Annotated in this window: 103 protein-coding genes; 54 read left to right on the top strand and 49 right to left on the bottom strand. The window is 72.9% G+C overall.

Features of this window, described 5'->3' with window-relative positions; genetic code table 11:
- Positions 1-272: 272 nt before the first annotated feature.
- Genes ACZ52J_RS31365 through ACZ52J_RS31335 form a run of 7 tightly spaced genes read left to right on the top strand, consistent with a single transcriptional unit; the run spans position 273 to position 9787 of the window.
- Positions 273-1070, top strand: a complete 798-nt coding sequence (locus tag ACZ52J_RS31365; RefSeq protein WP_465623550.1) for a phytanoyl-CoA dioxygenase family protein — start codon at positions 273-275, stop codon at positions 1068-1070.
- Between the two features lie 13 nt (positions 1071-1083).
- Positions 1084-1653, top strand: coding sequence for a DUF6309 family protein (locus ACZ52J_RS31360; protein WP_465623549.1), 570 nt, complete (start codon positions 1084-1086; stop codon positions 1651-1653).
- Complete coding sequence (locus tag ACZ52J_RS31355; RefSeq protein WP_465623548.1) at positions 1650-6017, top strand: amino acid adenylation domain-containing protein; 4368 nt, start codon at positions 1650-1652, stop codon at positions 6015-6017. The genes ACZ52J_RS31360 and ACZ52J_RS31355 overlap by 4 nt, the downstream gene beginning before the upstream one ends.
- Before the next feature lie 29 nt (positions 6018-6046).
- Entirely contained in the window at positions 6047-7339 is a 1293-nt protein-coding gene (locus tag ACZ52J_RS31350) for an aspartate aminotransferase family protein (RefSeq protein ID WP_465623565.1), read from the top strand.
- A 13-nt stretch (positions 7340-7352) separates the two neighbouring features.
- Positions 7353-8216, top strand: a complete 864-nt coding sequence (locus ACZ52J_RS31345; RefSeq protein WP_465623546.1) for a TauD/TfdA family dioxygenase — start codon at positions 7353-7355, stop codon at positions 8214-8216.
- Complete coding sequence (locus ACZ52J_RS31340; RefSeq protein WP_465623545.1) at positions 8204-9034, top strand: SDR family oxidoreductase; 831 nt, start codon at positions 8204-8206, stop codon at positions 9032-9034. The genes ACZ52J_RS31345 and ACZ52J_RS31340 overlap by 13 nt, the downstream gene beginning before the upstream one ends.
- 3 nt (positions 9035-9037) lie before the next feature.
- Positions 9038-9787 (top strand): methyltransferase domain-containing protein, encoded by a 750-nt coding sequence (locus ACZ52J_RS31335; protein WP_465623543.1) that lies wholly within the window; start codon positions 9038-9040, stop codon positions 9785-9787.
- An 80-nt stretch (positions 9788-9867) separates the two neighbouring features.
- Here ACZ52J_RS31335 and ACZ52J_RS31330 read toward each other — a convergent pair whose 3' ends face one another.
- On the bottom strand, positions 9868-10566 hold the full coding sequence (locus ACZ52J_RS31330) for a Tat pathway signal sequence domain protein (RefSeq protein WP_465623542.1): 699 nt from the start codon (positions 10564-10566) through the stop codon (positions 9868-9870).
- Between the two features lie 254 nt (positions 10567-10820).
- Between ACZ52J_RS31330 and ACZ52J_RS31325 the strand changes: the two genes are divergently transcribed.
- Positions 10821-11183, top strand: coding sequence for an MmcQ/YjbR family DNA-binding protein (locus ACZ52J_RS31325; protein ID WP_465623540.1), 363 nt, complete (start codon positions 10821-10823; stop codon positions 11181-11183).
- A 30-nt stretch (positions 11184-11213) separates the two neighbouring features.
- Here the strand turns inward: ACZ52J_RS31325 and ACZ52J_RS31320 are convergent, their stop codons facing one another.
- The 4 genes from ACZ52J_RS31320 to ACZ52J_RS31305 all read right to left on the bottom strand — a co-directional run bounded on the left by ACZ52J_RS31320 (position 11214) and on the right by ACZ52J_RS31305 (position 15095).
- Positions 11214-11855 (bottom strand): O-methyltransferase, encoded by a 642-nt coding sequence (locus tag ACZ52J_RS31320; RefSeq protein WP_465623539.1) that lies wholly within the window; start codon positions 11853-11855, stop codon positions 11214-11216.
- Positions 11856-11895: 40 nt separating this feature from the next.
- Positions 11896-13095 carry an FAD-dependent monooxygenase gene (locus ACZ52J_RS31315; protein ID WP_465623538.1) on the bottom strand — a complete coding sequence of 400 codons (1200 nt, stop codon included), beginning with the start codon at positions 13093-13095 and terminating at the stop codon, positions 11896-11898.
- Positions 13096-13156: 61 nt separating this feature from the next.
- Positions 13157-13834 (bottom strand): ArsR/SmtB family transcription factor, encoded by a 678-nt coding sequence (locus ACZ52J_RS31310; RefSeq protein ID WP_465623536.1) that lies wholly within the window; start codon positions 13832-13834, stop codon positions 13157-13159.
- A 7-nt stretch (positions 13835-13841) separates the two neighbouring features.
- Positions 13842-15095: an MFS transporter gene (locus tag ACZ52J_RS31305; protein ID WP_465623535.1), complete on the bottom strand. Its 1254-nt coding sequence runs from the start codon at positions 15093-15095 to the stop codon at positions 13842-13844.
- A 246-nt stretch (positions 15096-15341) separates the two neighbouring features.
- On the opposite strand from ACZ52J_RS31305, the gene ACZ52J_RS31300 reads away from it, so the two are divergent.
- Positions 15342-16016, top strand: coding sequence for a response regulator transcription factor (locus tag ACZ52J_RS31300; protein ID WP_360502084.1), 675 nt, complete (start codon positions 15342-15344; stop codon positions 16014-16016).
- Between the two features lie 57 nt (positions 16017-16073).
- Here ACZ52J_RS31300 and ACZ52J_RS31295 read toward each other — a convergent pair whose 3' ends face one another.
- From ACZ52J_RS31295 to asnB, 6 genes are all read right to left on the bottom strand, one after another.
- Positions 16074-16808, bottom strand: a complete 735-nt coding sequence (locus ACZ52J_RS31295; RefSeq protein ID WP_360502081.1) for a class I SAM-dependent methyltransferase — start codon at positions 16806-16808, stop codon at positions 16074-16076.
- Positions 16809-16922: 114 nt separating this feature from the next.
- The gene (locus ACZ52J_RS31290) at positions 16923-18080 is read right to left on the bottom strand and encodes an FAD-dependent monooxygenase (RefSeq protein ID WP_360502080.1); all 1158 of its coding nucleotides are present in this window, start codon (positions 18078-18080) and stop codon (positions 16923-16925) included.
- Positions 18073-19464, bottom strand: a complete 1392-nt coding sequence (locus tag ACZ52J_RS31285; protein WP_465623532.1) for a dihydroorotase — start codon at positions 19462-19464, stop codon at positions 18073-18075. Before ACZ52J_RS31285 ends, ACZ52J_RS31290 begins: the two co-directional genes overlap by 8 nt.
- Positions 19452-20582, bottom strand: coding sequence for an acyl-CoA dehydrogenase family protein (locus ACZ52J_RS31280; RefSeq protein WP_465623530.1), 1131 nt, complete (start codon positions 20580-20582; stop codon positions 19452-19454). The genes ACZ52J_RS31285 and ACZ52J_RS31280 overlap by 13 nt, the downstream gene beginning before the upstream one ends.
- On the bottom strand, positions 20561-21607 hold the full coding sequence (locus ACZ52J_RS31275; RefSeq protein ID WP_465623528.1) for a PrpF domain-containing protein: 1047 nt from the start codon (positions 21605-21607) through the stop codon (positions 20561-20563). Before ACZ52J_RS31275 ends, ACZ52J_RS31280 begins: the two co-directional genes overlap by 22 nt.
- Complete coding sequence (gene asnB / locus ACZ52J_RS31270) at positions 21604-23412, bottom strand: asparagine synthase (glutamine-hydrolyzing) (RefSeq protein ID WP_465623527.1); 1809 nt, start codon at positions 23410-23412, stop codon at positions 21604-21606. Before asnB ends, ACZ52J_RS31275 begins: the two co-directional genes overlap by 4 nt.
- Positions 23413-23847: 435 nt before the next feature.
- Here asnB and ACZ52J_RS31265 point away from each other — a divergent pair, with 435 nt between their 5' ends.
- The 3 genes from ACZ52J_RS31265 (at position 23848) to ACZ52J_RS31255 (ending at position 26525) form a co-directional block, all read left to right on the top strand.
- Complete coding sequence (locus tag ACZ52J_RS31265; protein WP_465623525.1) at positions 23848-24870, top strand: ParB/RepB/Spo0J family partition protein; 1023 nt, start codon at positions 23848-23850, stop codon at positions 24868-24870.
- A gap of 264 nt (positions 24871-25134) precedes the next feature.
- A complete protein-coding gene (locus ACZ52J_RS31260; protein ID WP_360502064.1) occupies positions 25135-25320 on the top strand; it encodes a tautomerase family protein in 186 nt (61 codons plus the stop codon).
- A 347-nt stretch (positions 25321-25667) separates the two neighbouring features.
- The gene (locus ACZ52J_RS31255; protein WP_465623523.1) at positions 25668-26525 is read left to right on the top strand and encodes a class I SAM-dependent methyltransferase; all 858 of its coding nucleotides are present in this window, start codon (positions 25668-25670) and stop codon (positions 26523-26525) included.
- Between the two features lie 34 nt (positions 26526-26559).
- On the opposite strand, the gene ACZ52J_RS31250 is transcribed toward ACZ52J_RS31255, so the two are convergent.
- Positions 26560-27417 (bottom strand): class I SAM-dependent methyltransferase, encoded by an 858-nt coding sequence (locus ACZ52J_RS31250; RefSeq protein WP_465623522.1) that lies wholly within the window; start codon positions 27415-27417, stop codon positions 26560-26562.
- A gap of 328 nt (positions 27418-27745) precedes the next feature.
- Between ACZ52J_RS31250 and ACZ52J_RS31245 the strand changes: the two genes are divergently transcribed.
- The gene (locus ACZ52J_RS31245) at positions 27746-28951 is read left to right on the top strand and encodes a cytochrome P450 (RefSeq protein ID WP_465623521.1); all 1206 of its coding nucleotides are present in this window, start codon (positions 27746-27748) and stop codon (positions 28949-28951) included.
- Positions 28952-29077: 126 nt separating this feature from the next.
- Here ACZ52J_RS31245 and ACZ52J_RS31240 read toward each other — a convergent pair whose 3' ends face one another.
- Positions 29078-30109 carry a class I SAM-dependent methyltransferase gene (locus tag ACZ52J_RS31240; protein ID WP_465623519.1) on the bottom strand — a complete coding sequence of 344 codons (1032 nt, stop codon included), beginning with the start codon at positions 30107-30109 and terminating at the stop codon, positions 29078-29080.
- A gap of 313 nt (positions 30110-30422) precedes the next feature.
- Here ACZ52J_RS31240 and ACZ52J_RS31235 point away from each other — a divergent pair, with 313 nt between their 5' ends.
- From ACZ52J_RS31235 to ACZ52J_RS31205, 7 genes are all read left to right on the top strand, one after another.
- Positions 30423-30593, top strand: coding sequence for a ribbon-helix-helix domain-containing protein (locus tag ACZ52J_RS31235; protein ID WP_360502052.1), 171 nt, complete (start codon positions 30423-30425; stop codon positions 30591-30593).
- A 13-nt stretch (positions 30594-30606) separates the two neighbouring features.
- Complete coding sequence (locus ACZ52J_RS31230) at positions 30607-30951, top strand: VOC family protein (RefSeq protein WP_360502050.1); 345 nt, start codon at positions 30607-30609, stop codon at positions 30949-30951.
- Positions 30952-31328: 377 nt separating this feature from the next.
- Positions 31329-32720, top strand: coding sequence for an MFS transporter (locus ACZ52J_RS31225; RefSeq protein ID WP_465623518.1), 1392 nt, complete (start codon positions 31329-31331; stop codon positions 32718-32720).
- 108 nt (positions 32721-32828) lie between these two features.
- A complete protein-coding gene (locus ACZ52J_RS31220; protein WP_360502044.1) occupies positions 32829-33449 on the top strand; it encodes a response regulator in 621 nt (206 codons plus the stop codon).
- Positions 33450-33647: 198 nt separating this feature from the next.
- Positions 33648-34445 carry an FAD-binding oxidoreductase gene (locus ACZ52J_RS31215; protein ID WP_465623517.1) on the top strand — a complete coding sequence of 266 codons (798 nt, stop codon included), beginning with the start codon at positions 33648-33650 and terminating at the stop codon, positions 34443-34445.
- Positions 34446-34524: 79 nt separating this feature from the next.
- Positions 34525-35295: an O-methyltransferase gene (locus ACZ52J_RS31210; protein ID WP_465623515.1), complete on the top strand. Its 771-nt coding sequence runs from the start codon at positions 34525-34527 to the stop codon at positions 35293-35295.
- Between the two features lie 76 nt (positions 35296-35371).
- Positions 35372-36217, top strand: coding sequence for a class I SAM-dependent methyltransferase (locus ACZ52J_RS31205; protein WP_465623514.1), 846 nt, complete (start codon positions 35372-35374; stop codon positions 36215-36217).
- Positions 36218-36384: 167 nt separating this feature from the next.
- Here ACZ52J_RS31205 and ACZ52J_RS31200 read toward each other — a convergent pair whose 3' ends face one another.
- The 8 genes from ACZ52J_RS31200 to ACZ52J_RS31165 form a co-directional block, all read right to left on the bottom strand.
- Complete coding sequence (locus ACZ52J_RS31200) at positions 36385-36849, bottom strand: VOC family protein (RefSeq protein WP_465623512.1); 465 nt, start codon at positions 36847-36849, stop codon at positions 36385-36387.
- Between the two features lie 37 nt (positions 36850-36886).
- The gene (locus tag ACZ52J_RS31195) at positions 36887-37927 is read right to left on the bottom strand and encodes a pyridoxal phosphate-dependent aminotransferase (RefSeq protein WP_465623511.1); all 1041 of its coding nucleotides are present in this window, start codon (positions 37925-37927) and stop codon (positions 36887-36889) included.
- Positions 37924-38319, bottom strand: coding sequence for a cupin domain-containing protein (locus ACZ52J_RS31190; protein ID WP_360502028.1), 396 nt, complete (start codon positions 38317-38319; stop codon positions 37924-37926). The genes ACZ52J_RS31195 and ACZ52J_RS31190 overlap by 4 nt, the downstream gene beginning before the upstream one ends.
- Positions 38316-39305, bottom strand: a complete 990-nt coding sequence (locus ACZ52J_RS31185) for a methyltransferase domain-containing protein (RefSeq protein ID WP_465623510.1) — start codon at positions 39303-39305, stop codon at positions 38316-38318. The genes ACZ52J_RS31190 and ACZ52J_RS31185 overlap by 4 nt, the downstream gene beginning before the upstream one ends.
- Positions 39306-39487: 182 nt before the next feature.
- Positions 39488-40606, bottom strand: a complete 1119-nt coding sequence (locus ACZ52J_RS31180; protein ID WP_465623508.1) for an NAD(P)/FAD-dependent oxidoreductase — start codon at positions 40604-40606, stop codon at positions 39488-39490.
- On the bottom strand, positions 40599-41561 hold the full coding sequence (locus tag ACZ52J_RS31175) for a cucumopine synthase-related protein (RefSeq protein ID WP_465623507.1): 963 nt from the start codon (positions 41559-41561) through the stop codon (positions 40599-40601). Before ACZ52J_RS31175 ends, ACZ52J_RS31180 begins: the two co-directional genes overlap by 8 nt.
- A 237-nt stretch (positions 41562-41798) precedes the next feature.
- Positions 41799-42956 carry an NAD(P)/FAD-dependent oxidoreductase gene (locus ACZ52J_RS31170; RefSeq protein ID WP_465623506.1) on the bottom strand — a complete coding sequence of 386 codons (1158 nt, stop codon included), beginning with the start codon at positions 42954-42956 and terminating at the stop codon, positions 41799-41801.
- A gap of 157 nt (positions 42957-43113) precedes the next feature.
- Positions 43114-45090, bottom strand: coding sequence for an IS701 family transposase (locus ACZ52J_RS31165; RefSeq protein ID WP_465623504.1), 1977 nt, complete (start codon positions 45088-45090; stop codon positions 43114-43116).
- A gap of 527 nt (positions 45091-45617) precedes the next feature.
- On the opposite strand from ACZ52J_RS31165, the gene ACZ52J_RS31160 reads away from it, so the two are divergent.
- The 4 genes from ACZ52J_RS31160 to ACZ52J_RS31145 all read left to right on the top strand — a co-directional run bounded on the left by ACZ52J_RS31160 (position 45618) and on the right by ACZ52J_RS31145 (position 50333).
- Entirely contained in the window at positions 45618-46820 is a 1203-nt protein-coding gene (locus ACZ52J_RS31160; protein ID WP_465623503.1) for a 3-deoxy-7-phosphoheptulonate synthase, read from the top strand.
- Positions 46821-46902: 82 nt separating this feature from the next.
- Positions 46903-47673 (top strand): 2,3-dihydro-2,3-dihydroxybenzoate dehydrogenase, encoded by a 771-nt coding sequence (locus ACZ52J_RS31155; RefSeq protein WP_465623502.1) that lies wholly within the window; start codon positions 46903-46905, stop codon positions 47671-47673.
- A 27-nt stretch (positions 47674-47700) separates the two neighbouring features.
- Positions 47701-48324 (top strand): isochorismatase family protein, encoded by a 624-nt coding sequence (locus ACZ52J_RS31150; RefSeq protein WP_465623500.1) that lies wholly within the window; start codon positions 47701-47703, stop codon positions 48322-48324.
- A 92-nt stretch (positions 48325-48416) separates the two neighbouring features.
- On the top strand, positions 48417-50333 hold the full coding sequence (locus ACZ52J_RS31145) for an anthranilate synthase family protein (protein ID WP_465623563.1): 1917 nt from the start codon (positions 48417-48419) through the stop codon (positions 50331-50333).
- Between the two features lie 52 nt (positions 50334-50385).
- On the opposite strand, the gene ACZ52J_RS31140 is transcribed toward ACZ52J_RS31145, so the two are convergent.
- Genes ACZ52J_RS31140 through ACZ52J_RS31120 form a run of 5 tightly spaced genes read right to left on the bottom strand, consistent with a single transcriptional unit; the run spans position 50386 to position 57151 of the window.
- Positions 50386-51831 carry a nitrosuccinate lyase gene (locus ACZ52J_RS31140; RefSeq protein WP_465623498.1) on the bottom strand — a complete coding sequence of 482 codons (1446 nt, stop codon included), beginning with the start codon at positions 51829-51831 and terminating at the stop codon, positions 50386-50388.
- A complete protein-coding gene (locus ACZ52J_RS31135) occupies positions 51828-53807 on the bottom strand; it encodes an FAD/NAD(P)-binding protein (protein WP_465623497.1) in 1980 nt (659 codons plus the stop codon). The genes ACZ52J_RS31140 and ACZ52J_RS31135 overlap by 4 nt, the downstream gene beginning before the upstream one ends.
- Entirely contained in the window at positions 53804-55018 is a 1215-nt protein-coding gene (locus tag ACZ52J_RS31130) for an FAD-dependent monooxygenase (RefSeq protein WP_465623496.1), read from the bottom strand. The genes ACZ52J_RS31135 and ACZ52J_RS31130 overlap by 4 nt, the downstream gene beginning before the upstream one ends.
- A gap of 2 nt (positions 55019-55020) precedes the next feature.
- Positions 55021-56589 carry a class I adenylate-forming enzyme family protein gene (locus tag ACZ52J_RS31125; protein ID WP_465623494.1) on the bottom strand — a complete coding sequence of 523 codons (1569 nt, stop codon included), beginning with the start codon at positions 56587-56589 and terminating at the stop codon, positions 55021-55023.
- Positions 56590-56608: 19 nt separating this feature from the next.
- Positions 56609-57151, bottom strand: coding sequence for an SRPBCC family protein (locus ACZ52J_RS31120; protein WP_465623493.1), 543 nt, complete (start codon positions 57149-57151; stop codon positions 56609-56611).
- Between the two features lie 146 nt (positions 57152-57297).
- Here ACZ52J_RS31120 and ACZ52J_RS31115 point away from each other — a divergent pair, with 146 nt between their 5' ends.
- Positions 57298-58290: an NADPH:quinone reductase gene (locus ACZ52J_RS31115; protein WP_465623491.1), complete on the top strand. Its 993-nt coding sequence runs from the start codon at positions 57298-57300 to the stop codon at positions 58288-58290.
- Between the two features lie 63 nt (positions 58291-58353).
- The gene (locus tag ACZ52J_RS31110) at positions 58354-60000 is read left to right on the top strand and encodes an MFS transporter (RefSeq protein ID WP_465623489.1); all 1647 of its coding nucleotides are present in this window, start codon (positions 58354-58356) and stop codon (positions 59998-60000) included.
- On the opposite strand, the gene ACZ52J_RS31105 is transcribed toward ACZ52J_RS31110, so the two are convergent.
- The 4 genes from ACZ52J_RS31105 to ACZ52J_RS31090 all read right to left on the bottom strand — a co-directional run bounded on the left by ACZ52J_RS31105 (position 59928) and on the right by ACZ52J_RS31090 (position 64005).
- Positions 59928-60761 carry a class I SAM-dependent methyltransferase gene (locus ACZ52J_RS31105; RefSeq protein WP_465623487.1) on the bottom strand — a complete coding sequence of 278 codons (834 nt, stop codon included), beginning with the start codon at positions 60759-60761 and terminating at the stop codon, positions 59928-59930. The genes ACZ52J_RS31110 and ACZ52J_RS31105 overlap by 73 nt on opposite strands.
- Positions 60762-60983: 222 nt before the next feature.
- The gene (locus ACZ52J_RS31100) at positions 60984-61475 is read right to left on the bottom strand and encodes a DoxX family protein (RefSeq protein ID WP_465623486.1); all 492 of its coding nucleotides are present in this window, start codon (positions 61473-61475) and stop codon (positions 60984-60986) included.
- A 266-nt stretch (positions 61476-61741) separates the two neighbouring features.
- Positions 61742-63304 (bottom strand): 4-hydroxyphenylacetate 3-hydroxylase family protein, encoded by a 1563-nt coding sequence (locus ACZ52J_RS31095; RefSeq protein ID WP_465623484.1) that lies wholly within the window; start codon positions 63302-63304, stop codon positions 61742-61744.
- Positions 63305-63342: 38 nt separating this feature from the next.
- Positions 63343-64005 (bottom strand): FMN-dependent NADH-azoreductase, encoded by a 663-nt coding sequence (locus ACZ52J_RS31090; protein ID WP_465623483.1) that lies wholly within the window; start codon positions 64003-64005, stop codon positions 63343-63345.
- 322 nt (positions 64006-64327) lie between these two features.
- On the opposite strand from ACZ52J_RS31090, the gene ACZ52J_RS31085 reads away from it, so the two are divergent.
- The 3 genes from ACZ52J_RS31085 to ACZ52J_RS31075 are packed head-to-tail and all read left to right on the top strand — an operon-like array spanning position 64328 to position 66449.
- The gene (locus ACZ52J_RS31085) at positions 64328-65611 is read left to right on the top strand and encodes an aromatic ring-hydroxylating oxygenase subunit alpha (protein ID WP_465623481.1); all 1284 of its coding nucleotides are present in this window, start codon (positions 64328-64330) and stop codon (positions 65609-65611) included.
- 35 nt (positions 65612-65646) lie between these two features.
- Positions 65647-66132, top strand: a complete 486-nt coding sequence (locus tag ACZ52J_RS31080) for an aromatic-ring-hydroxylating dioxygenase subunit beta (RefSeq protein ID WP_465623479.1) — start codon at positions 65647-65649, stop codon at positions 66130-66132.
- Positions 66132-66449: a ferredoxin gene (locus ACZ52J_RS31075; RefSeq protein ID WP_465623478.1), complete on the top strand. Its 318-nt coding sequence runs from the start codon at positions 66132-66134 to the stop codon at positions 66447-66449. The genes ACZ52J_RS31080 and ACZ52J_RS31075 overlap by 1 nt, the downstream gene beginning before the upstream one ends.
- A gap of 62 nt (positions 66450-66511) precedes the next feature.
- On the opposite strand, the gene ACZ52J_RS31070 is transcribed toward ACZ52J_RS31075, so the two are convergent.
- Positions 66512-67567, bottom strand: a complete 1056-nt coding sequence (locus ACZ52J_RS31070; protein WP_465623476.1) for an alpha/beta hydrolase — start codon at positions 67565-67567, stop codon at positions 66512-66514.
- A gap of 461 nt (positions 67568-68028) precedes the next feature.
- On the opposite strand from ACZ52J_RS31070, the gene ACZ52J_RS31065 reads away from it, so the two are divergent.
- The 3 genes from ACZ52J_RS31065 (at position 68029) to ACZ52J_RS31055 (ending at position 70624) form a co-directional block, all read left to right on the top strand.
- Entirely contained in the window at positions 68029-68778 is a 750-nt protein-coding gene (locus ACZ52J_RS31065) for a maleylpyruvate isomerase family mycothiol-dependent enzyme (protein WP_465623474.1), read from the top strand.
- A gap of 292 nt (positions 68779-69070) precedes the next feature.
- Positions 69071-69667, top strand: a complete 597-nt coding sequence (locus tag ACZ52J_RS31060) for a P-loop nucleotide/nucleoside kinase family protein (RefSeq protein WP_465623472.1) — start codon at positions 69071-69073, stop codon at positions 69665-69667.
- Positions 69668-69712: 45 nt separating this feature from the next.
- Positions 69713-70624, top strand: coding sequence for an NAD-dependent protein deacetylase (locus ACZ52J_RS31055; protein ID WP_465623471.1), 912 nt, complete (start codon positions 69713-69715; stop codon positions 70622-70624).
- 32 nt (positions 70625-70656) lie between these two features.
- Here the strand turns inward: ACZ52J_RS31055 and ACZ52J_RS31050 are convergent, their stop codons facing one another.
- Positions 70657-71352 (bottom strand): hypothetical protein, encoded by a 696-nt coding sequence (locus ACZ52J_RS31050; protein ID WP_465623469.1) that lies wholly within the window; start codon positions 71350-71352, stop codon positions 70657-70659.
- 274 nt (positions 71353-71626) lie between these two features.
- Between ACZ52J_RS31050 and ACZ52J_RS31045 the strand changes: the two genes are divergently transcribed.
- The gene (locus ACZ52J_RS31045) at positions 71627-72646 is read left to right on the top strand and encodes an NHL repeat-containing protein (protein ID WP_465623468.1); all 1020 of its coding nucleotides are present in this window, start codon (positions 71627-71629) and stop codon (positions 72644-72646) included.
- A 106-nt stretch (positions 72647-72752) separates the two neighbouring features.
- Here ACZ52J_RS31045 and ACZ52J_RS31040 read toward each other — a convergent pair whose 3' ends face one another.
- On the bottom strand, positions 72753-73169 hold the full coding sequence (locus ACZ52J_RS31040) for a DUF3291 domain-containing protein (protein ID WP_465623466.1): 417 nt from the start codon (positions 73167-73169) through the stop codon (positions 72753-72755).
- Between the two features lie 155 nt (positions 73170-73324).
- Between ACZ52J_RS31040 and ACZ52J_RS31035 the strand changes: the two genes are divergently transcribed.
- Both ACZ52J_RS31035 and ACZ52J_RS31030 read left to right on the top strand, forming a co-directional pair.
- Positions 73325-73942: a MerR family transcriptional regulator gene (locus ACZ52J_RS31035; protein ID WP_465623464.1), complete on the top strand. Its 618-nt coding sequence runs from the start codon at positions 73325-73327 to the stop codon at positions 73940-73942.
- 155 nt (positions 73943-74097) lie between these two features.
- Positions 74098-74943, top strand: a complete 846-nt coding sequence (locus tag ACZ52J_RS31030; RefSeq protein ID WP_465623463.1) for a hypothetical protein — start codon at positions 74098-74100, stop codon at positions 74941-74943.
- Positions 74944-75071: 128 nt separating this feature from the next.
- On the opposite strand, the gene ACZ52J_RS31025 is transcribed toward ACZ52J_RS31030, so the two are convergent.
- From ACZ52J_RS31025 to ACZ52J_RS31010, 4 genes are all read right to left on the bottom strand, one after another.
- On the bottom strand, positions 75072-75269 hold the full coding sequence (locus ACZ52J_RS31025; protein WP_465623461.1) for a hypothetical protein: 198 nt from the start codon (positions 75267-75269) through the stop codon (positions 75072-75074).
- Entirely contained in the window at positions 75266-75715 is a 450-nt protein-coding gene (locus ACZ52J_RS31020; RefSeq protein ID WP_465623460.1) for a hypothetical protein, read from the bottom strand. Before ACZ52J_RS31020 ends, ACZ52J_RS31025 begins: the two co-directional genes overlap by 4 nt.
- A 212-nt stretch (positions 75716-75927) precedes the next feature.
- Complete coding sequence (locus tag ACZ52J_RS31015) at positions 75928-77415, bottom strand: sensor histidine kinase (RefSeq protein WP_465623458.1); 1488 nt, start codon at positions 77413-77415, stop codon at positions 75928-75930.
- An 8-nt stretch (positions 77416-77423) separates the two neighbouring features.
- The gene (locus tag ACZ52J_RS31010) at positions 77424-78173 is read right to left on the bottom strand and encodes a response regulator transcription factor (protein WP_465623457.1); all 750 of its coding nucleotides are present in this window, start codon (positions 78171-78173) and stop codon (positions 77424-77426) included.
- Positions 78174-78359: 186 nt separating this feature from the next.
- Between ACZ52J_RS31010 and ACZ52J_RS31005 the strand changes: the two genes are divergently transcribed.
- Positions 78360-78794: an SRPBCC family protein gene (locus ACZ52J_RS31005; RefSeq protein WP_465623456.1), complete on the top strand. Its 435-nt coding sequence runs from the start codon at positions 78360-78362 to the stop codon at positions 78792-78794.
- A gap of 193 nt (positions 78795-78987) precedes the next feature.
- On the top strand, positions 78988-79383 hold the full coding sequence (locus ACZ52J_RS31000; protein WP_465623455.1) for an SsgA family sporulation/cell division regulator: 396 nt from the start codon (positions 78988-78990) through the stop codon (positions 79381-79383).
- A gap of 11 nt (positions 79384-79394) precedes the next feature.
- Here ACZ52J_RS31000 and ACZ52J_RS30995 read toward each other — a convergent pair whose 3' ends face one another.
- A complete protein-coding gene (locus ACZ52J_RS30995; RefSeq protein ID WP_465623453.1) occupies positions 79395-80279 on the bottom strand; it encodes a winged helix-turn-helix transcriptional regulator in 885 nt (294 codons plus the stop codon).
- Positions 80280-80388: 109 nt separating this feature from the next.
- Here ACZ52J_RS30995 and ACZ52J_RS30990 point away from each other — a divergent pair, with 109 nt between their 5' ends.
- A complete protein-coding gene (locus tag ACZ52J_RS30990; RefSeq protein ID WP_465623451.1) occupies positions 80389-81666 on the top strand; it encodes an MFS transporter in 1278 nt (425 codons plus the stop codon).
- A gap of 151 nt (positions 81667-81817) precedes the next feature.
- Here the strand turns inward: ACZ52J_RS30990 and ACZ52J_RS30985 are convergent, their stop codons facing one another.
- Positions 81818-82480 (bottom strand): response regulator, encoded by a 663-nt coding sequence (locus tag ACZ52J_RS30985; protein ID WP_465623449.1) that lies wholly within the window; start codon positions 82478-82480, stop codon positions 81818-81820.
- Positions 82468-83847 (bottom strand): sensor histidine kinase, encoded by a 1380-nt coding sequence (locus tag ACZ52J_RS30980; RefSeq protein WP_465623447.1) that lies wholly within the window; start codon positions 83845-83847, stop codon positions 82468-82470. The genes ACZ52J_RS30985 and ACZ52J_RS30980 overlap by 13 nt, the downstream gene beginning before the upstream one ends.
- Before the next feature lie 129 nt (positions 83848-83976).
- On the opposite strand from ACZ52J_RS30980, the gene ACZ52J_RS30975 reads away from it, so the two are divergent.
- Complete coding sequence (locus ACZ52J_RS30975) at positions 83977-84423, top strand: hypothetical protein (RefSeq protein ID WP_465623446.1); 447 nt, start codon at positions 83977-83979, stop codon at positions 84421-84423.
- A gap of 58 nt (positions 84424-84481) precedes the next feature.
- Positions 84482-86116 (top strand): hypothetical protein, encoded by a 1635-nt coding sequence (locus tag ACZ52J_RS30970; RefSeq protein ID WP_465623444.1) that lies wholly within the window; start codon positions 84482-84484, stop codon positions 86114-86116.
- Positions 86117-86284: 168 nt separating this feature from the next.
- Here ACZ52J_RS30970 and ACZ52J_RS30965 read toward each other — a convergent pair whose 3' ends face one another.
- From ACZ52J_RS30965 to ACZ52J_RS30945, 5 genes are all read right to left on the bottom strand, one after another.
- Positions 86285-86563 carry an SHOCT domain-containing protein gene (locus ACZ52J_RS30965; RefSeq protein WP_465623442.1) on the bottom strand — a complete coding sequence of 93 codons (279 nt, stop codon included), beginning with the start codon at positions 86561-86563 and terminating at the stop codon, positions 86285-86287.
- A gap of 46 nt (positions 86564-86609) precedes the next feature.
- Positions 86610-87074 (bottom strand): DUF6325 family protein, encoded by a 465-nt coding sequence (locus ACZ52J_RS30960; RefSeq protein ID WP_465623441.1) that lies wholly within the window; start codon positions 87072-87074, stop codon positions 86610-86612.
- Positions 87075-87183: 109 nt separating this feature from the next.
- On the bottom strand, positions 87184-88746 hold the full coding sequence (locus ACZ52J_RS30955) for an MFS transporter (protein ID WP_465623561.1): 1563 nt from the start codon (positions 88744-88746) through the stop codon (positions 87184-87186).
- 95 nt (positions 88747-88841) lie between these two features.
- A complete protein-coding gene (locus ACZ52J_RS30950; protein WP_465623560.1) occupies positions 88842-90179 on the bottom strand; it encodes a DUF2252 domain-containing protein in 1338 nt (445 codons plus the stop codon).
- A gap of 91 nt (positions 90180-90270) precedes the next feature.
- Complete coding sequence (locus ACZ52J_RS30945) at positions 90271-90621, bottom strand: hypothetical protein (RefSeq protein WP_465623440.1); 351 nt, start codon at positions 90619-90621, stop codon at positions 90271-90273.
- A 296-nt stretch (positions 90622-90917) separates the two neighbouring features.
- Here ACZ52J_RS30945 and ACZ52J_RS30940 point away from each other — a divergent pair, with 296 nt between their 5' ends.
- Positions 90918-91286, top strand: a complete 369-nt coding sequence (locus ACZ52J_RS30940) for an STAS domain-containing protein (RefSeq protein ID WP_465623438.1) — start codon at positions 90918-90920, stop codon at positions 91284-91286.
- A 186-nt stretch (positions 91287-91472) separates the two neighbouring features.
- Here the strand turns inward: ACZ52J_RS30940 and ACZ52J_RS30935 are convergent, their stop codons facing one another.
- Positions 91473-92360, bottom strand: coding sequence for a YhjD/YihY/BrkB family envelope integrity protein (locus ACZ52J_RS30935; RefSeq protein ID WP_465623436.1), 888 nt, complete (start codon positions 92358-92360; stop codon positions 91473-91475).
- Between the two features lie 327 nt (positions 92361-92687).
- Here ACZ52J_RS30935 and ACZ52J_RS30930 point away from each other — a divergent pair, with 327 nt between their 5' ends.
- The 7 genes from ACZ52J_RS30930 to ACZ52J_RS30900 all read left to right on the top strand — a co-directional run bounded on the left by ACZ52J_RS30930 (position 92688) and on the right by ACZ52J_RS30900 (position 99887).
- Complete coding sequence (locus tag ACZ52J_RS30930) at positions 92688-94001, top strand: hypothetical protein (protein ID WP_465623435.1); 1314 nt, start codon at positions 92688-92690, stop codon at positions 93999-94001.
- On the top strand, positions 93994-95301 hold the full coding sequence (locus ACZ52J_RS30925; RefSeq protein WP_465623433.1) for a cation:proton antiporter domain-containing protein: 1308 nt from the start codon (positions 93994-93996) through the stop codon (positions 95299-95301). The genes ACZ52J_RS30930 and ACZ52J_RS30925 overlap by 8 nt, the downstream gene beginning before the upstream one ends.
- Positions 95302-95424: 123 nt before the next feature.
- A complete protein-coding gene (locus ACZ52J_RS30920) occupies positions 95425-97035 on the top strand; it encodes a sulfatase-like hydrolase/transferase (RefSeq protein ID WP_465623431.1) in 1611 nt (536 codons plus the stop codon).
- Positions 97036-97069: 34 nt separating this feature from the next.
- The gene (locus tag ACZ52J_RS30915) at positions 97070-97525 is read left to right on the top strand and encodes an SHOCT domain-containing protein (RefSeq protein WP_465623429.1); all 456 of its coding nucleotides are present in this window, start codon (positions 97070-97072) and stop codon (positions 97523-97525) included.
- Between the two features lie 257 nt (positions 97526-97782).
- Positions 97783-98460 carry a response regulator gene (locus tag ACZ52J_RS30910; protein WP_465623428.1) on the top strand — a complete coding sequence of 226 codons (678 nt, stop codon included), beginning with the start codon at positions 97783-97785 and terminating at the stop codon, positions 98458-98460.
- 124 nt (positions 98461-98584) lie between these two features.
- Entirely contained in the window at positions 98585-98878 is a 294-nt protein-coding gene (locus ACZ52J_RS30905; RefSeq protein WP_465623426.1) for an SHOCT domain-containing protein, read from the top strand.
- A gap of 16 nt (positions 98879-98894) precedes the next feature.
- Positions 98895-99887 (top strand): Acg family FMN-binding oxidoreductase, encoded by a 993-nt coding sequence (locus tag ACZ52J_RS30900; protein WP_465623425.1) that lies wholly within the window; start codon positions 98895-98897, stop codon positions 99885-99887.
- 144 nt (positions 99888-100031) lie between these two features.
- Here ACZ52J_RS30900 and ACZ52J_RS30895 read toward each other — a convergent pair whose 3' ends face one another.
- A complete protein-coding gene (locus ACZ52J_RS30895) occupies positions 100032-101795 on the bottom strand; it encodes a sensor histidine kinase (RefSeq protein WP_465623423.1) in 1764 nt (587 codons plus the stop codon).
- Between the two features lie 193 nt (positions 101796-101988).
- Between ACZ52J_RS30895 and ACZ52J_RS30890 the strand changes: the two genes are divergently transcribed.
- Together ACZ52J_RS30890 and ACZ52J_RS30885 are read left to right on the top strand one after the other, a co-directional pair.
- Positions 101989-102915 carry an alcohol dehydrogenase catalytic domain-containing protein gene (locus tag ACZ52J_RS30890; protein WP_465623421.1) on the top strand — a complete coding sequence of 309 codons (927 nt, stop codon included), beginning with the start codon at positions 101989-101991 and terminating at the stop codon, positions 102913-102915.
- Positions 102916-103151: 236 nt separating this feature from the next.
- Positions 103152-103295: a hypothetical protein gene (locus ACZ52J_RS30885; protein WP_465623420.1), complete on the top strand. Its 144-nt coding sequence runs from the start codon at positions 103152-103154 to the stop codon at positions 103293-103295.
- A 117-nt stretch (positions 103296-103412) separates the two neighbouring features.
- On the opposite strand, the gene ACZ52J_RS30880 is transcribed toward ACZ52J_RS30885, so the two are convergent.
- Together ACZ52J_RS30880 and ACZ52J_RS30875 are read right to left on the bottom strand one after the other, a co-directional pair.
- Positions 103413-105002 carry a flavin-containing monooxygenase gene (locus ACZ52J_RS30880; protein WP_465623418.1) on the bottom strand — a complete coding sequence of 530 codons (1590 nt, stop codon included), beginning with the start codon at positions 105000-105002 and terminating at the stop codon, positions 103413-103415.
- A 410-nt stretch (positions 105003-105412) separates the two neighbouring features.
- Positions 105413-106411, bottom strand: a complete 999-nt coding sequence (locus ACZ52J_RS30875) for an alpha/beta fold hydrolase (protein ID WP_465623416.1) — start codon at positions 106409-106411, stop codon at positions 105413-105415.
- A 211-nt stretch (positions 106412-106622) separates the two neighbouring features.
- On the opposite strand from ACZ52J_RS30875, the gene ACZ52J_RS30870 reads away from it, so the two are divergent.
- The 4 genes from ACZ52J_RS30870 to ACZ52J_RS30855 all read left to right on the top strand — a co-directional run bounded on the left by ACZ52J_RS30870 (position 106623) and on the right by ACZ52J_RS30855 (position 112155).
- Entirely contained in the window at positions 106623-107384 is a 762-nt protein-coding gene (locus ACZ52J_RS30870; protein WP_465623415.1) for a helix-turn-helix domain-containing protein, read from the top strand.
- A 736-nt stretch (positions 107385-108120) separates the two neighbouring features.
- Positions 108121-109518, top strand: coding sequence for a glycoside hydrolase family 16 protein (locus ACZ52J_RS30865; protein WP_465623413.1), 1398 nt, complete (start codon positions 108121-108123; stop codon positions 109516-109518).
- 326 nt (positions 109519-109844) lie between these two features.
- Complete coding sequence (locus tag ACZ52J_RS30860) at positions 109845-110921, top strand: hypothetical protein (RefSeq protein ID WP_465623411.1); 1077 nt, start codon at positions 109845-109847, stop codon at positions 110919-110921.
- Between the two features lie 115 nt (positions 110922-111036).
- Positions 111037-112155, top strand: coding sequence for a hypothetical protein (locus ACZ52J_RS30855; protein WP_465623409.1), 1119 nt, complete (start codon positions 111037-111039; stop codon positions 112153-112155).
- The last annotated feature ends 273 nt before the right edge of the window (positions 112156-112428 follow it).

Here is a 112428-nt window from a genome sequence, read left to right as displayed (position 1 = left end):
GGCCGGAGCTGAACGGCACGGTGGCGGGAAGGTGTCCATGAGCCGGCAATGGTCTTGTCGTGGACGCGAAGACCGGTTCATACTCCTGGGGCGGACTACCTTGCGTGATCGCCGCGTGTCTCTTCGTGGTGATCGCGATTCAGTCGTGGCGGCCGTGGCGACCGTGACGGACGTTCCGTCGCCACCAGAAGTCTGGATGATCCCGTGCGCCTCCTTGCTCGTGCCACGTCCCGTTGTTCGTCCCGCAGAACGGAAGGAGGGGGTTCGGTTCGGTGACACTGTCCTACGGAGGGCGTGAGGCCCTCGACATCGAGTACCACCGGCAGTTCCTGGAGTCCGGGTACCTGGTGCTGCCCGGCCTGCTGGCGGAGTCACTGCGCGAACGGCTCGTCCCCGAGGTGGACCGGTGGGTGGACGAGGGCCTGCGGGCCCGGTCGATCGCCTCCTGCGCCGATCCCGTCCGGAACGGGCCGCCCCCGCTGCTGGAACTGGAGCTGCCGGCCCACGGCCAACTCCTCACCCACCCACCACTGATGCGGACGCTGACCCGCCTGCTCGGGCCGTCGTTCGTCTTCCACCACCTGCACAGCGACCGCCAGTCCCCCGGAATCCCGGGAAAGCCCTGGCACCACGACTGCGAGCCCAACGACCGCTCCGACCCGTCGCTGCTGATGGTCCACGCGCTGCACTACCTCGGCGGACTGGACGAGAAGGTCGGCAGTCTGGCCGTGCTGCCGGGCTCGCACCACAGCACCGTCGGCAAGTCCGCGTTCGCCCACCACGGCACCGCGGAACTGCCCGGCGAGGTGGTCATCGACCGGCTGCCGCCCGGCTCGACCGTGCTGCTCAACTCGGCGCTGTTCCACACCCGCCGGCCGGCGCCCGACGGGCCGGGCCGGGTGCGGTACTTCATCGACGCCTCCTACTGCCAGGTGGGCGCGCGCTGGCGCCCGGTGAAGCCGTACTGGCGGCAGATGCTCGCCCGCGCCCGCGAACTCGACCTGGCCGACGGCCAGTGGCCCGAGCTGTTCGCGGAACGGCACTTCACCGAGTACACCGGAACCGTCTGAGGAGAGCACTGCCGTGGAGATCGTCACCGCCGTCGCCTACCCCGAGGTCCACGACGCCTACCTGCGGGACCATCCGGTGGAGCGGGCCCACGAGGCGAACAGCAACACGTACGGCGAGGAGAACCTCGAACGCGCCGACCGCATTTCCGGCGGCTGGTGGCGGGTCCGGCTCGCGCGGACGGACGTCCTGGGCGTCGTCCTGCCCTGGCACCTCAGCGAGGGCGGGGCGCTCGAACTGGTACCGCGCTCCGGGCTGACGGTGGGCGAGGCGGCCGAGCGCGTCCGCTCCGGCGGGGCCGCCTGGGCGGCCGCCAACCCGGTCTGCGCGGCGAAGCTGCGGCTGCTGCGCCGGACCCCGTTCACGCCGGTCTTCCTCAGCACCGCCCCGGTCGACCACTCCGACTACGGGGACCTGTCGGTCCGGGCCGGGCTGATCCACCTCGACGGCCTGCACCGCATGCTGGCTTGGGAGTTGGCCGGGAGACTACCCGACCGGCCGGTCCTGGACGGGTACCTGGTGGGCGACCCCGGGGTGCCGGCCGGCCCGGCCCGCGCGCGCCTGACGGGGGACGAGTCGGCGTGACCCCCGCGACGCAGCACCTGCGGTCCACGCCGTCCGCCCGGTCCGCCCGCTCGTTACCCTCGCTGCTCGCCCACCTCGCCCGGACCCACCCGGACCGGCCCGCGCTGAGCGACGGCGTCCGCACCTTCGACTACCGCACACTGGACGCCGCGGCGGGCCGGGTCGCCGCCAGGCTGGCCGGCGGCGGCACCGGACGGGGCGACCGGGTCGCCCTGGTCGGACCCCGGGACGCCCGGATGCTGGTCCTCCTGCACGGGGTGCTGCGTTCGGGCGCGGCGGCGGTGCTGGCCGACCCGGACTGGTCGCCGGCCGACCTCGCCCGGCGGCTGGCGGCCGTCCGGGTCGCCCGGGTGCTCGGGACGGAGGGCGGGCTCGGCGGAGAGGTGGTGGACGTCGAGGCGCCGGGCGTGAGGCCCGAGGTGCCGGGCGGGAAGAGCGAGGCGCCGGGCGAGATGCCCGTGCCGCAGCACGAGGTGCTGGGCGAGGACCTCGCGTACCTCTCCTTCACCTCCGGGTCGAGCGGCGAGCCCAAGGCCGTCGCCGTCACCCACGCCAACGCCGTGCACTACGCGCAGGAGCTGGCCGGGCGGCTCGCCTACACCGAGGCCGACGCGCCGCGCACCGCGCACGTCACCACGCTGGCCGCCGACCTCGGCCACACCGCCTGGCTGCTCGCCCTCGCCACCGGCGGCTCGGTGCACGTCGTCCCGGACCGCGAGGTGCGCGACCCGGAGGCCTTCTGGGCATCGCTGGCACGCGCGGGGGTGACCGTGCTGAAGACCACCCCCTCGCACCTGACCGCCCTGCTGGAGGGCCGCCCGGTCGACTCCCCGCCGCTGCACACCGTGCTGCTCGGCGGCGAGCCGCTGCCCCGCCCGCTTGCCGCCGCCCTGCTCGACGGCGGCACCACCGCACGGCTGGCCAACCACTACGGCCCGACCGAGACCACCGTCGGCGCCACCTGCCTACTGGCCACCGACACCCGCCAACTCCCCGCCGAGGAGCCGACCGTACCGATCGGCACCGCGATCGGCGAGGTGCTGCTCACCGTGGTGGACGGCGCCGGGCGGGCGGTGCCGGACGGCGCGGTGGGGGAGCTGCTCATCGGCGGCCGCGGTGTCGCCGCCGGGTACTTCGGGCGGCCGGCCGAGACGGCCCGCGGCTTCGTCCACCGGGACGGCCGACCGATGTACCGGACAGGCGACCTGTGCCGCCGGCGGGCGGACGGGAACCTGGTCTTCCTGGGCCGGGTGGACCGTCAGGTGAAGGTGCGCGGCTACCGGGTGGACCTCGCCGAGGTCGAGCGCGCCATGGACGGGTACCCGGGCGTCGTCCGCTCGGCGGCGCTGCTGCGGGAGACCGCCGTCGGCAGTCAACTGCTGGGCGCGGTACGGCTGTCGGGCGGTTCGCAGGACGTGGAGGGCCTCGGAGCGTACCTACGGGACCGGCTGCCCGGCTACTCCGTGCCGCAGCCGATCCTGGTACTGCCGGAATTCCCCGTCGGGCCGAACGGCAAGCTCGACCGGCCGAGGCTGGGCGAGCTGGTCGCCGAACTGGTCGAGACCCGAGCGGAGTTGTCGGGCGCCACCGGATCCGGCCTGGCCGGGGAGATCGCCCGGTTCTGGGCGGGCGCGCTCGGACTGCCGGCCGTCGGGCCGCGGGCCGACGTGCTGGGCCTCGGCGGGGACTCCATCCTCGCCATGCGCACCATCGCCTTCCTGCGGCGCTCGGGCCTGCGGGTCGCCTACGAGGACTTCTACCGGCACCCGACGGCGGAGGGCCTGGCGGCCGCCGCCGTCCCGGCCGCACCCTCCGTTCCGGCACCGCGCACCGGGGACGACGCCGGTCGACTCGCCCCGGCACAGCGCTGGTTGTACCGCCAGCGCTCCGTGCGGGACGTGCGGCACTGGAACCAGTCCGTCCTGCTGCGCTGCCGTGCGGCGGTGGACCCGGCGGCGCTCTCGGGGGCGGTCGCGGCCGTCCTGGAACGCCACCCGGCGCTGCGCCGGCCGATCTCCCCGGACGGGTGCGGCGAGCCCCGGCCGGTGCCCGACCTCGATCCCGTCTCCTTCTCCCGGATCCCACGCGCGGACGGGCCGGTCGCCGACCCGATCGCCGAGCCGACGGCCGACACGATCGCCGGGGTCTGCACCGAACTCCACCGCAGCCTCGACCCGTTGGCCGGCCGACTGCTGCGCGTCCACCTGTTCTCGGGCCCGCCCGGGACGGACGACCGTCTCGCGCTGGTCGCGCACCACCTGGTGGTCGACGGGCTGTCCTGGCGGATCCTGCTGGACGACCTGGCGCACGCGTACCGGGCGGTGCTCGACCAGAAGCCGGCCGACCTGCCGCCGACGGCGGACTTCTACGCGTGGGCGGCGGCCGCCCCGGCGGCGCCCGCTCCGGACACCGCCGCGGAGTCCGTCACAGCGTCCGCCACGGCGTCCACCACAGCGTCCGCCACGGCGTCCGTCGCGGAGCCGACCGACGAACCGGCCGCGCTCAGTTGGACGCTCGACGCGGACGCCACCACCCGGCTGGTCGCGCGGCACGGCGGCGGGGCCGGGCTGGAGGCGGCGCTGCTCGCCGCCTTCGCCGGGGCCGTCACCGCCTGGAGCGGCAGTCCCCGGTTCGCGGTGGAGGTCGAGACCCACGGCCGGGACACCGCGGGCGATCCGGGCGAATTCCTGGACACCGTCGGCTGGTTCACCGCCGTCAAGCACGTCGACCTGCCGGCCGGGGCCGATCCGGAGACGGTGGCGCGGAGCCTGCGCGAGACGCCCGTCCGGCCGATGGACGCCCCCGGGGAGCGGCCCGCCGCCGGGTTCAACTTCCTCGGCACCTTCCGGCTGCCCGAGGAGCCCGCGCTGGACTGGACGGTCGCCGAGGAGCAGGCCGGGGTGGCCCGCTGCGCCGGGGGCGATCCGCTGTACGAACTGCGGCTCACCGCGCGGATCGTGGAGCAGCGACTGGTCGCCGACCTGGTGTACGGGTGGCCCGCGCTGTCGCACCGCGCCGCCGAGCGGATCACCGGCGCGTTCGCCGGGGCCGTGGCCGCCGAGGCGGGAGGTGCCGAGGCGGGGGTTCCTGGCACGACGGTGCGCCCCGCCCGCGCCCCGCTCTCCACCTCCGGCCAGCTGTTGCACCCGGGCGTCCCGCCGACCGCCGGGGCGGTGGTGCGCCAACCCGCCCGGGCGGCGGTGCGCGAACCCGCCCGGGTGCTGCTCACCGGCGCCACCGGCTATCTCGGGCGGCACCTGCTGGACGCCTTCCTCCGGCGCGGCGCCGACGTCACCTGCCTGGTGCGGGCCTCCGACGACGCCGAGGCCCTGAAACGGCTGGGGGCCCACGCGGCCCACGCGGCCCACGCCGTCGCCGCGGACGTCGACCGGGACGGCCTCGGCCTTTCCCCGGCCGGGCTGGAGCAGGCCCGGGGCGCGCGGATCGTCGTGCACGCGGCGGCGGACGTCCGACTGGTGGCCTCGCCCGACGAGCTGGAGCGCACCAACCACACGGCGGTGCGCCGCCTGCTCGGCTGGGTCGGGGAGCACGCCCCGGCCGCCCGCGTCCACCACGTCTCCACGCTCGCCGTCTCGGGCGGCGTGGACGGCCCGCCGCGCCGCTTCAGCGAGGCGGACCTGGCGATCGGCCAGCACTTCCGCACCCCGTACGAGCGGACCAAGTACCGTGCCGAGCAGGCCGTCCGGGCCTGGGCCGCCACCGGGCACGCCGCCTACCTGCACCGCAGCGGCCACATCGCGGCGCACAGCCGGACCGGCGCGTTCCAGGCCAACATCGGCGACAACCGGATCTACCAGCTGATCCGCGGCTACCTGCTGGCCGGGGCCGCGCCCAGCCGGCCGGACACCGCGTTCGCGTTCTCGCACGTGGACACGGTGGCCGCCGGGATCGCCGCGATCGCCCTCGACCCGTACGCCGCGCCCGGCGCGTACCACGTCGAGTCGCCGTACGAGGTCCCGCACGACGAACTGGTGGGCTGGCTCGCCGGGCTCGGCCACCGGGTGCGGCTCACCGACGACGAGACCTTCGCGGCCGCGATCGCCGGGGCCGAGCGGCGGCACCCGACGGCCGCCCGGCTGGCCGCCGCCTGGGCACAGCAGGAGGAACGCAACGTCCGGGTGGACAGCGCGTACACCACCGCCGTGCTCGACCGGCTCGGGGTCCGCTTCACCGCCCCGACCGCGCAGTGGTGGTCGGCCGCGCTCGCCTGGGCCGCCGAGGCCGGCTTCCTGCCGCCCGCCGACCCGTCCCGACCCGTCCCCGACCCTTCGGCCGGCCCCGCTCCCCGCCCCTCCACCGACCGTGCCCCCGAACTCTCCCCCGAAGGCAGGACTCACCCGTGAAGGCAGCATCCAGCGTGACAGCAGGTTCGGTGCCCCGGCTCTCCCCGGCGCTCAAGCAGGCCACCCCGGTCGTCGCCGTGCGCGGCGAGGGTCTCCACCTCTACGACGCCGAGGGCCGCCGCTACCTCGACTTCACCTCCGGTGTGGGGGTGACCAGTACCGGCCACTGCCACCCGCGGGTGGTCGAGGCCGTCCGCGAGCAGGCCGGCCGGCTGATCCACGGCCAGTACACCACCGTGCTGCACGACCAGCTGCTCACCCTCACCGAGCGGCTCGGCGAGGTGCTGCCGCCCGGCCTGGACTCGCTGTTCTACGCCACGGCCGGCACCGAGGCGGTGGAGGCGGCGCTGCGGCTCGCCCGGCACGCCACCGGGCGGCAGAACGTGATCGTCTTCGAGGGCTCCTTCCACGGCCGCACGATGGGCGCGGCCTCCCTCACCACGGCCGGCACCCGGTTCCGGGCGGGCATCGGCCCGCTGATGTCCGGGGTCGCGGTGGCGCCCTTCCCGGCCGCGTTCCGGCTCGGGATGTCGGAGGCCGAGGCGGTGCAACACGCGCTGCGCGGACTGGACGAGGTGCTCGCCACCGTCTCCGCGCCCGCCGAGACGGCGGCGATGTTCGTCGAGCCGGTGCTCGGCGAGGGTGGCTACGTTCCCGCCCCGCCCGGCTTCCTGGCCGGGCTGCGCGAACGTGCCGACCGGCACGGCATCCTGCTGGTCGTGGACGAGGTGCAGACCGGCTTCGGCCGCACCGGCCGGTTCTGGGCCCACCAGCACGAGGACACCCACCGGCACGAGGACGCCCACCCGCACGAGGGCGGGGTGTGCCCGGACGTCCTGATCACCGCCAAGGGCCTGGCCAGCGGCTTCCCGCTGTCCGCGATCGCCGCGCCCGCCGAGCTGATGGGCCGCGCCTGGCCCGGCTCGCAGGGCGGCACGTACGGCGGGAACCCGGTGGCCTGCGCGGCCGCCCTGGCCACCCTGGACGTGCTGCGCGAGGAGCGGCTGGTCGACAACGCCGCCGAGCAGGGCGCGCGGCTGCTGGCCGGGCTGCGGGCGGTCGCCGCCGAGGCGCCCGGGATCGCCGACGTCCGCGGGCTCGGGCTGATGGCCGCCAGTGAGTTCTGCCGCCGCGACGGCTCCCCGGACCCGGAGGCCGCCCGGCGTGCCCAGCAGGCGGCCGGTGAGCACGGCCTGCTGCTGTTGCTCTGCGGGATCCACCTCAACGTGGTCCGGATGATCCCCGCGCTGGTGGTCACGGCCGGGCAGATCGACGAGGCGCTGGAACTCTGGACGAAGGCCGTCGCGGCCGGAAGCCGGTAGGAAGGAGATGCGAATGGACGCGATGACGGAAATCGGCTGGAGCAGCCTGGAGTTGGAGGCCCGGCGGGAGCTCTGGTCGCTCCCGCTGGAGGAGGAGGAACGGTGGCTGCTGTGGGCCGACGCGCGGGCCGAACGGTGGGGCGCGGCCGAGCCGGTGCGCGCCCGGCTGCGGGACTTCGTCCGGGACGCCGTCGCCTCCGTCGGCATCACCCACGTCAGCCGCCTGGTGGACCCGGCGCACCCGGAGAAGGAGATCACCGAGGCGCTCTCCTTCCTGCTGCGGGACTACGGCCGGATCGTCCCGCAGAACGGGCGCGGCGACCTCACCTCGGTGCTGCGCGACCAGGACGGCGACGGCAACACCGAGCTCGGCTTCCATTGCGACACCTGCGACCTGCTGGTCCTGCTGTGCCTTCGGCCCGCCTTCGACGGCGGCGGTTTGACCAAGCTGGCGAGCGCGCGGCACGTCCGCGACCTGATCGAGCGGGAGCGCCCGGACGCCCTGGCCACCCTCTGTGAGGACTGGACCTTCGACCGGACCGGCCGGGCGGGCCCGCAGGTGGTGGTCACCCCGATCCTCTACCACCAGAAGGAGGGGACGGTCGGCTGCTACTACCAGACCCGCACCGTCCGCTCCTCCCCGGACCGCGGCGGGCCGGAACTGACGGACCGTCAGTGGGAGGCGCTGGGCGTGCTGGACGAGGTGCTGTACCGGCCGGAGATCGCCTTCGGGCTGCCGATGGCCGCCGGTGACCTGCTGATCATCCGCAACAGCCGGGTGCTGCACGGGCGTTCGCCGTTCATCGACGAACCCGGCGGGTACGCCCGGCGGATGCTGCGGATCTGGGTGAACGAGGGGGAGGAATGGGCGCGTTGACCGCACCGAACGACGCCGCGGACGCACCGCAGGACGCCGTGGCCGCACCGAACGACGCCGCGACCGCACCGCACGGACGGGTGGCGATCGTCACCGGCGGGGGCAGCGGCCTCGGCCGGGCCTCGGCACTGGCCCTGCTGGAGGCCGGCTGGACCGTTGCCGTCGCCGGACGGCGCAAGGACGCGCTGGAGGAGACCGCCGCGCTCGCCGGCCCGGCCGCCGCCCGGGTGCTGCCCGTCCCGACCGACATCCGCAGCCCGGAGGAGGTCGCCCGGCTCTTCGACACCGTCCACGACCGTTACGGCCGGCTGGACCTGCTGTTCAACAACGCGGGCGCCGCCGCCCCGCGCCGGCCGATCACCGAGACCCCGTTCGAGGACTGGAACCGGGTGCTCGACACCATCGTCACCGGCGGCTTCCTCTGCGCCCGCGAGGCCTTCCGGGTGATGAGCGCCCAGACCCCGCAGGGCGGGCGGATCATCAACAACGGCGCGCCCTCGGCGTACGTGCCGCGCCCCCACTCCATCGCGTACACGGCCGCCAAGCACGCCGTCCTCGGCCTCACCAAGGTGCTCGCCCTGGACGGCCGCCCGTACGGCATCTCCTGCGGGCAGATCGACGTCGGCAACGTCACCCCCGTCGACGGCGGACCGCAGCCGGCCGCGATGCAGGCCGACGGGACGATGGCGGTGGAGGCGACCATCCCGGTGGAGCGCTTCACGGAGGCGCTGGTGCTGATGGCCGCGCAGCCGCCGGACACCGTCATCCAGTCCCTGGTGATCCTGCCGACCACCATGCCGTTCGTCGGGAGGGGGTGAACCGTGCTGGTCAGCGCACGCTCCTTCGAGGAGTACCGGGCGATGTTCGCGCTCACCGAACGCGACCTGGAGCAACGGATCCTGGACTGTCCGGGCGGCGCGGCGAGCTTCGTCGCCGAGGCCGGGCGGCGGGGCATCGACGCCGTCGCCGTGGACCGCCAGTACGCCCACCACCGCGAGGAGTTGGGCCTGCTGGTGGAGCGGGAGACCGCCTTCAAGCGCGACCTGCTGGAGAAGGAGACGGCGGGCTACGCCCGGACCTGGTACGCCGACGCGGACGACATGGTCCGACAGTGGACCGCGAACGCCCGGGACTTCCGGGCCGACATCGCAGCCCGCCCGGATCGCTACGTGGCCGGCTCGCTGCCCGAACTCCCCTTCGCCGACGACTCCTTCGACCTGGTGCTCAGCTCGCACCTGATCTTCTCGTACGGCAACCGGCTCGACGAGGACTTCCACCGGGCGGCGCTGCTGGAACTCGCGCGGGTGGCCCGCCGGGAGGTCCGGCTGTTCCCACTGATGGTGTACGACACGGGAGTTCGCTACCCGGGGCTGGAACCGTTGCGCCGGGAGCTGGCGGGGCTCGGGGTCCCGAGCCGGGTCGAGCGGGTGGCGTACGAGTTCCAGCCGGGGGACAACGAGATGCTGGTGCTCGCCTGCGCGGACCACCGGCCCCCGGTGCGGGCCGAGCGGTGGGCCGCCGCCGGGGACCGGGTCCGGTGGCGGCACCAGGAGGCGCTGCCGGGGGCTTGATCAAGCGCGGCCCTGGCCGAGAGGGGCCCTGGCCGGGAGGGCCCTGGTCAAGCGGAGCTCTGGCCGAGCGGGGTGGTCGGTCAGTTGACGTCGACCGCCGGCCCGCCCGGCTGGGAGGTGTCGGCGACCGGGCCGTACGCCGCGGAGAAGTACCCGTCGGCGGGGCAGAGCCCGGAGCCGCCGCTCTTGGCGAAGTGCTCGTTGCGGAAGGCCAGGCTGTGCGCGGTGTTGTCGGCGTTGCCGGCGAACGTGCCGCTGAGCTGGTAGGTGCAGGTGATGGTGCCGAACCAGCTGTTGAGCACCGCGGTGGCCTGGATCGCCCCGGCCGACCCGCCACCGAGAGTGACCGGGAGCCCCGGGCCGTCGGAGACGGTCAGGCCGTACGGGAGGTTGCCGACGGTCAGGCTGCGCACCGAGGTGACGCCGGTGACGTTGCTGGTGCACGAGCCGAAGGTGAGCCCGGTCAGTGACTCGGTGGCCGAGCCCGGGGCCGCCGGGTTGGTCAGCACCTTCGCGGCGAGCTGCGAGACGGCGCAGGTCACACCGGTGGTGCTGGTCGCGGTCGAGTAGAAGGTGGCGGCGCCCCCGGCGAGCGGCGCGGCGAGCGTGTCGCCCGGTACGACGGCGGTGCCGCCCGCGCCGCCGACGGTGAGGACGGGGACGGCGGCGACGGGCTCGGGCGCCGCGGACGCGGGCACCGCGACCACGGCGAGCGCGGCGGTGGCGGCGAGGGCCGCGACGGCGGCGGCGGGGACGGCAAGGTGACGGCTGAAGCGCATGGGAAAGCCTCTTCCTCGGTGAGGGGCGAGAAGACGACCTTTCGCGGCTCCCGGGCCGGGGGGGACCGGGGAGCTCACTACGTTCTAGGACCGTGACCGAGTGCCGTCAAGGCGATGGACGGAACTTGCTGACTATTCGTCAACAACGGTCGGAGGTTTGGACTGTGTCGTCGCCTGCGAGAATCCCGGTAGGGCTGAGCACGACAAAGCGGGCGTCGTCTAGAGGGCCGCGGCGGAGAGGGGACGGACACGGCATGACCGAGGACGAGGTGGAGGAGCGGCTGCGCGCGCTGTGTCTGGGCCTGCCCGAGGTGGTCGAGGTGGCCAACCACCACGGTGAGCCGTCGTGGCGGATCCGGCGGCGGACGCTGGCCCAGCTCTCGGAGCACCACCCGCGCGGTCGGCGGAGCTTCTGGGTACCGGCCCCGGTCGGCGCCAAGGAGGCGATGGTCGCCGCCGAACCCGACCGGTTCTTCTCGCCGCCCTACGGTGGACGCGACTGGGTCGGGGTCTACCTCGACGTGCCGGTCGACTGGACGGAGGTGCGCGAGCTCGTCGTCGACGCGTACCGGCTCATCGCGCCCAGAAATCTGGTGGCCGGGCTGGGGGAGGCGTGACGTCCGCCACCGGTGGCCGCTCGGCGGGCCTCAGACGCGCCGGATGAGCGTGACCCCGTCCCGTACGGTGAGCATCACGACCTCGCTCCGCGGATCGGCGGCGACGGCGTCGTTGAACTGCCGGAGCGCCAGGACGTCCGGGTCGGTGGTGTCCGCGTCGATGATCTCCCCGCGCCACATCGTGTTGTCGCACGCGATCAGCCCCCGGGGGGAGAGCCTGGGCAGCGTCGCGGAGTAGTAGGCGTGGTAGCTCGGCTTGTCCGCGTCGATGAAGACCAGGTCCAGCGGCTCCTCGATCTCGGAGATCGTGTCGAGCGCGGGACCGACCCGCACGCTGATGACGTCGGCGTAGCCGGCTTCGGCGATGTGCTTGCGGGCGACCTCGGCCCGCTCCGGGTCGATCTCACAACTGATCACCCGGGCGCCCTCGGGCAGGGCGACGGCCATGGCCAGCGCCGAGTAACCGGTGAAGGTGCCGATGTCGAGGACCACCTTCGGCTGCAGCGTGTGGATGACCATGCGCAGGAGCCCGCCGACGACCTGGCCGCTGATCAGGTGGCCCATGCCCAGGTCGTTCCCGTTGACGCCGGCCAACTGGGCCGGGTCCGGGGTCGAGTGGGCCTCCGCGTAGTCGTCGATGCCGGGCAGGGTGATGGGCGGCAGGGTGAACATCTCTTCCTCCTGGGTGGGTGGTGGACGTCGTTCCTACGGGTCAGGTCGGGTCGTACGCGCTCTGCCAGCCGTGCGTGTTCGCGTGCAGCCAGGACTCGAAGTCCGCCGGAGTGAGGGCGGACCAGTCCGGGGACTCCTCGACGCGCATCCTTCCGAGGTGCCGGCCGAGTCGGGTGAGGGCGTTGCCGGCGCCGCGCCGCGCGGTGTCGAAGGCGGCCAGCGCCTCCGGCCACGTCTCGTGTTCCCGGCAGGCGAGTTCGAGGGCGCAGGCGTCCTGGATCGCCTTCACCGCGCCGGCACCGGTGTGCGGGCGGGCGATCGCCCCGGCGTCGCCGGCCAGCAGCAGGGCGCCCTTGGCGTAGCGGGAGACCGTGGTGTCGTACATCGGGTTGATGGACAGTTCGTGCCGCTCGGTGCGCCGCACCACGTCGGCCCACACGGGCGGCAGTTCGCGGGTGATGAGCTCGTCCAGGTAGCCGGCGGCGGTCTCGGTGACCTGCCCCCGGGGGACCGGGGCGGCCTCGGCCGGGTAGAGGTCGTGCGGCACGCTGCCGTACAGCGCCCAGTTCTGCCGGAAGCCGCCGGAACCGGCGTCGGGAATACGGTAGAACACGGCGTGGCCGCCGCGGAAGCCGACCGCGACGAAGTCGTCGAGCAGCGGGGACTGCGGGCCGGCCGCCCCCCGGTCGGCGGGGTGGTCGCCGCGCCAGAGGCCGTACCCGCCGTACTGCACGGCGGCCTCGGGTGCGACCGCCGGCCGCACCGTGGAACGGTGGCCGTCGGCGCCGACGACGGCGGCGAACGTCCCGGCGGGGCGGCCGTCGACCAGGAGCCGGACGCCGTCGTCCCCCTGCCGGACGTCGGTGACCGTCGCGCCCTCGTGGTAGTCGCGGTCCGGCACCCGGGCGCGCAGCCCCTGCCAGACCAGCGCCCAGCTCGCCATGATCGCCGGGTACGGCTGACGGCCGACCACGCGGCCCTCGGCCGACCGCTCCGCGCGGGTGAGCCAGATCAGCTCGGGACGCCGCAGCACCCGCATGTCGGAACCGAGGTATCCCGCGTCGAGCAACTCGCCGTAGAGCGACGCCGGGAGGGTGATCCCGGCGCCGCGGTCGCGCAGACCGCCCCGGCTGCGCTCGAACACGGTGACCTTGCAGCCTGCCCGCGCCAGGGCGACGGCCGTGGCGCAGCCGGCGATGCTGCCGCCCACGACGGCGACCCGACTTCCTCGTATGCGCATGGTTGCCCTCTCCTCAGTGGGGCCGGGCCGGGCCGGCTCGGTCTCCCGGGCCGGCCCGGTCTCACGGGCCGGTGTCGGTGTTCACGGGGTGTCCGGTGCGGTGCCAGCGGGTGAAGCCGCCCACGAGGTGACGTGCGTGCCGGTTCTGCGCCCGGAGAAGCCGGACGCTTTCGGCCGAGGTCACGCAGAAGGGCCCGTGGCAGTAGGCGATGATCTCGGCGTCGGCCGGGAGTTCGTCGAGCCTGCTCAGCAGTTGGTCGTGGGGGAGGGAGACGGCGCCGGGCACGTGCCCCATCGCGTAGTCGTCGGTCGGGCGGACGTCGATGACCAGCGCCCCGCCGCCGACCCGGCTGGTCAGCTCGTCGACGGTCACCGGTTCCAGCTCGCTCAGGTCGCCGAGCTGGTCGTTGATGACGCTGCGCAGGTCGGCCAGGCGCCGCTCGGCGAACTCCTGGAACACGCCGAGGAATCGGGCCACGTCGTCGTCGGCCAGGCGGTACCGCACGCTGGTGCCGTCCTTCCGGCTGTCGACCAGGTGGGCCGAACGGAGCTGCTGCAACTGGGCCGAGGTGTTCTTGAACGGGATCCCGGAGTCCTGGGAGAGCTGCTCGACGGTGAGTTCACGCCCGTCGAGCAGGTCGAGCAGGCGGAGCCGGAGCGGGTTGGCGAGCACCTTTCCGACCCGGGACAGCTCCGCGTAGATCGGGAGGCTCAGTTTCGGCGTGTTCAGTTCGGACATGACGGACCTATCGTGTGGTGCCGGGCCGGGGCACGGCCGGTTCGAGGACGTGACGGTTGCGCCCGGCGCCCAGGCCCGCCATCATCTCGCCGGCCGTGACGACCAGCATCAGGACGAGCGCTGCCGGGAGGCCTCCGGAGGCGGTGACCAGCATCCCGCCGGCCAGCGGCCCCAGGATGGCGATGAGGTAGCCGACGCCCTGGACCATACCCGAGAGGCCGACGGCCGTATCGGCGTCCTTGGCGCGCATCCCGATGAGGGTCAGCGCCAGGGCGAACCCGGAGCCCTGGGCCAGGCCGAGCAGCAGCGCGGCGATCCAGGCACCGAAGGAGATCGGCGCCAGCATGAGCGCGATCAACCCGCCCGCGTTGAGCACGCCGACGACGACGGCGACGATCCGCTGGTCGGGAAGCCGCCGGATCAGCAGCGGAACCCCGAGCGAGCCGGCCACCTGGATCAGGGAGGTGACCGCCTGCACGAGGCCGCCCTCGTCGAGCGTCATGCCCCGCTGGTGGCAGATCGTCGGCAGCCAGCCCAGGACGAAGTAGAAGGACAGGCCCATGAATCCGAAGAAGGCGGTGACCTGCCAGGCCAGTGCGTCCCGCCACAGCGCGGCGGGGATCCGGGCCCGCCCGACGCCCAGGGTGCGCTGCCGCAGGACGGGCAGCCAGATCACGCAGGCGACCACGGCGACCGGGACGGTGATCCAGGCGAGGGAGGCCAGCCAGTCCGTGCCCTGACTGCCGCTCAGCCGGGGGGCGAGCGCCGAGGCGCCGGCCGCGCCCACCGTGAGGGCGATCGTGTAGAGCGCCATCATCGGTGCGATCCGGCTGCTGAACTTCCGTTTGATCATGCCGGGAATGGCGCCGTTGATCGCCCCGATCGCGGCGACGACCAGCAGCGTGCCGAGGAAGAGTGCGCTCTCGCTCCGCACCGTGCGGACGAGGTCGCCGACGAGCAGCACGATCACGGAGGTCGCCACCAGGCGTTCCTCGCCCATCCGCCGGACCAGCGCGGGGCCGGTGAAGGCGAACAGGGCGAGACAGACCGTGGGCAGCACGGTCAGCAGGGTCTGGCTCGGTCCGGACAGGCCCAGCCCGGACTTGATGGGGGTCAGGAGCGCCGACACCGCCGCGATCGGGGCCCGCAGATTGAGGGAGACCACGACCAGCGCGGCCAGTAACCACCAGGTCGGCCGACGCGACGCGGATTCCTCCGACGCCGGCGGGGCGATGGTCGACGGTTGAGTTCGGGATGCCACGGCGACCCACTCCCAAGTTCCAAAGGACTTTAGAATAAGAGAATGATACCCCTCGGGTGATGTTCGAGCGCGTGGTTTCGTAGTTCCGCACTGGTGCGCTCCTGAATGCTCCCCGGACTGCTGATTGCTCCCCGGGCTGCGCCGCCTGTTTCCTGTTCGATTGCCTTGCACCTATGGGCAGTGCTGTGCGCCCTGATTTGGTACCGTGATCATTGGTATGCGAGCTGCTACCAGGGGAGGAGCGGCATGTCCGACCAAGTGGCCCTGAAGTCTGCCTGCGCAGAATCCGTCGCCGTGTTGATCGCCGCCGACCGTTTGGTATACAGATCGAGTCTGCGAAGTCTGCTCGACGGTGTCGAGGCACTGGAAGTGGTCGGGGACGTCGACACCGGGCCCGATGCCGTGAAGGCGATCCACCGCTTATGCCCTGACGTGGTGTTACTGCACGCGGCCCCGTCGAGCGCCGCCACCGTCGACCTGATCACCTCCATTACGGAACGCTTTCCCGACACGGCCGTGCTGGTCGTGAGCATCGCCCACGACCGAGAGGTCTTTCTCGCCGCCATGCGTGCCGGTGTCCGCGGCTACCTCTCCCGGGGCGCACCCTCCCAGGACCTCGTGCTGGCCATCAGGATCGTCCGGTCCGGAGGCCTGGTCTTCGACTCCAGTACGTCGGGGTGGGTGACCGACCACCTGGCCCAGCCGGCGGGGGTGGCCAAGCCCTTCCCGGAGCTGACGGACCGGGAGCTGGAAGTGCTGGAACTCGTCGCGGACGGTCTGGGCACGGCGGTGATCGCCCATCAACTCGGCCTCTCCGTCAAGACGGTGCGCAACTACCTGTCCCGGATATTCGCCAAGTTGCACCTGGTCGACCGCACCGAAGCCGCGGTCCGGGCCAGACAGGCCGGTCTCGGCCACTGACCCGGACGGCGAGTGGTGGGGTGCCCGCCGGTCACGCCCACCACCGCGCCCGGCCCGTCAGGACCTCGCGCGCGGCGCCTTCCGTGCCACGATCACCCGGTTGTAGAGCTCCTCGGGCGGGGTGGCGATGATCTCGGCCCGGTCGAAGCCCGCGTCGAGCAGGCGGTCGCGCCAGAACTCCGGCGTGGTGAGGATCTCCCCGTCCTCCCGTAGGAACCGGGGCAGCAGGTCGAGTTGGAGCAGCATGCGTTCGAAGCCGGCCTCCCGCAGGTAGTACTTGGCCTTGTCGGTCAGCAGCTCCAGGACGTCGGTGGCCCGCGCCTTGCTGCCGGCCGGCCCCATCACCCGGCAGAACTGGTCGGCGTTGATGAACACCCCGCCCGGGCGCAGCACGCGCAGCACTTCCGCCGCGGCCTTCGGGTAGGTGTCGAGTTCGAGGTGATGCAGCGCGAAGCTGCTGATGGCCACGTCGAAGCTCTCGTCGGGGATGTCCGACAGGTCCTCGGCCACCCCGGCCTGGAACGAGGTCAGCGGATCGGCGGCGAACTTGGCCGTCGCCTCCTTGACCATGGTCGGGGCGGGGTCGACCCCGAGGATCCTGGCCTGGGGCAGTGCCGTGCGGCACAGCGAGGTGAGCCGGCCGGTGCCCGAGCCGATGTCGAGGATGTCGGCGGTGTCCGCCGGCAGGCGGTCCACGGCCGCGGACAGCAGGGCCACGTTGGAGGCGTCGGTGTTCAGTACCTTGTCATAGTCGATCTTGACGTTGTTCCAGTGAGTCGTGCCCGATTCCATGACGGTCCACCCTTCGTTCGTCCGGTGCTTGTCCGTATCGATCCGTGCTGTTCCGTGCTGTTCCGTACTGATCCATTCCGATCCGTACGGATCCGGTCCGGTCCGGTCGCTGTGTCACTCGGCGGCGAGGCCGAACTCCGCGCGCCAGCCGAACAGATCGGTCAGGTCCTTGTCGTGCGTGCTGAACTCGCCCCGCTCGCCGCGGACGACGTGATCGCGTTGCCGTGACTGGTTGACGACGACGGCGGTCCGCGGTGCGCGTTGCCCGGCGTAACGGCGCAGCGCCTCGGGGATGTCGGCGGTGCGGGACAGCAGTCCGCCCAGGACGGCCGCGTCCTCCAGGGCCATGCCCGCCCCCTGCCCGGCGCCCGGTGACATCGGGTGCGCGGCGTCGCCGAGGAGACTGACCCGGCCCCGGCTCCAGTCGGCGACGGGTTCCCGGTCGTTGATGTCGGTGACCACGGCCGGCGCGTCGGGATCGGTGCGGCGCACCACGTCCACCAGCGCCGGGTGCCAACCGGCCATCAGCGCCAGGAGATCGGCCATCGCCTCCGGCGGGGCCTTGGCGGTCCAGACACCGGCCGGTGCGGCCACCTTGGCCGCCCAGTACAGCTGTCCGGGACCGACCGGGGCGGCGAAGAGGCCCATGCCGTCCGCGGTCACGATGAACCCGTTCGGGAACTCGGGCGGTGCGGGGGAGCGGCCCCGCAGGGTCGTGTATCCGCAGTAGCGGGGAGGTTCCGCGCCGAGGAGGTGCCGCCGCACCACGGAATGCAGGCCGTCGGCGCCGATCAGGGCCGCCGCCGCCGTCGTCGGGTTCCCGTCGGACAGAGCGATCTCGACCTCGTCACCGTGGTCGGTGCAGCCGGTCACGCTGATGCCGTGCCGCATCCGCACTCCGGCGTCGCCGGCGTACCGGAGCAGCAGGGACTGCAACGACGTGCGCAGGAGCGACACTTGCGGCGCGCCGAACCTGCGGCTCAGCTCGCCCACCCGGTCGGTGGCGACGACCGCGCCGTCGGTGCCGACGATCGGGCGGACCTCGTCCGCCTCCGGGACGTGCCCGGCGGCTCGCACCGCCGAGGCGAGCGAGGTGTCGATCTCCGCCAGTGCGTGCAGCGCGTTCGGATACAGCACGAGACCGGCCCCCGCGTCCCGCAGGGTCGCGGTCCGCTCGATGACCGTCACGGGAATCCCCGTGCGGCGCAGGGCGATGCCGAGAGCGAGGCCGCCGATGCCGCCGCCCGCGACGGCCACGGTCCGTTCACTCATGGCCGGTGCCCTCCCGCTCGTGGTCGAGCGGCGACAGCCAGCGGCCCACGGGGGCGCCGAACGTGCCCTGCTCCCGGTCGTAGGCGATCCGCCCGGACTTGACCGTCACCTGCACCCGGCCGGTGAAGGTCCAGCCCTCGTAGGCGGACCAGCCGCACTTGGCCTCGACGTCCGACGCCGACAGCATCCAGCGGTGGTCCGGGTCGAAGACCACCAGGTCGGCGTCGGCCCCGGCGACCAGCCGTCCCTTGCCGGTCAGCCCGAACAGGTCCGCCGGCGTCTCCCCCAGGTGGCGCACCAGCCGGCGGACCGCGGTGTCCTGGTCCTCGTCCGGCCAGCGCCGGCGCATCCCGGTCCACACCGCGGTGGCCAGCTCCTGCACGCCGGGCAGCCCCGGTGGCGCGTCGGCGACCGGACGCTCCTTCTCGTCCTTGGTGTGCGGCGCGTGGTCGCTGCCCAACGTGGCGACCTCGCCCGCCCGCAGGGCCGCCCACAGCCGGTCCTGGTCCCGGCGGCCGCGGATCGCCGGGGCCAGCCGGGTCCGCGCGCCGCCGCGCACGGTGTCGGCATCGGTGAACGACAGGTGGTGGGCGGTGAGTTCGAAGGTGACCGGCAGTCCGTCGGCGGCGGCCGCCGCGACCAGGTCGGCCTCCTCCGTACTCGACAGGTGCAGGATGTGCGCCTTGGTGCCGTGCCGGCGGACCAGTTCCAGCACCTGGACGACCGCCGAGATGGGACTGCTGCGCGGCCGCCACCGCTCGTAGTCCCGGTAGGAGCCGGGGGGACCGCCCCGCCAGGCGTCCAGCAGGTCGTGCAGCCGCTGGTTCTCGGCGTGCAGGACGAGCCGCACCCCGGAGGCGGCCGCGGCGGCGAACACCTTGTCGAGGACCTCGGGATCACTGAGGACGGTGGGCGCGGTGTGGTGCCCGGCCATGAACACCTTGGCGCTGCGGGCGATCGCCGGATCGAGGTCGACCAGGACCTCGGGGTGCAGCGGGTCCGCGCCGATGTGGAAGGCGTAGTCGACCAGCGAACGGCCGGCGATCTGCCGGGCCTTGGCGACCACGGCGTCCGGGTGGAGGGTCGGGGGCACCGTGTTCGGCATGTCCATCACGGTGGTCACGCCACCGGCGACGGCGGCGCGACTGCCGTGCTCCCAGTCCTCCTTGTGCTCCAGACCGGGGGTGCGGAAGTGGACGTGCGAGTCGATCAGCCCGGGGAGCACGTACCGGCCCGCCGCGTCCAGGACGGGGACGTGGTCGGGCGCGGAGTCGGCGAGCCCGACGATCCGTCCGTCCGCGACGAGCACCACGCCCGGGCGGACACCGGCCGGGGTCACCAGCCGCCCGTTGACCACCGCGAGCTGCACGTTCACCCGAGCCATGTGGCGCTCACCAGCTCTCGGCACAGGTCGTTGGTGGGGCCCATGTGCGCGACCGCGCGGGCGTCGGCCATCAGCCCGTTGATGCGGTTGGCGACCACGTACCCCCCGGAGCCCAGCAGGCGCGCCACCTCGACGCCCACCTGCTCGGCCGTCTCCGTGGCGAACAGCTTGCTGTGCAGGGTGGCCAGGCCCGGATCGGCCGCGTCCCGGCGGCCGGCCCGGTCGATGACGGCGCGCGTCGCCTCGATCCGGGTGGCCAGGTCGACGAGCCGGAAGCGGGTGACCGCGTCGGGTGGCTGCCGACGGCGGTGGACCTGCTCGACCGCGAGGTCCAGCAGCGCCGACGCGATGCCGAGGGAGACCGCGCCGAGCGTCGCACCCGTCCGGCGGACCGAGGCGATGATGCGGGTGGCCTCACCGACCGGGCCGAGCCGGTCCCGGTCGTCGACGACGCAGCCGTGCAGGGACACGAACCCGGTCGCCGAGCCGCGCATGCCGACCAGGTCGAGGCTCAGGTCGGGGCGTAGGCCCTCGTCCTCGGCGGGGACGAGGAAGAACGTCTGACCGGTGGAGCCGTAGCCGTCGCTCGACTCCTCCACGCTGTCGGAGGTCCGCGCGAGGATGAGGTAGAGCCCGGCCACGCCCGCACTGGTGGTGAAGGACTTGGCGCCGTCGATCCGCCAGCGGCCGTCCGGCAGCCGTTCCGCGGTGGTGTTCAGGCGCTTCTTTGCCGCGCCCACGCCGGGTTCGCTCCACCCGGACGCGGCGAGCAGATCGCCCTTGGCCAGCGCGGGCAGCAACCGGGCGTGCTGTGCCGGGTCGCCCCATTCGGCGATGCGCGCGCTGACCGCGTAGTGCTGGAACAACATGATCGCGGCGGACGGATTGGCCCGGGCCACCTGGGCGACGACGTGGTTGACGAGCCTGGCGTCCCCGTCGAACCCGCCGTACGCGGCGGGAACGGCGACGCCGAACAGGCCGGCCTGCCCGAGCTCGGCCAGCAGCGTCTCGTCGGGCCGGCCGGTGGACGCGCTGCGCGCCGCCGCCGCGTCGAGGCGCTCGACGAGAGCGGCCGGCAGCCCGCCTCCGGGGTCGATCACCTGGAGAGCGACAGACATGCGGTGATCTCCTTCGGCTGGAGGCGGGCGAGGGGTTCGATCGGGAACGACCCGAGGGTGGTGGTGCGCTTGCCGCGGACCGTGATCCAGGTGAGCTCCGGCTCGTAGGCGCCGTTGCGCACCGTGGCGCTGACGCTCGACCGCCCACCGGAGGTGACGATGTCGACCGTGCCGTCGGGCACGCCCGCCTGCTGCGCCGCGATCCAGGGCGTGGTGCCCTTGATCCGGACGGCCGCGGCGACGCAGGCGGCCCCGGTCAGCGCGATCGTCGGGTGCCAGGTGGGCACCGAGATCGCGCGGACGGCGATCCGGCCGCTCTCCGCGGCCATCACCGCGGCCACCTTGGGGAAGGCCCCGTCGACGGGCCAGCCGAGCACGGCCGCGGCCGCCCGCCGGATCCGCACCAGCCGGTCGAACAGCCGTTGGTCGTCGGCGAACAGGTCCTCCGGGCGGGACAGTCCCAGGGTGGAGGCCGCCACGAAGGCGTAGGGATTGCCCATGGACACCAGAGAGAGCGGCACCGGCTTGCCGTCCACCTCGACCGTCGTGGTGGCCGCGCCGGCCAGCAGCAGCTGGCTCAGCGGTTTCGGTGCCGGCTGGACGAAATGGATGTCGAACAGTGCGGAATCCCGGCGGGCCTCGGCGATCTCGCACACGATGTGGTCGCCGTTGTTGCGGACCATGACGCGCACCCGCATCCCCGGGGAGAGCCGGGGCAGCGACCCCGACTCGGCACTGGCGACGACGGACCCCAGGATGGAGTGCCCGCACGAGCCGCGCAGGTCGAAGGCGGTCGGCCCGGACGGAAGCGCCTGCACGAACCGGTAGTCCAGGTCGAACAGCGGGTGCTCGGCGGGCTCGACCAGCGCGATCTTCAGGATGTGCCCGGCGCCGACGTCATCGAGCCACTTGCGGGCCACGGCGAGCCGGTCGAGCAACGACCCCTCGCTGCGCGGCAGACGGCGGGAGTCGAGGACGAGGGTGGGGCACGGACTCCCGTGCGCGTAGACGACGTGCCCGATCATGACGCCACGTCCTTGGGCTCCCGGAACGGTGGGACCGACGGCGCGACGCTGAACTGCTCGCGCCAGATCTCGTAGACCAGCAGGGCCCAGAGGGCGAGGGCGGTGGCGTTGCCCGGCCGGGCGGCCTGGTCCGCGAAGAGCCGGTCCACCGCGCCGGGGTCGAGTTCGCCGGCCCGCCGCAACCGGTCGGTGGCCAGCAGATCCCTGGCGTAGTCCCAGAGCGGCCAGCCGGGCGTCAGCATGGCGGCGATCGGCAGGGTGAACGGCTGCTTCTCGCGGGCCAGTACGGCCTGGGGGAGGAGGCCGCGCGCGGCGGCGTACAGGGCGCGCTTGACCTCCCCGCCGTGGATGCGGTCCCGGTCGGGCAGCCGCACCGCGTGCCGGACGACGCTCTGCTGGCAGAACGGCAGTCGGACCTCGACGGAGCTGGCCATGCTGAGGTGGTCGACCCGCCGCAGGTGGTAGGCCGGGAGCCGGTAGCCGATCTCGAACGCGGTGATCCGGTCGAGCACGGTGCCCGGCCCGGACCGCAGCGCGTCGGTCGCCGACTCGGGCAGCGCCCGCGCGGAACCGACCGCCGCGGCGTAGTCCGCGGTGTAGAGCCGCTTGCGCCGTGCGGCCGGCAGGACGGCCAACTCGTCGAGGTACGGCTGGTACCAGGGCCTGCCCGCCTCGGCGGCCTCCGCCGCCGCGCGCATGCGCCCGTACCCGCCGAACACCTCGTCCGCGCCGTCGCCGGTCAGGGCCACGGTGAAACCGGCCTCCCGCACCGCGGCGAACAGGGCGTAGCTGCTCACGGTGATCGGATCCGCGTTGGGCTGGCCCAGGTGCCACACGACCCGCGGCAGCAGGTCGGGCAACTCCTTGGGATCCAGCTCGACCTGGTGGTAGCTGGTCCCGGCGTGGTCGGAGACCTGGCGCCCGAAGTGCCGCTCGTCGTCGGGCCATGTGCCGGTGTAGGCGATGTTGAAGGTGTGCAGCCCCGGCGCCCGGCCGGTGGCGAGCGTGGTCACCAGGCTGGAGTCCAGGCCCCCGGAGGTGATCGACGCGAGCGGCACGTCCGCGTCCAGCAGCGCCTCGACCTCTCCGTGCAGGAGCGCGCGCAGATCGCCGTTCCGGGCGCCGGCCTGCGGCGCGGGCGACGGCCGGCGCCGGACGCGCAGCCCTCCGGCGCGGTCGAGGACCGCCGTGACGGCCGGCGGCAGCACCGCGACGTCCCGGAACATGGTCTGCTCGCCGAACGGCGTCTTGGTCGCGAGGTAGGACTCCAGTCCGGGCGTCCAGACGCTGGTCGACACGTCCGGGAACGCGAGGAGCGCCGGGATCTCGGAGGAGAAGTACAGTGCGCCGCGGCGCTCGTCCCAGTGGTGGTACAGGGGCTTCATGCCCAGGTGGTCGGTGGCCAGCACCAGCCGCGGTTCGGCGCGCAGGTCCAGGACGGCGATGGCGTACATGCCGTCGAGGTGGTCGACGAACGCGTCCCCGTACTGCTCGTAGAGCGCGGGGAGCACCGATCCGTCGCAGTGGTCGGTGAACCGGTGGCCGAACGCGCCCAGTCTGGCGCGCAGTTCGGCGTGGTTGTAGATCTCGCCGTTGAGGACGACGTGAACGGCCCCGGACCCGGAGCGGTAGGGCTGGCGTCCGCCGGCGGGATCCATGACGGCGAGTCGGTTGCTGCCCAACGACCAGGTGGGGCCGACCGAGCAGCCCTGATCGTCGGGGCCGCCGTGACGTTGCAGTTCGCTGACCCGGGCGAGGTCGTCCGGCGGCACCACGGCGTTGAAATGGCCGTAGATACGGCACATTCCGCTACCTCCTATTTGGTAGGCACAGCGGTCATCGAACCCGGCGGGGCGCCGCGGTGTCGTGAGTCATCTGGCCCGGACGGCATGGGAACTCCGGGCCGGCCACGATTCCCATCCGAGACGGGAAGGGTCGGGATATCTGACTCATGCCGGTAGGACTCTCACCTGGCAGCGTGCGGGAAGGTCGGCGACGAACAGGCAGCTCGTCGCCGACCGACGGGCACCGCCGCCCGTCGGTGCACCCGGCTCTCCCGGGGCGGGCGCACCGGGCGAACCGATCGGAGAGTCGAGGCGCATCGGAGGGCGCATCAGAAGGCACATCAACAGGCACAGCACCGCTCATCGAGACAGGAAGTCCGCAGGACGAGCTGCATCAGCAGCGACGGTCGCTTCGAGCAGGAAGGTGGCATTGTGAACCCTCAGCCCGTTGGTGGCGTGATCGAGAGGACTGACGACGGGAGGTCCGCGCCTCCGGCGGCCCTGACCCGCCTGCCGCTCACCGACATCGTGCAGCCCGATTCACCCCGCCTGTCCGGGCCCAACCACGAGCACGCCCGTCTGCTGGCGAACTCCGACGCCGCGCTGCCGCCCATCCTCGTCAACCGCCGCACGATGCGCGTGGTCGACGGCGCCCACCGCCTCCTGGCGGCGAAACTGCGCGGTCAGGAGGCCATCGACGTCGACTTCTGTGACTGCGACAGCGACGAGGCGTTCGTGCTCGCGGTCGAGAAGAACGTCACGCACGGGCTGCCGCTGTCGCGGGCCGAACGGACGGCGGCCACCGAGCGGATCCTCGGCGCCTACCCGGAGTGGTCCGACCGGGCGATCGCCGCGGTCGTGGGACTCTCGCACAAGACGGTGGGGTCGATCCGCCGGCGTTCCGGCCAGGACGCCGAACCGATCACCCACCGCCGCGGCCGGGACGGCCGGATGCGGCCGGTCAACGGTGCCGCGGCCCGGGCCAGGGTCAGCAGCCTGCTCGCGGACCGGCAGGACGCGTCGCTGCGCGAGATCGCCCGGGAGGCCGGGGTCAGCCCGGACACCGTGCGCAACGTCCGGGACGACTCGCGCCGTGCCGAGGCCCTGACGGCGTCCGAACCGCGGGGCCTGCCGGACCAGGACCGCGACCAGGACCGCGACCAGGACCGCGAGCGGCGCGCGGCGTCCGGGCGGGCCACCGTCTGCGTCCGGATCCAGGCGTCCGGGCCGGCCGACCGGTCCGCGTTGATGCGCAGCCTGCGCAGCGATCCTTCGCTGCGGTTCTCCGAATCGGGGCGTCTTTTGCTGCGCTTGCTTGACATGTATGCGCTAAACGCGGATGCCTGGGCCCGGGTCAGCGGGGACGTACCCGCCCACCGGGCGGCCGACATCGTGCAACTGGCCCAGGAGTGCGGCCGGATGTGGCAGAACTTCGCGGCCGCCGTGGAGCAGCGACAGCGGGACGCGGAGAAGGAGTAGCGGAGAAGGAGGAGGGACCGACCCCGCATGTGCATCTTGGCGGTACGGACCGCCCGCGGTCCACCGCCGCGACGAAGGACTTTCCCGGGTGCGACGGTCGGCAACGGTGCGGACCGCCGCGTGAGCAGCCGAATCGCGGACGGATCCGAGAGACCCGAGAGACCCGAGAGACCCGAGAGACCCGAGAGACCCGATGGATCCGATGGATCCGATAGGCCGGACAGGTTGGACAGGCTGGACAGGTCGGACGGAGAGGAACCGGACATGCCCCTGGTACAGGTGAACTGGTGGAAGGGTGTGGGAGTGGCCGAGCGCCGCCAGCTCGTCGAGGAGGTGACGGCGACGGTCGCGCGGATCGTGAAGTGCCCCGAGGCCGCCGTCACCGTGATCATCAACGATGTCGAGACGGACCACTGGGGTCGCGGCGGGACGCTGGCCTCCGAGCTCTGAGCGAACGGCCGGGCCGCCCCCCGGCCCGGCCGTTCCACCGCCCGGCTGCCTGGCGATCTCGACGGCGGGCGCGCTACCTTCGCGTCATCGGACGGCGAGGCCGTCAGCAGCCTGACGTGCGTGGTGCTGCGCGTCGATCCACCCGCGAATTCCAGCAGGGAGAGCGCTGTCCGCACGCCCGGGACCGCGCCGCGCAGCCCCCTCGCCGATCCGCACCCCGCAGGTTGCGATCGGGAGGACACCGGACATGACCATCCCGCACACCGGAACCCCAAGCCCCGGAAAGCCATTCCCCGGAACACCAGCCCCCGGAACGCCGCACGGCCGGGCCGCCGCAAGGGGGCACCATGCCTGAGCAGACCGGCGCCGAGCCCAGCAGCACCGCGGTGCGCACTGCCCTGTGGCGCGCGCTCCACGTGCAACACGACGACCCGCCGGCGGTGTTCGACGACGAACTCGGTCTCCGTCTCGCCGATCCGGGCAGCGACTGGCGTCGGCGCCCCGACATGGACCCGGACGACAACCCGTTCGCCCGGGCCGCCGTCATCACCCGCGCCCGGTTCGCCGAGGACCTGGTCCTCGAACAACTCGGCCGCGGCGTAGGCCAGTACGTCATCCTCGGCGCCGGCCTGGACACCTTCGCCCAGCGCCGCACCGAACTCCTCCCGTCGTTGCGGGTCTTCGAAGTCGACTCGCCGGGACCGCAGTCATGGAAGCGGCGGCGGCTGTCGGAACTCGGCCTCGACACCCCCGCCGGACCGCACTTCGTGCCGTACGACCTCGAGTCGGGCGGATCCTGGTGGGAGGCCGCGGTGACGGCGGGCTTCGACGCCGGGCAGCCCGCCGTCGTCGTCTCGCTCGGTGTCACCACCTTCCTCGGCCGGGAGGCCGTCGTGGCCATGCTGCGCCAGGGCACCGCGCTGGCCCCCGGCTCGACACTGGCCACCACCTTCCAACTCCCGCTCGCCATGGTCGAACCGGGCCCCCGGGAGCTCCGCGCCCGGGTGGAGGAGGCCGCACGCGCCTTCGGCACGCCGTTCACCAGCTTCTTCGAGCCCGAGGAGATGCTGGCGCTGGCCCGCGACGCGGGTTTCCGTACGGCCGAGCACATCCCCGCCACCGCCCTGACCGCCCGCTACTTCGCCGACCGCGCGGACGGTCTGCGGCCCTCCAACGCGGAGGAACTCCTGGTCGTCACCACGTGACGGCCGACCGGCGCCCCCGTGCGCCGGGCAGCCGTCAGGTGTGCGCCAGCATGAAGGGCTCGCCGGCCGCCGGACGGAAGTCGTCGGTCCGGCCGGCGAAGTAGCGCGCGGTGATCTCCTCGGTGGAGACGTACTGGGCCTCGCGGAATCCGGCCTTCCGGGCGAGGCCCAGTATCGCGTCGGGGGTGAAGTGGCTGCGGAACTGCACCCGGGGCCCGGGCTTCGGTTTGCCCGCGGCCGCGTGCGCGGCGGGATCCTCCGGTTCGTCGAAGGCGGTGGGCAGGATGAAGGTCATCGCCAGCGTCGAGCCGGCGGCGGCCCGCGCGGCCTGGTCCAGGGTGTCCCGCACCGCCTCCTCGCTGAGGTACATGGTGACGCCCGCGCACGCCAGCACCGCGGGCCGGTCCGGGTCGAAGCCGTTCTCGACCAGCCGGTCCCACCACACCTCGCCGGTCTCGAAGTCGACCGGCACCCAGTGCTGCCACGTCGAGGAGCCGTGGCCGAGTTCGGCCAGCCGCCGCCGCTTCCACTCCTGGGTCGCGGGCTGGTCGATCTCGAACACCCGCAGCCGGTCGGCGAATTCGGGCCGGCGCTGGACGAAGGTGTCCAGTCCCGCACCGAGGATCACGTACTGGGTCACACCGGCGGCGCACTGCTCGGCCACCAGGTCCTCGACGAACCGGGCCCGGGCCACCACACCGGCCCGGAACCCGCGCATCCCGTCCCCGGCCATGTCCGGACGCCGGTGCCAGTCCTCGCCGGGGGACACCAGGCGCAGTCCGATCTCGTCCTCGACCACGTGCGGAGGCGCGTCGGTCCGCACGTGCAGGGCCCGCCAGAGGGCCACCCGCACTGCTGTCTCGTCCGGTACCTTCGATTTCTCAGTAGGCACGGTCAACCTCTCGGGTCAGTGGCGAAGGGTGCGTGCACGGGGGACCGCGTCCCCGGTTCCGAGTTTCGAGAGCCCGGATTTACGCGTCAAGCAAGGCCCGGAAACACCGCCGCCGGACGGCGGCGGGCGCATTCGCCGACAGTCGAGTGGGGAGATTCCCCACTCGGACGGCCCGGCGTCGTCCCGGTCCGCTCCGCCTTGCCAGCCGTCAACCTCACTACCTATAAACGGAACTGGTCGAATGCCCTCGTCCGACGGCATTTTCGGCCCGCCGACTTCCGACAGGACGGGATGGAATCCCATGGTCGACCGGAAAACACCACCACCCATGACGAGTGCGGCCACGAACGGGCAGCCGTACGCCTTCGATCCCTTCGCACCGGGAGTTTCTGACGACCCGTATCCGCACTTCGCGAAACTGCGCGCGACCAATCCGGTGTACCGGCACCCGGCGGGTTTCTGGATCGTCACCAGGCACGCGGACGTGGTCAACCTGTTGCGGGCCGACCACTCGGTGGAGGACGACAACGTCGCCAAGAGCCGGATCCACTCCCTGTCCATGATGGACCAGGACCCGCCGGACCACACCCGGCTCCGCAAGCTGCTCACCAAGGTGTTCACCGAGCGGGCCATCAACGCGCTCGCCCCGCTGATCACCGGCCTCGTCGACGAGGCACTGGACCGCGTCGAACAGCGGGCGGCCGAGCACGGCCAGGCCGACCTGGTCTCCGAACTCGCCTACCCGCTGCCGCTGTTGGTGATCTGCGACATGCTGGGCATGGAAGCCGACTACCACTGGCTGCGGGAGCGGGCCGAGATCCTGGCGCACTCGCTGGAGCCGGTCGCCGAGCCGACCCCGGAGCTCATCAAGGCGATCGAGACGGCCGAGACCGAACTCGTCGACCGCGTCGCCACCGTGATCGAGGCCAAGCGCCGCAACCTCGTCCGGGAGGATCCGGACCTGCTGACCCAGCTGATCCGGGCCGAGGACGACGGCGACGTGCTCAGCGACGAGGAGCTCATCGCCCAGGTCGTGCTGCTGTACCTGGCCGGCTACGCGACCACCATGAACCTGCTGGCCAACGGCCTGGTGGCGCTGCTCCGCCACCCCGCACAGCTCCGCCTGCTGCGCGAACGCCCCGACCTGGACGCGAACGCGGCCGACGAACTGCTGCGGTACGACACCTCCGTGCAGTACTCGCGCCGGATCACCCGCTCGCCCCACGAGGCGAGCGGCACGGTGATCCCCGCGGGGGCGACGGTGCTGGCCGGCCTGGCCTCGGCCAACCGCGACGAGGAGGTCTTCGGTCCGTCCGCGGCCGAGCTGCGGCTGGACCGGCCGAACGCCCGCAAGCACGTCTCCTTCGGCGGTGGGCCGCACCACTGCCTGGGAGCCGCACTGGCGCGGCTGGAGGCCCGGATCGCCGTGGGCCGCCTGGTGCGCCGGTTCGACCGGCTGGCGTTGGCCGAGGAGATCGTCTGGCAGCCGCTGATGATCACCCGGGGCCCGGTCTCCGTGCAGGTCACGGTGTGAGGCGGGCCCTGCCCACAGCCTGACGCCCACAGCCTGAGCCCGAACCCTGACGCCCACAGCCTGACGCCTGCGACATGCCCCTGGCCCGGCCTCCGTTCGCGGAGGCCGGGCCAGGGGCATGTCAGGTCAGCGGGGCTTGTGGCCCGACTGGAGGTTGAGGCCGCCGCTGGCGGGAAGCCGTACCGGCTTGGCGGGCCGGAGGCCGGCGGCGCGCTGCCAGGAGGCCATCTGCGAGGGCGACCAGGTGCCGGACTCGCTGGCCAGGGCGAAGTAGAAGTCCCGCAGCGCGGCCAGCTGCTGCGTCTTGCCCTCGCCGCTGGCGGCGGGGAACTCGGCGATGGTGTAGGTCCCGCCGGGGCGCAGCGCGCGGGCCACCTTGGCGGTGAGCTCGCGGTTCTGCGCGTCGCTGAAGTGGTGCGCGACGCCGATGATCACCACGGCGTCGTAGCACTCCTCGCCGAAGTCGTCGGTCAGCGCGTTGCCGGGCTGGTGGCGCACCCGGGTGCCCATCCGCTCCTCGGCCAGCAGCGGCGCGGCGTGCCGGACGGCGTCGGGCAGGTCGAACACGACGGCGCGCAGCGACGGGTGGCGGCGGCACAGCGCGACCGAGTAGGCCCCGTGCGAGCCGCCGATGTCGAGCAGGTCGGTGGCGCCCGCGGGGACCGGGATGGCCTTGGCCACCATGCCGGTCTGACCGGTCGTCAGGCACTTCATGCCGCGCTGGTAGGAGTCCCACACCTCGTCGCTCATGCCGGTGTGGAAGTCCAGCGGCTTTCCGCTGCGCAGGTACTCGTCGGCCCGCGCCATCAGCCCCAGCTCGTAGAACTGCAGCATCAGTTTGTCGTTCACCGCGTGCTTGCTGGTGGTGACCAGCCATTTGCGGGAGAGCGGGCTGAGTTCGTACTGGTCGCCCCGGGCGCGCAGATATCCGGATGCCGCCAGCGCGGGGAGCAGTTTCGCGGCGCCGTCGGGGTGGATACCGCAGCCGGCCGCGATCTTTTCGGCGGTGGCGGGGCCGTGGGCCATTGTGTCGAACAGGCCGACCTTGACGGCGGCCATGATGACGTGGACGTATGTGCCCGCTACCTGGGTGTCGAGGACGGGCCGCGCGATCAAATTGAACTTGACCAGCAGCCATTCAAGTGGATTGCTTGCCATTAAGCCGAATCGCATGGGCCGAGCATAACGCGGGGTGCTTGGTCGGGGAACTCGTCGGGGTGGGGAACTTGCCTTCCACGCGGGGGAGTTCGGGCCGCCTGTGCATTTCCGCTATTGGGGGGGACGGTCCGCGGATCGGCCGCCGTTCCCGGAATGCTCGGGCGCTATTCGGGCAGTCGAGTGCGGTGGAGTGCGGACGGCGCCGGCCGGGGCGCGGGGCCCGCGCGGCTGCCCGGTACACGAGGCCCTTGCGGCCGTCCGGTACTCGGTGCCACTTCTTTACGACCCACCCCGGCAGTGCTAGCATGCTAGCATGACTGCCGAAGAGGTAAAGCAGTTCAACGTCTACCTGCCGGTGGAGCTGATTCGGCAGGTGAAGCACTACGCCATCGACCGCGAGCTGTCGCTGTCGGCACTGGTTGCCGAGGCACTGCGCAACCATCTCGCCGAGCGCCAGAAGCACATACAAGACGGAACCGCGTGAGAGGAATCAACACATGACGACCCGGGGTGCCGAGGGCGTTTACGTAGAGACTCACAACTGGGGCAAGACGGCCAAGTTCCTGGAGTCTCTGGGCTTCAAGATCGAGTTCGCCACCGAGCACGGTTCCGGGATGCTCAAGAACGACGAAGGACCGTACTTCGTCGTCAGCGAGATCCCTGAGGAGCGTGCACCGCAGGTCCAGCTCGTGCTCCGCGTCGAGGACGCGGAGACCTTCCGGCCCGATCCGATCGTCGAGGTGGTCTCCCCGTTCGAGGAGACCCACTGGGGCACCCAGCGCATGGTGGTCCGCGACCCGGACGGACGGGAGTGGAGCATCGAGGCGCCGCTCAAGGGCTGAGCGGCTGTCGCGAGGTGGGAGCGCGTCGACGGCCGCCGGAACCCGGTGGTTACCCCTGACGTCCGGCGCGCTCCCACCCCGTCGAACGCCCCCGATTCCCTTCGGGGCCGGGGGCGTTCCCCGTGTGCGGCGCGTGGAGCGGGCTGAGACGGTGGTGGCTTCGGTGAACGTGCTGCGAACATGGTCCACCAATGCGGTGCCCCCTTGTTCGTGGTGGAGAGCCCTGGCCGGACGTGGCCCTTTTCGCGCCAGCATGCTAGCAATCTAGTGTAATAGTCATCAGAGGGATGCGGGGTTGGTTAGCGATGGTCAGTGAAAGCATCTCGGCCACGGCGGAGGACACCTCGCGGTTAACACCGCCACGGCGGGGCCTCGGCATGCTCGTCGTGATGATCGGCGTGCTCATCTCCGCGGTCGACGGCACGATCGTGGTACTCGCCCTCCCGGCGATCGAAGAGGACCTGAGCATCACCCTGTCCGCCGTGACGTGGGTGGTCGTCGGCTACCTCCTCGTGGTCACCGTACTCGCCACCCAGCTGGGCCGGTTCGGTGACATGTTCGGCCGGGTGCGCATGTACAAAGCCGGCTTCCTGGTGTTCACCCTCGGCTCGGTGCTCTGCGCCGTCGCCTGGAACGCGTCGAGCATCATCGGCGCCCGGCTCGTCCAGGGGGTCGGCGCCGCACTGATCGCCTCCAACAGCGGCGCGATCATCTCGGAGCTCTACCCGCCGCAGGAACGCGGCCGTGCCTACGGCTACAACGCCTTCGGCTACTCGTTCGGCTCGGTCCTCGGAGTCCTGGCCGGCGGCGTCATGGTGACCTACGTGTCGTGGCAGTGGATCTTCTGGGTCAACGTGCCGATCGGCATCATCGCGCTGGTGCTGGCGCAGCGGGTGCTGCGCGACACCAGCGAGCGGCAGCGCCGGAAGTTCGACTTCGCCGGCATGATCACGCTGGGCCTGGGCCTCTTCGGGGTGCTCTGGGCGATGACCGGACTGGCGTCCGGCCCGCTCGACGCGACCCTGATCGGATACCTGGTCGGCGGCATCCTGCTCCTGGTGGCGTTCGTCTTCGTCGAGCTGAAGCAGAAGGAGCCGACCCTCGACCTGTCCCTGTTCCGCATCCCGTCGATGGCGCCCTCGCTCCTGGCCTCGATGCTCCAGGGCATCGGCAGCTTCGCGGTGCTCTTCCTGGTCATCATGTACCTCCAGGGCACCCGCGGGATGGACCCGATCGACGCCTCGATGCTGCTCGTCCCGGGCTATGTGATCGGCGCGGTGGTGGGGCCCTATGCCGGCAAGCTCACCGACAAACTCGGGTCGGTCATCCCCGCGACCATGGGGCTCGGCATCTCGGTCGTCGCGATGGGGATCTTCGCCCAGATGACCACGACGAGCAGCCTGTGGCTGACCGCCATCGGCAACCTCGTGATGATGATCGGCGGCAGCTTCTTCTTCCCGGCCAACAGCACCGCCGTGATGAAGGCGGCCCCACCCGACCGGCTGGGCATCGCCTCCGGTGTGCTGCGCACCTTCTCCAGCATCGGCATGGTCTTCTCCTTCACCACCGCCATGCTCGTGGCCTCGCACTCGATCCCGCGGAACCTGGCGTTCGAGATCTTCGTGGGCACCAGCAAGCTGAACGGCGAGCTCGCGAGCGCCTTCGCCCACGGCCTGAAGGCGGCCTTCTACACCATGATGGGGATCATGATCCTCGCGGCGGTCCTCTCCGCCCTGCGCGGCGCGGGCCGGAAGGCCGGCACGTCGTAGCGGGACCCGCCGCCGCGGGGGCTCGCCTCCCGGTCCCGAGTGCCCGGGAGGCAAGCCCTCGCGGCGGCGGGCAACAAGGCAACTGTCGACCGACTAGTTGGCGGGAGAATGGTGATCCGGACAGCGACGTCGAAGGCACCCGGCGGCTCGCGCACCACGGTGCTGATCGCAGGCGACCACCCGATCTACCGATCCGGTCTGCACATCCTGCTCGACGAGGTGGAGTCGTTCCACGTCGTCGGTGAGTCCGGAACCGGTTCGGACGCGGTGGCCATGGCGCACACGCTGCGCCCCCAGGTCGTGGTGATGGACATCGTCCAGCCGGGCCAGAGCATCGCCGAGGTGATCACCCCGATCACCGGCTGCTGCCCGGAGACGGCCGTGCTCATCATCAGTCCGCTCGACGACCGGGAGGCCCTGCTCTCCGCGATGCGCGCCGGGGCCCGCGGCTACCTGCTCAACGGCGCCCGCTGGCAGGACCTGGTGCTCGGGGTGGAGATGGTGCGCGCGGGCGGGCTGGTCTTCGATTCCTCCGCGTCCGAGTGGGTGCTGGAGCACCTCAGCCGGCCGCTGTCGCCCACCGGGCGCTACTCCGAGCCGGAGAGCGGCCGGTGCGACATGCTCCAACTGGTCCGGAACGTCGGTCCGGCCGGGTCCGCGGGGGCCCGGCTGCCCGGCACACGCCGCACGGCCACGCGAGCCGGGGTCCAGCCCGCCACCCGGCGCTGACGGGCAGCCGGAGCGAGTCGCGGCTGGCAGCCGGCCGGAACGAGTCGTGGCTGACGGTCAGCCAAAAAGCATACGCCGACCGGGAATTCTGGTGTCCGACTGGGGGAAGTCCCCAGTCGGGCACGCGTACGCGACCAGAGGCCCGCACGGTAGCGTTGCCAGCACTTTCTCGTCGCATTTCACGAAGCGAGGACGGCGATGGACCAGCGTTTCCACGCGTTACGGGTGGCCGAGGTGATCGTCGAGACGGAGGACGCCCGCTCGTTGGTGTTCGACGTCCCCGATGACCTCGCCGAGGAATTCCAGTACCGGCCGGGGCAGTTCCTCACCGTCCACATCCCCGATGCCGAGCACGGATCCGTCACCCGCTGCTATTCGCTGTCGAGTTCGCCGCACACCGCGGATCCCCTGATGGTGACGGTGAAGCGGACGCAGAGCGGCCGCGCCTCCGACTGGCTGCTGGGCAGCGTGCGGGTCGGCAGCGTGGTGCACGTCCAGCCGCCGGCGGGCCGGTTCACCCCCGCCTCGCTCGACGGCGACTTCCTCTTCCTGGCCGCCGGAAGCGGCATCACCCCAGTGATGTCGATGATCAAGTCGGCGCTGGCCGCCGGTTCGGGCCGGCTCACCTTGATCTACGCCAACCGTGACGAGCGATCGGTGATCTTCGGGGAGCAGCTGACCGACCTCGCCGCCGCCCACCCGGACCGGTTCACCGTCCGGCACTGGCTGGAGTCCCGGCAGGGGCTGCCGGACGCGGCCGGGCTGCGGGCGCTGGCCGCGCCGTGCCGCGACCGCGAAGCGTACGTGTGCGGCCCGGGGCCGTTCGTGGCCGGTGCGGTCGAGGCGCTGGCCGCGCTGGGGGTTCCGTCCGAGCGGACGCACCTGGAACAGTACCGGCCGCCGAACCGCACCGCGTTCCCGGAGCGGTCGCCCGGCGCGGATCCGTGCGCGTGGACCTCGCGGAGCGTCAACCACCTTCAACTGATGCTGCCTTGACCCCGGACGCTCGACACTTGACGTACCGACGCCGAACGGCACCTACCCCTACGAGCGGACCCCGGATCGGAGATCGGTGATGGCGAAACGGCTGAGCATGCTGATGCGGATGGGCAACCTGACCCGGACGGGCCAGGTCGGTGACGGCCGGGAGGAGGCGCTCGCCGACTACGTGCTCGCGCACGCCGCCCCCGGGGACGTCGACGACGCGATCCGGGTGATCGACGAGTACGCCTACCGGCAGGCCACGCTGATCAACATCGGGGACGAGAAGGGCTTGGTACTGGACGCCGCGGTGCGGCGGGCCGAGCCCCGGCTGCTGCTGGAGCTCGGCACGTACTGCGGGTACAGCGCGCTGCGGATGTCCCGGGTGATGGCACCGCAGGCCCGGCTCTGCTCCATCGAGTTCAGCGCCGCCAACGCCTCGGTGGCCCGACGCATCTGGGACCACGCCGGGCTGGGGGAGCGGGTCACCGTGCTGCACGGCACGCTCGGGGACGACGGGCGCACCATCGACCGCCTCAACTCGGAGCACGGCTTCGGCCCGGGCCTCCTGGACTTCGTCTTCGTCGACCACATCGCCCGGGCCTACCTGCCGGACCTGCAACGCATCCTCGACCAGCGGTGGCTCCACCCGGGCTCCATCGTGCTGGCCGACAACATGAAGGTGCCCGGCGCGCCGCACTACCGCGCGTACCTGCGTGAGCGCGAGGGCACGCAGTGGCGCACCCGCGAGCACCACGCCCACGTCGAATACCAGTCGTGGGTCAAGGACCTGGTGCTGGAGTCGGAGTACCTGCCCGCCGGGGCCGCTGCCGCAGCCGGCGGCACCGGCCCCGCGCCCGCGTGACGACGGACCGCTCCCGGCCGGACCCGGGAACCCATGACCACGAGGCCCACGAGGGCCCGACGGAGAGGAACCAGCAGTGACGGCGACGGCGGACAAGACCGCGATCCGGACCGCGTTGTGGCGGGCCCTGCACGTCCGGGCCGATCGCGAGCCGCACGTGTTCGAGGACGAACTCGGTGCGCGGCTGGTGGCACCGGACGACGACTGGCGGTCCCGGCCGGACATGGACCCGGTGCGCAGCGCCCGGGCGCGGGCGTCCATCGTGGCCCGGGCCCGGTTCACCGAGGACCTGGTCGTCGAGCAGGCCGGCCGGGGCGTCGACCAGTACGTCATCCTCGGCGCCGGCCTCGACACCTTCGCGCAGCGGCGTCCGCGGGGCGCCGAAGGCGTGCGGGTCTTCGAGGTGGACCAGCCGGAGACGCAGGCGTGGAAGCGGGCGCGGTTGACCGAGCTGGGCCACGGGGTGCCCGAGGGGCTGCGGCTGGTCCCCGTCGACTTCGAGGCGGACGACGACTGGTGGCAGCGCCTGACGGAGGAGGGCTTCGACCCCGGCCGCCGGGCGGTGCTGGCCTGCTCCGGCGTGACCATGTACCTCACCAGGGACGCGGTCGCCGACACGCTCCGCAAGGCCGCGGCCCTGGCCGAGGGCTCCGCCCTGGCCATGACGTTCATGCAGCCGGTCGACCTGGTCGACCCGGAGGAGCGGGGCGCACGGGAAGGGGTGGAGCACGCCGCGCGCGCCGACGGGACGCCGTTCCGCAGCTTCTTCGGCCCGGACGACATCCTGCGGATGGCCAAGGAAGCCGGGTTCCGGCACGTCGAGCACCTCTCCGCGGACGATCTCGCCGAGCGCTACTTCGCCGACCGGGCGGACGGCCTCCGGCCCTCGACCATCGAGGAACTGCTGCTCGCCACCACCTGAGGCGTGACGACGAACCAGCCTGCGTGAACTGACGATTCGTCATGTCACGCAGGCTGGTTCCGTGTTGGTGCCACAGCCCTCGTGTGCCTGGTGTGCCTGGTGCGCGAACGGGCTCCGGGCCTGCCGCGGGTGCGCGGCAGGCCCGGAGCCCGATGGGTGCGGTGGTGTCAGCCCCTGCCCCGGACGTACGCGTTCGCCCGCCGCTCGAACTCCTCCGGGCTCACGTCCTCGATGCGGGTGGCGAGCGTCCAGCGGTGCCCGAACGGGTCGAGGAGCTGCCCGGTCCGCTCGCCGAAGAACTGGTCCTGGACCGGGCGCTTCGCCTCCGCGCCGGCCCGCACGGCCTGGGCGAAGGCGGCGTCCACGTCCGCCACGAACAGGTACAGGGTGACCGGCGTGCCGCCGAGGGCCCCGGGGCCGGGCAGACCGGCCGCGGGGGACTCGTCGGACAGCATCACGATGGTGCCGCCGATCCGGATCTGCGCGTGCGGCACCGAGCCGTCGGGCGCGGTGTACCGCTGCAGCTCCTTCGCCCCGAAGGCCCGGGAGTAGAAGGCGATCGCTGCGTCCGTGTCGGCCACGGACAGGTACGCCGTCAGTTCGGCGTAGCCGGCCGGAATCGGCTTGACCACGGTTGACCTCCAAAGATGCGTCGGATGCGGAGCGCGGCTACCGCACGCCCGCGGTGATCTGGTCGAGCGCGTCGAGGACCGCCCGCAGCTCCTCCTCGGTGCCGAGGGAGATCCGCAGGTGACCGGGGAAGCCGAACATCCCGGTGTCGCGCACGAGGATGCCGTGGTCCCGGGCCAGGACGTCCTGGGCCTTGCCGGAGTCGGGGACCGCGACGGTCACGAAGTTGGTGACCGAGGGCAGCCAGGGGTACCCGCGGCGGTCGAGCTCGGCGCAGAACCGGCGGCGCCGCTCCTCGGTCTCCCGCCGGACGCGGACCAGGAACTCCTGGTCCGCGAGGGCCGCCACCGCGGCGGCCTGCGCGGCCCGGTTCACGCTGAACGGCAGCACGGCCAGCGTCCGGCGCACCTCGGCGATCAGCTCGGCGGGACCGAGCGCGTAGCCGATCCGCAGCGCCGCCAGCCCGTAGGCCTTGGAGAAGGTGCGCAGGGCGAGCACCGGGGTGCCGTCCCGCAGCAGGCTCCTGGCCTGCGGCTGGTCCGCGGGGCCGAACTCGTGGTACGCCTCGTCGAAGACGAGCGGGGTGGCGCTGCCGCGCGCCGCGGCGGCCAGCGTGTCGAGCGCCGCCCCCGGCAGTGCGGTGCCGCACGGGTTGTGCGGATTGCACACGTAGCCGATCCCGCATTCGGGGAGCCGCTCCGCGAACGCCGCGGGGTCGATCCGGGGGCCGTCGAGCGGTACCCGGACGGCGCCCCGGCCGATGCGCTCCAGCGCCGCCAGGTAGCCGGGGAAGGTGCCGGCGTTGACCAGGCCGGGGCGGTCCCGGTCGCCGAGGGTGAGCGCGGTCGCCAGCACCAGCTCGTCGCTGCCGTTGGCCACCGCGATCTGCTCCTCGGGCACCTCCCAGTGCCGGCTGAGGTGCCGGACGAGCCCCTCGCGCTCCGGCGACGGGTAGCGGTTGATGCGGTCCAGTTCCCCGGTCACCGCCGCGACCGCGGCGGGGCTCGCGCCGAACGGACTCTCGCTGAGGTGCAGGCGCACCAGCGAATCCGCCGACGGGACACTGGTGTTGTAGATCACAGATGATCTCCCACCAGGATCCCGAAGCAGTAACTCCCCACCGTGGCCTCCAGGGTGAGGAAGCAGTGCTCGCTGCCGGCCGGGATCCGCATCACCGCCGGCGACACCAACTCGTGGCGCACGCCGTCGAGATGGACCTCGATGCGGGCCTGGCCCGGTTCGGGCGAGACCAGCAGGTAGAGCTCGTCGACGTCATGGGTGTGCGGAGCGGCGACGGGCCGGCCGACGAGCTTGCTCAGCTCCCCGCCGGCGAGCTGCACGGGCAGCCCGCCGAACATCTCCGCGGTGACGTAGAAGGGCGCGGGCCGGTGGTGCCCGGCGACCGCGAGCGGGATGGGCAGTGCGGTGATGATCTCGGCGTCCGTTCCGGTCGCCCGGTCCTGCACGGTCACGACGCCTCCAGGACGAACAGGTAGGTGTGCGGAGCGCCGAACGGCACCGTGCGGCGCAGGTGCATCCCGCCGCGTTCGAAGAGCCGCTCGTACTCCTCACGGGTGTGGATGGGCACGCCCATCAGCGCGTGGGCGAGTTCGAAACCGCTGGAGAAGACCGGCAGCCGGGAGTCCTCGCCCTCGGTGCGCGGCCGGATCGTGGTGTCGGCCAGCAGGAAGACCCGCGCCTCCGGGAAGGACTTGCGCAGCCGGGGGATGACCTCCTCGCGGCGCTCCGGATCGGCCAGCAGGTCGTGCAGGAACATGAAGCTCATCACGACGTCGGCCTCGTCGCCGCCGTCGACCTGGTGCTCCTTGAAGAGGATGTCGAGCACGTCCGCGCAGACCGGCTGCACGGTGCCGCTCAGGCCGTGCCTGGCGACCGTCTCGTGCGCCAGCACCGTCGCGGGCCGGCTGATGTCGATGCCGATCCCGCGGCTGCCGGGCCGGTCCTTGACCAGCCGGGAGATCCGCTCGCTGACGCCCGCGCCGAGGTCGACCAGGGTGCGGAAGTCGATGCCGGCGATCTCCTCGTCGAGGATGTGGCGCATCAGCGCGGTGTCCGCCTGGGCGGATCCGAGCGCGACCATGGCCTCGTCGCGTTCCAGGTCGACGCGGAAGCGGCGGTCGCCGCGAGCGACCGGCGCCGCGTTGGCGAAGATGTCGTGGTAGCCGCCGACGCCCCAGGTGAAGAAGCCCAGGGCCCGGGCGACGTCCTCGCTGAGGGCGGTCGCCTGGACCCGGTCACCGTGCACGTCGAGGTACCCGAACGAGCCCGCGGCCCGGACGAGCGCCCGGAACACGGCGGTGTCCAGTGTGTTGGTGGCGCAGAACGAGGGAACGTCGAGCGTCCGCTCTGCGGTCAGGTGTTGGAAGACTCCGAGCTGTGCCAGCGCGTGCACCACGTTCGCGCAGATGTAGCCGTTGAACGCGGTGTCCGGATTCAACGGGGTCAGCGCCTGGCCTTGCCATTGCACAGGGAGTGCTTGTGCCGACGACAATTCACACCTCTCAGATCTCACTGCGGAAAACCGGTGCGTCGGCGGGGGCGGCGCGACCGCCCCCGCCGACGCCGTCCCGCGGCTGGGGGCGGGGGCGGCCGTGCCGCCGCCCCGCCGCGGGAACGTACTCAGGCCGGCTTGTGCGCCAGGTTGGTGGCGAGGGAGAAGGGAGTGAGGTCGACCTCCGGCGTGACGCCGCGGTGCAGGTCGCGGATGATCCGGCCGGCGGTCGGCGCGTGGGCCAGGCCGTGACCGGTGAAGCCGGCCGCGAACAGGATCCGCTCGTGCGCGCCCTCGCCCCGGCCGATCAGCGCCGACTTGGTCGGGGTGACGTCCAGGGTCCCGGTCCAGGCGCTGTGCAGCTTGGCGCCCGCGGCCTTCGGGTACCACTTCGGCAGCTCCTCGACGGCCGCGTCGAACCAGATGTCGCGCATGCCCTCCTGCTTGGAGATGCGCTCCAGGCCGACCAGGAAGCCCTTGCCCCGGCCCATCGTCTTCAGGCCGGAGACGGGGTGGAAGGTGAAGGGCGTGTCGGTGTCGGTGTCGGAGATCGGGTCGGTGTACAGCAGCTCGGCGAACTGGCCCCACACCGGCAGCTCCATACCGGCGAGCTTGGCGACGTCGCCACCCCACGGCCCGGCCGCGATGACGATCGCGTCCGCGGTGAACTCCCCCGCGGTGGTGGTCACCTGGCCGCTGCGGGCGTCGATGCCGGTCACCTCGGTGCCGCTCAGCAGGCGGGCGCCGAGCTTCGTCGCCGCGTCCGCGTACCCCTTGACGATCGCTTCCGGCTTGACGCGGTAGCACTCCGGGGACCAGACCGCCGCCTCGAAGGTGCCGGCGTGCAGCCAGGGGTTGTACTCGACGGCCTGAGCGGGGGTGAGCAACTGGACGTCGGCGCCCACCTCGCGGTGGGCCGGCAGCAGCGCCTCGATCTCGGCCGCCTGCTCGGGGCTGGTCAGCACCGTGAGCAGCCCGAGGTGCTTCAGCCCGAGGTCGGTGTTCGTCGTCGTCGCGAACGCGTTGAACTCGGCCATGCTCCGGACCGCCAGCTCGGAGTCGTACGGCTTCTTCGGGAAGTAGGTGCGGAACGCCCGCGCGGTCTGCGACGTGGTGGCCTCGCCGAAGCGGTCCCTCTCCAGCAGGAGCACGTCGATGCCGGCCTTGGCGCAGTGGTAGGCGATGGACACGCCGATCACGCCGCCGCCGATGATCAGCAGTTCGGCGGAGCTCTTCCCGTCAGGCATGTGCACTCCTCGCGGTGGTCGGACGGAACGTCCAGGTGTCGCCCCCCAGTTCCCACGGGAACAGCTGCAGGTTCCAGGAGCCGAGGGCGTTGGTGTAGGTGGCCAGGTGGGAGAGCAGCGCGATGAAGTCCTCCTTGGAGGTGGTCTTCTCCTCGATGACGGAGACCACCTCCTGAGTGAGGTCCCACAGTGTGTTCAGCCCGCAGTAGCCGAGGAATTCGGTGGGCTTGACGATGAGGATCCGGGCCATCTCGACCAGGGCGGACAGCGGTGCGTCGGTCAGCCGGGCCGCCCGCACCAGGCCGGTGTGGGAGACGTAACCCAGCGGCCGGGTCTCGCCGTTGATGCAGACCAGCGTGGTCAGGACCGAGCCCTTGGTCCCGGCACCGGTGTCGAAGCGGCCCTCGTGCGCGGCGACCAGTTCGTCGGGCGGATCGATCAGGACCCGCTCGGTCTCCGCGGCGATCCGCTCGATCAGGTCGCGTGCCCGGACGGACTCCGCCGGCACGCGCCGCACCCCGTGGCCGGACTCGCCGTCCACCCGCCGCACCTGCGCGAGGATCGGGGCGCCGTTGCCGTGCACCGAGTCCCAGACCAGCTGGCCGATCTTCGGCAGCGCGTCGAGGTCCTCCGGGACGACGGAACCGATCGGCGCGGCGGGCATCGGCTCGGTCAGCTCGCCGTACTTGATGGTGAGGTGCTGCACCGCGGAACAGAAGACGGTGCCGCTGGGCTGGATCTTGCGGTCGACCTTGTGGTCCGGCACGGCGTGCAGGAGGTCGTGCGCCGGCGGAACGTGGTAGATGCAGTCGCCGGCCACGAGCGCGTGTCCTTGCAAGGTCTGGTACGGCAGCGCGGCCCAGAGCGGCTCGACGAGTTGCGCGTTGCGGCCTTCGTCGAGGGTGATGCGAACCCTGGCGTCGATCGACGGCCAGGCGATCTCAAACTGGCGCATTGTTCCTACTCCGTTCTCCTCGGTTCCTCCAATGCCCGCATGCGTTCAACAGGTTCGCGGGCCGTCGGATAGTGGCGTTGGGACGCTATCAGCGACCGGAATCTCCGGGTAGGGAAATCCGCCGCACCTCCCGAAAAGCTTTCGACTTTGTCACGTCGATATCTCGGCGGTAAACCCGGTGTTTGTCAGTCGGGTTTGTCAGTCGTGTTTGTCGGTTGTGTTTGTCAATCGCGTTTGTCAGTCTCCCGGGTTCCGCGGCGGCTTTGTCGGTATTTCGGGGCCGACCTGACAAAGCCCGGGTCCGGACGGCGTGGGCGCGAACGGCGTGAGGTCGACACCGGGGGAGCGGCCGAGGTGGAGGTCGCGGATCATCCGGCCGGTGGCGGGTGCCTGGCCGAGGTCCTGGCCGGTGTACCCGGCCGCGACCAGGATCCGCTGGTGCGCGCCGCCCGCCCTGCCGATGCAGGGCGTCCTGGCCGGGGTGACGTCCACCGTCCCGGTCCACACGCTGTGCAGCCCGACGCCCCCGAGCTTCGGGTACCGCCTGGCCAGCTCCTCGGCGGCCTCCCGGAGCCACACCTGCCGCATGCCCTCCTGCCGGGAGACGCGCTCCAGACCGACCAGGAAGGACCGGCCGGCGCCCAGTGTCTTCAGCCCGGACGCCGGGTGCACGGTGAAGGGGACGTCGAGCTCGCCGTCGGCGAGGACCGGGTCGGTGCCGAACAGCTCGGCGGTCTGCGCCCACAGCGGGAGTTCCAGGCCGGCCGAGGCCGCGAGTTCGCCGCTGCCGGCCTCGGCCGCGAGGACGACGGCCTCCGCGGCGAACTCCCCGCGGTCGGTGGTGACGCGGCCGCTCCCCGCGTCCAGCCCGGTCACCCTATGGCCGGTCAGCAGCCGGGCGCCGTGTTCCCGCGCGCCGGCGGCGTAGCCCCGCATCACCGTGTCCACGTCGAGGAGGTAGGACTGCGGGCACCAGATGGCGGACTCGGTGCCGGCCGGGTCCAGCCAGGGATTGCGCGCGCGGGCCTGGTCCGGGGTCAAAGGTTCCAGTTCCACGCCGACGGCGCGCTGGGCCGCCGCCTCGCGCTCCAGCGCGGCGGCCTCCTGCCGGTCGGACGCCACCACCAGCCAGCCGACGTCCGAGAGCACCAGGTCGGCGCCCCCGGCCGGGGCGAACGCCCGGTAGTCCGCGAGGCTGCGCACCGTCAGCTCGGAGTTGTGGACCTTCCCCGGCTGGTAGGTGCGCACCGGGCGGGGAGCCGGCGCGGTCTTTGCGGCGTCCGGGCCGAGCAGGACGACGTCGATGTCCGCCCGTGCGCAGTGGTACGCGATCGACAGCGCGGTCACTCCGCCGCCGATGACGAGCAGGTCCGTGGTGTGTGGCCGGCCAGGCATGTGCTCCCCCGTCTGAGGATTTCCGGTGTCGGAACGTGCGGTGCGGGAATTCACGATGCCGGAATTCACGATGCCGGAATTCACGGTGCGGGAATTCACGGTGTCGGAATGCGCGGTGTCGGAATGCGCGCTTCAAGGGTGTGCCGGAGCGGCGGTGTCACCCGAGGTCTGTGCGGTAATCGGTTCGGGCGAGCAGCCGCACGAGATGGGCGACGGACGCGAGCGTGACGTGCCGGTGCCAGCCCGGAAAGGACCGGCCGCTGAAATCCCAGATTCCGGCGTTCCGGGAGACGGATTCCAGGTCCCGGTCCACCCGGCGCACGAGCCGGGCCAGTTTCAGCACGGTGGCGGCCGACACCGTCGTCAGCGTCGTCAGCCACAGCTCTTCGCACACGTTCTCCCCCACCGGGCTGACCGCGATCAGCCGCAGCGGCGCCTCCGCCCCCGGATGGGGCCGCTCGACGTCGGCGGGCCACCGGACATCGACGGTGGTGATCAGGTGGCCCTTCTCGACCGCGGGATCGGGGCCGTCGACCGGCCGGCGGCGGAACCTGGCCGCCTCGACGATCCGGCGCGCGGTGAGCGGCCCGTGCGGGCGGCGCCCGGTCAGCGCCGGGTCCTTGATCTGCAACGGCAGGGTCGCCGAGATCCGTACGAACAGGGGCACCTCGGCGGCGTGCAGCGGCCGCAGGAGCTGGGCGCGTTCCATGGCGCGCCCGTCAAGCACCACCGGCCGGTCGGGGCCCCCGGTGCGGGCCAGGACCTGCAGCAGGGCGCGGGCCGTGCACTCGCCGAGGGACTCCGCGCCGATGTCGTCGGGCATCCCCGCCCGCCGGCGCCGGTGCGCGTCCTCGACCCAGTCCTCGGGCACCTGAAGGCGCCAGCTGACCGGGGTGCTCGCCGTCTCGGAGACCGCGAGGACGCCGACCGCCCGCTGCCCGTTGACGGCCTTTCCCCGGATCGGGTCGAACCGCCGGCTCACCGCCACGGACTGCCGGCCCACCTTGGGGATCAGCACCGGGCGGATCACCCACGCCTCGGGCTCCATCGTCCGTGCCACGTACCGGGTGAGCGCGGTGCGGACGGGCTCCCAGTCCCAGGTGGAGTCGCTGATGAAGTGGTGCAGCCGCTGATCGATCCCCGGGCCGTCGACGAAGGCCGCGATGTTGCGGATGGTCTTGCGGCCGGGCGTGCCCAGGAGCCCCCGCAGGTACTGACGGGCCCTCAACCGCTGGTCACGCCGGGTGAACGTGGCGAACAGCTCGGCGCAGACCCGGTCGAGGACGAGCTCCGTCGGGTCGGACGAGCCGGTGAGCCCCAGCAGGGGGGTCGGGTCGTCCGGGGCGCGCGGGGCCGGCACCGCCGGGGCGGGCAGTGCCGCGGACGGGCCCGGTGCCCCGGCGCCGTTCGGGCCCGGCGCCCCGGTGTCGCACGGCGCCTCGGGCACCTCCCGCAGGCTCCGGCGCAACCGGTTGAGCACGTCGACGACGGTGCACGGTTCCAGTTCGAATTCCGCCGCCACCTGGTGGACCGGCGTGCTGGGCTTCGGTGCCGGCGGCGTCCCGGGGAACTCGGCGTACCGCGGCGCCGCCGCCGGGCGGGTGCGGTCCAGCCGGACCAGGTTGGTCGGCGGGGAGTCGGGGACCTCCAGGCGGCCGCGGAGCGCGCGCACCGTCCGCGGATCGAGCCCGGTCACCGAGGCGATCGCCCGGTCCGGCCAGTGCCGGCGCGAGTTGAGGATGCGGGTGGCCGCCGCGGTGCGGTCGTCGAAGGAGAGGGGCATGCCGTGCCGGGCGTTGGACGACACCGCGGCGACGAAAGCCTCCTCCTCGTCCCCGTCGAAGAAGACCACCTCGATCGACTGGTCACCGCGCAGTTCCGCGGCCTTCAGCCGGTGCATTCCGTCCAGGATCCGCATCGTCGTGCGGTGGACGAAGATGGGCGGGAATTTGACCGGTGACCGGGCGAGCGTGGTGATGTATTCCTGGTTCTCCCCGTGCGTTCTGATATTTTCCCCGTGTCGCAGAATACGAATGGGAATCGTGCAGGCCGGCAGAACCGCCGGCGACTCCGGTGTCGAAAGGACCTCGGCCACGCTGTCGACCTGAGCGGCCGCAGCTTGTTCCCAGCGCATTGGTGCCCCCTCATCCAGTGAGTCCGTGTGGGGTATGGGTGTACCTGGAGAAAGCGAAAGGGTGGGATGGCCGGCCGACGCGCCGCACACCTGGCGCGCGCAGGAAGTACGCCACGCGGTACTCGATTCGGGAGATTCCCCCGACGGATCCCCGGCTCATGCTGAATTGGCAGATCTCGGCCCCAGGCTATACAAGCACTCGAAGGACAACAAGTGTGCGAGTCGATCGCCGCGGCAAGGGCGCTCCGTATTCTTCTCCCCAGTCGGACGGGTTACCGGAAATACCCAGTCGGACGGGTGCCCGAATGACCCAGTCGGACGGGCGGCGCGGAAACCGCGGAAATGCGCGGCCGCGGTCGGCCGCCGCCCCGGGACACCGGCCCGCGGCCGACCTGATGTGGAAGCACCTCACCTGACACAGTGCCCCGACGGGCATTGGCCCCGCCGCGCACGAGACCTGAGACTGAGGCGCAGTCAGCCGCCGATTCCCACCAGACCGTGTGTACCCGCCGCTTCGGGAGATCACCGTGCTCACTCGTACACCACCCGAGGACGCCTCGGTCACCGCCGCGTGCGACCTGGAGCTGGGTCCGGCGGCACAGCAGCCCCCGTGGCCGGACGCGGAACTGGCCCGCCGGGTCCGCGGCCAACTGGCCGCCCTCCCGGGGCTGCTCGAAGCCGAGGAGGTGCTCGCGCTGCGCACCCGGCTCGCCGAGGTCGCCACCGGTGCGGCCCGGGTGGTGCAGGCGGGCGACTGCGCGGAGGATCCCGCCGACTGCACCCCGGGCGACGTCGCCCGCAAGTCGGAGCTGCTGGACCTCCTCGCCGGCCGGATGGAGGAGGGCACCGGCCGCCCGGTGCTCCGGGTCGGCCGGCTGGCCGGCCAGTTCGCCAAGCCCCGCTCCGCGCCGACCGAACGGATCGGTGACCTCGAACTGCCCGCCTATCGCGGGCACATGGTGAACAGCCCGGAGCCCGCCCCGGAGCGCCGGCGCCCCGATCCGACCCGGATGATCTCCGGCTACCGGCTCGCCGACGCCGTCCTGCGGTACCTGGGCTGGGCCGACCGGGGCGCGCACCGGCGCCCCGCGCCGGAGATGTGGACCAGCCACGAGGCCCTGCTGCTCGACTACGAGGTGCCGCTGGTGCGCCGCTCGGCGTCGGGCCGGGCCTGGCTGTCGTCCACCCACTGGCCGTGGATCGGCGAGCGCACCCGGCAGGTCGACGGGGCCCATGTCACGCTGCTCGCCCAGGTCGTCAACCCGGTGGCCTGCAAGGTCGGCCCCACGATGACGACCGGTGAGCTGCTGGCCCTGTGCGAACGGCTCGACCCGCGCCGGGAGCCGGGCCGGCTCACCCTGATCACCCGGATGGGCGCGGACGGGATCGGCGGCCGGCTGCCCGCCCTCGCCGCGGCCGTACGGGCCGCCGGGCACCCGGTGATCTGGCTGTGCGACCCGATGCACGGCAACACCTTCGCCACCCCGGACGGGTTCAAGACCCGGCTCCTGCCCCGGATCGTGCAGGAGGTGACCCGCTTCCAGGACGCGGTCGGCGACGGCGGCGGCGTCGCGGGCGGTCTGCACCTGGAGACCACCCCGGACGACGTCACGGAATGCGCCCGGACCCCGGCGGACGTCCCGCACGTCGGGGACAAGTACACCAGCCTCTGCGATCCGCGCCTCAACCCGGACCAGGCCGTCGAGGTGGTCTCGGCCTGGCGGACGTGAGCGCCGACCGGCTCGACGGCAGGCAACCGGCGGGCCCGAACCGGAACTTCCCCGTGCACACCCTGCAATGGAGGTCTGAACGATGGAGGACACAGTCGCCCTGGTCACCGGGGCAGCGGGCGGGATCGGCGCGGCCGTGGTCCGTGCCCTGGCCCGGCGCGGCACGCGAGTGGCCGCGGTCGACCGGGACGCCGGACGACTCCACGAGGTGACGGGGAAGATGGTCGCCGACGGCCTGTCCGTGGCGGCGTTCCCCGCCGACGTCACCCGCGCCGCCGAGGTGGCGGAACTGGTGGACGGCGTGGAGAGCACGCTGGGACCGGTGGACCACCTGGTCAACGCCGCCGGCGTGCTGCACCTCAGCCCGGTGCTCCGACTGACCGACGAGGACTGGGCCGCGACCTTCGCCGTCAACACCACGGGCGTGATGCACGTGTCACGCGCGGTGGTCGACCGCATGGTGCCCCGCCGTCGCGGCGCGATCGTCACCGTGGCGTCCAACGCGGCCGGCACGCCCCGCATGGACATGGCCGCCTACGCCGCGTCGAAGGCCGCGGCGACGATGTTCACCAAGTGCCTGGCCCTGGAGGTCGCCCGCCACGGCATCCGCTGCAACGTCGTCGCCCCCGGCTCCACCGACACCGCGATGCTCCGGTCCATGTGGCACGACGAGACCGGCCCGCAGGCGACGATCGACGGCCGGCCCGAGGCCTACAAGGTGGGCATCCCGCTGGGCAAGCTGGCCCGGCCGGCGGACATCGCGGACGCCGTGGTCTTCCTGCTCTCCGAACACGCCGGGCACATCACCATGCACGACCTGACCGTCGACGGCGGCGCCACCTTGGGCGTGTGAGGAACCTTGGGCGTGAAGGAGAAGGCCATGGCAGGGATACCCCCCATCGAGCCCTACCCGATGCCGGCCGCGGGCGACCTGCCCGAGAACGTCGCCGGGTGGGAAGCCGACCCGGACCGGGCGGTGCTGCTCATCCACGACATGCAGCGCTACTTCGTCCGCCCGTTCCCGGACACCCTCCGCGGTGAACTGGTGGGCAACACGGCGCAGCTCCGCGAGCGCTGCGTGAGCCTCGGCATCCCGGTCGCCTACACCGCCCAGCCGGGCGGGATGACCGCCGAGGACCGCGGACTGCTCAGGGACTTCTGGGGACCGGGCATGCAGGTCGACCCCGCCGACCGCCGGATCGTCGACGAACTGGCGCCGGCCCCGGACGACTGGCTGTTCACCAAGTGGCGCTACAGCGCCTTCTTCCGGTCGGACCTGCGCGAGCGGATGGTGCGGCACGGCCGCGACCAGCTCGTCATCTGCGGCGTGTACGGGCACGTCGGGGTGCTGATGACCGCCGTCGAGGCGTTCACCAACGACCTCCAGACGTTCCTCGTCGCCGACGCGATCGCGGACTTCTCCGCGGACCACCACCGGCTGACCCTCGACTACGCCGCCCGGCGCTGCGCGGTGGTCACCACGGTCAAGGCGTTCTGCGCGTGACCGCGCCCACGACGCCCCCCGCGCCCACGACGCCCCCCGCGCCCCCCGCGCCCACGACGCCCCCCGCGCCCACGACGCCCGCGGCGCCGGACCTGCTCGAGCTGGTCCGGTCGCCGCGGCCACCGGCGTTCGCGCTGATCCACCGCCCGGAGCGGACCGGCGGCGAGGTGCTGGACGTCCTCGTCGGCGAGGTGTCCGCGGTGGCCGCCCTGGCCGACATCCCGCTGCCCGAACGGGCCGACGGCGCGGGCCACGACGTGCTGGTGCTGGTGCCGTTCCGGCAGCTCGCCGAGCGCGGCTTCGCCTGTACCGACGACGGCGAGCCGCTGCTGGCGATGACCGTCACGGCCCAGGCCGAGGTGCCCTGCCACGAGGCGCTGGCACAGCTGCCCGACCTGCCGATCCGACTCTCCGGTGAGCACTTCGACATCTCCGACGACGACTACGCCGACCTGGTGCGCACGGTCGTCACCGAGGAGATCGGCCGGGGCGAGGGCGGCAACTTCGTCCTCAAGCGCTCCTACGTCGCGGAGATCACGCACTACTCGCCCGGGCACGGCCTGTCGCTGTTCCGCCGACTGCTCCAGCAGGAGACCGGCGCGTACTGGACGTTCATCGTGCACACCGGCGACCGGACGTTCGTCGGCGCCACCCCGGAGCGGCACATCAGCGTGCACGGCGGCACCGCCGTGATGAACCCGGTCAGCGGCACCTACCGGTACCCGCCGAGCGGCCCGGCCCTCCCGGACGTGCTGGCCTTCCTCGGCGACCGCAAGGAGACCGACGAGCTCTACATGGTCCTCGACGAGGAACTCAAGATGATGGCCGGGATCTGCGAGGGCGGGGGCCGCGTCGTCGGCCCGTACCTCAGGGAGATGGCCCGGCTGGCGCACACCGAGTACTTCATCGAGGGGCGCAGCACCCGCGACCCGCGCGAGATCCTCCGGCAGACCCTGTTCGCCCCCACCGTGACCGGGAGCCCGCTGGAGAACGCCTGCCGGATCATCCGCCGGTACGAGCCCGCGGGCCGCGGCTACTACAGCGGGGCCGTCGCGCTCATCGGCCGCGACGGCGGCGGCGGCCGCACGCTGGACTCCGCCATCCTGATCCGCACCGCCGACATCGACCGGGGCGGCCGGCTCCGGCTCGGGGTCGGGGCGACCCTGGTGCGCCACTCCGACCCCGCGTCGGAGGTCGCCGAGACGCGGGCCAAGGCCGCGGGGCTGCTCGCCGCGTTGCGGGCCGACCGGCCCGCGTCCCGCACAGACGGGCCGCCCGTCCGGGCCGACCGGCCCGCGCGCTTCGCCGACGACCCGCGTGTCCGGGCCGCACTGGCCCGCCGCAACACCGGCATCGCCGACTTCTGGCTGACCGACGCGGACCGGCGCAACGGCCCCCGGTCCGGGCTGTACGGCCCCCGGTCCGGGCTGGACGGCCGCCGGGTGCTGGTGGTCGACGCCGAGGACACCTTCACCGTCATGCTGTCCCACCAACTCAGGTCACTGGGCCTGGAAGTGACGGTCCGTCGGTTCGACGAGCGGTACACCTTCGACGGATACGACCTGGTCGTGACGGGCCCGGGACCGGGCGACCCGCTGGACGTCGGGCAGCCCAAGATCGCCCATCTGCACGCGGCGGTCGACCGGCTGCTCGCGGAACGGCGGCCGTTCCTCGCGGTGTGCCTCAGCCACCAGGTGCTCAGCGCCCGGCTCGGGCTGGAGGTGATCCGCAAGGGGGTGCCGAACCAGGGCCTCCAGCAGGACATCGACCTGTTCGGCCGCCCCGAGCGGGTCGGTTTCTACAACTCCTTCGCCGCCCGCAGCGACGACGACAAGACCGAGTGCCCGGGGATCGGCGCGGTGGAGATCAGCCGCGATCCGGCGACGGGGGAGGTGCACGCGCTCCGCGGGCCCGGGTTCGCCTCGGTGCAGTTCCACGCGGAGTCGGTGCTCACCGTCGACGGCGTCCGCGTCATCGCCGACCGGCTCGGTGAGGCCCTGGGACAGTGAGGACGACGGAAGGGGGCCCGCCGACCGAGGCGGGCCCCTTCCGTCGTCAGCGTCACTCCTTCAGCGCCCGATCGACCAACGGCCCGGCGGCGCCGGTGTAGTGGGCCGGGTCGCACAGGCGCTCCAACTCGCCGACGGGCAGCCGGCCGTCGAGTTCCGGGGCCTCGGCGAGCACCGCGGACAGCGGGCGGCCGGACCGTTCGGCGGCCGCGGCGGCCTCGGTCAGCAGGTGCCGTGCGGCGGCCGGGCCGAGGGTGGCGCCCAGCACGGCGGCGATCCGTTCCGAGACGATCCGGCCCCCGGTGAGGGCGAGATTGTCGCGCATCCGGTCCGCCCGCACCTGCAGCCCTTCGGCCAGCTCCACCGCGGTGTGCGCCGATCCGCCGGTCAGCCGCAGGCACTCGCGCAGCAGTTGCCACTCCGCGTGCCAGCCGCCGGCCGACCGCTCGTCCTCGACGCAGAGGCACTGCGTCAGCCCGGCCGACAGCACCGGTACCTGGAGCGCCGCGCTCCGGATCAGGGTGGCGAGCACCGGATTGCGCTTGTGCGGCATGGCGGAGGATCCGCCGCGTCCGGGCGCGCCCGGTTCGGTCAGCTCCGCGATCTCGGTGCGGGCCAGGGTCTGGACGTCGAGCGCGATCTTGCCCAGGGCGCCGGCGGTGAAGGAGAGCGCGGCGGCGAGGTCGGCGATCGGGGTGCGCAGCGCGTGCCAGGGCAGTCGCGGCCGGGCGAGCCCGGTCTCGGCGGCGAACGCGTCGGCGAGGGCGTCGGCGTACCCGCCGGGGTCGGCGGCGCCCCCCGCGTCGGCGTGCGCGCCGGCGTAGGCGTCGGCGTGGGCGAGGTAGCCGGCGAGGGTGCCGGCCGCCCCGCCGAGCGCCACCGGCAGACCGTCCCGCAGCACCCGGTCGACCCGGTCGGCGGCGTCGAGCACCAGGCTCCGCCAGCCCGCGGCCTTCAGCCCGAAGGTGGTGGGCACCGCGTGCAGGGCCAGGGTCCGGCCGGCCATCACCGTGTCACGGTGCCGGCCGGCGAGGCGGGCCAGCGCCCGCGCCGTCCGGCCGAGGTCCTGCCGGAGCAGGCGCAGCGCCCGGTCGGCGACCAGCATGGCGGCGGTGTCGAAGATGTCCTGGCTGGTGGAGCCCCGGTGCACGTACTCGGCGGCGGAGGGGTCGTCGGCGGCGACGAGCGCGGTGAACGCCGTCACCAGTGCCACCACCGGATTGGCCGTTTCCCGCGCCTGTACGGCGATTCGGCGCAGGTCGAGGCGGTCGGCCCGGGCCGCGGCGGTGATCGCGGCGGCCGCCGGTCCGGGTACGGTGCCCAGCCGGGCCTGGGCCCGGGCCAGTGCCGCCTCGGCGTCGAGCATGGCCTGCAGCCACGCCCGGTCGGCGACGGCGGCCTCGACGGGGGTGCCGGCCCGTACGGGGGAGAGCAGGCCGGCATCGGCATCGGCACCGGTAGCGGCTCGGGCGTCGGCGGGGGGCGGCGGCATCGTCATATCGGAACTCCCGTCAGTTCGGTCGGATCGCTCGCCGGGTCGGCCGCGACCGGTTGGCGGTCCACCGGTGGCACGGCGAGCAGGGCGCGGGCGATGGCGTCGGCGTCGGCGAGGGTCACCGAGTCGACCCCGGGGCGGATGCCGGCCGCGGTGACCCAGTGCACCGCCTCGGTGGGGACGCCGTAGGCGAAGCGGCGCGGGTGGGCCTGCCCGTGCGCGTCGAGCAGCCGGTAGGGGCGTTCGGTGACGGCGAGTCCGCCGGTCTCGTGGGCGCCGCCCCGGGCGTTCGGGATGCGGTAGGTGGTGCACTGCTCGGTGCGGAGCAGGTGGAGCAGGAGCGGATCCGCGGTGCGGCGCAGGTCCGGCTCGGGCAGCCGGGCCTCGATGAGGACCCCGGACCGCACCGCGGGTCCCGGCGCTAGGGGCGAGTTGGCGACGAAGCCCGGGGAGGCGGTGTCGAAGCGCACCTGGGTGCCGGGCCCGGTGAGGGTGAGGACGCCCGCCTCGATCAGGGCGATCATCTCCTCGACGCGCGACACCGGCGGGCCGATGGAGAGGAAGGCGTTGAGCGGGGTGTACCACCCGTCGAGCTCGTCCCGGTGCGAGTCGCCGTCCAGGCCGCCGTGGTCCACCGCGAGCCGGATCTCGTTGCGCAGGTCGCGGAGCACGTCCAGGGCGGCCTTCAGCGGCCCGCTGACGTTGCCCGCCTTCGCCTCCCGCACGTCCCGCGCCAGGTACGCCAGCAGCCAGCTCCGGAACTCCGCCCGCCCGCCGAACTCCGTACCGGCGCAGGGCCGGGCGATCCGTGCCCAGTCCCACCGGTCCGCGGGGGCGATGCCGTGGCGTTCCAGCAGCCGGGCCCGGTCCGCCGGGTCCGGCAGCGCCACGTACTGCTCCGAGAAGGCCTCCCGTTCGGCCTGCCGCCCCCGGGACGCCAGCAGGGCGCCGTAGTAGACCGCTTCGACCTCCCGGGCGATCAGCGGCCACAGGTCGGCGCCGAAGCGGACCCGGCTGCCCGCGCGGGCGCGGCGGCGCAGCCCGTCGAGGAACCCGGGTGTCAGCAGTCGGGGCCGGTGGCGGCCGGAGGCGCCCTTCTCGTTCTCCCCGCGTGCGTGGTGCGGGACTCCGCGGCGGGAGAAGGCGTAGAGCAGGGGCTCGTCCCCGCCGGGCCGGTAGCGCAGCCGGTCGCCGTCGCGGACGAAGGAGCCGCCGCGGCCGACGGTCAGCAGGGCCATGTAGTCGAAGAAGTTCAGCCCGAGGCCGCGCAGCAGCACCGGGCGGCCCGGCGTGACCGCGCTCAGGTCGGTCTCCGCGGGGTTGCCGGGCGGCAGGTAGCCGAGGTGGTGGATGCGGGCCAGGCCGGCCGCGCGCTCCTCCCGGGGGGTCAGCCGGGCCGGGAGGTGGCCCTGGGCCAGCACCACGGCGTCCAGGTCGTCGAGCCGGGTCCGGTTCTCCAGCCGGACGCCCTGCGCGCCGTCGGGCAGGCCGTGGGTGTCGGCCATGGCCACGGCGAGCGACCGGTGCACCCGGACGCGCACCCGCTCGGGGGCGAAGGAGACCACCCGCCGGAAGGCGTCCCGGAGGTAGTGCCCGTACAGCGCCCGGGTGGGGTAGGAGTCGGGGCCCAGGGTCCGTGCCTCGGCGAGGACGTCCTCGTCGTAGTCGGCGGGGGAGCCGAGCAGCGCCACGTTCCGCGCCCAGGCGTGCAGGCTGGGGCCGGGCTCGATCGGCCCGGCGATGCGCATGCTGGCGTCCGTGTAGACGGTGATCTGCGAGGCCACGGTGTTGGCCAGCAGGTGGCGGGACTGCCCGGTCCGCCAGACGGCGCCGGCGCCGGGGGCCTGCGGGTCGACGACGTGCACGGTGACGGCGGGGGCCGTCGGATCGTGCCGGGCGTTGGCGCACAGCCGCTCCAGGACCGACAGCCCGCGGGGACCGGCCCCGATGATGCACACCTGCAGGTGCCGGTCGGTCATCGGGCCGCCTCCCGGTGGGGGAGGGCGGCCGGGGCGCCGGTGGTGAAGTCCCGTGCGCCGTGCATCCACGCGAGGTGGTCGTGCAGGTCGGTGGGCGACATCCCGGACAGCGCCGCGTTCCTGGCCGAGGCGTCCGCACCGGCGGGGTGCCACAGCGCGATGCTCGCGCGGGAGATCCGTTGGACCGCGGCGGTGCGGTCGCGCCGCAGCCGGTTGTACTCCGCGAAGCACCCGGCGACGTCCGTTCCGCCGCCGTCCAGCAGGTCGCCCAGAACCACCGCGTCCTCCAGGGCCTGGCAGGCCCCTTGGGCCGCGTAGTGCAGCATCGGATGGGCCGCGTCGCCGAGCAGGGCGACCGGGCCGTCGGTCCAGTCGTCGACCGGGGCCCGGTCGACCAGCACCCAGGACCTCCACTGCTCACCGAGGTCGAGGAGCCGGCGCGGCGTCGTGTCGAGCCCGCCGAACAGGTCGCGGACGACGCGCTGTTCGACCGGGACGCCGGCGAGCGCCCGGGTGGCGCCGCCGTCGTGACTGGCGGCCAGGTTGAGGTACTCGCCCCCGGCGATCGGGTAGTGCACGAAGTGGCACCCGGGACCGGCCCACCACGTCACGGCGTTCCACCGCAGCGGCTCCGGCACCCGCTCCATCGGGATGATCGCGCGGTAGACGGTGATGCCGGAGATGCGGGGCGGTCCGTCGCCGACCAGCTGCCGACGGACCGCGGAGTGGATGCCGTCCGCCCCGATCAGTGCGTCACCGGTGATCCGCTCGCCGTTGTCGAGGACGGCCGTCGCACGGGTGCCGTCCTGCTCGTACCCGGCGACCGGCCGGCTCGGGCACAGCTCGATCCGCGCCGTGTCGAGGCAGGCCGCGAGCAGCAGCCCGTGGAGTTCGCGGCGGTGCACGACCACGTACGGGTTGCCGAACCGCCGCCGGTAGCCCTCGGTGAGCGGCACGCTGGTGACGTGCTCACCGGTGACACCGTCCATGAACCGCAGCTCGTCGACGTGCACCGCGTGGGACCGGACGTCGGCACCCAGCCCGAGGCGGGCCAGGGCGTGCATCCCGTTCGGCGCCAGCTGGAGCCCGGCGCCGAGTTCGGCGAAGTGCGCGCCGCGTTCGAGGACCACCACGTCGTGGCCCCGCCGCGCGATGCCCAAGGCGGCGGCCAGCCCACCGATGCCGCCGCCGGCGACGACTACCTTCGCCATCGCTATCGGCCCCGGTTCCCGTTGCTCAGGGCTTTCGCCAGCTCCAGCCGCTTGATCTTGGTGGTGGCGGTCTGCGGCAGGTCCGCCTGGCGCCACTGGACCGGCGCCGCCATCGGGGGCAGGCCGGCCGTGGCACGCTCCCACGCCGCCTGGTCGAGCGGCTTGTTGTCCCGGGTGCACACCACCGGCACCGGCCTGCCGTCCGGGCCGGGCACGATGATGACCTCCGCCAGCTCGTCCAGCGCGGAGAAGAGGGTGTCCTCGGCGGTCAGGGTGCTGCCGAAGCCGGGGATGACGTCGACCTCGCGGTCGAGCAGGTGCAGGCAGCCCCACCGGGTGCGGTAGCCCACGTCGCCCATGCGCCACCACGCGTCGTGCTCCTGCCGGGCGTACCGCTCGGCTTCGCCCAGGTACGTCAGGACCCGGCCGTTGGAGCGGATCTCGATGAATCCGGGGGACGCCTCGGACACCGGCCGGCCGTCCTGGCTGACCACCCGGACCGCCGTCATGCCGGGGAACGCGTGGCCGACGCAGCGGCCGTCGGCGTCCTCGCCGCGCCACCGGGTGAAGATCCGCCCGACCACCGGTCCGGCCTCGCTCTGGCCGTAGAGCTGGGCGAAGATCGGCACCTGGTGCCGGGAGGCCCCCAGCATCCGCCGCACGGTCCGGGGGTGGATGGCGTCGAAGGTGCTGCTGAAGTACTTCACCTGGGCCAGCGGCCGTCGCGGGTCGTCCACCAGCTCCTCCCACCGCATGAACGTGTTGGGGTGGGCCTCGACCACACCCGGGCGCAGCCGGGCGAACAGGTCGGCGGTCCGTCGCGGGTCGTCGTCGGCCAGCATGACGAGCGGGAAACCGCGCAGCAGCGCGATGGCCATCGCGGTGAAGAGCCGGGAGTGCACGAAGGACACGTGCATCGCCACCGGGCGCCGCTTGCGGACCAGCGCGGCCGCCGCGGCCTGCGGCCGGTAGCGGGCCTGCAGCGTCCAGCCGGTGTGGACGGCCAGCTTCGGGATGCCGGTGGTGCCGGACGTGTGCGTGATCAGCGTCGGATGGTGGGCGGACACGGCGACCGGCGCGACCCGCGGTGAACCGGCCAGGTCCTGCAGCCGTCGGGCGTCGGGGTGGTCGCCCGCGGCGAGCAGCACCCGGCGCGCGTGGTCGAAGACCGCGGCGGGCAGTTCGCCGTCCAACTTGGCCTGGTCCGTGATGAGGTAGGGCCGGTCCACCCGGCGCACCAGCTCGGCCACGGTCGCGCCGTCGAGCTTCGGCGACAGCAGCACCGGCACCGCGCCGATCCGCACGGCCATGCACGCCAGCAGGGTGATGTCGAAGTTGTTCGTCTTGTAGACGACCACCCGGTCCCCCGGACGGACCCCGGCCGCCCACAGCCGGGACGCGAAGTCGTCGACCAGGTCCGCGATCTCCCCGACGGTCAGCCGGCGGCCCGGCTCGGGTGCCAGGTCCAGATCGTGGTCGAGGACCACGACGTTGGCCGGATGCCGGGCCGCCGCCCGGTCGAAGAGCGTGCCCAGCCGGATTCCGCGATTTCCCACCCGTTGCAGCAGCATGTTCCGCCCTTCCTCCCGGTCACGCCTTCTCGACGATCGCCCTGACGCGGCCCAGCGTGGCCTGGAGGTCCCCGGCCAGCTTCTCGGTCCAGTCGGCGAGGAACCTCCTCCTGGTGGCCTCGTCCATCTCCGCGGTGATCCCCCGGATCCCCTCGGTCGCGGTGCCCATGCGCAGGCCGTGCACCAGGACGCAGCCGTCGCCGTCCGGCGCGATCTCGTACGACCAGACGCTGTCCTGCGGGTTCCCGGCGCTGTCCCGCATGGCCCAGCGGAAGAGCCGCCCGGGCTCGGCGGCGACCACCTGCGACTCGGTGCGCCACACGCCGCGGACGACGGGCGCCCACGCGACGACGTCCGGGGCGCGCAGGTTCTCGCCGCGGAAGACGGCGCCCACCGTCCCCGGGCGGCCGGCCACCCACGTACCGCCCGTGCACTCCGGGCTCCACTCGGCGCTCCGCGGCAGATCGCTGACCACCGCGTACACCTCGGCCGGCGACGCGGCGATCCGGATCCGCGCCCGGACATCGAACAAGGGCGTGAGCTGGAAATCGGTTGAGGTCATGGATCGAATCTCGTGCGGGTGGCGCCGGCAGTCAAAGAAGAGGTCGCGGGTGCGTCAAGTCGGCACGTCTTGTGTGAGTTGACGAAGCCTCAGGTCGTTTCTCCGCACGTTCCCGCGCGCGGTCCACCGGTGCCAGAATCGGCAGGGTGCTGGCTGCCTATGTAGACCGACTCGGGTCACCCGAAGAGATTCGGCACGGCGAACTCCCGGCCCCACGGCCCCGATCGAACGAGGTGCTGGTCAACGTCCTCGCCTCGACGGTCAACCCGGTGGACACCTTCGTGCGGTCCGGGCAGTACCGGACCGCGCTGAGCTTCCCGTTCGTGATCGGCCGGGACGTGGTCGGCGTGGTCGCCGAGACGGGCGCCGACGTGTCCGGCTTCGCCCCGGGCGACCGGGTGTGGTGCAACAGCCTGGGCCACGACGGCCGGCCGGGGGCCGCGGCGGAACGGGCGGTTGTGGCGGCGGACCGGCTCTACCACCTGCCGGAGGGAGTGGCGCCGACCACGGCCCTCGCCGTGGTGCACCCCGGGGCCACCGCCTGGCTCGCGCTGTTCCGGCACGGCGCCCTCCGGCCGGGGGAGACCGTCCTCGTCGCCGGTGCCGCCGGCAACGTCGGCAGCGCGCTCGTCGTGCTGGCCGCCGAGGCGGGCGCCCGGGTGATCGCCACCGCCGCCCGCCGCGACCTGGCGTACTGCCACGGCATCGGTGCAGCCGAGGCGCTCGACTACGCCGATCCCCGCCTGACCGAGCACCTGAACTCGCTCTGCCCGCAAGGGATCGACGTGCACCTGGACACCTCGGGCCGGAACGACCTCGGCACCGCGGTCGAACTCCTCGCACCCCGGGGCCGGATCGTGCTGCTCGCCGGCGCGCGCACGCACCCCGTCCTCCCGGCGGGGGCGCTCTACATGAAGGACGGCTCGATCCGGGGCTTCGTCATCTCCCGTGCCACGACGGCCGAACTGGCCGACGCCGCCGACGCCCTCAACCGCCTGCTCCCCACCGGGCGGCTGAGGGCCCGGAGGACGGAGACCCTGCCCCTGCCCGCCGCCGCCGAGGCCCACCGGCGCATGGAGGCCGGTGAACTGCACGGCAGGCGGCTGATCCTGGACATCGCCGGAGCGGCCGGGCGCTAGCCACTGCGTAAACCGCTGCGTAGGGCGCGGCGAAGCTACTGCGAATCGAGGAGGCCCCGCCCGATGGAACGCCGATGGTGGACGCTACTGGTGGTGTGCGCGTCGATGTTCATGCTGCTGATCGACGTCAACGTGGTCGTCGTCGCCCTGCCGGACATCCAGCACGCGCTCGGCGCGAGCTTCGCCGGCCTGCAGTGGATGACGGATGCCTACGCCCTCACACTGGCCGCGCTGCTGCTCACCGCCGGTTTCCTCGCCGACAGGTACGGAAGGCGGCGGGTGTTCGTCGTCGGCCTGGTGGTCTTCACCGGCGGCTCGCTGCTCTGCGGCCTCGCGCCGAACGCGTCGACGCTGGTCCTGTTCCGCGCGGTGCAGGGGAGCGGCGGCGCGATCCTGTCGGCCACCTCGCTCGCCCTGCTCGCCGGTTCCTTCCAGGGCAGGCAGCGTGGCGTGGCGTTCGGTGTCTGGGGCGCGGTCGCGGGCGTCGCGACCGGTCTGGGCCCGGTCCTCGGCGGCGTGCTCACCGGTGGCGTCGGCTGGCGCGGGATCTTCCTGGTGAACGTGCCGGTCGGCATCGCCGCGCTGGTCATCACGGTGCGCCGGGTGGACGAGTCCCGCACCACGGGGGACCGCCGGATCGACTGGCCGGGCGTGGTGACCCTGACCACCGGGCTGTTCGGCCTGGTGTACGGGCTGATCACGGCGAGCGAAGCCGGCTGGGGGCAGCGCGGCGTGCCCCTCTGGCTCGGCCTGGCGGCGCTCTGCCTGGTGGCGTTCGCGCTGGTCGAACGGCGGGTGCCGGAGCCGATGTTCGACCCGTCGCTGCTGCGCATCCCGACCTTCGTCGGCGGCTCGGTGGCGGCCTTCGCCATGAACGCCTCGCTGTACGCGGTCTTCGTCTACCTCGTCCTCTATCTCCAGAACGGCCTCGGCGGCAGCCCGCTGGTCACCGGCGTCCGACTGCTGACCGGCTCCGCCTTCACCTTCGTCGCCGCCTTCGCCGCGGGCCGGCTGACCAGTCGGGTGCCGGTGCGGTGGCTGATCGGCCCGGGCCTCGGCCTGGTGGGCGCCGGCCTGCTGCTGATGCGGGGCCTGACCGCCGGGTCGGAGTGGACCCACCTCGTCGCCGGGCTCGTCGTCTCCGGCCTCGGCGCCGGCCTGGTCAATCCACCGCTCGCCTCGACGGCGGTGGGTGTCGTGCCGCCGCACCGGTCCGGGATGGCCTCGGGCGCCAACCAGACCTTCCGGCAGATCGGCATCGCGGTCGGGGTCGCCTGCTACGGCACGATCTTCGCGGCCTCGCTGCACGCGACGCTCCGGCACCGGCTGGCCGACATCCCGGCGCTGAGCGGCCAGGTCGAGCAGATCGCCGGTGCGGTGCACCGGGGAGTCACCGACCGGGCGGTGGCGCTCGCGCCGACGGAGGCCCGCGACGCGCTGGCCGACGCGATCCGGGCCGGATTCGCCGACTCCCTCGACGCCGTGCTGCTCGTCGCCGGCCTGCTGGCGCTGGTGGGTGGCGTGCTGGCCACCGCGCTGATCCGCAGCCGGGACTTCGTCGCCCCCCGGCCGCCGGTCCCGGGTCGGACGCCAGACGTGGGTCAGACGCCAGACCCGAGTCAGACGACGGACCCGCGTCAGACGACGGACCCGAGCAGGAAGGACTCGCCGACGTCCGGCCGGAGCCCGTCCGGGCGCCCGGCGAAGTAGCGCTCGGTCAGGTCCGCCGTCGAGACGTGCCGCACCTCGTGGAGCCCGCACTCGCGCGCCAGCCGGAGCATCTCTTCGGCGGTGAAGAAGCTGCGGAACCGGATCGGATAGTGCGGCTGCTCGCCCGCGGCGGCGACGGTCTCGGGCGGCAGCAGGAAGGTCATCGCGAAGGCGGAGCCCGGGGCCGTCTTCGCCGCCTTGGTCAGGGTGTCCGCGACCGCGTCCTTGGTGAGGTACATGCTGACCCCGGTGCTGGCCAGCACTGCCGGCCGGTCCGGGTCGAAGCCGGCCTCGACCAGGCGCTGCCACCAGTCCTCGTCCGCCTCGAAGTCGACCGGGACCAGGCGCAGCCAGTCGGGCACCCCGTAGCCGAGCTCGTTCAGCCGCTGCCGCTTCCACGCCTGCGGGCCGTCCTGGTCGATCTCGAACACCCGCATCTCGGCGGCGAGTTCCGGGCGCCGCTGGGCGAAGGTGTCCAGGCCGGCGCCGAGGATCACGTACTGCCGGACGCCGGCGGCGAACCGCTCGGCGACCAGGTCCTCCACGAACCGCGCCCGGGCGACGACGCCCGCGCGGAATCCGCCGGTGGCGTTCCTGCCCATGTCGGGCCGGCGGCGCCAGTTCTCACCCGGCGCGACGAGTTCCAGGCCGATCTCGTCGTCGAGGACGTGCGGGGGCGCGTCGACCTGGACGTGCATGGCCCGCCACAGGGCCACTCGCAAGGCGGTCGACTCGGGCGCGACGGTTCGCTGGGCAGGCATGACGTACTCGCTCTCGGTCCGTGGATCTCCGATCACGGTAGGTCATGCTCGGTGCCCGCGCCGTTGCGCCCGGGCGGATCCGTCGCGCCCGGGCGCGTGCTGCGGGGCTCGTCCCGTACTGCCGAGTTCACCCGATGGAATGACGCACGCTCCTCGGCATCGTCGCGGGAGCCGAGGAGCGTGGGATCGGTGTTCAGCTTGGCATCGGTCTGTTGCGGGGAATCAGTACGTCTCGTCGCGGAACACGCGCCACACGGTCGTCCCGGCGGCAACGCCGAGCGTGAGGGCGCCGAGCCCCCAGACGGCACCGGTCCGCTCGCGGCCGAGCGCACGGTCGACGGAGAGCGGCCCCGGGCCGTCCCAGGCCAGGCAGGCCGCGGCCGTGATCAGGACCACCGGGTACTCGTAGCCGCCGTTCTCGGCCCACAGGCCCTCCCGCCGGTGCACGGCCGCGGCGTTGACCATCTCCCCGATGAGGGCGGCCGCCGCCAGCGGGGTGGCCGTCCCGGTCACCAGGCCCACGCCCGCGGCCAGTTCGGTGACACCGGCCAGCGTGGCCATCGCCCGGCCGTTGCGGTACCCGAACTTCTCGAAGTTCTCCGCCGTCTGCTCGTGGCCCGATCCGCCGAACCAGCCGAACAGCTTCCGGCCACCGAAGCCGATGGCGAGTCCGCCGACGACGCCCCTCATGATCAACCGGCCCGTACCCGCCATCGCCGTCCTTCCGTCCTCCCGGCCGTGCCGGGGATGCGAGGTGCCGCCGGGCGCCGACCACCGGCGACCGGGGGTGAGATTGCTAGCATCCTAGCAGCCTCGGCATCTCTGGCGTCTGGCATTCCTGACGTTCGGTCAAATTAGGTTGGCTGCAGCATCCCTGGCATCGCCCCTCCGGGTTGCCGGTGATCCCCGTGCTCCCGGGTGGCCCCGGTGGTCCCGGTGTGCGAGTGGGGAGATTCCCCGCTCGCACACCGCCACGGCCGCTACGACGACGGCTGGCTCTTCGCCGGGTACATCCCGGTGAGCGGCTTGGTCGGCGCGGGAGGGGGCGCCATGTGCAGCACCTCCGGCGAGAGCGGGATGTCCAGGCTCCGGTCCGAGCCGGCCAGCGCCCGCTCGACCGTGCGGTGGATCTCCGTCTTGTCCGAGCCCAGGTAGAGCCCGGCGGTCAGCCGCACCGGGTCGCCGCTGTAGTAGTTCACGTACTGCATGAGCCGCTGGCCGAACCCGTCGCCGGCCACATCCCAGGCGAGCTTGAACAGTCGGACCCGCTCCTCGGCCGAGACGCCCGGGCGACCCCGCACGAACCGGTCGATGAGCGGGCGCAGTTCCTCGTTGGCGAAGTCCCCGCCGGACGGCGCGTAGAAGAAGTTGCCCGCCGCCAGGATCTGGATGACCTCGACCATCCGGCGGTGCGTCGGCGCGGTCTGCATGAGGAACGCCATCATCCCCGGCAGGTACGGCACCCAGGTGCCGTCCGGCAGCGGGGCGGCCAGGGCCTCGGCGCCGTAGAACAGGGTCCGCAGGGTGTCGAGCCGGGAGATGAGGTCGCCGAGCTTCTCCTGGACGTGCAGGAACTCGTCGATCCCGGTCGCGTCGGCGACCTTCGTCGCGATGCCGCACAGCAGTTCCATCGAGGCCAGGCTCCGAGCGCCGTTGACCACCAGGACGCTCGGGTCGTTGCCGAGCACCCGGTTGACCAGGTCGCGGCTGCCGGGCCGGCCGTCGACGACGACCCGGTCCCACGGGACCAGCACGTCGTCGAAGACGGCGATGCAGTCCATCTCCTCGAACCGGCTGCTGAGCGGGTGGTCGAACTCCGTCCGGCCGGCCGGCGCCACCGGCTCGCGGCAGATGAACTTCAACCCCGGTGTGTCGGTGGGGATCGCGAACACCACCGCGTAGTCGTCGTCGCCCGGGGCGATGCCCCCGAAGGGGACGACCACGAGCTCCTCCGCGAACGGCGCCATGGTGCTGAGCATCTTCGCGCCACGGACGACGATGCCCTCGTCGGTCTCGCGCACCTTCCCCAGGTGCAGGAACGGGTCCTCCTGCTGGGACGAGGTCTTCGACCGGTCGATCGCCGGGTTGATCAGGACGTGCGTCAGGAAGAGGTCGTTGTCCCGTACGTGCTCGTAGTACCGGCGGGCGTTCCGGCCGAAGCGCTCGTCCAGGTCGCCGAACACCGGGGCGTTGGTGTTCCAGCCCAGGACGAACGCGTTCATGAAGTCCGGCGACCGGCCCATCATCCCGAAGGTGTGGTCGGCGCGGAGCTTGAAGTGCCGCCGTTTGGCGACCAGGTCCTCCTTGCTCCGGCACGGCTGGAACGAGCGCGACAGCCGTTCACCCGTCGTGGGGTCCGCGTAGGTGCAGATGTCGACGTACCGCGGGTCCAGTTGGAGGTCGTACTGCTCCGCGATGGTCCGCAGCGGGCCGGCGAAGACCGGCTCCTCGGTGACGTGGGTGATGCGGCGGCCGTTGAGGTAGATCTCGGGCTGGAGCGACGTCAGGTTGTCCAGGTACTGCTTCCCGGTGCGTGCGGGCACGGTGTCCTCCTTGTCGGGCGGTGGGCGGGAGTTGCGGCTCAGCCGAGGACGGCGCTCTCGCGCCGGGCGAGGTCCCGGCCCGCCGCGCGGGCCTGTTCCTCTGCGGCGATCCGGGTGCGCGCGGCCAGCTCGGTGAACCGGTCCAGTGCCGGATCGATCCCAACGAGAGTCAACTCCCGTTCCACCACGGTGAGTTGAAGCTTCCACACATCGTCGAACATGCGACGCATCCAGCCGATGGCGTGGTCCCAGCCGTCCCGCGGCGTCCCCGGCCCGTAGGCGCCGCCCCGGGCGGTCACCAGCACCGCCGGCTTGCCCGCCAGCGGTCTCTCCCCGCCCGGGGCCATCCGCGGATCGGTGAGGACGAGGTCCACCCAGGCCTTCAGGTGCTGGGAGACACCGAAGTTGTAGAGCGGCGCCGCGACGATCACGGCGTCGGCGGCGACCAGCTCGTCGGTCAGCGACGAGGCCAGTGCCAGGGCGTCCCGCTGCTCGGGTGTGTGCCGCTCCGGGGGAGTGAACCGGGTCGCCACCGCGGCGGCCCAGGCGGTCGGCGGCAACGGGGCCTCGCCGAGGTGGCGCCGGACCACCACCGGCGCGTCCGGGGTCGCGGCGCGCCACTCCCGCTCCACGAGGTCGGCGAGCACGGCGGTGCTGGATCGGAGGCCGAGGATGCTGGTGTCCAGCCGTAGGAGAGTCATCACGAACTCCGGAGGTGGGGTGGGTGGGGGCGGCGCCGGGAGCATCAGCGCCCCCGTGTGCGGCGTCCTCGAACGGCCGGAGGCGGCTGGTCGGCGTTTTCCTGCGCGGGTCGATGCCCCGTCCGAGGGTCATCGGGAATCCGCCGCCTGTCAATGACGCCGGGAAAGGTTCCGGGGGTTTGTCCGACTGGGAATTCTCCCCAGTCGGACAAGGGCGCCGGCGCCGCGCTGATCGTTGACGATGAACTCGCTCGGTTGTCACAATCGTCGCGAATCTTGAGCGGGCAGGGCGGCGTTCGCGTGCCCCTAGGGAGGTTGCCCCATGAAGTTGAGCCCGGATTTCGGCACCGATCTCGCCACCGGGGTGGTGGACCGGGAAATCTACACCAGCGAGAAGATCTTCGCACTGGAACAGGAAAGGATATTCACCCGGACCTGGCACTACGCCTGCCTGACCCGCGATCTGAAGAAGCCGGGTGATTACTTCACGGTTTCCATCGCCAACCAGCCGGTGCTCGTGGTGCGGGGCAACGACGGTGAGATCCGCGCGTTCCACAATGCCTGCACCCACCGCGGCGCGATCCTGACCGGAGAGCGGTGCGGCAACCAGGGCCAGGTCCTCAAGTGCATGTACCACGCCTGGGCGTTCAACCTGAAGGGTGAGCTCACCGGCGTGCCCTACGAGGAGGGCTACGGACCGGACTTCGACCGCGGCGCCCTCGGCCTGAAGCCGGTGCACTGCGACACCTTCCACGACCTGGTCTTCGTCGCGATCCGGCCGACGGTGCCGTCGCTCACCGACTTCCTCGGCGAGATGACCGACCACCTCGCGCCGTACGTGCAGGGCATCGAGCCGATCGGCCGCAACAGCTGGATCTACGAGGGCAACTGGAAGTTCTGGCACGAGAACTTCCGGGACGACTACCACGCCGAGTTCACCCACCGCAGCATCCGCGACCTGCTGGTCGGCACCGCCGCACGGGGCTGGAACTGGGGCGCGGCGCCCGGGCATTCGGTCCTCCAGTGGGCCTTCCCTCCGCTCGACCCGCCGAAGTACGCCCGCGCCCTCCAGCGCTTCAGCGGGGTGGACTTCTCGGACGGCACCATGCCGGTCGGCTGGAACAGCATGCTCGCCCAGGGACCGCCCGGCCCGCCGGACGGCTTCGAGGGCTTCGGGGGCGGCGAACCACCGGAGATCCGGCAGGAAGTGCTCGCGCTCTTCCCCAACCTCGACATCCAGCCCGGCCCCAAGGACACCCCGCGCGGCATGAAGGCGGGGTACATCCAGACGGTCACCCCGCTCGGCGTCGATCGGGCCCGGGTCGACATCACCGTCTACTCGGACGTCGAGGACGACGAGGCCGCGCGGCGGGAGGTGCTGGAGAACCTCGCCGACACCCAGGGCTCGTGGGGCAAGATCAGCTGCGACGACACCGAGGCCGCCGCCCGCTGCCAGATCGGCGTGCGCGGCGAGGGCGGCCGGTACAACCTCTTCACCCGGGGGACCGAGCCCGGCCGGGGCGGCGAGGACGCCGACGTCCGGGACGAGTACTCGCAGCGCGAGTTCTTCCGGGTCTACCAGCAGTACCTCCAGGACGAGTCGTGAGCGGCCCGACGACGGAAGGAAGGCGCGACACCGCCATGTCCACAGTGGTCATGACCTCTCCCGGCCTGCGCAACGAGGTCGAGGACCATTACGTGTCCTACGCCCTGACGATGGACGACAAGCGCCCCAACGCCTGGGTCGACCTGTTCCTCGACACCGGTCTGTACGCGGTCGGCACGCACAACAACGTCTCGACGACCGGCATGTGGTGGTACACCGACCGGGGCCTCGGCGCACTGAAGGAGCGCGCCGCCTACATGAACGGCTATCTGCGCCACAACCCGACCCGGACCCTGCACACCGTCACCAACGTGCGCGCCCGGGAGACCGAGGACGGCCGGATCAAGGCCGAGGCGTACGTCGTCCTGTACATCGCCGACCGCGTCGAACCGTCCCGCTTCCACGTCTGCGGCCGCTACGACGACATCCTCACGCGGACGGCCGGCGGGCTGCGCTTCGTCGAGCACCGCGTCGTCCTCGACGCCGAGACCATGCCCGGCAACATGGGCGTCCTGCTCTGATGCCGCTGCGGCAGGAGCGGGGCGGGAAGGCCCGGGTGGCGCGCGTCGAGGTGGACCTGACCCGCTGCGCCGGGTACGGCCACTGCGTGGACGCCGCTCCCGCGGTCTTCCGGATGAGCGACGTCGCGGAGGTCGCCGAGGTGCTGCTTCCCGAGCCCGGACCCGAACTGGCCGACTCCGTACGCGAAGCGGCGCGGGTCTGCCCGGCCAACGCCGTGTTCCTGTTCAAGGACCGGTCGCCGGGCCCGGACGGGGTCACGCCGGACGGGGTGGAGCCGGGCGGAGACGAGCCGGGCGGAGGCGGGCCGGCCACTTGAGCGGGTGACGTCACGTCGTGCCCGATGGCACCCTCACGGGGCCATCGGGCACTCGTGTGCCGTCAGCAGTGTCCGACCACCCGGTTCAGCCAGGCCGCGGCCGCCGTCCGGAGGACCCCGGTGTTCGGCGCCAGGTTCAGGCCGTGCCCGGCGTTCGGGAGCAGGAGGACGTCGAAGCTGGGCGCGGAGCTCCAGAACGGCGCCTCCTGGGCGCGCAGGGCCGCCGCCGACGTGCAGTCCTCGTAGCCGGCACCGCACATCAGCGGGTCGTGGTCGCCGAGGGCGAACATGACCGGGACATTGATCGCCTTGCTGACCGAGGGATCGGTGATGAGCGGGTCGCTCGCCTCCATGAAGACGTCGACGTCCTTGGTGAGTTCGTCCATGAGGAGCACGCCCGGGTCCATCGGCTGGTCGGCGTAGAAGACGGTCGCCCGGCTGCCCGGCCTGGTGGTGGCGTAGCCGGCGTCGTACGGGTACCGGCCCCCGGTCACCGGGTCGGTGTTCGGGTCCTGCCCGTTCGCGATGATCGCCTGCGTGCCCGCCGGGTTGTTGTAGTGGCCCAGGGCGGTGACCAGCAGCGCGTCGACGTCGTGGTACGTCGACGCCTCGATCTCCGACACCGCGGAACCGAGGGAGTAGCCGGCCAGCACCACCTTGTGGAAGCCGGTGCCCCCTATTCGGCCGGCCCGCAGGTCCTGTACGACCTTGTGGATGTGTCCGGCCTCGACGGCCAGGGTCAGCTGGGAGCTCGGCGGGACGGTGCTGTTGCCGGTGCCGAGCCGGTCGACGACGAAGGTGGCGTACCCGGCCCGGTTCAGCATCCGGCTGAACGAGTAGGTGTCCGGCTCGTACGGGAAGTCCCAGTAGTTGTGGTTGTAGGTCGCGCCGTGCACCATCGTCACCACGGTGCTCGGCGAGGACCCGGCCGGACGGCACAGCTCGCCCCACAGCCGGCCGGTGCCCGAGCCCAGCGGGACGTCGACGGTGGTGGCCTGGCAGACCGGGGTGGTGAGGTCGGTGGCGGGAGCGGAACCCGCGACGCCGACCGACAGGAGCGTCGCCGCGGCGCACACCGCCGCGAGGCGCCGTAATGCGGAAACGGTCCGATTCTTCATCACGTTCGTCCTCACTTCGTCGAATCTGTCGCGACTGGTGGCCGGGCACCGATCGGATCGATCGGGCCATTTCCGTTATCGCTGTCCCGTATTCGGAGAAATGGAGGGGGCGCCCGGAATTCCGGATCCGGTGGCGTCCGGTGGCGTGGCTCGGCGCCGGCGCGAAATCCCCGTCGTGCTGCGCGGAACCGCGTGCGAGCAGGAACGGGTAAAGGGGCCGCGCGCGCGTTGATCCCCCCTGGGTCAGCCGCGATCGGGCAGGTGATACTGCGCGAGCATAACCGCCCGATGTCGTACCGGTACACCCTTCCCCGCGACCGTTGTCCGGCCGCCGGGAACGCGCTGACTTTCCGTCAACAGGAGGCGAGTGGTTCGGCCACGCCGCCGCCGACGAGAATCCGCGCATGGTTCCGAGCCCACGCCCAGGGGGGTGGGCTCGGTCGGCCGTAGAGTACGTGCCCGTGACCCACACCGCCGACCCCGCCGGCGCCCGACCGGCCGTCCTGCTCGCCGATGTCCGCGACTCCGCCGAGCGCCTCGCGGCCGACCTGGGTGGCCTGACCGACCGGCAGGCCCGTGAACCGTCCGCGCTGCCCGGCTGGAGCCGCGCCCACGTCATCACCCACCTCGCGCGCAGCGCCGACGTGTACCGCTGGCTGCTGACGCTCGCCCGCACCGGCACCGAGCCCGGCCCGCGGGCCGACGCGGCCGCGCTGGACCGCGCGCTGCGCGAAGGGGCCGAGCGCGGTGCGGCCGACCTCGTCACGGACCTGCGGCGCAGTCTGGACGGGCTGTTCGACGAGGCGGCGGCGATGCCGGTCGAGCGCTGGCCCGCGCTGGTGCCGGCCCTCGCGGGGTGGCGCCACCCCGCCTGGTTCACCCTCCACCGGGCCCGGCGCGAACTCGAGACCCACCACGTCGACCTCAACCTCGGCCGCACCAGCGCCGATTGGCCCACCGGCTACGTCACCTGGGCGCTCGACACGACCGCCGCCACCCTGGCCGCGCGGGACTTCCCCGTCGCCCGGCTGGAAGCCACCGACCTCGGCCGCACCTGGACCCTCGCCGCCACCGGCCCCGCCGTCAGCGGCCCCGGGCATGTCCTGCTCGCCTGGCTCGCCGGCCGCGGCCCGGCCCCGGAGACCCCCGCTGGCGGCCCGCTGCCGACCCCGCCGGCGTGGCCGCTGCCGCCGGTGCCCGGCTGGGGCTGAGAGCGGGGCCGGCTCGGGGGGTGCTTCGAGGCCGCCGGTCGGCTGTACACCGGCAGCGCGGTTTCGTACACCGGCGGTCCCTCCTCGTACACCGGCGGTCCCTCCTCGTACACCGGCGGTCCCTCCTCGTACGCCGGCGGTCCTTCCTCGTACACGGCGGTCCCTCCGAGTACACCTCGACGTCGGGCGGTGACAGCTGGGAGAAGGTCGACCGGGCCGACCCACCGTCGGCCGTCCGTCACCCACCGGGGAGGTGGCGGACGGCGGCGGCCCGGGCGCAGAATCCGGTGGCATGACCTCACGCGGCACGACCCGACGTCCGACACTGGTTGTCGTCAGCGGCCCGCCCGGGGCGGGCAAGACCACACTGGCGCACGCCCTGGCGGACGCGCTCGGCTGGCCGGTGGTCTGCCGGGACGAGCTCAAGGAGCGCATGGCCGCAGGTGGCGCCGATCCCGGCAAAGCCGCTGATTCCAGGAACGTCGCTGATCCCGGGAACGACCTGGACCTGAGGACGCTGGAGGCGTTCTTCCGCGCGATCGGTGCACTCCTCGCGGCCGGGACGAGCCTGGTGGCGGAGGCGGCCTTCCAGGACCGCCTGTGGCGACTGGGCCTGGAGCCGCTCGCCGACCTGGCCGGCATCCGCGTCGTGCGCTGCGTCGTCGACCCGGAGCTCGCCCGCCGGCGCATCGCGCGCCGTGCCGCCGACCTGCCCTCGCGGGCCGTGCACGCGGACGCCGCACTCCTGCGCCGCATCGAGGCGGGGGAGCGGCCGATCGAGTCGTGGGCGCCGATCGCGCTCGACGTCCCCTGCCTGCTCGTGGACACCGCCGACGGCTGGCAGCCGTCCCTCGCGCGGATCGTCGCGTTCGCCACGGGGGACGCGTAGCCGCCCGGCGAGGTTGCCCGGCGGCGGGGTTACCCTCTCGGCGGTATGGACGCGTCGGAAGCCACCGCACCGCAACCGCCGGAGAGCTCGGCGGGTCCGGCGGGTTCGACGGTCCTCGCGGGTCCGACGGTTCTCACGGGCCTCACGGGCCTCGTCCGGCTGCTGGACCGGGGCGGTGCGGTCGTGCTCAGCGGCGCCGGACTGTCCACCGAGTCCGGCATCCCCGACTACCGCGGCGCCACCGGCCGCCGCCGCACCGGCACCCCGATGACCTACCAGGAGTTCATCGGCAGCGAGGCCGCTCGGCGCCGCTACTGGGCCCGCAGCCACACCGGCTGGCCCGCCTTCGCCCGGGCCCGGCCCAACGCCGGCCACCGCGCGGTGGAACGGCTGCGCCGCTCGGGTCACGTCGCGGCGGTCATCACCCAGAACGTCGACGGCCTCCACCGCGCGGCCGGCACCCGCGAGGCCGTGGAACTGCACGGCGGCCTCGACCGGGTGGTCTGCCTCGACTGTCGGCGCACCAGCTCCCGGGCCGAACTCGACCAGCGCCTGGACGAGTTGAACCGGGGCTTCCGCCGCCCCGGCGCCACGCTGCGCCCGGACGGCGACGCGCAGCTGCCGCAGGAGCTGGTGGAGGGATTCCGCGTGGCGCCCTGCGCGGACTGCGGCGGCGTGCTCAAGCCGGACGTGGTCTTCTTCGGCGAGAACGTGCCCGCCGCCCGGGTCGACCACTGCTACGAACTGGTCGACACCGCACGCTCGTTGGTGGTCCTCGGCTCCTCGCTCGCGGTCCTGTCGGGCCTGCGCTTCGTGCGGCGCGCCGCCCGTGCGCAGCTGCCCGTCGCCATCGTCAACCATGGCCCCACCCGTGGCGACGACCTCGCCGAGCTGCGCCTCGACCTCGCCCTCGGCCCGGCCATGACCGAGGCCGCCCGACTCCTGGGCGCTGCCTGACCCGGTCGGCGCCCAGGAGTCGGGCGGCCTCGTCAGCCCGCCGGCTGCCAGGGCCGCCCGGGCACCCACAGCGGTACGGGTCCGCCGCGCGGCATGGCGCGTGCCGCGTCCTCCTCCAGCCACCGGCACACCCGCTCCGGATCGGCATCGCACAGCTCCACCAGCGCGGCCGCGGCGATCCGGGTGCAGCCCAGTACCAGCGCGAGGGTGTCCTGGCGGCGGTGCCGCTCCCGTACGTACGCCTCGATCCGCTCGTCCATGCGTTCCGCGCTGCGCCTGCCGTGGTACGGCGCGTCGGGTTCGTCCGGCCCGTCCGGTTCGTCCCCGGTGGCCAGGGCCTGGACGCCGTGCCAGACCAGGGTCAGCGCGCAGGGCTCGGCCGGGTGTGACACGTCGTCCCGCCGCGCCTGCTCGCGGGCCTCCGCCGACCGCTGCCCCAGCCATTCCAGGGCCGTCGGCTCGTCCCCCGCGCAGGACTCGACGACCAGCTTCGCCGCTCGTTCGGCGACCGCCCGCAGCACTGCCGTGGCCGGCGCCCGTAGCCCGGGCGCCGCCGGGTCGCCGAACGCCAGCCAGGCGTCCGCGAAGGAGGCCGCCCGCAGGCCGCCCACCCAGGTCGGTGCCACGCCCGCCGTGCCCAGCCACTCCTGCGCGCCCAGTCGGACCAGTCCGACGGCGACCAGGTACGCCGCGTCCCCGTCGAGCCCTGACAGTCGTCCGTTGCGCATCACACACACCACCCCCACCAGCGGTCATCACCCCGTGACGGCACATCCCATCACACCGGGACGGGAACGAACTAGACAGGGCCACGTCACAAAATGGGGTCGGTGCGGACCGCCGGGACGCGCCCGACCGTGCGGGCGGGGCGACCGACCGGGGGATGTAGCCGTGGACGCGACGGTCGATCGGGGGTGACGCGCGGTCAGGGGTGTTCTGCTGGCGGGCAGGCGACCGTCGCCGCCCCGTCGATCAAGTCGATCAAGTGATCAAGGAGAGACCATGTCCCGCCTGCTCCGGCCAGCCCGCCGCTCGCCCGGCTCGCCCGGCTCGCCCCGAACGTCCCGCACACCCCGCACGGGCAGGGCCGCCGGCCTCGTCCCCGCGGCCTGCGCCGCCCTCGCCCTGCTGGCCGCGACCCCGGCCGTTGCCGTCGCGCCGCCGCTGTCCGACCCCCGGATCGTCGCCCACTTCGACCTGGCCCGGGGGCAGCAACCCGAGAACATCGCCCTCGAGCCGGACGGCTCCGCCGACCTCACCCTCTCCTTCGCCCGGCAGATCGGCCGGGTCGACACCGGCGGCCACCTCACCGTCCTCGCCACCCTGCCCGCCCCCGCGAACCCCGCCACCCCGCTCATCGGCGCCGCGATCGTCACCGGCATCGCCCGCGCCCACGACGGCACCCTCTACTTCGGCTACGCCACCGGCACCGACGACCTACAGGGCATTTGGCGGCTCTGCCCCGGCGGCACCCCCGAGCGGATCGCCGCGCTGCCCGTGACCGGTTTCCCCAACGGCCTCGCCCTCGACGAGCACACCGGCCGCCTCTACACCGCCGACTCGGCGCTCGGCGTCGTCTACGCGATCCCGGCGGACGGCGGCCCCGCCACCACCTGGTCCGACGACGCCCTGCTGAAGCCCGTGACCGCGTTCGGCGCCAACGGCCTCAAGGTGCACCGCGGTGCCGTCTGGGTGGGCAACACCGACACCGGCGACCTGCTGCGCATCCCCATCGGCGACGACGGCGCGGCCCGGCCCGCGGAGGTCCGGGCGAGCGGGCTCGCGGGCATCGACGACTTCGCCTTCACCGGGCGTGGCGACGCCCTGATCGCGGCCCTGAACGGGACCAGCGAGGCGGTGTACGTCGCGGCGGACGGCAGCCACCACACCGTCCTCACCGCCGCCGACGGCGTGTCCAACCCGACCTCGGTGGCCGTGCGCGGCGGGACGGTCTACGTCCCGAGCGCGGCGTACTTCACCCGCACCGACCCCAACCTGCTGCTCGCCGACCTGCGGCACTGACCGGCCGGCCTACCGGCCTACCGGCCCACCGGCCAGCCGAGCGGCCGAGCGGCCGGACGCCCGCCGCCGCACCCGCGTGCGGCGGCGGGCGGTGTCACGCCGGCAGTCAGGTGGCATCCGGGGCCGCGGCTCCGGCGCGCTCGGCATCGAGGCGGGCGTGGGCGTCGGCCCAGGGGATCGGGAGCTGCTCGACGGGCGTCGGCCAGAAGGTGAAGGTGGCCTGCTTCGTGGTGTCGCGCAGGCCCCTCATGACCGAGCGGTGGGGCTCGGCGGCCGCGAACGCGTTGAGGGCCTCGCGGCTCTCCCAGGCGGACAGCGTGTAGAAGGTCCGCCGCAGCGGCCGGGCGATCAGGGAGGCGCCGAGGGCGCCGGGCGCGCGGCGCAGCTGTCGCCAGACGGCCAGCGACTTGACGAAGAAGCGCGGCACGTCGGCGAGCGACCGCACCTCGAAGCGGGAGGCCATGACGACCGCCGAGGTGCCGGGGGTGGCCGGGTTCGGGGTGATCCAGGGCAGCGTGGGCATGGCTGACACTCCTCGTCGGGGAAACGGCGTCCGGGACGGCGCGGGGACGGCGCGGGGACGGCGCGGGGACGGCGCCGTATTGGGTAGTGGCACTATCTATGTTAGACAGTGCTGGTATCCAATTGCCAGACCCAGCGAGAAGGAAAGCGGGAGCAGTGCGCATCTCCGAACTGAGCCGCCGCAGCGGGGTCCCCACCGCGACGATCAAGTACTACCTGCGCGAGGGGCTGCTGCAGCCCGGCCGCGCCACCGCCGCCACCCAGGCCGACTACGACGAGACCCACCTGCGCCGCCTGCGCCTGGTCCGCGCACTGATCGGCGTCCGGGGCCTCAGCGTCAGCGCCACCAAGGAGGTCCTCGGCGCGGTCGCCGCCCACGCCGGAGAACGCCACCAGGTCCTCGGACTGGTCCTCGGCGCCCGCCCGGTCGACGACGACACCGAACCGGCCCCCGTACCCGGCGGCGCCGAAGTCGAAGCCCTGATCGGCGAACTCGGCTGGCAGGTCTCCGAACACGCTCCCTCCCGCGCCGTCCTCGGCGAGACCCTCGAGACCCTCCGCTCCCTCGGTGAGGAGATCTCCCACGACGCCCTCCTCGGCTACGCCGCCCTCGCCGAGCGCACCGCCGTCCTCGACCTCGACCAGCTCGATCCGCACGCCGACCCCGTCGACCAGGCCGAGAGCGCCCTCCTCCGCACCGTCCTGCTCGAACCCGCCCTCCTCGCCCTGCGCCGCCTGGCCCAGGAACACGAGTCCGCCCGCCGCAACACCTGAGCCCGCGGGCGCGGGGACGGCCCGGCTGCCCTCCCCCCGGCCCGGGCCGGTTGCGGCGCTTCGTCCTGGCCCCGGCCGCGGTCGTCCGTAGGTCGGGCCGGGGCCGGCGGCGTGCCAGGCGATCGCGCGGGGGCCGGGGGTCGTACCGTCGGGCCATGCTCATCGGCCTGCTGTCCGCCCTTCTGGCCGCGCTGCTCACCGGGTCGGCCACCGTGCTGCAGGCGGTCGGCGCCCGGCGTGCCGCCGGCGCGGGCTCACCGGCGGGGGAGGCCGCCGCGTTGGCCGGGGCGCTGCGCGAGTGGCCGTTCCTGGTGGGCGTGGGGATGGACATGTGCGGCTTCGCCGCCGAACTCGTCGCCCTGGAGCGGCTGCCGCTCTACGTGGTCGAGGCGGCGCTGGCCTCCGCGCTCGCCGTGACGGCCGTCGGGGCGGCCCGCGTGCTGCGGGTGCGGCTGCGGCGCAGCGAGTGGGCCGGGGTGGTGGCGGTCTGCGCGGGGCTGTTGCTGCTGGCGCTCACCGCCGGGCGGGACGGCCACGGCACGGGCGACGACGCGCTGCGGCTGGGGGTGTTGCTGGTCGCGGTGGCCCTGCTCGGCGCGGGCTGGGCGGCAGTGCGGTACGGCGGTGCCCGTCGGGCCCCGCTGCTGGGGTTGGTGGCGGGCCTGCAGTTCGGGGTGGTCGGGGTGGCGGTGCGGGTGCTGCCGGAACCACGGCTGCCGCAGCTGCTGGCCGAACCCTCGGCGTACGCGGTCGCGGTGGCGGGGATCGGCGGGTTCGCCGCGCTGACCTGGGCGATGCAGCACGGATCGGTGACCTCCGCGACGGCCGCGATGGTGCTGGGGGAGACGCTCGGCCCGGCCCTGGTCGGGGTGCTCGCCCTCGGCGACCGCACCCGGCACGACCTGACCCCGGTCGCCGTCCTCGGCTTCCTGGCCGCCGTGGTCGGCGCCCTGACCCTGGCCCGCTTCGGCGACGCCGAACAGCCCGCCGCCGCCGGCTGAGGACGGGCCCAGGAGGCGGCGGCCCGCCGGGGGACGGCCACGCCCAGGACGCTTGGCGTCGAGCGGTGGTTCGGCAACGGCGGGCGAGCGGACACCGCTCGCTGAGCAGGTCGGCGAGCGGTGGCGCGTCAGTTGTCGTCGGCTGCCGCGTCGCTGTCGGCTTGGGCGGCCGCGCTCTCGGCAGCGTCGAGCTTGTGCTGCATGTCCTGGACCTGGCCGGTGTCCGCGGCTCCGGGAGCCGGGTGCCCGGTGGGGCCGCAGGCGGTGAGGAGGGCGACCCCGGCGAGGAGCAGGGCGGCGAGGACGGCGGGCGGGCGGCGGGTCACTTGGAGGCGCCCTGGTTGTGGGCGGTGCACCAGGTGGCGACGGAACTGAGGTCGTTCTGCCGGGTCTGCAGGGTGGTGACCAGGTTCTTGCGGGCGGTGAGGCGGTCGTTGAGGAGCGTCTCGATCTCGGTGTGGCCGGCGGCCTTGGCGTTGCCGGCCCGCTGCTGCAGGCGGGCGACCGACCCGGACACGGTGGCGTCGCCGTTCAGCCGGGTGAGCGCCTTGGTGACACGCTGCTCGGTCTTCGGCAGTCGCTTGCAGATGGCCTTCGCGCCGTCGCCCGTGGGCGTGGACCCGGCGGACGGGGCGGCGGAGGGCGAGCCGGCCGCACCGTCCGCCTGGGCGGGGACGGTGGCGAGCAGCGAGCCGGCGAGGGCGAGCGCGCCGAGGGCGGCGGCCCGGCGGCTGACGACCCTGCGGCGGACGGACGTGCGGTTGGCGGACATGGGCGTCCCTTTCTGCCGTGGACGGTGTCGGAACCGGGCCGGTGGGTGCGGGCCCGGTCCGGCCCGGTTGCCGGGAGCGTAGGACGGCTTCTTGTGGATTCCCTGTGGAACGCAGAGCTGTGGAAGGCGGAGCTGCGCAACGGCGAGCTGCGCAACGGCGAGTCGCGGAACGGAGAGCTGTGGAGCGCGAGCCGGAGGCCGGCGCTCGGTGCTCAGCGTTCCTCGCCCGCGATCCAGTCCCGCCGCGCCGGGAGCCGGAGGGTCGGCGCGTCGGCGTCGGGCAGCGGCAGGCGGACCTCCACCCGGCACCCGGTTCCGCCGGGCGGCTCGGTGATCCGGACGGTGCCCCGGTGCAGCGCGGCCTGCTGGGCGACGAGGGTGAGCCCGAGCCCCGAGCCGGGGCTGTCGCGTCGGCGGTGGAAGCGGTGGAAGACCGCCTCGCGTTCGCCCGGCGCGACACCGGGCCCGGTGTCGTCGACGGTGAGCAGCGCGACCCCACCGGCCGGGGCGAGCCGGACCGTCACCCGGGCCGGTTCGGTCCGTGCCGTCCCGCCGCGCCCGTGCACGGCGGCGTTGACCAGCAGGTTGACGAGCATGATCCGCAGTCCGGGCTCCCACCCGAACACCCTGAGTTCCGGCGGGAGTTCGACGGTGATGTCGGCCGCGGGGTGCCGGCGCCGGGCGTCGGCGGCGGCCGCGTCGGCGAGTTCGGCGAGGTCGACCGGGCCGAAGGAGTCGACCTCGACGAGGTCGCCGCGCGCGAGCGTGCCGAGCGCGGTGAGCAGGTCCAGCAGCCGTGCGTGGTCGTCGCGCAACTCGGCGACGATCTCCGCCCGTTCGCCGGGCGGGAGGTCCTGGTGGGCGGCCAGCACGTCCAGGTTGGTGCGCAGGCTCATCAGCGGTGTCCGCAGCTCGTGCGAGGCGGCGGACGAGAACGAGCGTGCGGTCTCCAGGGCTTGGGCGGTGCGCAGCGCCTGCTCGTCGTAGCGGGAGAGCAACAGGGCCAGGGCGGTGGCGAGTTCGTCCACCTCGGCGGTGCCGCTGCGCTCCGCCGCGAAGGGGGTGCCGCGCTCGGTGCCGGGGGACGGCGGGGCCGCCGGGTCGAGTTCCGCGGCGCGGCGGCTGAGCCGGCGCAGCGGTGCGGTGGCGCGCTCGGCGAGGGCGAAGCCGATCAGGGCGGAGAGCGGTGCGGCGACCGCCGCCACGAGCAGGACCCGGCGGCGTACCGCCGCCGTCTGGCTGCCGGCCAGGCCGCCGGGCTCGGTGACCCAGAGCGTGCCGCTGCCGCCGTTCGCCCCGCTGCCGGCGACGTGGACGGTGAGCACCCGCCAGGCCGCGCCGTGGTCGCGGACGGTGGTCGGCCCGCCCGGTGCGGCGGGGAAGGCCTGGTCGTCAGCGGGCTGCGGCCCGACCGACAGCAGCACCGTGCCGTCCTCGGCGGTGACCCGCACGCCCGAGTCCAGGGCGGCGTCCAGCACCTTGCGCTGTTGGTTCTGCTCGACCTTGGGACGGCCCCGGGTGTCGGCCGCCACCAGCGCGCGCACGCTCGGCAGGACGGCGGACGCCCGGTCGGCCAGCCGGGCGTCCTGCTGGTGCCGCAGGTCCCGGCCGACCAGCGGCAGCAGGAGCAGCCCGGCCAGCACCACCAGCAGCGGCACCACGGCGGCGGCCCACAGGGCGATCCGGGTGGAGAGTCTCACGGCGGCCGCTACCCGTTCCCGCCGGGCAGCCGCAGCACGAAGCCCACGCCCCGGACGGTGTGGATCAGCCGGGGCCGGCCGTCGGCCTCCAGCTTGCGCCGCAGGTAGCTGACGAAGGTGTCCACGGCGTCGCTGCGCACCTCGAAGTCGTACCCCCAGACCCGTTCCAGCAGCAGCTCGCGGGAGAGCACGATGCCGGTGTTCCTGGCGAGTTGCGTGAGCAGCTCGAACTCCCGCCGGGTGAGCCGCAGTTCACGGCCGTCGAGGTGGGCCTGTCGGGTCGCCGGGTCGATCGCCAGCGGTCCCGCCAGGACGCGGTCGGTGGGCTGCGGCGGGCGGCGGCGCAGCAGGGCGCGCAGCCGCAGCACCAACTCCTCCAGGGCGAACGGCTTCACCAGGTAGTCGTCCGCCCCGGCTTGAAGGCCTGCCACCCGGTCGGCTGGTTCGTCCAGCGCCGAGAGCATCAGGACCGGGAGGTCGTCGCCCCGGGCGCGCAGGGTCCGGCAGACCTCGGCGCCGCTGATTCCGGGCATCGAGACGTCGAGCACCAGGACGTCCGTCGCGGCCGGCGGCAGGGCGTCCGGGGTGGCGGGCAGCAGACGGGCGAGCGCCGTCTCGCCGTCCTCGGCCAGCGCGACGGTGAACCCGCTCAGCCGCAGGCCGCGTTCCAGGGTGCGCCGGATCGCCGCGTCGTCGTCCACCACCAGGACCCGGCCGCCGCCGGGGCCGTCCGCGCCCGCGGGCCCGTTCCCGTGCATCGGCTTCTCCTCGTGTTCGGGCCGCCGACTCTCTCACACCATCGTTCTCCGGCCGCCGCAGGGGGTGCCGTGAAGGCGCCGCGGGGGATGTCGTGAAGGGTCGGTGCATACAGGACGGGGATCGGGGCACGCGGACAGCACGGGCCGCCGCCGGGCGTGGCGGGGCCCGGGAGACGAGGAGGAACGATGGGAAGGATCGAGGAGTCGGTCGAGGTGTCGGCCCCGCTCGACACGGTGTACGAGCAGTGGGTGCGGTGCGAGGAGTTCCCGCGGTTCATGCGCGGCGTGGTGAGCGTCGACCGGGACGGTCCCGGCAGCAGCGCCTGGGTCGTGCGGACCGCGGGCGGCCGGCGCGAGTTCGAGGCCGTGACCACGGAGGTGGTCGAGGGCGAGCGGGTGGCCTGGGACGGCGGGGACGGGCCGGTGCGGCACTCCGGGGTGGTGACCTTCCACCACGTGGACGACCGGACCACCCGGGTCATGCTCCAGCTGGAGCTCGAACCGCACGGGCTCTGGGAGCATTTGGCCGAGGCGCTCGGCTTCGTCGACCGCCGGGTCATCGACGACCTGGGCGACTTCAAGCGCCACGTCGAGGAGGCGACGGGACCGCTGGACCGCTGAGCCACCGTCAGAGTAGCTGTGGCGCAACCGACATGCGGACGGGTTGGCCTCTCCGCCCACCGGAACGGCAGACTCACAGCGGCAGACGCCGCGGACGACCGCGCACCTCCGAACGAGCACCAGCGACCGCGCACCGCCGAACGAGCACCAGCGAACTCCCTAGGAAGAACTCCCGAGAAAGGGGACCCGCTCGATGGAAAGTCTCACCACCCGGATCGCCATGCGGCTGATGACCGGCGACGAACACAGCCGGGACCTGGACGTCGCCTGGTCCTACCGGCCCGACGACCCCTACGCGATAGACCTCGACTTCAGCGACTTCCAGGCCAACGCGGTGTGGACGATCTCACGCGACCTGCTGACGGCCGGTATCCACACGCCCGTGGGCGAGGGCGACGTCCACGTCGCGCCGTTCGACGACACCCGGCTGCTCATCGCGCTCGCCGGCAACGAAGGCGTCGCCCTGCTCGCGACCTCCGCCGCGGAGGTCGACCGGTTCGTCGCCGCCACCACCGAACTCGTCCCGGCCGGCTCGGAGCACACCCGGATCGACTGGGGTGGCGGTCTGGAGGACCTGCTGGCCTCCTGACCACCTTGCCGTCAGTCCGTCGTGAGCCGGTCGATGAGGGTGAGGGCGTCCTCGACGGAGCCGGCCGGGTCGACGACCGGGTAGAGCACGCCCCGTACGGTGCGGGTGGCATCGAGGACGAGGGTGAGCCGCTTGAGCCGGTCGACGCCGGCGGCCCGGAAGGTGGGCAGGCGCAGCGTGGCGGCCAGCTGCAGGTCGGCGTCGGAGAGCAGCGGGAACGGGATGCGTGCGTGCTCGGCGAACGCGGCCAGCTGGTCCGGGCGTTGGGTGCTGACGCCGTAGACGTGGGCGTCGCGGGCGGCGAACTCGGCCATCCGGTCGCGGTAGGTGCTGGACTCCAGGGTGCAGCCGGCGGCGCCCGGGATGGTGCCCCAGCCGGGCGGGTAGTCCTGGCCGCCGGGCGGGTACGCGCCGGGGTAGCAGTAGAGCACCGTCCACGCGGAGCCGGCCGCGACCGGGTCGGTGCGGTGGCCGGCGGCGGAGGTGAGCTCCAGTGGCGGCAGCCGGTGGCCGGTGAGGGCGTGTGCGCGGCGGGTCTCGGCGGAGTCGGGGGTGCTGGTGGCGGAGAGTGAGCCGTCGCCCAGGACGTAGCGCCCGCCCCAGTCCTGCAGGGCGACCAGGACGGGAAGCAGGCCGCGGCCGGTCTCGGTCAGGTGGTACTCGTAGCGCGGCGGGTGCGGGTGGTAGAGCCGCTTCTCCAGCACTCCGTCCTCGACCAGCGCCTTGAGCCGTTCGGTGAGGACGCGGCGGCTGATGCCCAGGGCGGTGCGCAGGCCGTCGAAGTGGTGGGTGCCCCCGGCGATGTCCCTGATCAGCAGGAGGGTCCAGGTGTCGCCGACCACCGTCAGGGCCTGGGAGATCGCGCAGTCGGGGTCCGCTGCTTCGGTGTGCCGCATGAGTATCGATTATAGTGAGTTCCAAAATGAGACTCACTCGTCGGAGCGGCCCGGCCGGACCGGCGCACGGGGGCCGCCGCGCCAGGTGCGGCGTGCGGAAGGGGTGGACGTGACGACGCGGACAGCGGTCCCGGCGGGGCGCGGGGCGGAACCGGAGGCCGGGCGCGAGGCGAAGCACGACGACGGGGCGGGGGTGTTCTGGCGCTACTGGAGCGCCTCCACCGTCAGCTGGTTCGGGGACGAGGTCACCCGGGTGGCGCTGCCGCTGATCGCCGTGGTCGCCCTGCACGCGACGGCACTGCAGGTCGGCCTGATCACGGCGGCGGGCTACGTCGCCTGGCTGCTGGTCGGCCTGCCCGCCGGCGTCCTGGTCTACCGGCTGCCGCTGCGCGGCACCCAGGTGGCGATGGACCTGATCCGCGGGGTGGCCGTCGCCTCGGTGCCGCTGGCGGCGGCGTTCGGGGTGCTCGGGCTGCCGCAGCTGGTGGTGGTGGCGCTGGTGATCGGCCTCGCGAGCGTGGTCTTCGACGTCGGCAACTCCACCTTCCTGCCCTCGATCGTCGCCAAGGAGCAGCTGACCGCCCGCAACAGCCTGCTCTCCGGCACCGCCGCCGCGAGCGAGCTGGCCGGGCCCTCGCTCGGCGGAGTGCTGGTCCAACTCCTGGGCGGCGCGGCCTCGATGGTGCTGGACGCGGTCAGCTACCTGGTCTCGGCCGTCCTGCTGCGCAGCCTGCCCCGGGCGGAGCAGCCCGCCGGACGGACGCCCGGCGTCGGCCTGCGCGAGCAGATCCGCGAGGGCTGGCGCTACGTCACCCGGCACCCGGTGATCAGGCCGTGCGTCGCCGACGTCACCGCGATCAACTTCGTCTGCGGCGGCCTGATGACCCTCACCCCCGTGTTCCTGGTCCGCACCCTCGGCGCGCCGGCCGCCGCCGTCGGCGCCCTGATGGCCACCGGCGGCCTCGGCAGCCTGCTCGGCGCCGCCGTCACGCCCCGCCTGGTAGCCCGGATCGGCAGCGGCGGCGCCCTGCGGTGGGCGGCCCTGGCCGTCGCCCTCTTCGCCTTCCTCCTCCCGGCGGCCGGGTCCGGCTGGGCGACCCTGGTCTTCGCCGTCGGCAACGCCGGCTTCTCGGCGGGCGTCGTGGTCTCCAGCATCGTCACCCGTACCCACCGCCAGACCCAGACCCCGCCCGAACTGCTCCCCCGGGTGATGGCCACCGTCCGCTTCGTCTCCTGGGGCGCGATCCCCGTCGGCGCCCTCGCCGCCGGCGCCGCCTCCACCGCCTGGGGCCCCCGCACCGCCCTGCTGCTCCTGGCCGCCGCCAGCCTCGCCGGCCCCGCGATCCTCCTGGCCGGCCCGATCCGCCGCCTCCGCGACCTCGCCTGACCGGGGCCGCAGCGCAGGGAAGGGGGCGGCTGGGGGCGGGGGCGGCTGGGGGACAGGGGTCTCCAGCCGCCCCCGGCTGCCTCGGCTCGTGCGGCGGTGCGGCGCCTCGTCCGCCTCGCCGTGCGCCGCACGGCGGAGGGCTGACGGTTGGTCAGCCCGCGTCGCCCCGCAGGTGCGCCAGTACGGCGAGGACGCGGCGGTTGCCCTCCGCCGGGTCGAGGTCCAGCTTCATGAAGATGTTGCTGGAGTGCTTGACCACCGACGCCTCGGTGACGCTCAACCGGGCCGCGATCGACTGGTTGTTGTAGCCCTCGGCCATCACTGCGAGCACCTCGCGCTCGCGCGGGGTGAGCCGGCTCAGCGGCCGCGCCGCGGCATGCTGGGTCAGCAGCACCCGCACCACCTCGGGGTCGATGACGGTCTGCCCGTCGGCGACCCGGCGCAGCGTGTCCAGGAACTCGGAGACCTCGCCGACCCGGTCCTTCAGCACGTAGCCGAGGCCGCCCCTGTCCTGCCCGTCGCCACCGAGCAGTCGGGTCGCGTACGCCGTCGCCACGTACTGGGAGAGCACCAGGACGGGCAGCCGCTCGTGCCGGGCCCGCAGTTCGAGGGCCGCTCTGAGCCCCTCGTCGCGGAAGCCGGGCGGCATCCGGACGTCGGTGATGACGATGTCCGGCCGGTGCTCGTCCACGGCTTCGGCGAGGGCCTGCGCGTCGCCGACCGCGGCGACCACCTGGTGGCCGCTGCGGCCGAGGATCTCGGTCAGGCCCGCCCTGAGCAGGACGGCGTCTTCGGCAAGGACTACGCGGAGCACGGGACCTCCACCCGGAGTCGGGTCGGACCGCCGACGGGGCTGGAGACCAGCAGCCGCCCCCGCAGGATCGCCAGGCGGTCCGCGAGACCGGACAGGCCGGTGCCGGCGGCCGGATCCGCCCCGCCCCGCCCGTCGTCGGTGATCAGCAGGATCAGCCGATCGTCCACCAACGTACCGGTGATCCCGATCCGGGAGGCACCGGAGTGCTTGGCCGCGTTGGCCAGCGCCTCCGTCACCGTGAAGTACGCCGTCGCCTCCACCAGGGGCGGCAGCCGGCGCGGCAGGTCGATCGCGGCCTCCACCGGGATCGGCGAACGCTGCGCCACCTCCGCCACCGCGGCGGCCAGCCCGTGGTCGGTCAGCACCTGGGGATGGATGCCCCGCACCAGGTCGCGCAGCTGGTCCAGGGCCCGGCGGGCCTCGCCGCGACCCCGGGCGACCAGCGCGGCCGCCTCCGGGTTCTCCTCCCTCAGCTCCAGCTCGGCGAGCCCCAAGGTCATGGTGAGCGCCACCAGTTGCTGCTGGGCTCCGTCGTGCAGGTCCCGTTCGATCCGGCGCCGCTCGGCCTCGAAGGCGTCGGCGAGCCGGGCCCGGGAGCGGGTCAGCTCGATCACCCGGCGGTTCGCCGGGTCCTTGCGCGGGGCCAGCAGGATCCAGGCCGTCCACACCTGGCCCGCCGTCAGCCAGCCCGCCGCGTACGCCGACAGCGCCACCCCCGCGACACCGGCGAGGCTGAACGGCAGCGCGGTCAGCGGATCGGGGATCGCCTGACCCGGGATGATCATCACGGTCTCCGGGGCCAGCGCCCACACCGCCACCGGGGTCGCCACCAGGACGCAGGAGAACGCCAGCAGCGCGATCACGCCCAGCCCGGCCCCGGCGAAGACGATCGCGAGCAGGGCCGCGTACCCCAACTCCCGCCAGGTGGAACGCTCCGACAACCGGTGCCACAGCCGGTGTCGCAGCCGGCGCCGGAGCCCGTCCGCCGGCACCGGCGTGTGCGGGTCCGCCGGCCGCACCGGCTGCACCAGCCGCAGCCGACGCCGCTCCACCCTGGCCACCGGGATGCCCAGCAACGGGATGCAGGCCAGCACCAGCAGGCCCACACCCACCACCGACAGCAGGATCCCGACCGACACCAGCGCGACCAGGGCCAGCAGCAGCCCCAGTCCGAACAGCGCGCCGCCCAGCAGGTGCAGCCAGCACCGCAGCGGCCAGACCGAGAACAGGAAGTCCGCCGGCCGCCGCCCGAGCGCCTGCCGGACGGCGATGTCCGGCACCGCCGTCCCGTCCGAAACCGCCGTCCCGTCCGAAACCGCCGTCCCGTCGGGAACTGCCGTCCCGTCGGCCTCGTCCGTGAGGGACATCTGGTGCCTTTCCGTCCGATGATCATCAAGAACCCTAGCCCGGACGACCGGCCCCCGTCGGTAGGGAAAACCCACCCCTCTACCCTCCGCACAGGTCCACTACGCCCCCGCACCCCGGCAGCTGCACTGGTGTTCACCCGGTCGCCGCCGCGGCCGCCGACCAGGCGTACTACCTGGACGGCGATCACCACCGCGCTCGCCGCGGGCGTCGCCGCCGTCCTGGTCGCCGCCGGTCTCGGCGCCTACCGGGCGGCACTGTCCGCCGCGTACCGGCAGGCCGCCCTCGAGGCGCCGTGGGGCGTGCCGGCCGGGCTCGTCCTCGCCTGCCTCGCGGTGGGCGCCGCGGTGGCACTGGCGGCCACCGGGAGACTGCTGAACCAGGGCGGGATCTCGGCGAACCGCGCGCGAATAGCCGGAGCCGACCGCCGAATCCTCGTCGCGATGTCGGACCTTGACGTCGACCCACCCACCCACCCACCTCACGCCTTCTCCCTCTCCCAGGCCATCCCCACCTTCCACCCGGGCCGGCCGTGGTCGGGGAAACCCGACCACGGAGTCTCGACCTACCTGTCATGACCGTGCACCCCCGTCCGGCTGGAATGGACGGGTGCCGAAACGACTGGTGGGAGCCTCGATGAAGACAACCCGGCCCGGAGCCAAGGACGTTGCGCCGACCGGCGGGAGTGCCGGACGGGGCGCGCTCGGGACCGCCGGTTGGCTCGGCGCGGCGGGATTCGCGGCCGCCCTCGCCGCCCTCTCCACCCTGGCGCCGCACCGCGTCTGGGGCTGGTGCGCCGCCGTCGGCTACCTGGGGGCGGCGCTCGCCGGCCGGCTGCCGGCCCGGCCGCGCCGCGCGCTGTCCGCCGGCGCGGGTTTCTCCCTCGGCTCGGCGCTGCCCGTCGGCTCGGTGCTGTCCCTCGGCTCGGCGCTGGCCGGCGCCGTCCTGGTGCCGTTCACCGTCCTGCTGGCGACCGGTCAGGCCCAGAGCGAGGTCCTGGTGATCGAGCGTTCCGCCGCGACCCTGCCGCACAGCGGCACCCCCTACCTGGCCGACCCGCGGGCCGTGACGGACTACAACCCGTACCTGCCGGGCATGACGCTGTTCGGCATGCCCGCCCGGCTGTTCGGCGACGGCTCCGCCCCCGCCCGACTGGCCGGCGACCCCCGGCTGTGGTGCGCCGCCGCCCTGCTGGCCTGTCTGGTCGCCGCGCACTCGGTGCTGCGGTGCGGCGCGACCCCGGGCGCCTGCGCCCGCCCCCTCGACGCCGGGCACGCGATCGCCGTCCTGGTCGCCTCCCCGCTGGTCGCGCTGCCGCTGTGCGTCAGCGGCGTCGACCTGCCGCTGACCGGGCTGCTCGCCCTCGCGCTCGCCCTCGCCGCCCGCCACCGGCCGGTCGCGGCCGGACTCGCCCTCGCCGCCGCCTGCTCCCTCAAGTGGACCGCCCTGCCCGCGGTCGCGGTCGCCGTCGCGCTGCTGGCGACCGGCCCGGGCCTCTTCGCCGCCGGCCCCTTCGGCGCCGACCGCCGTGCCGCCGGCCTCTTCGCCCCTGGCCGCCGTGCCGCCGTCCGGTGCATCGTGGTCTGGGCGGGCGGCACGCTCACCCTGGTCCTGCCCGCGTTGCTGGCCGCACCCGGCCCGCTGGTCGAGCACGTGCTCCGCTTCCCGACCGGGCGGGGCGCCGTCCCCACGCCCGCCACCAGTCCGATGCCCGGCCGGCTGCTCGCCGACCTGGGGCAGGCCGGCTGGTACACGGCCGTCCTGCTGCTGGTGTGCGGCGGAGCGGCCGTGGCCGTCTCGCTCGTGGTCCGGCCGCCCCGGGGCCTGGTCGCCGCCGCCGACCGGCTGGCCGCCGGCCTGTGCCTCGCCTTCCTCCTGGCCCCCGCCGGGCGGTTCGGCTACTTCGCCCTGCCGCTGCTCCTCGTCCTGTGGGCCCGGCTCGCCACCGACCGGCCCCTCGGGCACCGGTCGCCGAGCAGCCGTCCCGTCCGACCGAGCCCGCCCGTACCACCACGACGACCTGTTCACCGCATGGCGCCCCCCGCGCCCGCGCCTCCCGCGTCCGCGTCCCCCACGTCCGCCGGGAGCCCGAGAAAGGCAGCAGCCTTGACCATGCAAGCATCGTCCGACCCTGGCCACGTGGCAGGCCCAGGACCTCGACTTCGAAACGGCCAAGGTCAACGACGACCTCATCAACGCCTGGAAGCAGCACCAGTCGGTGGGGATTCTGCACGCCCGCGACACCTTCTTCGGCTTCCACCTGGACGGTGACCGCCCCGGTCCGGCGCCAGGGGATCGTGCGGCGGGAGCGGGGCCTGTCGCTCACGGCCGGCCTGTGCGAGGTGCCCCGGCCGCGGAAGCGCGGCCGGGGCTGAGGGACGCCGGTCGGTGCGTTCGGCAGGTGCTCCCCGCTCCGGCCGTCAGCTCCGCCTCGGACGGTCAGACGCCGAGGATCTTCGCCTTCTGGGCGGCGAACTCGGCTTCGGTCAGCACTCCCTGCTCCTTGAGGGCGGCGAGCTTCTGGAGCCGGTCGAGCGTGTCGTCGGTGCTGCTGGGGGCCGCAGCCGGCGGTGGTTCCTGGTAGGTGGCGGCCGGTGCGGCCGGCGCGTCCTGCTGGGCCCACCGGCCGGCTTGCCTCCGCGAGACGCGGTTGGAGACGGCCGTCGCCGTTCCGGCGACCACGGCGGTGCGGGCCACTCCTCGAAGCAGTCCGGGCATCGGATCCTCCTTTTTCGATGGTGCGGGATGTGCGGGATGTGCGGGGTCAGGCCGGGCCGTCGGTGGCCTCGACGGCTTCCAGCGCCGCCAGCACGGACTGGACCGGGATCCGGCCGCCGGCGACGAACTGGGCACCGGCGCGGCGCAGGGCGGCTGCCAGGGGAGCGGCCCACAGGTTCTCGTAGACGAGGACGGCGGCTGAGCTCCCGGGCTCCAGGGCCTTCGCCGCCTCGCTGATGTCGTCGTCGCCCAGCAGCCCCGACGAGGCGCCTTCGAACACCGTGAGGTCGAGCTGTCCGTCGCCGTCCAGGTCGGCGACCTCCAGTGCGGTGAAGGAGCCGTCCGACTCCTTCTTGACGAAGGTCAGGTCCAGGATCCGGATGATGCCCCGGTCGACCAGGTCGAGGAGCAGGGGCATGCCCTCACCGGTCAGGCGGGTACCGGGGAACTCGACGATCAGGTAGTCGATCGGGCCGAGTTCGTCGGTTGCGTCGGCGGGAGAAGTACTCATGGCAACTCCTTTGAAAGGGAGGGTTGTTGAGTGTGGCGCGGGATCGCTACGGCGTGTCCCGGACTGTGGTCCGGTCCGTTCGGGCCGCGTGGTCGACGACATCGCGGCCTCACGGGGCCCGGCCGGGACGCGTACCGGCGGAGCGGGCGGACGCGCCGCCGCTGATCCTGGTGGCGGGCAGCCGGCCGGTGAACGCGAAGCTGCTCAGCGTGATCCCGGCGGCGGCCAGGACCGCGACCTTCAGGCCGTCGAGCTGGGCGGCCCGGTATGCCGTGACCACCGCGTCCGCCTCGTCCGGCGGGATCGACGTCTGGGCGAGGGCGGCGGCGGCCTGGTCGGCGGGGACGAACTGGAGGCCCGATTCCATGGTGATTCCGGCCTGTTGGCGCACCGTGTCCGAGACCGCCGGGTCCTTGGCCAGCGCGGCCGTGAAGGCGCTCGCCAGGGCGCCGATCAGGATGGAGCCGATCAGCGCGGTGCCCAGGGACGAGCCGAGGTTCTGGGCGGTGTACTGCAGTCCGCCGACCTCGCTGCGATCGGCCTCGCCGACGCTCGACTGCACCACGTTGCCCAGCTGGGACGCGAGCAGGCCCATGCCGAGCCCCAGGAGTGCCATCGACAGCGCGAAGGAGAGGTCGTCGAGTTCGGGCTTGATCGTGCCGAGCAGCCACAGCGTCGCAGCGAACAGCACCAGCAGGCCGGCCCGCACCACGGTGCGCGGGGACGCGAACCTGCCCAGCAGGGGACCGCTCATCGCCGCGACGAGCATCGTGACCGACACGGGCAACAGCCTCAGTCCGGTCTCGAAGGCGTCCAGACCCTGGACTACCTGGAGATAGAGCGGAATGGCGAAGAACAGGCCAAGCAGGATGGTGTTCTGACTGAACAGCATGAACAGGCCCGAGCGCAGGCTCGGGATGCCGAACAGGCCGAACCGCACCAGCGGCTCCGCCCGGCGTACCTCCCAGGCGTGGAAGAGGACGAGCAGGGCCATGCCCAGTGCGATGACGAAGACCGTGGGGGAGAACCCGAACACCGTGAAAGGAGGGTTGCGGGGACGGAGCCACCCCCAGGAACTGCTCTGCAGGACGGCGAGCACCACCAGGGCCAGTCCCGCGACCGACAGGACCACGCCGCCGAGGTCCAGCCGCGGCCGCTGCTCCGGCACGGGCTGCGGCTTGATCCACCGCATGAGGAGCAGGATGACCACGACGAGTACGACCTCGCCCGCGAACACCAGGCGCCAGGTCAGGTAGGTGGTCACCCACCCGCCGAGCAGGGGGCCCACGGCGATCCCCGCGCCGGCGAGGCCTCCGATGACCCCGTAGGCGATGGCCCGGTCTCGGCCCCGATAGGTGCCGGCCACCAGGGCGGCGAGCGCTGGGAGGACCAGGGCGGCCCCGAGGCCCTCGATGATGGACCAGCCGAGTGCCAGCACCCACAGCGTGGGCGCGACGGCGGTCAGCGCCGATCCGACGCCGTAGACGACGAGCCCGATGCCGAACACACGGCGGCGCCCGAACATGTCGCCGAGCTTCCCACCGGTGATCATGAAGGCGGCCATGACCAGCGTGTAGAGGGTGATGACCGCCTGGATCGCCGTGACCTCGGTGTCGAAGTCGCTGACCAGTTGGCTGATCGACACGTTCATCACCGAGGCGTCCAGCACCATGAGGAACTGCGCCAGACCGAGGATGTACAGCGGCTTCCACCGGTCGGCCGCGCCTTCGGGAGGCGGCCCGGCCGACTCGGCGTGGCGCGGCCCGTTCACACCCCGGCCCGTGCGGTGATCCGGCCGTCGGCGATCGCGGCGGTGAGCGCGGCGTGGTCGGAGCGGGTCTGCTCGGCGTACGCGAGCGCGAAGTCGGCGACGGCCCGTTCGAAGGCGTCGCCGGCACCCAGGTAGGCGGCGACGGCGACGCGGTCCCCGGTGCGGGCGTGGCCGCGTGCGAGAGTGCGGCCGCACAGGTCGGCGTACTGCTCCAGGAGGGACCGGGGCATGCCGTCGATCACGGCGGAGCCCTTCATGTCCCGCAGTTGCCGCCAGTAGAAGTCGCGGCCCGCCGGGCCGGTGGCCCAGCCCAGGAAGATGTCACTGGCGGCCTGGAGCCTGCGTTGTCCGTCGACCACCCGCCGCCCCTGGTGCCGGTGGAGGCTGGGCGGGAGGTGCGGCTCCAGCACCGAGCGTTCCGCCTCCTTCACCTGGAGGACGAGCGGCTCGCCGGTGAGTCGTCCCCGGAAGAGGCCGATGTAACAGCGCGTGCCCACGCTGCCCACGCCGACCACCTTGCGGGCGGCGTCGACCAGCTCGAAGCGGTCCAGGAGCGCCGCCCGCTCGTCGGGGAGGGTGGCACGGTAGTCCTGCAGGATCTGCTGGAGGCGGGGCACGTCCTGCGGGTCCACCGGTTCGAGCAGCGGCGGGTCGTGGACGATGCGGGGCTCTCCGTCCGGGCCCGGCTCGGTGAGCTTGGCCAGGGCTTGCAGGCTGGTGCGCCCGCGTGCCTTCGCCAGGTTGCCTTCGACGCGCTTGCGGTACTTCGACTCCCGGATCTGCGGCAGGAGGTCGGCGGTGTCGACCCGCTCGTACCAGACGTCGAGCTCACCGAGTCCCGCGAGCCGTCGCATGGCGATCCGGTACGCCCGGGCGGATGCCAAGGCCGCGGCCCACGCGGACGCGTCCGGTTCGTCGTTCTCGCGCGCGGCCACGGCGACACTGGCGGCCAGGCGTTTGACGTCCCACTCGAACGGGCCCGGGAGGGTCTCGTCGAAGTCGTTGAGGTCGAACAGCAGGGCGCGCTCGGGCGAGGCGAAGAGACCGAAGTTGCACAGGTGCGCGTCCCCGCAGAGCTGGACGGTGAGCCCGGTGTTCGGGGAGGCGGCGAGGTCCGCGGCCAGGACGGCGGGCGCGCCGCGCAGGAAGGCGAACCGGGACGCGGCCATGCGGCCGTACCGGATCGGGACCAGCTCCGGGACGCGGGAGGCGGCCTGCTGCTCCAGGATTTCGACGGGGTCGGGTCGCTCCGGTGCAGGGGCCCAGCTCCCGAGGGCCGAGCGTGGCAGGCGCTTGCGAGCCTGCCGCCCCGCTGCGACGGAGTCGGTGGTCATCGGTTCCATCTGGCCAGTGTCGCCGCGCACCGGCCGAGCCGGGCGCCCGAGGCGGCCGATCGGGTGCATGCTCCGGTCGTTGCGGGCGTCATCACCGCGGCTGCGGGCCGGTCGGGTGCACGACCGCCTTGGTGCTCTCGACGACGCGCGCGATGGTGTGCGCCATCACGCCGGCGATGACGAACACGCTGCTGATGAGGATCCAGCCGTCCCGCTCGTTGACGCTGGTGCCGGCGGCGGGAGCGGCGCGGTCCGACTCGGACGCACGCTGGGGAGCGGGGCGCACCATGTCCTTGGTGATTGCGACGACGCCCGACAAGGCGTGCGCGACCGCGCCGGCGACGAGCGCCGAGGAACCGAGGACGAGCCAGTCGACACGTCCGAGCTCGGTGGAGCCGGGCGCGACGGTGAGAGGTGATATCCGGTGGTGGATGCCGGGCATCGGTCTCGCCTCCTTCGGTGAGTGCGATGGATGGAACGATCCTCCCTTCCGACGTTCGCAGAAGACGGCCGGGGCGCCATGGGCCGTTCGGCCCATACATCGTGGGTCGGACGGCAGTGGGACCGTGTGTGACGGTGACGCTCCCGAGCGGAGTCAAGTTCCTCACAGGTAAAGGCCGTTCGGGCCGTTGATGCGGTCCGGTCGGCCCACGACCGGTTGACAGGCCCGGTCCTACGGTGGACGTAGGGCCACCGTTCCGAGGCCTTTCCATCAGCCGAGCTTCCGGGGCGATCGTGATGAGAGACGACGACCTACTCCGCACCAGGGCCGGGATGTCCCGGGACACCGCGTCGGTGTCGTTGGAAGGCGAACTCGACATAGCGACGACGGCGCTCGTGGGCGATGCCGTCGCCCGGGCCCTCGCGGCTCGTCCGCATCGGCTGGACCTCGACGTCGAGGGCCTCACCTTCTGCGACGCGGCCGGTGTGCGAGCCCTCCTCCAGGCCCGCCGGGTCTGCCACCTCCACCACGCGGAGTTCCGTCTCATCGGCATCCGGCCGGGGTTCCAGCGCATCCTCGCCCTGCTCCGGGTCGCCGATCTCCTGTCGGCTCCACCGGCGCCGGTCCGGAGCCCGGCGGCCGCCCTCTCCCCGGAGCCCCTCTGAACCGGCTTCTCCTCTCTCCCGTCTCCCGCTTCCCGTCTCCTGTTCCGGGCCAGGTGGCCGCTACCCGAAGGAGTCCGTGTCATGACCAGCAGCGCCACCGAAGCGCCCCGCACCAACCGGGAGGCCTGACGGCCCCGGACGACGACCGTTCCGGGTCCCCGCACGGCCGCGGCCGTGCGGGGACCGTCATTCCTCGTCCGCCGGGCCCGGATTCGGAGTCCCCAGCAGCCGGGCCAGTCGGCCCTGGCCCGCCACCACGTACCCGCCGGCGATCCCCAGCGTGATGGCCGTGAACATCACGATGAGCCAGCTGAGCAGGGTGAAGACCATACCGAGCGGACCGAACTGCGCCACGCTGCGGTTCAGCGAGCGGGGGATGTAGAGCCGCGATGCCCAGGCGAGCGCCGTCAGCGCGGCACTGGTCAGCACGGCCCCCGGAAGCAGGGGGAGCCAGGGGATCCGGCCAGCGAGCAGCAGGTGCTGCGTCCACCACCAGAGAAGAGCGGCCGTGATCAGGTAGAGGACCACCCCGAGGCCGTCGCCCACCCCGAATCCGGCCTGTACCCGCCCCTGGACGGTCAGGGCGGTGAGCCACACCAGCAGCCAGGCGAGCCATCGCCATGCCGCCAGCCGCCCTGCCAGGTGGGGCAGGTGCCAGCTCCGTTCACACAGACGCTGCAGGGCACGGCTGCAACTCGTGGCCGAGAGCAGGGTCACCACGATTCCGACGGCGCCGAAGGCATCAGCGGTGGCGGTCTGGCTGGTCTGGAGCACCCTTTTCACCTCGTCGAGCGAGGCACCCTGGAGCCCCAGGACGGTGCGCAGGGAGTCCGAGACGCTGCTGCGCACCTCCTGCGGCATCAAAGCGGACAGCACGAACAGCACCGGGATGGCGGTGAGGAACGTCTGCGCCGCGAGACGGGTGGCGGTGTCCAGGACGTTGACGTGGATCAGCTGCGCCGCGAGTCGGCGCGGGAACGGGGCGTCGCGCAGGGTGGCCGTCCGCCCCCGCAACCAGGCGGATCTGGCACGGACCCAGCGGGCGCGCCGGGGCTGACCACGCTGTTCCGCCACTGCGCAATCCCTCCGATCGCCGTCGGCACCTCCGGCCGCCGCTGCGGTCCGTCGTCGGCGACGGCGCTCCGGGTTCCGTCCAACACTGGGCAGCGCGATGGCGTTCGGCATGTCGGGCGGCCCGCCGTTCGGCGAAACGGCCCCGGGGGTTCACCTGCCAGGGGCGGGTCCGGTCCCCTGGGCGCACCCCGGTCGAGGTCTCCCGGGAGCGCGCAGCCATACGGCCGTACCTCCTCCGGACGGCCCTCCCCGGGGTGCCGGTGGCCGGGCTCTGCGGGGCAATGGGGGTCAGCGGTGCCACGGCCGCGCGGAGAGCTGGGAGATCCGATGAACGAGCCGCCAGAGCCTCCGTCCGCACGGGGGACGGGCGAGGCGGGCAACGGCGGCTCGCCCTCCGGCGCCGGGCGCCCCGCCCTGGCCGGGCGGATCGTCATGAGCACGGTCTCGGCCGTGCTGATCACACTGACCTGCATCCTGGTGCCGGTCTCGCTGCTCACCGTCTGGGTGCACGACATCGCGCTGGACACCGACCGGTACGTCGCCACGGTCGCCCCGCTGGCGACCGACCCCGCCGTCCAGGACGCCGCGGTCAATCGGCTCACCCACGCGGTGGACGTCAAGGTGGACGGCCCGGCGGTCGCCTCCGACCTGGCGGCCTGGCTGCAGTCGCAGGGGCTGCCGCCCAGGGCCGCGGCGGGGGTCAAGGCGCTCGGGCCGAAACTGGACGACGCCGTCGACCAGGTGGTCACCAAGGCCGCGACGAAGGTCGTACACAGCGACGCCTTCGCGACGGTGTGGACGCAGGCCAACCGCTCCGCCCACGCGGCCGTGGTCCACGCCCTCACCGGTCACGGCCGGGGCGCGGTCGGCGTCACCGACGGCACGGTCACCCTCGACGTCGGGACGGCCGTCGACCGGCTGAAGGAGGAGCTGGTGGCCGCGGGGGTGTCCCCGGCCGCGAAGATCCCGGACGTGAACAAGCAGCTGGTGCTCTTCCAGTCCGACAAGCTGGGCAAGATCCGCGGTGCCGCGCACGCGCTCGACGTGGTCGGCAACTGGATGCCCGTCCTCACCGTGCTGCTCGGCGCGATCGGCGTCCTGCTGGCGCGGCGCAAGCGCCGGGCCCTGGTGACCACCGCCCTCGGTGCGGCCGGCGCCTGCCTGGTGGTGGCCATCGCCCTGGTGATCGCCCGGCACTACTACCTCGACCACCTGCCCCCGGCCGTGCAGTCCCCGGCTGCGGCTGCGGCGATCTTCGACAGGCTGCTCCACTTCCTGCGGATCAGCCTGCGCACCGCGATCGTGCTCGGCGTGGTGGTGGCGCTCGGCGCGTACCTGTCCGGGGCGGGACGGTTCCCCCGTGCCGTCCGCGGCCGGGCGGACGCCGCCGCGGACTCCGCGGCCCGCTGGGGCGACGCCCACGGGGTGCGCACCGGACGGGCCGGCACCTGGACCGAGGCCCACCGCCGCTGGTTCGTCCTCGCGGCCGTGCTGGTCCTGGCCCTGGTGTTCGCCCTGTGGAACCACCCGACCGTGCTGACCGTGCTGCTGCTCGTCCTGGTGCTCCTCGCGGTGCTCGCCGTCCTGGCGCTGCTCGCCGCGTCCGGACGGGTGGGCGAAAGTCGCCGGACCGGTGAGTGACGTCGGGTGGGCAGGGGTGGCGGTGGCGGGTGTCACCGCCGCCTACGCGCTCGGCTCGCGACGGCTGGCGGGCACACCGGTGTCCGCGGCCATCGTGTTCGTCGGGGCCGGCATCCTGCTGGGGCCGGTCGGCCTCGACCTGATCAGCGTGGGACACGACCGCGGACCGCTGCTCACACTCCTGGAAGCCGCCCTGACCCTGGTGCTGTTCACGGACGCCATGGCCGTGCGTCCCGGGGACCTGCGCACCGGCGCCGCCCTACCGGGCCGACTGCTCGGCATCGGCCTGGTGCCCAGCATCGCACTGGGCTGGCTGCTGGCCTGGCCGCTGCTGCCCGGGCTCACCGGGTGGGAGCTCGCGCTGGTGGGTGCCGTCCTCGCCCCTACCGACGCGGCGCTCGGCAGCAGCGCGATCGCCAACCCCCGGGTGCCGGGGCTGGTGCGCCAGGCACTGAACGTGGAGAGCGGGCTCAACGACGGCATGGTGCTGCCGTTCTTCGTGCTCTTCCTGGCGGCGATCCCCGGCACGCCGTACGCCGAGGAGGGGGCCGACGGGACCTTCTGGAGGGCGCTGCTGCTCAGCACCGTCCTCGGCCTGGCGGTCGGGGGTGGTGGCGGCCGGCTGCTGCGGTGGTCGCGCGAACACGGCTGGATCACCAGGGTATGGCGCCAGCTCCTCGTCCTCGCGGTGGCCGCGGCGTCCTACGGCTTGGCCACGGTCACCCACGGAAGCGGTTTCATCGCGGCCTGGGTGGCCGGGTTCGCCTTCGCGTACGCGATGCGCGGCAGCGGGCGGGCGGTGCCGGACCGTGATGACACCGCCGACCTCGCCGAGGACCTGGGCAACCTGCTGGCCCTGCTGAGCCTGCTGGTCTTCGGCGCCGTGCTGCTCGGCCCGGCACTGGAGCACCTCAGCTGGCGCATCGTCGGCTACGCCGTGCTCAGTCTCACCGTGGTCAGAATGGTCCCGGTCGCCCTCTCCCTCGCCGGAACCGGGCTGAAGGCGCCCACCGTGGCCTACGTCGGGTGGTTCGGGCCGCGAGGTCTGGCCTCGGTCGTGCTCGGGCTGCTGGTCGCGGAGCAGCACGTCCCGGGGGTGGAACTGATCGGCCGGGTGGTCGCGGTCACCGTCGGCCTCAGCGTGATCCTGCACGGGGTGTCCGCGGTGGTGCTCTCGGACCGCTACGGCCGCTGGTACGAGCGCGCCGCCGAGCGTGACCCGGGCCTGCGGGAGAGCGCTCGCAGGCCGCCCGCGATCCGGCGCCGCCGGATCGACCCGACCGGCTCACCGTCGGGGTGAGTCCGCCGTCCGGTGTCAGACCTCACCCGATCAGACCCGGTCGGCCACGTCCCAGCGATGTGCCTTCGAGTGCCGGACCTAGATTCGACGAACCGCACCATCCCGCGCACAGAGCAGGTGGCCATGACCCGTCGTCCGAACATCCTGCTGATCGTCACCGACGAGGAGCGGGCCGCGGTTCCGCGTCCACCGGGCTTCACCCTTCCCGCCAGGGAGCGGCTCGCCGAACGCGGCCACACCTTCGACCGGTACTACACCGCCTCGGCCATGTGCAGCTCCGCGCGGTCCGTGATCTACACCGGGCAACATCTGCCGCTGACCGAGATCTACGACAACGACAACATGCCCTACATCCGCCCGCTGAACCCTGAGCTGGGCACCCTCGGCACGATGCTGCGCCAGGCCGGCTACTACTGCACCTACCAGGGGAAGTGGCATCTCTCCAACGCGTACGTCACGCCGCAGAACCCCGGACCGACCACCGATGCCCTGGAGCCCTACGGGTTCAGTGAGTTCAACGACTGGGGAGACATCGACGGCGGCGCCTGGGCCGGGCTCAAGATCGACCCGGTGATCGCCGGCCAGGCCGTGAAGTGGCTGCGCAACCGGGCGCCGGTCGTGGCGCCCGACCGGCCCTGGTTCATGGCCGTCAACTTCGTCAACCCGCACGACATCATGAGCTTCGACTACGGGGGTTCCCCCCAGGTGCAGTTGCCGTTCGGTCTGGCGCACGCCGTGGTGGCGCGCGCCGCCGCGGACGTCCCGATCTACCGGCGCCGCTGGGAGTTCGACCTGCCCGCCAGCCTGCACGACGACCTGTCCGGCGCGGCACCGGCGGTAGGCGAGTACGCCCGGATGCTCGACACCGTGTTCGGGCCCGTCGCCGACGACCGGCACTGGTACGACGGCCTCAACTTCTACCTCAACGCCATCCGGGACGTCGACCGCAGCATCGAACTCGTCCTCGACGCGCTGGAGGCCTCCGGCCAGGCCGACCGGACCGTGGTCGTCTTCACCTCGGACCACGGCGAGATGGCCGGGAGCCACGGCCTGCGCCAGAAGGGCAACCTGGTCTACGACGAGAACTTCCACGTTCCGTTCCTGCTCTGCCACCCCGACGTGGCGGGCGGGGGCCGCACCGAGGCGCTCGCCTCCGCGGTCGACCTGGCGCCCACCCTCCTGGAGTTCGCCGGGCTGGACCGGACCCGGTTCCCCGCCCTGCACGGTCACTCCCTGGTGCCGGCGCTGGAGGGGACGGCGGTCCGCGAGGGAGTGCTCACCGCCGTCGAGTCGATCACCACCCTGGACGCCGGGTTCTGGTTCGAGTTCGCCGACCCGCAAGCCCCTGCGCGGATCCAGTCGGGGGACCTGCGCCCGGACTGGAACAAGCGCGGATTCCTGCGCGGCTACCTCGACCAGCGCTACACCTTCGGCCGCTACTTCTCCCCGCTCAACCCCAACCGCCCCGCCAGCCCCGAAGCGCTCCACGAGCACAACGACGTGGTGCTCTACGACCGCGTGGAAGACCCCGACGAGATGCGCAACCTCGCCGCCGACCCGGCCCACCGCGACCTCGTCGCCCGCTACAGCAGCCGGCTGGAGGGCCTCATCACCGCCGAGATCGGTCCCGACACACGCGCCTGGGTCACCGAACGCCCCCGCCTGCTCGGCTGGCCCACCTGGCACGGCGACACCGACCGGCCCGCGCCCGCCGGGGCCGCGGCCCGCCCCTGACCGCAGATCCCCGACTCACGAACAGGACACGCCCATGTACACGATCCCCTACACGGCCCCGTACACGCCCACAAGCCTCGCGGCCGACTACCCCGTGCTCAACATCTTCTGGACCACCTGCCTGGTCTTCCTCTGGATCCTGTGGTTCATGCTGCTCTTCCGGGTCTTCGGCGACCTGTTCCGGGACGACTCGCTGAGCGGCTGGGCCAAGGCGGGTTGGACGGTCTTCGTGCTCGTGCTGCCCTTCCTCGGGGTCTTCATCTACCTCATCGCCCGGGGCAAGGGCATGGGCCTGCGCGAGCTGAAGGCGGCGCAGGAGCGCGAGGCGGAGTTCCGCTCGTACGTACGCGAGGCGGCCGGCAGCCCGCCGGCCCCCTCCACCCCCACCCCCACCCCCACCGACGAGCTGGCCAGGCTCGCGGAACTGCACAACACCGGCAAGCTCACGGACGAGGAGTACCAGCGCGCCAAGGACAGGATCCTCGGCTGATCGACGTCGGGGAGGCAGCCGCGGTCAGCCGGCCGGCCGGTGCACGAACGACGGGTGCCGACCGGCCGGCTGCTGCTCGACCCAGGCCAGCCGGAGCACGACCGGTGCCCGGCGCGGCGCCCGGCCCGGTCACCCGGGCGGGATCCACCGCGCCTGGTGCCCGGTCGCCGTCGTCCCGCGTGGCTGACCCGGTGCGCCCCGCGGCGCGGACGCGCAGAATCGGTGGTGTCATCGACCGCGCACACCGGGAGCAGGCCATGGACACGCCCCAGCCCGTACGGGTGTTCCTGCTGGACGACCACGAGGTCGTCCGCCGGGGCGTTCGCGACCTCCTGGAGGCGGAGGAGGACATCGAGGTCGTCGGCGAGGCCGGCAGCTGCGCCCAGGCCCTCGCCCGGGTGCCCGCACTGCGTCCGGACGTCGCCGTGCTGGACGTACGGCTCCCGGACGGCGACGGGGTGACCGTCTGCCGGGAACTGCGCGACCGGATGCCCAAGTTGGTCTGCCTGATGCTGACCTCCTTCGACGACGACGACGCCCTGCTCGACGCGATCATGGCCGGGGCAGCCGGCTACGTCCTCAAACAGGTCAAGGGCGCCGACCTGGTCAGCGCCGTCCGCACGGTGGCCTCCGGCCAGTCGATGCTCGACCCGGCCACCACCCGCAAGCTGATGGAGAGCCTGCGCCACCACGAGGAGAGCGAGTCCGACGCGGCCCTCGCCGGACTCACCCCGCGCGAGCGGGAGATCCTCGCCCTGGTGGGGGAGGGCAAGACGAACCGGCAGATCGGCCAGGAGCTGTACCTCGCCGAGAAGACCGTGAAGAACCACGTCTCGCGGCTGCTCGCCAAACTGGGCGTCGAGCGACGCCTTCAGGCCGCCGTCATCGCCGCCCACGCGGAGGAGTCAGAGCAGCACCACCAGCGCCCGCGTTGAGCCGACAGGGCCCGGACGGGGCCCGGGTGGGCCCGGAGGTAGAGCCGAACGGCCCAAGCGGTGAGCACGGTCCCGGCCGCACGGTGGAGGGGACGGACCTCCCGTCACGGCTGAGGAGACGGCGATGACGTACTGGAACGGCCACGGCATGAACGGCTGGGGAATCGGCCCGATGACCGTGGGCATGCCGCTCTTCTGGGCGCTCGTGATCCTCGGCGTGATCGCCCCGGTCCGGCACCCGGGGCGGACGGCTTTGCACAGCCCGACGGCACCGGTCCCGCCGGTCCCGCCGACCGCGCCGCCGCAGCGGCCCGCCCCGGAACAGCTGCTCGCCGAACGCCTCGCCCGCGGCGGGATCGACCCCGCCGAGTACCGCACCCGTCCGGACGCCCTGCGCGGCGGCGACCCGCCCGCCTGACGTCATGGAGGCGGTCATGACCACCCTCGCCCTCGACGCCCCCACGCTGGAGAAGCTTGTCTCCGCGGCGGTCGCCGCACCCTCGATTCACAACAGCCAGCCCTGGCGCTTCCGGCTCCATCCGGACACCTTGACCCTGGAGGTCCGGGCTGACCGTAGCCGGGCCGTCCCGGCCGCCGACCCGCAGGGCCGGGCGCTGCACATCTCCGTCGGCGCCGCCGTCCTCAACTTGCGGGTCGCCGCACGTCACCTCGGCTGGGCCCCCGACGTGCGCCTGCTGCCCGACCCGGCCGAACCGGATCTGTTGGCCACCGTCCGGCTCGACACGGTGGCTGCCGTGCCGCTCCGGGGCACGGACAAGCTGTACGAGGCGATCTGGCACCGCCACACCATCCGCACACCGTTCACCGGCAAGCCCGTGCCCCCGGCCGTCCTCGACGAACTCGCCGCCGACGCTCGGTCCGAGGACGCCGTGCTCCACCTGCCCGGCCCCGACGAGACCGCCCGACTGCTCCACCTCACCGCCGAGGCCGAGCGCCGCAACACCACCGACGAGGCCCGGCGCGCCGAGAGCCGCAGCTGGATCCGCACCGGCGACGCACCGCCCTACGGCATCCCGGCCGACGCGCTCGGCCCGCAGGACCTGTCCGGCCACCTGCCGATGCGTGACTTCTCCGCCCTCCACGCCGCCGAGCACCAGGCCCCCGCCACCTTCGAAGCCGAGCCCCGCATCGCCGTCCTCGCCACCGCGCACGACACGCCCCGGGACTGGCTGCGCGCCGGCCTCGCCCTGGAACACGTCCTGCTCACCGCCACCGCCCACGGCGTCCGGGCCTCCCTGCTGCACCAGGCCATGGAGTGGCCCTACCTGCGCTGGGAAGCCCGCGACCCGCACCGGGGCCCCGGCTACATCCAGATCCTGATCCGCATCGGCTACGGCCCCGAAGGCGCCCCCACACCCCGACTGTCATCCGATGCCGTGATCGAGCCGAAGGCTTCGGGCTGCTAGCCAGGGCCCGGCCGACCGTTCTCGTCGGATCAGCGCGCACCGGTCGGGGCGCGTCCCGGGGCCGTGCCAAGGCGCAGACAGTCGTTGACGGCGAGTGGCCCGTACCCCGCCCGCCCTGGTCGAAGATCGTTTCACCAGGTGTTCTCAGATCTTCGGCAGCGGGACCCGCCAGACCAGCTCGGTGCCGCCCTCGGGGCGGGGTCGGGCGGTGAAAGTGCCGCCCAGTGCGGCGGCGCGGTCGGCCAGGTTGGCGAGCCCGCTGCGGCGATCGCCCTCGGGAAGGCCGACGCCGTCGGGAAGGCCGACGCCGTCGTCGGTGACGGTGAGGGTCAGGTCGGCTCCGGCGGCCACCGAGACGTCGACGGCGTGGGCCCGGGCGTGGCGGGCGGCGTTGGACAGGGCCTCCTCCAGGACGGCGACGGCCGCGTCCGCGATCTCGGCGGGGACGGTGACGTCGAGCAGGCCGGTCATCCGCAGGGCCGGGGCGAAGCCGAGGGCGCGGGCGGCGCGTTCGACGACCTCGACGACGCGGGTGCGCAGGCCGCTCGCCGCCGGGCCCTTCTCCCGAAGGCGCAGGCCGAAAATGGTGGCGCGGATGGTCTTCGCGGTCTCGTCCAGGTCGTCGATCGCGCGCAGGACCCGGTCGGTGGCCTCGGGGTGCGTGATGAAGCGGGTGGCGCCCTGGAGGGTCATCCCGGTGGCGAAGAGCCGCTGGATGGCCAGGTCGTGCAGGTCGCGGGCGATCCGGTCGCGTTCCTGCAGCAACGCCACCTGTTCGGAGTCCCGGCGGCGCTCCGCGAGCTCCATCGCCACCGCCGCCTGGCCGGCGAAGCCCAGCAGCGGCCCGGACTCGCCCTCCTCGAACAGCGGCGCACCGGCCGCCCGGGCCAGCAGCAGCACGCCCCGGATCCCGTGCGCGGTGGTGCCGATGGGGATGGCGAGGGCCGGGCCCAGGCCCTGCCAGCGCGGCGGACCGGCGGTGATCCTCGGGTCGTGCTGGACGTCGGGGCTCACCACGAGCCCGCCGGTACGGAAGGCCGCCCCCATGAACGAGCCCTCGATGGGCAGTACCAGACCGCTGTGCTCCCGCTCGCCCAGGCCGACGGCGATCCGCACCTCCAGCTCGCCGGTCTCCGGCAGAGGCACGGCGACGACGGCGAGGTCCGCGCCGGCGATCTCGGTCGCCCGGGCGAGCAGCAGGTCCAGCACCTCCTGCTCCGCGCTGCCCGACAGCAGGGCCTTGGTCACCTCGGCACTGGCCTCCAGCCAGCGCTGCCGCCGCCGGGCCCGGTCGTAGAGCCGGGCGTTGTCGATGGCCACCCCGGCGGCGACGGCCAGGGTGGCGAGCACCGACTCGTCCTCGTCGTCGAAGTCGCCGCCGCCGCGCTTCTCGGTCAGGTAGAGGTTGCCGAACACCTTGGCGCGGATCCGGATCGGCACCCCCAGGAAGCTGCTCATCGGGGGGTGTCTTGCCGGGAACCCGTAGGACGCCGGGTGGTCGGAGATCCGGCTGAGCCGCAGCGGCTCGGGATGACGGATCAGTTCGCCGAGGATGCCATGCCCGGACGGCAGGTCGCCGATCAGCTTGACCTGGTCGTCGGTGACCCCGACCGGGATGAACTGCGACAGCCGCTGGTCCTCGCCGATCACGCCGAGCGCACCGTACTCGGCGTCCACCAGAGTGACGGCGGCCTCCACGATGTGCTGCAGGGCCTGGGAGAGTTCCAGGTCGCGCCCGACCGCCAGCACCGCCTCCAGCAGGCTGTGCACCCGGTCACGGGTGCCGCGGGCGGCGTCCAGCCGGGCCTGCAGTTCCTCCAGGAGCTCGTCCAGCCGCAGCTGAGGCACGCGGGCGCCCGACGCCGAAGCACTGGTCTCCGACGGGCTGGTCTCCGACGCGCTGCCCAAGGGATCCTCCCTGGCTCGCCCCCGATACCCACTGACCAGCGTAGGCGCGATCGCCCCGGCCGGGCGGGCGCAAGGGGGTCCATCGGCCCAGCGGGAGCACTCCACCGGGCCCCTGGCGACGGCTGCGACCCGGGAGACGCTGGACGTACGAGCGGAACCGCCGGATCCGCCCTCCGAGAGGAGCGACCGCGGCATGAAAGCGCTCACCTACCACGGACCCGGCCGCCGCACCTGGGGCGATGCCCCCGACCCGGCCGTCCAAGACCTGGAGGACGCCGTCGTCCGAGTGGACGCCGTCACCATCTGCGGCACCGACCTGCACATCCTCAAGGGCGACGTCCCCGAGGTCACCGAGGGCCGCGTCCTCGGGCACGAGGCCGTCGGAACCGTCACCGAGACCGGACCGGGCGTGCGCACCGTCACGGTCGGCGACCACGTCCTGGTCTCCTGCATCTCCGCCTGCGGCCGATGCGCCTACTGCCGAGCCGCGAGCTACGGCCAGTGCACCGGCGGTGGCGGCTGGATCCTCGGCCACCTGATCGACGGCTGCCAGGCCGAGTACGTCCGCACCCCCTTCGCGGACACTTCCCTGTACAAGCTGCCCGACGGCGTCCGGGACGAGGACGCCCTGCTGCTCGCCGACATCCTGCCCACCTCCTACGAGGTCGGCGTCCGCAACGGCCGGGTCGAGCCGGGCGACACCGTCGCGATCGTCGGCGCCGGACCGATCGGACTCGCCGCCATCCTCACCGCCCGCCTCTACAGCCCGGCCCGCATCATCGCGATCGACCTCGCGCAGAGCCGCATCGACGCCGCCGAGCGCTTCGGCGCCGACACGACGCTGACCGTGGCCGAGGCGACCCCGGCGGCCGTCCAGGAACTGAGCCGGGACGGACTGGGCGTGGACGTCGCGATCGAGGCGGTCGGCGTCCCCGAGTCCTTCGAACTGTGCACCCGCCTGGTGCGCCCCGGCGGCCGGGTCGCCAACGTGGGCGTGCACGGCAAGCCTGCGCTGCTCCACCTGGAGGACCTCTGGATCCGCGACGCCGACGGCTCCCGGCCCCTGTGGGTGCGCATCCGCCCCGCCGAGGTCACCGGCCGCCGGATCGGCACGGGGTGAACCTCTCCCCGCCGACGCACCACGGCTGCGCTGCCCGCGTCGGTAGTCCCGTCCGCCGGCCCGCGGCGGGGACCGGCCCGTTCGGCTCACCGCGGGTGCCGACGCGTAGCTGCGGGGCGAGAGTGACGCCAGATCCCGTCCGCAGTCGATCTCGGGGGCGAACCTGGTGGTCATCGGCCTGATGGTGGTGGTCTTCGTGGCCGCGTTGCTGTTCCCCATCCCGCGCGGGCGGCGCGATGACGAATAGCTGGACAGGGGCGCTGCGGCGGTACGCCCTGCGGAAGCCGCCGCCGGAGAAGCTCCTCCCGGAGGCCCAGCCGGCCTACATGTCGTCGTGGATGAGCACGCCGAAGGCCTCGTACGCCTGTACCGAGATCTGATCGCTGCCCACCGGGCGCGGAGTGCAATGTAGAGCCGGTAACTTCCTTGCAATATCGGCGAGTTGGGAAAGCTCGTGACTGATGGTTACGGTCCTCCTCTAGGGCCTGGGACCGCTCCTACGGGGTGCGGTTGTCGGCGGTGAGTCGGTGAGCGCGCTGCCGCGAGGCCGGGGGTGGTACTACTGCTCCTCCGGCGGGCCTGCCGGTACGCGGTTCAGACTGCTGTTTGGTCCAGATGTAGGTGTCCGGGGTGAAGGTGTGCAGGCGCTTGACCAGCCTGCCGGCGGACCAGGGCCAGCAGAAGGTGTTCACGCCCGGGAGTCCGAAGTAGTAGCCGGAGCCGCCGGTGGTGTTGTACACGGTGCCGCGGAGTGCGTGCTGGAGGGCGTTGTGGTGTGCCTCTTCAGCCTCCGGCGTGACGTCCAGTGCGGTGTTCCCGCTGGTGTACAGGTGGTTGAGGGCGGCGGTGATGTAGCGGAGTTGTGCCTCGACGACGGTCGGGACCGCACTCGTGCCGGTGAGGATGTTCGGGCCGGGAAGAAGGAAGAGGTTCGGGAATCCGCTGATGCTTGTGCCCAGGTAGGCACGGCGGTCGTCGGCCCAGGTCTGGGCGAGGGTGTTGCCGTGGAGGCCGTGGAGGCCGTGCAGGCGAGGAGCCAGGGCGAGGTCACCGACGTGGAAACCCGTGGCGAGGATGATCGCGTCCGCGGTGGTGCGGGTGCCGTCGGCTCCGATGACCTGGGAGCCGTGGACTGCGGTCACGCGGGTGGGGCGCAGCTGGACGTTGGGCTGGGTGAGGGCGGGGTAGTAGGTGCTGGAGGCGATCAGGCGGCGGCCGCCGAGGCGGTAGCGCGGGGTCAGGGCCTCGCGGAGCGCGGGGTCGGGCACGGCGGCGCGCAGGTGGAGGCGGGCTACGGCTTCCAGGGGTGCCAGCACTCTCGGGTAGCGCAGGGGTACACCGATCGTCTCCTGCGTCCAGTGCTGCAGGCGGCGCAGGAGGCGGCGTGCCGCCGGGCGGCGTTCGAGGAATCGGCGGAGGCGGGGGGAGTACGGGTGGTCCGGTTTCGGCAGTACCCACTGTGGTGTGCTCTGGAAGACATCGATGTGGGCAGCCTGTGGCTGGATCTCCGGCAGGAACTGGACGGTGGACGCTCCGGTGCCGACCACCGCGACGCGGCGTCCGGTCAGGTCGGTGCCGTGGTCCCAGTCGGCGGAGTGGAAGACAGCGCCGGGAAAGCCGTCGAGCCCGGGAATGTCGGGGTAGCGGGGACGGTGCCAGGGGCCGGTGGCGACGATGACCGCCCGGGCGGTCCAGGTGCCCGCCGTGGTGCTCAGGTGCCAGAAGTGGGTGTCCGAGTCCCAGTGACCGGCGAGGACTTCGGTGCCGTAGCGGATCGCCTTTTCGGCGCCGTGCGTTTCCGCGGTGGCTTCGAGGTAGCCGAGGATCTCGGGCTGGGTGGCGAAGGACCGGCTCCAGGAATGGGGGGCGAAGGAGTACTCGTACAGCACGGACGGCACGTCGCAGCCGCATCCGGGATAGGTGTTGTCACGCCAGGTACCGCCGAGGCGGCCGGTCTTCTCCAGCACCACGACGTCGTCGATTCCGGCCTGGTGCAGTGCGATCACGGCGGCGATTCCGGACATGCCGGCGCCGATGACGACGACCTCCGTCCGCTGACAACTGCCGTCAATTCCTTCGCCGGTCACCAAATCCCCTGCCTGCGTGGGTGAATGCCTCGGCCCGGCGCCTGCCGAGGCCGTGCGAGCTCTTTCCGATCTCTTGCTCAAGGCGTCGAAGCGTAGCTTCAAGTAGGGCCTGAGATACCGGACATGACCATGGGTTGGCTCATATGAGTGACTTCGCGGGTTGGCATGACGTTCAGCGCCGATACCGTGTGATCGGCTTCCGAAGCATGACCTTTGTGCGGGAGAATCCGCCCGGATCTCGGCGGCCTCAGCACACCGCCGACGACCAGGCGACGGATCTTCCCTACCCGGACGGCCGGATGCCGGCCTTCGAACGACGAGCCGCGCACTTCCCCATCGCCGCTTGACAGAACACAGAGGCACCGCGGGTTCGGTAGAGATCTCGGATTGTGGTGAGTGGTGATGCCGGGTCAGCGTGGCGCGGCTTCGAGGGCGAAGCCGTGCAGGAGGGCTCCGGTGGCGTCGGGGGCCTCGAACATCGGTGTGTGGCCGACACCATCGAGCATCTCGATCCGGGCGTGGGGAACCCGGCGGTAGTCCTGGGCGGAGGACGGCTGCCATCGTCGGTCCTGGGAGCCGAAGATGACCAGCGTCGGAAGGCCGAGCCCGGCGACCCGGTCGGGGATGGGCTCCTCCTTCACGTACGCGGAGGACGCCTCGTCGGTCGCGGTGAGGCTGCGGTAGGTCATGCCCCGGATATCGGTGATGATCTGGTCGGGGATCCCCACCTTACGGGTGAACGCGGTGCTCAGCGCGTCACGGATCGTGCCGTCGGTGCGCAGCCGCCAGAGCAGCTCACCTACTACCGGGGTGGTCACCAGATGGCTGGCGAAGCTGTCGCCGATGTACGCGTCCAACCGCGGGCCGGTGTCGATCAGCCCGATCGCCGCCACCAGGTCGCGGCGCTGTTCGGCCAGCGACGTGGCGACGGTGCCGCCGGTCGAATGCCCGACGACGGTCGCGTGGCGCACCCCGAGCCGATCGAGTACGGCCCCGACCCGGCGGGCCTGCTCCGCGATGCGGTAGCCATCGGCCGGTTTGGCCGATCTGCCGTGCCCTAGCAGGTCCACCCGCACCACGTGCAGGTCCCGCAATGCCGGCAGCACTGGATCCCACCATGCCGTCGAGCCGCCCAGGCCGTGCAGGAGCACCACTGTGGGCGCGTCGCGGGGCCCATCCTGCACGACGTGGATGTCCCCGCCGGGAAGGCGCACGATCTGCTCGCCGGACGCTTCGGCTGTCTCCGTGCGCACTGACACGGTGTTGCCCGCGAGGAGGATGGCCAGCAGGCCGACGGCCAGCAGCGTGATCCGCCGCCTCCTTGCCCGCCGCCGTCCGTGCGGGGCGCGCGGCGCCGGATCCGCGCGGCTGTGGGTGCGTTGGTCTTGCGGGGTGGTCGTCTCGTCCATGGCTCCTCCGTCGCTCGATCTGTGCGTGACCAGCCTGCCGACGGCCGCCGCGAGGCGTCTTGGAGAAATGTCCACGCCTCGCGCATGGTTGATCCCGCCGCCGAGCCGCTCGTACAGTGGAGGCGTGCGACCGGTTAGCGGAAGGGCAGGTCCCACTGCGGCTTGGGAGATCGCGCGACCGTCGCGCCAAACCGCGCTGCCTGGTGTCGACATGGCAGGGTTCCGTATTCACGGTGACAATCCAGTCGAACTGCGAGCCATCCCCCACCCGGCCGTCACCGTGGCTGTCGAGTTCGGTGACCGCCCGTTCAGCATTCACGGCGCCGCCGGCCGAATGCGGGCGGCGAGCCTGGCCGCCGGGCTCGCCTTCAGCGCGTTCCAGGTGCGTGCCGAGGGCATCGAGTGTGTGCAGATTCGCCTGTCTCCGCTCATTGCGCACTCCGTGCTCGGGCTCCCGCTCGCGGAGTTGCGCGGGAGCGTCATCACACTCGACGACCTGTGGGGCCGCGACACGCCGCGCCTGCGGGAGCGGCTTCACCATGCGCGAACCTGGCCGGAGCGCTTCGCGCTGATCGACACAGAACTGTTCACCCGGCTCCGTGACGGCAGGGTGGTCGATCCCGAGGTGGCCTGGGTCTGGCGTCAGATCGTCGCCAGCCGTGGTCGAACCCGCGTGAGCGACCTCGCAGCCCGGACCGGGTGGAGCCGCCAGCGCGTGTGGTCGCGTTTCGGTTCGCAGATCGGCCTGACACCCAAACGTGCCGCCATGCTCGTCCGCTTCGATCAGGCCGTTCACCGCCTGGTCCGCGGACACACCCCCGCGCAGGTGGCGGCGGACTGTGGCTATGCCGACCAGCCCCACCTTCACCACGACGTCCGCGTGTTTGCCGGGACAACCCCCAGCGCTGCCGCGGACGAGCCGTGGCTGGCCGCCGACGACACAGCCTGGCCGGCACACGGCGGCGCGGCCTGAAGGCTCGGAGGTGGCTCCGGTCGGGCCTGCGGCAGATTCGGCGGGGTCTTCGTCGTGAATCCGCAGTCGCATCTCGCTGGAGGAGGCGATGACGGGGCCTTCTCGCCGGTCCGACGGGCTTCGCCGGTGGCTCGGCTCGGTGCCGGAGCGGGCATGAGGGCTGGAGGTCGTGATGGGGTTCTTCGCCGGTCAGGTCGTGCCGCGGATCGTCAACGTCGTCTGTGGGACGAAGGAGGCCGCGCATCTCCGGCGAAGGGTCTGCGAGGGTCTTGAGGGCGATGTCCTGGAGATCGGGTTCGGCTCGGGGCTGAACGTCCCGTGCTATCCGGCGGCCGTGACCCGGGTGACCGACCGGGCCCCGCGTCGGTCGTCACGGGCAAGTGGAGGACGGGGAAGCCGAGTTGATGGCATCCGGCCAGGCCTCGTGACCATGGCCGCCAGTTCGGGGCCGAAGCCGTCGAACGACGCTTTCCGGTTGATACGGACAAATGCTGATGAAAGCCTCAATAACGACCACCTTGGTCCGGTCTTCCTGATTCCGCCATCGGCCGGCTGTGCGACATGTCACAGCCGGCCGATGGCGGTGCCTCGAAAGCCCGCCCGACCAGGGGACTTTGCCGGGTGCGTGACCGATGTCGTCGATTCGGTGGCGGCATTGGGCTTGCATACGGACCATCCCTCCTTCAGGCTGCTGCGAGTCCACAGTCGAGGGGGGAGCGAAAGGGTCCTCCCTCGTATGGCCAAGCATTCGAAGCATCGCCGCAGCACACTCACCGGCGGGCGCCGTTTCCTCGCGCTCGGGATCGCGCTGGCTGCCACCGGGACCGGTGCGGCCGCCTGGGCCATGCCGTCCACGCAGACGGAACCGGTGGTGGTCGACTCCATCTCGATCACGCCGACCGGTCCCGGCGCCGACAGCCCGGTCACGGCCACCGCCAAGCTGCACGCCACCCGCCAGACCTCGGTCCAGGCGCTGACCATCGCGGTGCGGTCGGCCGACGGTGCCCACTACGACTTCCGCGGTGCGATCCCAGCGACGCTGACCTCTTCGGAGCTCACGTTCACGCCGCAGAGCCGCACCTTCCCGGCAGGCACGTACACGTACTTCGTGGCGTATGAGAGCGCCAACCACTGGCACAACCTGAGCCCGGTGAACACCTTCACCTCGCGCGCCTCCTCGGCTCCGGCACCGAGCCCGTCGCCCACGGCTACCGGAACGGCTACCGCAACGGCCACCGCCTCGCCGACCGCGGCCGGTACGCCGTCGCCGACCGCGACCGCCACGTCGTCGCCGACGGCCACCGCCACGCAGTCGCCGACCGCCACGGCGACCACCTCGCCGTCGCCGACGGCCACCGCGACGGCGTCCCCGTCGTCGACCGCCACCGCCACCGCCACCGCCACCGCGACGCCGTCGCCGACCGCCACGACCGCCCCCACGACCGGCACCTCCGCCGGACCTCTGGGCATCTCGGGCGCCTGGCGCCCGGTCTTCGCGGACGAGTTCAACGGCAGCTCGCTCGACGCCGCCAAGTGGAATCCCAACTGGTTCGGCTGCAGCACCTGCACGACTCAGCCGGTGAACTCCCAGGAGTCCGCCGCGTACTCCCCGTCCCAGGTTTCGGTGAGCGGCGGCAGCCTGCACCTGGCGGCGGTCCAGAAGCCGGCCACCGTGAACGGCAAGACCTACCCGTACACGTCAGGTCTGATCAACACCAACGGCAAGGCCCAGTTCTCCTACGGCGCGTTCGAGGCCCGCATCTATCTGCCGCCGTCCGGCTCGCAGGTCGCCAACTGGCCCGCCTTCTGGGCGGACGGTCAGAACTGGCCGACCGACGGTGAGATGGACGTGATGGAGGGTCTGGGTGGCGAGGCCTGCTACCACTTCCACTCCGACGCCGGCGGCCCGGGCGGGTGCGCGCACGGCGACTTCAGTGGATGGCACACCTACGGCGCGGAATGGGCGCCGGGCTCGGTCACGTACTACTACGACGGTGTGAAGGTCGGGCAGATCACCACCGGCATCACGGCGGCGCCGATGTACCTGATCCTCAACAACGCGGTCGATTCCAAGTACCCGGCCGTCACTCCGGCCGACATGCAGGTCGACTACGTGCGGGTCTGGCAGCACTGACCCGACCATCCCGGCAACGGCCCGGCCTCGCGGACTCCCACCGCGAGGCCGGGCCGTTGCGTTGCGCGTTCCGCGTTGCGCGACCCGCGACCTGCGGGTCGCGCGGTGGCGCACCGGCGCCGCCGACGGCAACTGCCTGCCGTCGGCGGCGCCTGTTCGATCACCCAGTGAAGAGCCCGTCGTCTTGTGCTCGGCACCAGTCGCGGGCGCGTCCGGACCGCTGCTTCAATCGGCCCGTAACCCAGCGTCACGGTCTCCCGGCTCCGGCCGGCACTCGTGGCTCTTCGCGGCTCTCCGCACGGTGAAATCTCGAGAGGACGAACTCGGTGGCAGACAAGTCCCTGTGGCGCTTCGCCGCAGGAAAGACAGTGGTCGTAGGTGCCCTTCTGGTCGTGGCGGCGCCGGGGGCCGCCTACGCCAACACGGTGGGCGTCACGGTGCGGACCCCCGGGGCCACCCTCGGGCCCGCAGGCGCCGACTCCTCGATCTCGACGAGCGCTCACTGCACCGGTGGGCTCGTCTCCGGTGGCGGCATCAACCAGGCCATCGGTACGGGCGCGGGAGTGAACGGCAACCACGTGATGGGCATCGAGCCCAGCGCGGACGGTTCCACCGAATACACCGGTTCGACCGGGGTCGTCGGCACCGACGTGACGTACTCGATCGCGAAGGGCGCCAGCGGGGGGCAGGCCAACTCCTCGTTCTCCACCACCCCGTACGCGGTGTGCTTCACCAGCAGCCTGATCAACCACACCCAGGTCGTCATGAACAAGGCCAACACGCCCACCGCCGCGACCACGGTGGGCCTGGTGACGGCGACCTGCCCTGCCAACGCGGTCCTGCTCGGCGGCGGTGCCCTGCTGACACCGGGCAACACCGGCACCTTCAAGCCGATCGCCACCTTCCCCACCTTCAACAATGCCGCGCACGACTACGGCAGGAAGGCGGCCGCGGACGGGGAGACCAACCCCGACTCCTGGAGCGCCGTCGGGTGGGACAACAGCGCGAACGCCGGCGACGAGACCTACGCGTACGCGATCTGCAGCGGCAACGGCATCGGCGTGAGCGGTGTCACCGTCAAGGTCCGCTTCGGCGAGGTGAGTGGCCCGAACACCGGGAGCACGGGCCAGACGGCGACGGTGAGTTGTGGCGTCGGGGACGGGAAGCTGGTCAGCGGCGGCGCCGCCGTCAGCGCGGGCAGCGTGACCACCACCGACTTCACCGGGCCGGGCTCCGGCGGCGACCACCTCAACGGGAGCTTCCCCAGCGACTCCAGCGGCAATCCGGTCAGCGACGGGACGACCACGGCGGCGTCCTGGACGGCGGCTGCCCACACCGGTGGCCAGACGTCGACCAACAACCACTCCGACGTCTGGGCGCTGTGCGCCAACGACGGCGTCTGAGGCACCCCTGAGGGCGCCCGGAGGCACCCCCGGGCCACCTCGGAGGCACCTCTGAGTCACCGGCGCCGCGGCCGTTCACCGCGGCGCCATCGGAACGTCGGAAAGGAAGAAACCGGTGCGGAAGAACTCCCTGCGGCGGTCCGCCCTGCGGACCGTCCTGATCCCTGGTGCCTTGCTCGTCCTGGCGGTGCCGGACATCGCGCACGCCGACACCGCGGTCGTCTCCGTGACGACCCCCGGAGCCACCATGGGCCCCGACACGCCTTTCACCGGTGTCTCGTCCCGCGCGGACTGCAACCACGGTCTGGTCTCCGGCGGCGGAATCTCCCAGACCACCGGAAGCGACCGGGCGGGCAACGGCAACCACGTGCTGGGCATCGCGCCCAGCGCCGACGGTGTCACCGAGTACACCGACGCACCCGGCGTCGTCGGCACCGACGCCACGCACTGGCTCGCGTTCGGCGGCAGCGGCAGCAACTCCAGCCCCGAGTTCTCCACCACCGCCTACGCGCTGTGCCTCTCCAGCAACCGGATCCGGCACACCCAGGTGGTCATGAACAAGGTGCCCGGACCGAGCGTCGGGAACACGGCCAAGACCGTGGTGGCAACCTGCCCGGCCGGAACCCTGCTGATCGGCGGCGGTGCCCGGACCACCCCCGCCGTCGTCGGCAGCCTCAAGCCGATCGCCGGCTTCCCCACCTTCAACGACGCCGTGCACGACTTCGGTCAGATGGCCGCCGCGGACGGGGAGACCAACCCCGACTCCTGGACCGCCGTCGGCGGAATCGGCGGCGGACGCGACAGCGGCAACATGACGTACGCCTACGCGATCTGCAGCGGCGACGACGTCAACGTCCGGAACATCACCACGACCGTCCACTTCCGCGAGCTGAGCGGCCCGGAGGTCGCAGGCACCCACCAGACGGCGACGGTCGGCTGCGACAGCCCCGATGGCGGGCGTGGCAACGGACGCAAGCACGACGTCCTGGTCAGCGGCGGTGCCGCCGCCAGCGGAGGCAAGGTGACGACGACCGACTTCAGAAAGGTCGGCTCGCAGGGCACCCACCTCACCGGGAGCTACCCCAGCGACTCCGACGGCAACCCGGTCAGTGACGGCAGCACGACGCCCGCGTACTGGACGGCCGACATCCACGTCGGCGGCTCACCCTCGCCGAACACCTACTCCGACGTTTGGGCGCTCTGCCTGAACCTCGACCGCACAGGCGAGAGGTGACTGAGCGGGCGGTGGCCTGCCACCGCCCGCCGGCGGAGCATTTTGTGTCGGGTGGGGAATAGGAGTACTGTCTCCCAGTCGCTCGACATGGGAGCACCGGACACGCATGTGCGCGGACGGTCCCGGAGCGGCCAATCCCCTGAAACACCGGTTCCCGGTTCGGGCTGAGTCGTGTCTTGTCGCGGCTCGGTTCTTATTCGGCGTGTTCGTTTTATCGGATTGCGGCTGGATTCGCTTTTCGGAGCGGGGATCGGCTAGAGTTTGAAACGTCGG

It is taken from the genome of Kitasatospora sp. NPDC034035, from assembly GCF_055575755.1.
This window is presented reverse-complemented; position numbering and strand designations above follow the sequence as displayed.

Excerpts from the sequence above, each read along its gene's own strand:
- ACZ52J_RS31225 (WP_465623518.1), top strand. The coding sequence starts at position 31,329 with ATGCTCGTCGTGATGATCGGCGTGCTCATCTCCGCGGTCGACGGCACG.
- ACZ52J_RS30980 (WP_465623447.1), bottom strand. The coding sequence starts at position 83,847 with ATGTCCCTCACGGACGAGGCCGACGGGACGGCAGTTCCCGACGGGACG.
- ACZ52J_RS31215 (WP_465623517.1), top strand. The coding sequence starts at position 33,648 with ATGGACCAGCGTTTCCACGCGTTACGGGTGGCCGAGGTGATCGTCGAG.
- ACZ52J_RS31055 (WP_465623471.1), top strand. The coding sequence starts at position 69,713 with ATGGACGCGTCGGAAGCCACCGCACCGCAACCGCCGGAGAGCTCGGCG.
- ACZ52J_RS31075 (WP_465623478.1), top strand. The coding sequence starts at position 66,132 with ATGCCGCTGCGGCAGGAGCGGGGCGGGAAGGCCCGGGTGGCGCGCGTC.
- ACZ52J_RS31230 (WP_360502050.1), top strand. The coding sequence starts at position 30,607 with ATGACGACCCGGGGTGCCGAGGGCGTTTACGTAGAGACTCACAACTGG.
- ACZ52J_RS31135 (WP_465623497.1), bottom strand. The coding sequence starts at position 53,807 with ATGACCGACCGGCACCTGCAGGTGTGCATCATCGGGGCCGGTCCCCGC.
- ACZ52J_RS31170 (WP_465623506.1), bottom strand. The coding sequence starts at position 42,956 with ATGCCTGGCCGGCCACACACCACGGACCTGCTCGTCATCGGCGGCGGA.
- ACZ52J_RS31235 (WP_360502052.1), top strand. The coding sequence starts at position 30,423 with ATGACTGCCGAAGAGGTAAAGCAGTTCAACGTCTACCTGCCGGTGGAG.
- ACZ52J_RS31180 (WP_465623508.1), bottom strand. The coding sequence starts at position 40,606 with ATGCCTGACGGGAAGAGCTCCGCCGAACTGCTGATCATCGGCGGCGGC.
- ACZ52J_RS31125 (WP_465623494.1), bottom strand. The coding sequence starts at position 56,589 with ATGCTGCTGCAACGGGTGGGAAATCGCGGAATCCGGCTGGGCACGCTC.
- ACZ52J_RS30900 (WP_465623425.1), top strand. The coding sequence starts at position 98,895 with ATGACCACCCTCGCCCTCGACGCCCCCACGCTGGAGAAGCTTGTCTCC.
- ACZ52J_RS31100 (WP_465623486.1), bottom strand. The coding sequence starts at position 61,475 with ATGGCGGGTACGGGCCGGTTGATCATGAGGGGCGTCGTCGGCGGACTC.
- ACZ52J_RS31310 (WP_465623536.1), bottom strand. The coding sequence starts at position 13,834 with ATGTCCGAACTGAACACGCCGAAACTGAGCCTCCCGATCTACGCGGAG.
- ACZ52J_RS31280 (WP_465623530.1), bottom strand. The coding sequence starts at position 20,582 with ATGTCTGTCGCTCTCCAGGTGATCGACCCCGGAGGCGGGCTGCCGGCC.
- asnB (WP_465623527.1), bottom strand. The coding sequence starts at position 23,412 with ATGTGCCGTATCTACGGCCATTTCAACGCCGTGGTGCCGCCGGACGAC.
- ACZ52J_RS31000 (WP_465623455.1), top strand. The coding sequence starts at position 78,988 with ATGGAAAGTCTCACCACCCGGATCGCCATGCGGCTGATGACCGGCGAC.
- ACZ52J_RS31175 (WP_465623507.1), bottom strand. The coding sequence starts at position 41,561 with ATGCGCCAGTTTGAGATCGCCTGGCCGTCGATCGACGCCAGGGTTCGC.
- ACZ52J_RS30910 (WP_465623428.1), top strand. The coding sequence starts at position 97,783 with ATGGACACGCCCCAGCCCGTACGGGTGTTCCTGCTGGACGACCACGAG.
- ACZ52J_RS31150 (WP_465623500.1), top strand. The coding sequence starts at position 47,701 with ATGGCAGGGATACCCCCCATCGAGCCCTACCCGATGCCGGCCGCGGGC.
- ACZ52J_RS31045 (WP_465623468.1), top strand. The coding sequence starts at position 71,627 with ATGTCCCGCCTGCTCCGGCCAGCCCGCCGCTCGCCCGGCTCGCCCGGC.
- ACZ52J_RS30870 (WP_465623415.1), top strand. The coding sequence starts at position 106,623 with ATGGCAGGGTTCCGTATTCACGGTGACAATCCAGTCGAACTGCGAGCC.
- ACZ52J_RS30970 (WP_465623444.1), top strand. The coding sequence starts at position 84,482 with ATGAAGACAACCCGGCCCGGAGCCAAGGACGTTGCGCCGACCGGCGGG.
- ACZ52J_RS31290 (WP_360502080.1), bottom strand. The coding sequence starts at position 18,080 with ATGAGTGAACGGACCGTGGCCGTCGCGGGCGGCGGCATCGGCGGCCTC.
- ACZ52J_RS31010 (WP_465623457.1), bottom strand. The coding sequence starts at position 78,173 with ATGCACGGGAACGGGCCCGCGGGCGCGGACGGCCCCGGCGGCGGCCGG.
- ACZ52J_RS31210 (WP_465623515.1), top strand. The coding sequence starts at position 34,525 with ATGGCGAAACGGCTGAGCATGCTGATGCGGATGGGCAACCTGACCCGG.
- ACZ52J_RS31340 (WP_465623545.1), top strand. The coding sequence starts at position 8,204 with ATGGGCGCGTTGACCGCACCGAACGACGCCGCGGACGCACCGCAGGAC.
- ACZ52J_RS31090 (WP_465623483.1), bottom strand. The coding sequence starts at position 64,005 with ATGACTCTCCTACGGCTGGACACCAGCATCCTCGGCCTCCGATCCAGC.
- ACZ52J_RS30930 (WP_465623435.1), top strand. The coding sequence starts at position 92,688 with ATGAACGAGCCGCCAGAGCCTCCGTCCGCACGGGGGACGGGCGAGGCG.
- ACZ52J_RS31080 (WP_465623479.1), top strand. The coding sequence starts at position 65,647 with ATGTCCACAGTGGTCATGACCTCTCCCGGCCTGCGCAACGAGGTCGAG.
- ACZ52J_RS31140 (WP_465623498.1), bottom strand. The coding sequence starts at position 51,831 with ATGACGATGCCGCCGCCCCCCGCCGACGCCCGAGCCGCTACCGGTGCC.
- ACZ52J_RS30940 (WP_465623438.1), top strand. The coding sequence starts at position 90,918 with ATGAGAGACGACGACCTACTCCGCACCAGGGCCGGGATGTCCCGGGAC.
- ACZ52J_RS31070 (WP_465623476.1), bottom strand. The coding sequence starts at position 67,567 with ATGAAGAATCGGACCGTTTCCGCATTACGGCGCCTCGCGGCGGTGTGC.
- ACZ52J_RS31005 (WP_465623456.1), top strand. The coding sequence starts at position 78,360 with ATGGGAAGGATCGAGGAGTCGGTCGAGGTGTCGGCCCCGCTCGACACG.
- ACZ52J_RS30875 (WP_465623416.1), bottom strand. The coding sequence starts at position 106,411 with ATGGACGAGACGACCACCCCGCAAGACCAACGCACCCACAGCCGCGCG.
- ACZ52J_RS31040 (WP_465623466.1), bottom strand. The coding sequence starts at position 73,169 with ATGCCCACGCTGCCCTGGATCACCCCGAACCCGGCCACCCCCGGCACC.
- ACZ52J_RS31315 (WP_465623538.1), bottom strand. The coding sequence starts at position 13,095 with ATGCGCATACGAGGAAGTCGGGTCGCCGTCGTGGGCGGCAGCATCGCC.
- ACZ52J_RS31050 (WP_465623469.1), bottom strand. The coding sequence starts at position 71,352 with ATGCGCAACGGACGACTGTCAGGGCTCGACGGGGACGCGGCGTACCTG.
- ACZ52J_RS31060 (WP_465623472.1), top strand. The coding sequence starts at position 69,071 with ATGACCTCACGCGGCACGACCCGACGTCCGACACTGGTTGTCGTCAGC.
- ACZ52J_RS31260 (WP_360502064.1), top strand. The coding sequence starts at position 25,135 with ATGCCCCTGGTACAGGTGAACTGGTGGAAGGGTGTGGGAGTGGCCGAG.
- ACZ52J_RS30955 (WP_465623561.1), bottom strand. The coding sequence starts at position 88,746 with ATGGTGCTGGACGCCTCGGTGATGAACGTGTCGATCAGCCAACTGGTC.
- ACZ52J_RS31325 (WP_465623540.1), top strand. The coding sequence starts at position 10,821 with ATGACCGAGGACGAGGTGGAGGAGCGGCTGCGCGCGCTGTGTCTGGGC.
- ACZ52J_RS31320 (WP_465623539.1), bottom strand. The coding sequence starts at position 11,855 with ATGTTCACCCTGCCGCCCATCACCCTGCCCGGCATCGACGACTACGCG.
- ACZ52J_RS31345 (WP_465623546.1), top strand. The coding sequence starts at position 7,353 with ATGGACGCGATGACGGAAATCGGCTGGAGCAGCCTGGAGTTGGAGGCC.
- ACZ52J_RS31300 (WP_360502084.1), top strand. The coding sequence starts at position 15,342 with ATGTCCGACCAAGTGGCCCTGAAGTCTGCCTGCGCAGAATCCGTCGCC.
- ACZ52J_RS31085 (WP_465623481.1), top strand. The coding sequence starts at position 64,328 with ATGAAGTTGAGCCCGGATTTCGGCACCGATCTCGCCACCGGGGTGGTG.
- ACZ52J_RS30890 (WP_465623421.1), top strand. The coding sequence starts at position 101,989 with ATGAAAGCGCTCACCTACCACGGACCCGGCCGCCGCACCTGGGGCGAT.
- ACZ52J_RS30945 (WP_465623440.1), bottom strand. The coding sequence starts at position 90,621 with ATGCCCGGCATCCACCACCGGATATCACCTCTCACCGTCGCGCCCGGC.
- ACZ52J_RS30950 (WP_465623560.1), bottom strand. The coding sequence starts at position 90,179 with ATGACCACCGACTCCGTCGCAGCGGGGCGGCAGGCTCGCAAGCGCCTG.
- ACZ52J_RS31030 (WP_465623463.1), top strand. The coding sequence starts at position 74,098 with ATGCTCATCGGCCTGCTGTCCGCCCTTCTGGCCGCGCTGCTCACCGGG.
- ACZ52J_RS30905 (WP_465623426.1), top strand. The coding sequence starts at position 98,585 with ATGACGTACTGGAACGGCCACGGCATGAACGGCTGGGGAATCGGCCCG.
- ACZ52J_RS31130 (WP_465623496.1), bottom strand. The coding sequence starts at position 55,018 with ATGGCGAAGGTAGTCGTCGCCGGCGGCGGCATCGGTGGGCTGGCCGCC.
- ACZ52J_RS31120 (WP_465623493.1), bottom strand. The coding sequence starts at position 57,151 with ATGACCTCAACCGATTTCCAGCTCACGCCCTTGTTCGATGTCCGGGCG.
- ACZ52J_RS31285 (WP_465623532.1), bottom strand. The coding sequence starts at position 19,464 with ATGGCTCGGGTGAACGTGCAGCTCGCGGTGGTCAACGGGCGGCTGGTG.
- ACZ52J_RS30915 (WP_465623429.1), top strand. The coding sequence starts at position 97,070 with ATGTACACGATCCCCTACACGGCCCCGTACACGCCCACAAGCCTCGCG.
- ACZ52J_RS30885 (WP_465623420.1), top strand. The coding sequence starts at position 103,152 with ATGACGAATAGCTGGACAGGGGCGCTGCGGCGGTACGCCCTGCGGAAG.
- ACZ52J_RS31220 (WP_360502044.1), top strand. The coding sequence starts at position 32,829 with ATGGTGATCCGGACAGCGACGTCGAAGGCACCCGGCGGCTCGCGCACC.
- ACZ52J_RS31295 (WP_360502081.1), bottom strand. The coding sequence starts at position 16,808 with ATGGAATCGGGCACGACTCACTGGAACAACGTCAAGATCGACTATGAC.
- ACZ52J_RS31255 (WP_465623523.1), top strand. The coding sequence starts at position 25,668 with ATGCCTGAGCAGACCGGCGCCGAGCCCAGCAGCACCGCGGTGCGCACT.
- ACZ52J_RS31110 (WP_465623489.1), top strand. The coding sequence starts at position 58,354 with ATGGAACGCCGATGGTGGACGCTACTGGTGGTGTGCGCGTCGATGTTC.
- ACZ52J_RS30995 (WP_465623453.1), bottom strand. The coding sequence starts at position 80,279 with ATGCGGCACACCGAAGCAGCGGACCCCGACTGCGCGATCTCCCAGGCC.
- ACZ52J_RS31020 (WP_465623460.1), bottom strand. The coding sequence starts at position 75,715 with ATGTCCGCCAACCGCACGTCCGTCCGCCGCAGGGTCGTCAGCCGCCGG.
- ACZ52J_RS30865 (WP_465623413.1), top strand. The coding sequence starts at position 108,121 with ATGGCCAAGCATTCGAAGCATCGCCGCAGCACACTCACCGGCGGGCGC.
- ACZ52J_RS31240 (WP_465623519.1), bottom strand. The coding sequence starts at position 30,109 with ATGGCAAGCAATCCACTTGAATGGCTGCTGGTCAAGTTCAATTTGATC.
- ACZ52J_RS30920 (WP_465623431.1), top strand. The coding sequence starts at position 95,425 with ATGACCCGTCGTCCGAACATCCTGCTGATCGTCACCGACGAGGAGCGG.
- ACZ52J_RS31105 (WP_465623487.1), bottom strand. The coding sequence starts at position 60,761 with ATGCCTGCCCAGCGAACCGTCGCGCCCGAGTCGACCGCCTTGCGAGTG.
- ACZ52J_RS30960 (WP_465623441.1), bottom strand. The coding sequence starts at position 87,074 with ATGAGTACTTCTCCCGCCGACGCAACCGACGAACTCGGCCCGATCGAC.
- ACZ52J_RS31330 (WP_465623542.1), bottom strand. The coding sequence starts at position 10,566 with ATGCGCTTCAGCCGTCACCTTGCCGTCCCCGCCGCCGCCGTCGCGGCC.
- ACZ52J_RS31275 (WP_465623528.1), bottom strand. The coding sequence starts at position 21,607 with ATGATCGGGCACGTCGTCTACGCGCACGGGAGTCCGTGCCCCACCCTC.
- ACZ52J_RS30965 (WP_465623442.1), bottom strand. The coding sequence starts at position 86,563 with ATGCCCGGACTGCTTCGAGGAGTGGCCCGCACCGCCGTGGTCGCCGGA.
- ACZ52J_RS31165 (WP_465623504.1), bottom strand. The coding sequence starts at position 45,090 with ATGCGCTGGGAACAAGCTGCGGCCGCTCAGGTCGACAGCGTGGCCGAG.
- ACZ52J_RS31245 (WP_465623521.1), top strand. The coding sequence starts at position 27,746 with ATGACGAGTGCGGCCACGAACGGGCAGCCGTACGCCTTCGATCCCTTC.
- ACZ52J_RS31155 (WP_465623502.1), top strand. The coding sequence starts at position 46,903 with ATGGAGGACACAGTCGCCCTGGTCACCGGGGCAGCGGGCGGGATCGGC.